We start from the raw sequence: 115,022 nt of genomic DNA, 5'->3' as shown, positions 1-115,022 counted from the left end.
ACAGGAGGACTGCTTCACGTAAATTGTCTTTCATTTTTAGTTTACCCCCTAAACTTATGAAGTTAGTTTAGCCCCTCAACTAGAAGTCTGTCAACTCTAAACTGTCACAACTTACCGATGCAGAACATGACCAATTTCTGTATGATAAAGGAAGAGAGGAGCATGCTTATGTTGACTTTGTTTTGGATTGCGTTAGTCATCTGTCTCGTAGGTCTTGTCTTTACGTTACGGATTGCCAAGCAACCAGCAGAAGAAAAGTATGACCACAAAACTTCGGCCAAAAACATGTCTTGGATGTATTTCATTTTTCTTCCGATCATTTTGATTTTATTAGGCATCTTCTATTATTTTTTAACATGACATAAAACAGCACACATCAACCGATGTGTGCTGTTTTATGTCACTTCAAGGTTTTCGGACGGACGATATAGATATCGCATTTTGCATAACGGGAGATGTTTTCAGAGACACTCCCGATCATGATGCGTTCCATCGCATTCATCCCGACCGCCCCACAGACGATCAACCCAGCACCGACACGTGGTGCGATGACCTTCGGAATCAATGTTTTTGGAGAGCCATTTTCGATGACCAGTTCAACTGTCTCGACGCCTGCTTCTCGTGCCCGCTTCTCGTAACGATCGAGCAGTCCTTGTGCATATTCCGTGACGTTTTGATCAATGAAACGCTTATTGGCACGTACATTAGCAAATGTCTGAATATCGATGACATGGGCGATGACGAGTTTGGCATGATCGAGTTTGGCGAATTTCACTGCCTTTTCAAAGGCAAGATCTGCCGTCTTTGATCCATCGACTGCCACTAAAATCGTATGATACTGGCTCTCCATCAAGCATCATCCTTTCTGCACGACTCTCTTACAGCATCCGGTCATTTTCATTTTCGAGGGCGCGGTTTTCGTGATCGAGTTTTCGTTCTGCCTCGATCCCTTCTGGTTCTGTCTCCAAAATACTTTTTGGTTCCGGTGCAGGACGTGCTGCACCTGCTTCGTCTGCTAACAGGACATACTCACCTTGCTGGACACGTAAGACATGTTGACGAATATCCGACTCCGGTAATCCGAGTTCCGTGAAGGCGGTTTGAATTTCCTCAGCCGAAGCCGGTTTGCCTGTAAATCGCTCAAATAGCGTCCGTTTTCCAGAGACGAGTTGCGCTGCTGATTGCCCGCGTAACATCGCCATATCGGTTTTGTCTTGCAACACGACATACAAATCTTCTTCTAGATAACCAGCAAAGTGTAGATCCTCAATTTTTCGAATCAAATCCGTCTCATTTTGATAGACACCAATCCATTGTTTTTTTCCCATGACACACGTCTCCCCCTTTTATAGCAACTATATGAGATATACCCCAAATTCATCTAAAACATGACTAGGACGAAGAAGACTTCGGCGATTGCTGTCGAAAAAGACGTTGCCGTTTATAGAAGACGTAATAGCACAAGAGTAAAACACATATGATTCCGACCCCTGTTACGATTTGTTGCAGAAGAAAGAGGCGATCGTTAAAGTACAATCCAATCAAATACCAGACGAGCGCGAGACCGAATACCCAATCGGAATGAATGACGACAAACAATAGTCCTCCGATAATCGCTACGATGAGTGCAATCGTACTCCATTGCTGTTCGGAAAGACCGAATAGCGAAGTGAACTGAAAATCCGATAAGATCCGAAATGGTAAAATCAACAGCATCGTACTCATCCAGGCAAGTAATACTGAAAATGGGGAGCGCATCCAAGGCGAGCGCCGAGGATGATACTGAATTTTCATATAGACTAAACAAAGACTGATGAATGAAATCGTAGTCCAGACGAGTTCCCACGGTGGTCCGGTCATACTACTAACGCCAAGTGTCAGGAGCGATAACGCGAGCCATCCCCCGATGTCTTCAATCAGTTCTCGATCCGCTGGAAAAGCCCGGACCGGTCGAATACACCAAATTAACAACGTCGTAAACACGACACCTGTAATCGCATCATAAAAAGGTGCTGGAACAAGAGGTAACTCAGGAATGGTGACCGGATTTGACCAAACGACGCGCGCTAGTAATGCAAAGAGGAATGCTCCTATATTCATGAGGCGTAAAAACGTTAAAAATTGCACACCTCCTTCACCTCCTCGTTCATTCTGTTATTCAATTCCCGTTGCAGAAGGCAGAAAAACAAAAATGTCGCTTTGTTCTCTTACCAAATTCCGGTACGATGAAAAGAAAAGGAGGAACGAGAATGAACGCGTTCTTAATGCCGTTTCAATACAATTTCATTCGGAATCAAGTTGACCTGTTGCAACATCAATTCGCTGCCGTTCATGATCCGGATGTTCGTGATGCTGTCCGGTACAGTGCCGCTGAAAAGATATTTGATCTATTGCCCGTACTTACACCGGAACAGGAAGCGCTGTTGACGAACATTCGTGACGCCGAATCTGAACAGGATCTCCTCGCATATTTAGCACACGTCGAACCATTCGTCCAACCGTTTCCGAGCATTTCTGAATCACGCATCCGTCAGCTCTTCAAAAAAACGAAAAAGTTACATGTTCCGCCACTTCACTCCTTTGAATGGGCTCACACGACGTTTTTAAGCTGGAACGATACCGGGAATCGAAAAAAATACTTCGTCTATCCTTTGGACGGTCAATGGATCGGCGTCGAGGGAACCTATCTGCCATCGATCCAAAAAGGGATCTGTGCGATTTGCCATACGTATAGTGACATCACGCTCGTAACCGCAACGACACGTCGTTCAGCTGAACAGCATCAGACGATTGGTCATCATATGTGCATCGACAGCGATGCATGTAATCAAGCTGTGACGAATCCAGAAGTCATTGAAACATTCTTAGCACGCACGCAAAAGAAATGATAGGTATCAAAAAAACACGTTCGTACGACTGATCCGATGAGGTTCAGCATACGAGCGTGTTTTTGCATGTGACGGCGTTCAGGTGTTCGTTATCGCTGGATCATGTAAGCAAAATTGATTCTTCCCGCGACGTTTTGCCTCATACATCGCTAGGTCTGCTTGCTCGATCAAGTCTGATCGAGAGGCTGCATGCGCAGGATAGATCGCTCCACCAATGCTTGCCGTTACGGGAAGTGGAATGATGCCATGGTGAAACGGCTGTTGGAACAAGGAAACGAGATGTTCTCCACACTGCACCACTTCTGCTTCTTGTTCAACGTCAAACAATAAGACGACGAACTCATCTCCGCCTTGTCTTGAAATGACTGTATTGGGCGGTAATTTCTTTTGTAAGCGTGTCGTGACATCGACGATGAGTTGATCTCCGACGCGATGACCGTACGTATCGTTAATCTCTTTGAAGTGATCGATATCGATAAAGAATAATCCGACTTGTCCTTCACTCGCTTCCGCCCGGTACAAGGCATCTTGGAACAGTCGCGCAAACAGATACCGATTCGGTAACCCTGTTAAGGCATCGTGGTATGCCATGTGCCGCATCTCCTCCATGGCAGTTGCTAATGCTTCCGTTCGCTCTTCCACCTTCGCTTCGAGATTTTCGCGCAACCGTTGATTGTCAACGACAATCCGGATTTGACGGGAAATCAACAACGGTATGGCAATCATCAGACCAATCGTCAAACCGTTCCAACTAATCGTTTGCCGTGCCATCGTCACGAATAGAATCAATAAGAATAAGTAAGGTGTAATTAAACGTAAGACATCGATCCATCTCCGTGTGACGTCAAGAGGAACGAGCGCTTCTTCAGCGTCAAAGCGATATGCGGCAAGCCCGACGATCATGACAGTCGCTAACCATAACGGATCGAGCCAACTCGAAGGAAATGGATAATCAAATCGTTCTAGGACGACGTATAGGAGGTCGGCAAGTAATTGAAAATGAAATGCGAGTAGAATCAATAATAACGATCCGCCATTACCACGTTTCATCAAACCAAAGAATAAGACAATCATTCCGCCGAGCAACAATAAATCACCGATCGGATAACGAAGCCATAAAAGCGTTTCGATCGTCAGCAAGGCATTTGCTTCTAAATAGGGTGTCACTAAGTAGTGCCACGAGAGCGATCCAGCAACGACTAAAATGATGAACTCATCGAACAAAAAGACCCGTAAATTGACTTCTTGTCGTCGATTACGTAGGAAATAACCGAAAGCAATGATATAGATCAAGATTTGAAGACTGAAGATCAAGTCGATCCAATCAAACGGTTCTGTTCGCGTCCATTCTCGGAGAAAGTATAGAAGTTGTCCACATTCGCCTATACCAAGCATCGCATTAGCGAATAATAATAGAAGAAATAAGCGGTAAGTAAAAGGGCGTCTTGTATGGCGTCGTTGTGCCCGCCAAATCAAATAGAGGGAGATGGTTACGCCACCGATCGTGAACAGACTGTTGACGACTTGTCCGATTACCGTATCCGTGCCTACATACGTCACCCAGCCGATATGAAACAGCAACCAGCCCATAACGACTCCCAACCATCTCTGATACATGACGATTCCCCCTTTCCTTTTTTAACCATAGTTCGTTTGTCCTATAGGTATATCGGTTCAGGATTGCTGTTTATTCACTCTTTTTTTATTTTATTAAAATCTTTTTTTCGCATGATTACTCATTTTAAAAACAACCAAAAACCGTGTTCACACCTAAGCGGTCTGAACACGGTTTAACTGGAACGTATCACGTTTTCTTTAACTAGAACGTCGATTCTTTTCTGTCGACTCAATGGATTCACTTAGACTGAGCGGTAACACGATGATGAATCGACTACCTTTGCCAACTTCAGATTCGACATGGATGATGCCTTCGTGTTCTTTGACGATTTCCTTACAAATCGATAAACCGAGTCCCGTTCCACCGATTCGACGTGTATCCGAGTTATCGACACGATAGAATTTATCAAACAAGTGAGCAAAGGCATGATGCGGAATCCCGATTCCTTCATCCTTCACTTCAATGATGGCTTGATCGTCTTTCGTATCAATCCAGACATCTATGCGCCCACCATCTGGAGAATACTTGATCGCATTGTTGATCAAGTTACTCATTAATTGTTTAATCCGGTCTTCATCTCCTAAAATGAATGGACGATCCGGGCTGAGCAACTGCAAATGGAGATCGTGCTGTTCACTTGAAGCGTCATACAAGGACATCACTTGTTCAGTTAGGGTAAACAAATCGAGATGTGCCATTTGGTACAACTGTCCACCCGACTGCATTCGCTGAACGTCTAAGAAGTCCGTGACGAGGTTCGATAACCGTTCCGTCTCATTATGGATCGTCGCTAGATATTTCTGCTGTTTTGAGTCATCGATCTTTCGATTCAGCATCAACTCTGTAAAACCATAAATAGATGAGAGTGGTGTTCGTAACTCATGCGATACGGTCGAGACGAGTTCTGTTTTGAGACGATCGGCTTCTGTTTCCCGGGTAATATCCCGTAAGACGAGGATGATTCCCTTCCATCCTCCGACAACATCAATACGTTCCGCGTAGACTTCGAGATGAGCGGTGTTGTTTCGAATATCAAATCGGACCTTGTCCGGTGAAATCTCACCGGAACGAATCAAATCTAGATACGTATTAAAGGCTTCGACGTCATCCACCAACTGACGCATTACATTGATGACGTACTCACTCGACGGTAACGTTCGATCTACCGTAAATTCCGATTGTAGTTCTGGAATTAACTCAAACAACGGACGGTTGACGTATAATTCTCCATTTCCATCCTCAAGATAAATGATTGCTTCTCGGATTGAGTCCAACACTTGCTCGGTCTTTTCTTTTTCTTGACGCATCCCTTCGTAAGAACGCGTTCGTAGGAGCGATAACGTCATCTGTTGCGCGAACTCGCGAATATCCGTTAACTGCTGTCCTTTATAGGCAGATTTATAACGAACCAGATAGATGGCTGCAATCAATTCATGCGTTTCTGGATCTTCGATAGGAATCGTCACTTCATACGTGCTAAATGAATATGGATAGTCTTTTTGACGCGTCACCCGTTTTTCCGATTGGACGAATTTCATCTCCCGAACCGATCGATTGATGACGGACATCTCATCTTTCAAAAGAACTTTTAAATAATCCATCGTCATCCCATTCGTCGTCGCACCCATGAACTGTCCTTCTTCATAGAGCAATAGGGCACCGTACTCCGAAGAGGTGATATCGATCATCTTTTGAACGATTGCCGGGTACGATTCGACGGTTTCACGAACAGCAAGCGCCTCGGTCAATTCGCTACGCAATCGGAGCTTTTCCTCATTCTTTTTCGTTGTTTGATACGCTTCTTCGAGTTCTTCTTGTTGCGCTTGCAGTTCTTCTTGTTGCGCGAGCAACTCTTCACTTTGCGCCTGCAACTCTTCGTTTTTGCCTTGCATCGCATCCGTATGGGCATTTGTCGTCACGACCATCCGATTAAAGGCTGCGCGCAACAATCCGATTTCGTCTGGTCGCTGCTCGGCAGCTTTATCAATCTTAATCGGTTCTTTCCGAGCGAGCTTCTGATTATCATCGATTAAGCGTAGTAATTGTCGTGTCATCCGGCGAAGGAACGGGTGCACGAATAAAAGAATGAAGGCGATGAGCACAACAATACTGGAGATCCAAATCCATTGTGATTTTGCGACCTCACTCCGAAGTTCACCGACAGCCGTTTCTTGTTGTTTGCTGAGATTCGTCCGGTATTCCTCAAGTGCTGCAGATGCTTTTTCAATATCTGGCGTAATATCAATCGAACCATCGGCAGTTGGCTTTAATCGCCCTTGATCAACAAGACGCTCGGCAATCGGCAAAGAAAACAGACTGTCCCCCTGTAAGAAGTCCTCATTGATCCGATTCGCCTTTTTTTCATTGACGTAAGACTGGGTCAACGGGAACAAGGCATCATAGTATAACTCATATAAATTCGTCATTTGCGCTGCGAATTCTTCTTCTTCATCCGTTTTTGCGTTTCGCATGAACCAATCCGTCTCACTTTTGATATCTGTTCGGAGCGCCTGAATCTCATCAAACCGTTCTTGGTTACCAAAAATGACGAATCCTCGCAATCCAAACTGGACCGTTTGCCAATTGTCCCACAAATCATTGGCCCGGCGATTTTGTTCACTGATCGTCTCGAGATTCTGTTTTGATGTTTCGATTCGTCCTTCCATATAGTCATAGACAAAGAACGAAGTAATCGATACTACGATCAGTACCGCATAAAAAACAGTCAGCAGTTGCCGACCGATTCGTCGCCGAATCCAATTCACCATGAATGTATCCTCCTCATCATTCATCGAATGATGCTTTTTCATTTGTTTCTTTAAATATAATAGAAACGCTTTCGAAGCAACAGCTAGGATATACAAAAAAAGACCTTTTCTCGGAATGTACCCGAAAAAAGGTCTTTTTATCCGCTTATTTTTTTGCTTTCTTCACTGTCACAGAAGTCACAGGGCTCACTTGACCACGCGTATTCTTAACGTAGACGGAAAGCTTCGCTTTTGCTTTTTGCTTCGGAATTTTCACAGAATAGTTGCCTTTTGCAGAAACTGTTCCTTTTCCGATGACTTTTTTCTTCGCATCTTTTACATAAACACTCAATTTCTTTTCAGCTGTCCCGGTTACTTTCGTTTGTCCGGCATAGACTGATTTCACTTTGGGTGCTGTTGGTGCTGGTAGGACTTTTACGATCGTTGGTTTACTTGTGCGTTTGGCAATATCCGTCACTGTAACGATCAAGCTTGAACCACCGACTTGTTTTGGTAATTTCGCACTGAAATGACCTTTTGCATCAACTTTTGCTGTGGCGACTTTCTTTTGTTTCGCATCTTTGACTGTAATCGTACCGCCAGCGAGAGCTGTACCTGTCATTTTTGTCGCACCAGCAAGAACCGGTTTGACCTTCGGTGCTTTTGGTGCTTTTCCAGGAAGGACTTCTGTCCGTTCCGACGTGACGTCTAGTCCATTCGCATAGCGAACCGTCAAGACCGTCTTTTGGTTTTGACGCGGAATCTTGACGCTGTATTTTCCTGCTTGAGCCGTTGTTGTAGCTAGCTTTTTATTCGTCGTCGTTTCTTTACCATTCTTATCTTTCGTTACGAGTGCTGCCCACACTTCAACTTTCGTTCCTGTCTTGACTGTTCCAGAGACAAACAATTGGTTATCATAGACGTCATTGACATTCCCGTTCAAATTCAACTGAGAGATCGCGCGGGGAATACTGACTTTTCCGTATCCAGAGACTGGGCTGACGTAAGCTGGGAATTCAGGTTCCATCTTCTCCCCATCTTCATCTTCTTCAAAGTCGAACCAGTCGTTTGGATTTTCAAACGCAAGTGGCTCTGCACTCTTACGCAAGATCTGTTCGATTTGTGTTGGTGTCAGTTTCGGGTTCAGTGACTTCAAGATACCTGCTACTGCTGCAACGTGTGGCGAAGCCATACTTGTTCCATCCATATACACCGTGTTACCGTCTGGAATTAAACTAGCGACTTTTGATCCTGGTGCCACGACGTCAAGTCCGATACCATAGTTCGAATAATCAGCAACCATTCCGAGCGGATTCGTCGCTCCGACAGAAATCGCATATTCCGAGTTCGCTGGGTAACCGACCATCATGTCATAGTCGTTTCCTGAAGCGGCAACAACTGTTACACCTTTTTTAGCTGCATATTCCATCATATACGCCATCGTCCGGCTCTCACCGCCACCAAGACTCATGTTGATGACTTTTGCGCCATGATCGACTGCATATTTAATCCCGAGTGCAATCGCGTCTGTTTCGCCTTCGCCATTTGCATTCAAGACTTTAACCGGCAAAATTTGTGCCGATTGATGAATTCCTTGGATCCCGTAATCGTTGTTCATCGTTGCTGCGATGACGCCCGCTACGTGTGTTCCGTGACCGTTATCATCAATCGCATCCCCGTCACCGTTGACGGAAACATAGTTCTTTTCATTTGCGATATCAACTTTTCCTTGTAAGTCCTTCAAGCGATAATCGACACCTGTATCGATGACTGCAATCTTAACAGGCGCTAACTTCTTCGAACCGAAACGTTGTTGGAACGCTTCAAACCCGATCCCAACGTTATCGAATTGCTCAAAGACGGTCTTTTTGTTGACAGCCCATTGATAATCGAAGTTGATGTCCTTCGTTGCGCGATACGTCTGAATTTTCTCGACGTACTCAACAGCTGACGAACGGTTGAGCGATTGTTTTAATGCGGTTGCCGATTGACCTTTGACAGTTGGGTCTTCCGTCACGATGACGAAGTCTCCCGCATTACCAAGGGATAAACGTTCCACATCCGTTGCCTGAACACCCGCAATCTTCATCGAACGGTTCATTTTACCTGGCTTTAATTTAACGATATAACGTGTTGCTTCTTTTGATTGAATGTTCATTCCCAGTGACTGGAATGTTTCGTTCAATTTGCTTCCACTTAATTTAGAGACATCCATTTTGTTGGCATATCCATCAATCTCTTCCGCAATCACAGCAGGTGATGCTTCACGTGATAATTTGTAGAGACGATCGACAGCTTGTTGATCGGCTTTCGTCAACGTGTACGATGTTCCACGTACGAGTGATTCCATCGCCGGCTTCAATGTTTTTAAATCTTCATATGCTTGTTGACGCTTTTCTTTATTGAATAAAAGCGTTTTGACGACGTAAGGTGACGCTTTGTAGTAAAGCGATGTCAAAGCACGTCCTGCATCCGATTGGCTCAATACTTGCTTTTGGATCGAGTGCATGAGTGCGAGCATCGGCTTTTCTTCTTTTGTTTGTTTGAGTGCTTCTTCCGCCATACAGCTGATGTCATTGATTGGCTCATACTCGACAGGTAATTTGACATTGTTATACGTCAACTTGACATGAGCGGCTTTCGTCGTCTTACCTTCTTCGATGTTCGGGTAATATTCGACTTTGACATAATACGGTCCATCCCATGCATATGGAACGGCTAATTTTGTAAGGTTTTTTTCATCTGGCTCCGCCTCTGTCCGGTAACGATCAAACGTATCGTCTTCCGCAGCCATCGCTTCACTCGGATACGCCGTTACTTGAACAGGTTGATCCGTATCAATCGATAGTTCGAAGTGTGACGCGGTCTTTTCTACACCCGCTTCATGGTTGACGCGGTACCAATATGTATTTTTTTCTTCCGTTCCTGTTTCAAGCGTCGTTTCTTGTCCTACTTTCAAGAGCGTTGCTTTAGCAAGGGCTGTTTCCGCCTTTGCTGTCGTAGGTCCTACTCCGAGTGTCAAAATCAGACAGCTCAGCATGACCCAAATCACCAGTTTCTTCACGCCTGTTCCTCCTTCAAGATGGATGTACTTTATCTTGATTATAAACAGTAACTGGATAAAATGGATATTTATTTTATGGATGTATCTTACAATTTTGAAAGGAAAGGCATCCCATGCATATGAGCATCGGATGCCTTTTAATGATTATTTAAAATCTGCTACATATTCACCGTATCCCTCTTGTTTCAATTCCTCTTTTGGAATGAAACGTAAGGCAGCCGAGTTCATACAATACCGAAGTCCTGTTGGCTCTGGACCATCCGAGAAGACGTGTCCCAGATGCGCATTTCCGTGACGACTCCGGACTTCCATCCGCTTCATGCCGATTGAAAAATCACTTTTCTCAATGATATTACCTGGCTCGAGTGGTTTCGTGAAACTCGGCCATCCTGTCTTCGAATCATATTTATCGTTTGATGAAAACAATGGTTCGCCAGAAATCAGATCGACATAGATACCGTCTGCTTTCAAATCGTGATACGGATTATCAAACGCCGGTTCCGTTCCGTCTTCTTGAGTCACTTTGTACTGGATGGCGGTTAATTTCTTTTTGATTTCTGCATCTGATAATTTTGGATACGTTGGAAGATCGAGCTTTGGCTGATCGTTCCAGTAGCGATTGATGAAGTCGTCGCGTCCAGAAGCTGCCCGGTAAAACTTATATTTCTTCTCACTCTTCAAATAGTAATCCTGATGGTATGCTTCCGCTTCATAAAAAGGACCTGCCGCAATCAACGGTGTGACGATTTTATCATCGAAGACTTGTTGTTTCTCTAACTCTTGTTTCGATTGCGCTGCGATTTCTTTTTGTTTCTCATTCGTATAGAAAATCGCCGTCGTATAAGACTCACCACGGTCGACGAATTGACCATCTTCATCCGTCGGATCAATTTGACGCCAGTAGACATCTAGTAATTGTTTATATGAGATGACGTTCGGATCAAACGTGATCAATACCGCTTCCCGATGACCTGTCGTCTCAGCTGATACTTGATTATACGTCGGGTTTTCAACATCGCCGCCGGTGTAACCAGAAATGACGGACTTGACCCCTTTTAACTCTTCGAACGGGGGCTCCATACACCAGAAGCACCCGCCGGCTAAAATCGCCGTCTCTTCCGGTTGATAACTCAATTCCTTACTGCCGCTTGATTTTGCCTGCTGTTGCTGGAACACGAAGTATCCCCCGACCATGATGACGATGAGACCGATGACTGATACAATCGTCCACATTCGTTTCTTCATCTCCCTTCGCCTCCTTTATTTAGCTTACGTCGCGTGACGTCTATTGGATGTTCTTTTATTTAACTGTACCGCGCTACTGCCGTCTTGTCGTAGCATGTGCTCAAAAGAAGCACATTCAATACTATGTAGAGTTCTTGTGTGTTTCTCCACAAAAAAAAGAGCCTCATATCGGCTCTTTTCGAAATTAACCTTTTTGAATCCAGAATTTTAGGACGCTTGCTTCTTCTTCATGTTTGACGAGTTCATGACCACCTGATGTCGCCCACGCCTGAAGATCGTTTTTTGCCCCTTTATCCGTTGTATGGACTTCAAGGATTTGACCTGATTCGAGTCCAGCGATGGCTTTTTTTGTTTTTACGATTGGCATCGGACAAGCAAGTCCTTTTGCGTCGAGTACGAGTTCTGATTTCATGTTGTATTCCTCCTGAATGATTTGATGTTCGTTATGATTCGGTTTAACGTACCGCACAGCGGTTCGGTCCGACTTCCATTTCCCGTTGTGTTTCAAGATCGGGTGTCTGTTTCCCCATGTTCGTTTCACGGATATCTTGATACGCGTTCGGTTGTGGCGGCAGGTTCTCTGTGACCATTTTCCGGAATGTTGCTTCATCGTCGATGTTGAGACCATGATTGTTCGCAAGCAAGATGCTTAATTTTTCCGCTACACTACCATCCGTGTTCAATTCTTCAATGATCATGAAATGTGCCGGTAAGACGATGAGTTCTGGTGAAAGATCACGATACGTGTTGTAGAGCGAATCGCGTAAGTCACCGACCCAGTCTTCCGCAAGACCGGCTAAATCCGGACGACCAATCGAGTCGATGAACAAGATATCACCCGTCAATAAATAACGCTGATCGACGATGAATGAAGTCGATCCAATCGTATGTCCCGGGGAATAAAGAGCGTGTACTTCAATCGCTGTATCCCCCACTTGAACCGTACTACCGTCTTCAAGTGGTGCATAATCGAATGTGACATCCGTCGCATCTTTTGGCGGCAACCAGTATGTCGCGCCTGTTTTTTCGGCGATATCGCGTCCTCCAGAAATATGATCCGCGTGAAGATGTGTATCAAACACATGCTTAATTGTGACGTTGCGTGATGCAGCATAATCCAAATACACATCCGTCATTCGTGTCGCGTCGATGAGTACGGCCTCTCCTTCTGAGATGACCATATACGAGAGACACCCTTTACCGATTCGAACGAACTGCACGACTTCGCCTTGATCAGTTCCTGTTTCGTTCAGCGTTCCGAGTGAAATCGGTTCTAGATGTTCACTCCATGCTTTCATACCGCCTGACAGATACGATACGTCTCGTCCTGCTTCTTCTAGCATATCGGCGACGAAAATCGATGAACCTTCTTTTGCGCAAACGACGAGAACATCCTGATCCGTCGGAAGCTGATCGAGAATCTCCTCGACACCATCCAACAATTCAAAATACGGAATGTTGAGGTACTTGAAGTTCTCTCCTTCGATTTTCCAATCTTGAAACGCATCCTCATTCCGGACATCTAAGATGAACAGAGACTCACGTCCAATGATTTTTTTTGTAACTTGTGCGGCTGTCATTGCTTGTGCCATATCTATTCGTTCCTCCTCTACTTTACGCTGTTGTATTATTTCGCTGAAACGAGTGTCGTCGTCTCAGACGCCCATTCCTGCATACCCGGTACGACATTGTGGACCGTATACCCCTTGTCACTGAGCTGTCGGCATGCCATGTCACTTCGGCTACCTGTCCGGCAGATGACATAAATCGTCTGATTTGAATCCAGTTCTGCATGGCGTGTCTCCAGTTCGCCTAACGGAATATTGATGGCTCCCGGTACATGGGCGAAGGCATATTCTGCTTGTTCACGAACATCAAGCACCGTGATCGAGTCGTCTTGGCGTGCTGCTTCGACTGTTGCGTTGTCGACGGTTTGAGCGAATGCTGCTGGTTCCGTGACATCACCTGTTGATTTCCGAACGTAATGACGGAGCACTTCGCCTTCTTCAATCGTGCCTAAATAATGATTGCCGGTGCTGTTTGCCCAGGCACGGAGATCTGCAGTTGATCCTTTATCCGTCGCCTGGACTTCGATGACTTGTCCCGGTTCTAACGTCTTGATCGTTTTTTTCGTCCGAACGATTGGCATTGGACAAGCGAGACCTTTGGCGTCCAATACGATATCTGATTTAATCCTAGTCATACAATTCGCTCCTTTACGGTGTGGGGTATTATTTCGTTTCGCCTTCGTACGACATCATGCCGCCATCCATGTTCGTCACGTCATATCCTTGTCCTTCGAGATATGTCGTTGCGCGACCACTGCGCGCACCAGAACGGCATACCATGACATACTCTTTTTTCTTGTCGAGTTCGTTCATCTTGAATTCAATCAATCCGAGTGGAATATGGATCGCTCCCGGAATCATTCCTTCTTTGACTTCATCGACTTCCCGGACATCAATGACGTTCAGTTGTTCACCACGTTCGATTTTTTCCTGTACTTCTGTTGCTGTCATGCGTTTCATGTTCAATTCCTCCTCTTGATTCGATTTAGCGCCAGGCATTCATTCCGCCACGGACTTCCGTGACATTTGAATAACCGGCTTTTTTTAGTACTTTGATGGCTTGTTTGCTTCGCATCCCGCTTTGACAGATGACGAGCACTTCTTTGTCTTTCGGGATTTGATTCAGTTGACGGTTTAGCGTTTGTAACGGAATGTTCTTAAATCCTTTGATGTGATTGCCTTTGAATTCTGCCGGTGTTCGAACATCGAGATAAAATCGTTTGCGGTCGTTTAGTAACGGCTTCAGTTCCGTGGTCGACACTTGCTTGACGCCTTTTGTTGGGGCGAATATCTTATAAGCGAGATAGCCGACGACGAGCAACAAGATAATCGATCGTACATCCATGCGTCACTCCTCCTTCAGATCATTAGATGAATAGATTGACGTTTCCGTTCTCCGCATCGGCGAGGTAGGCGGCAACACCTGCATACTCAATCCCGTCGTGTAATTCTTCCTGTTTCAAACCGAGTAAATCCATCGTCATCGTACAGGCGACGAGTTTGACATCCTGTTCTTTCGCTAATTCGATTAAGTCTGGAAGTGGCATCGCATTGTGCTTCTTCATGACGTTTTTAATCATTTTTTGACCTGCACCACCGAAGTTCATTTTCGAGAGTGGCATCTTATCAGCACCGCGTGGCATGAACTTACCGAACATCTTCTCAAGGAATGTTTTATCCGGCTGGATCGGTTCATCCTTACGCATCGCATTCAAACCCCAGAAGGTATGAAAAATCGTGACTTCGTGATCGTATGCGGCTGCACCGTTGGCAATGATATAAGCTGCCATGACTTTGTCGTACTCTCCACTAAATAAAACGATGGTTGTTTTTTTTGTATCTGACATGAACGTAATTCCTCCAAGTTTTTACCCTAATGGGTATATTAATTCATAAAAAAATTTATCTGCTTTTCATTAAGAGTTGAACAGCCTCTGCAACGGCTTGTTCATGATTTTCCGTCGCATCATCCTGACGGACACAGTCGATCAAGTTCTCACTGACGACGAGACCGATGACGCGATCGATTGCACTACGTGTCGCACTCAGTTGTGTGACGACATCCTTACAAGACGCCTCTTCTTTCATCATTCGAACGATTCCGTGGATTTGTCCTTCAATCCGATTCATCCGATGAATGATGCGATCTTCATAACCGTTTTCCATATGAAGTCCATCTCCTTTTTTAAATGTGACATGCGTCATACCTCGTTGGTACATTTCACACAATAATACCTATAGGGGTATAAGTCAACGAAAAAGATTTCCGATTTTGTCGCCATTGTAGAACGTCCGGAAATCTTTTTGCATTTAACCTTTCCAATTCGCCTGTAAAAAAGTGATCCAATGTTCTGCAAGGCGAGTGGGCATCTTCTCTGGTAACAGATAACGAAACGTTCGTTTAGAGATCCCTTTCGCATGAAGCGTAAAAGACTCAGACGGGAAAGACGTGACGAGTCGTTCCGACAATGCTGCAATGCCACTCCCATTAAAAACAAGTTGGCGCACTAAATAGTTGGCATCAACTGTAATCGTTCTTGCGGGCACGATTGACGAAGCATCAAGCCAACGGTCGAGCGCATAGCGGGATGCAGATCCTTCTTCGCGAACGATCCACGTTGCATCGTTTAACGAAAGGTGAGCCGCACCAATGATGTGCAGTTGATCTTTCGCAAAGACGATTTGTTTGATCCCATCAAGTGTCAGTTCTCCTTCGATCATCCCGAGATCAATCTCACGATGTCTTAAGGCTGCTGCAACTTGATCATGGTTCATTAACTGGATATCTAGTGATACCTTAGGATGAACGCTTGAAAACAGATGAATCATATTATCGAGCAACATTTCGTGAATCGTATGCGTTGCTCCGATCCGTAAGGTTCCGCGGAAGACACCTTCCGATTCATCCAGCTGGGACTGCATCTGTTCGAGCTGGAAAAGAATTTCTTTCGCGTGGCGATAGACAATCCAGCCCATTTCCGATACCTCGACCCCTATTGTGAATGAATCACGTATTAACAATGAATGTCCGATCTCTTCTTCTAGTCGTTTGACGTGAACACTGACCGTCGGTTGCGATAGAAATAACTGTTCCGCTGTTTTTGTAAAGTGACGTGTTTCAACGAGTGTGACGAACGTTCTGAGTTCAGTTAATTTCAACAATACCCCTCCTTATTACATTTCATAATCATTTATATATAATTAATTCATTTTTATAATCTTGTATTCCTCTTTCATACTCAAGGTATCACGTATTAGAAAGAAGGACTGTTTCATGATGTATATCTCATTTATTTTGTTAGGAGCAACCATCGGCATACTCTCCGGCTTTTTCGGAATCGGTGGCGGCATCATCCTGACCCCACTTTTATTGATTCTCGGCTATGAAGCCAGCACCGCGATCGTCCTCAGTCTGTTACTGACACTCGGATCGACTGTGACCGGCACGCTTTCACATCTTCGATTAAAAACATTCCGTTTTCGTGATGCCGGGATTATTGGTCTGTCCGGCATCATCGGTTCTGCGTTGATCACACCAGTCGTCTTTTGGCTCGAGCGTCATGCTGGTGCTGATGTCGTCTTATCGAGTCTCTACATCGTTTTACTGATTGGTTTTTCGATTCAGTTTCTTCGTCCCCGTTCAAAGGAACGTCCGTCTTTTCCGGTCCATCATGCTTCGATCGTAAAGCTCGCCGTCATCGGACTTGCTGCCGGAATCCTCTCATCATTGATGGGTGTCAGCGGTGGATTCTTGTTGACGCCTCTCTTGCTCGGATGGGTTCGTTTTCCGCTCAAACAAGCAATCGGAACGAGTATCGCCTCTGCGACATTGATCGTTCTTGGAGGAGTGACGAGTTATGTTGCTTCCGGAACCAGCGCTCCGTTATCACTCGGGATTGCTTTAATCATCGGTGCGTTCATCGGCTCACCACTCGGCGCGTCACTCTTGCATCGCTTCAATGAACCGTTCGTTCAAAAGACGTTAGGAATCTTTTATGGTATCGTCGCCTTAAGCGTCATCGTCAAAGTGTTCGGTCTTCCCTATCTGTCACTCGTCTTACTCGCTCTATTCACACTCAGCCTGTTAAGCGTCTTCGGTTACCGGATTCTTAAAACGGCCTAAATGAAAAAGCAGCTGACACATCGTCAGCTGCTTTTGTGCGTGCTCAATGATTAACGCACGCTTTCTTCTTTGATTTTTTGCGGTTTCATGATTTTTGCCTCTTTTTTCTGACGCATGCGTTCCGCATTCATCAATCCCCCTAACATCAGGACGACAGCAGATAAATAGAACCATGTCATCAAGACGATGATTCCGGCAAGCTGACCGTAAAGACGATCGTAACTCCCGAACTCAGCATAGTAAGAGAAGAATTCCGAAACGACTTGCCAAGCGATCGTCGCAAAAATGGCTCCAGGGAGTACTTGACGAACCGTTAGTCGGACACTCGGTAAAATCCGATACAATAAGATGAAAAAGACAAGTAAGAACAACGTCCCGAGTCCCCAGCGGAATAAGAACCAGATCCACGAATAGTTCGTCACGAAATCAGCGACGATTGCAAAGTGGTTGATGAAACGCCGTGTTAACTTTTCTGAAATCGGAACGATCAATGAAATCGGTAAGATGATCATCATCCCGATCGTAAAAGCGAAGTCTTGCAACAGTCCGCGCCAGAATGGCGCTTTTCGTGTCACTTCGAGCGCATCGTTCAGCGAGCGGACAAGTGACTGGACCGACATCGAAGCAAGCCAAAAGGCAGCAAGGAAACTGATCGAGGCAAGTTTGAAGCCACCTTGATCAAAGATTCCAACGACGTTTCGCTGAATCAAGTCGTACGTTTCTGCCGGAGCAAACGGTCGAATTAAATCCAGCACGTTATCGGACGTAAACGGTAAGAACGAGACGATCCCAACTACGAATAATAAGAACGGGAATAAGGACAACATCAGATAATAGGCGAGCTGAGCCGATTTATCAAAAAAGGCTTCACCAAAAAAACGGGCAAATACAGGTTTGATTAAAGACATACAAATTTCCTCACTTTCAACTAATTCTCTAGACTATCCCCCATTTCGTACTTCCTTTAAACTTTTGGAAGTCTTTTGAACTTATAACAACCTTATACATCATTCAAGTTTGGCGCTTCGGTTCTGCGCGGGGTACACTAGGAACAGAGATTGTATCGTGCTTGTTTTTCAGAAAGGATTTCGATTCGTGTACTCACTCATTCAAACCGAAGCAGAACGCTTCTTTACTTCTTATATAGAGCAATACCCCGAAATGGTCGGACGTCAGCAAGAAGTCATCCAGTCGATTGAAAGGACAGGAACATACGAACAGACGGCTTCCGAGCTAGCGTTCGGCGCCAAGCTCGCTTGGCGAAACAGTAACCGATGTGTCGGACGTCTCTTTTGGGAGCAGCTCCATGTCTTTGACGCGCGAGATGCGTTGACCGTCGAAGCGGTCCGCGACGCGTTATTTGAGCATATCCGGTTCGCGACGAACGAGGGACGAATTCGCTCGACGATCACGATTTTCCATCCGACACGTGTCCGGCTTCATAATCACCAACTGATCCGCTACGCTGGTTATGAGACCGCAACAGGAATCATCGGCGACCCGGCTTCCATCCAACTGACGCGCCAATGTGAAGCACTTGGCTGGACCGGAGCGCGTACCCCCTTTGATATCCTGCCTCTGCTGATCGAACTCGATGGACAAGTCAGTCTGCATCCGATCCCAAATGAGCTCGTGCTCGAAGTCAGCATCACACATCCTGACTATGATCTGTTCGGTGGTCGCGAAGTCCGCTGGTATGCCGTGCCGATGATTGCCGACATGCATCTTGAAATCGGTGGCATCGTCTATCCGTGTGCCCCGTTCAACGGATGGTACATGGGAACAGAAATCGGTGCCCGTAACCTCGCCGATACGGATCGTTACGATCTGTTACCGCTCGTCGCGACACAACTCGGTTTGAATACCTCGCGTGAACGTTCGCTTTGGAAAGACCGAGCGCTCGTCGAACTGAACATCGCCGTACTTGAATCGTTCGAACGCGCCGGTGTTACGATCGTTGATCATCATACGGCTGCGAAACAGTTCGCTCGTTTTGAAAAAAATGAAGCAGCGTGCGGTCGTGATGTCACCGGGGAATGGTCCTGGCTCGTGCCACCGATGAGTGGTGCAACGACGCATATGTTCCATAAGGATTACGACCCGGAAATCAAACGACCGAACTTCTTTCCGAAATCAACACAGACAGCGCCCGTGACCGGCTGTCCGTTCCACCAAGGAGCACTGAAATGAATTATGTCAAGCAGTTACGTCAAAAAATCGGTCATGATCCAATCATTCTTGTCGGTTCCGTCGTCCTCGTCGTACAAAATGAGCACATTTTGCTCGAACAACGCAATGAAGCACAAGCCCGCTTTGGTTTACCAGGAGGATTGATGGAATGGGCGGAATCACCGGAAGAGACCGCTCGTCGAGAGCTTAAAGAAGAGACTGGCTTAGAGGTGGAACGATTAACGTTACTCGATGTCTACTCCGGTCCGCAATACGTGACGACGTTAGCGAACGGAGACGTCTTTCAAAGCGTCACCCTTTCCTATATCGGTGAACATCCGATCGGAACGTTAAAACAAAGTGATGAGAGTATCAAGCTCCAGTTCGTACCGCTTGATGACTTACCTGATCATTTGGTCGGTTCTCACGCTCGAATGATTGAAGACTACAAAAACCGCCGCTAAATGAATAGCAGCGGTTTTGTTTATAGCGACTGACGCATGATGTATTGTTTCAAATCCCGCTGAGTCCACCCTTCAGAACGTAACGCCTCCCAAATCTGCACATCTGTTGATTGATAATGGTAGGTCGTGCCCGGTAAACGACGGACGACTTCTGTCGCATGTCGTGCTTTTTGTTCTGCTGGACCTACGACTGACAAGAGAGATGATCCGGCTACTGCCACTACACTTGCTTCTAATTGGTAATAATCCGTTTGTAATTGCTGCATGACATGAGGATCTTGCTGCCAGATGTATTCCCCTTGTCCATGGTATTGTTTTAAAAACTCCACTTCTTCGATCGTCGGCAGAGCGGCTTCTTGACGTTCATCCGTTAAATGAAAATATCCGATTTCTCCAACAATCGTATAGTGAAGCGATTCATACAAGCGAATTGCCGGATCGTTCCCTTGAATGACTTCAAGCATCAGACCATCCATTCCGATTTCTTTAGCATGGCTCAGTTGTGCTTGATACAAGGCTTTCGCGATCCCAAGACGACGATATTGTGGTGAAATCCCCAGTCCCCCACACCGCATGATGCGTTGACCCTCGATCTCCTTCCAACCGTTCAGCCAGAGACCGACCGGTATTTCTCCATGATAGGCAACGAATGAATGCTCCAATTGGTTCCCGTCTCGTTCGATGATGCGCTCTTGGAATTCTGCTTCCGATAAGTGCAGTGGAATCAAATAATCTTGGAATCCATCCTGCATCGCTTTGTACGCCGTTTTTACGCCAGGTGCGCGTTGAATATGAATCATCGAAAAACCTCCTTTTCCACTGAGCTGTTTCGCTTTCGTTCGCCTCATTTCCTGCATACAAAAACACCCTTGTCGCCAAGGGTGTTAGTCGATTCATTGATGGAGTTTCGAACGCTTGCGTCCATATCCGAAGTACAACAGTAATCCAATGGCTGTCCAGACAAAGAAGGCAATCCACGTGAATGGTTGTAAGTTGAACATGAGCATGATACAAGCAAGGACTGACAAAATTGGTAAGACTGGGACGAACGGAACCTTAAAGGCGCGCTTCAAATCGGGACGCGTCCGGCGTAGGACGATGACCGCGATCGAGATGAGCGAGAAGGCTGCCAGTGTTCCGATGTTGATCAATTCAGCAAGTGTACCAAGCGGCACGAATCCAGCGATTAAACCAGCAGTCGTTCCGAGAATCCAAGTCGCTTTAACTGGTGTGTGTGACTTTTCATTGACGTCTGAGAAGACTTTCGGTAATAATCCGTCACGGCTCATCGCGAACAAGAGACGGACGAGACCAAATGTCATGACGAGGATGACCGTCGTCATACCAACGATGGCTCCTAAGTCAACGAATCCAGCGACCCAGTCTTGGCCAGCCACTTTTAAGGCAAGGGATACTGGGCTATCAACACCTTCAAACTGTTTGAATGGAACGATTCCGACCATGATAGCAGAGACCACGACGTACAAAACGGTAACGATCGCAAGCGATCCTAGAATCCCAATCGGTAAGTTACGTCCCGGGTTTTTGACTTCTTCTGCTGCCGATGTGACGGCATCAAATCCAAGATAAGCGAAGAAGGCAATCGCTGATGCTTGCAGGACACCGCTCATACCGAACGGCGCAAACGGCTTGTAGTTGCCTGGTTCGATATACCAGATCCCGACGACGATGAACAAGACGACGACGGCAACTTTGACGAGTACCATGATGTTGTTGACGCGTTTTGTCTCTTTAATCCCAAGCGAAAGCAAGAGCGTGATGACCATCAGAATCAAGAACGCTGGTAAGTTAAAGAACGTTTCGCTTCCTGGTACAGCACCTGGAGCAGCTGTTAAAGCTGTCGGTAAATGGAGACCAAAGCCTGCTAACAGTGACTGGAAGTACCCTGACCAGCCGGTCGCAACGGCACTCGAAGCGAGTCCGTATTCTAAAATGAGACACCAGCCGATGATCCAAGCCACGACTTCCCCAATCGTTGCGTATGTATACGTATATACACTACCTGAGACGGGAATCATCGACGAGAATTCAGCATAACAAAGGGCTGCGAGCGCACAGACGATAGCGGAAATAATAAATGAGATCGGTAAAGCAGGTCCTGCATAAAGAGCGCCCGTTCCTGTCAGAACGAAAATCCCGGTACCGATGATGGCACCGATTCCAAGTAAAATAAGGTCAAACCCTGATAAGTGACGTGCCAGTTTGGAATGTTGTTTCATGTCCATCATCACACTGACATCTTTCTTGCGAAGCAAACTCATGTTTCATCCTCCGAACTTTTCTCTTTTTTCTGAATATTCAAATCATTGAGGTAATTGACTTTCTTATCATAACAAACGATGTCAGGTTCGATAAGTCTTTTTTTCTGTATTTTTTCACAAAGTGGTCAAACCACTTTTGTGAAAATGCGACAATGCTTTGATGCGTCAACGCAAAAACACCCTTTCCTCAAAATGAGAGGAAAGGATGTACTCGTATTACGGACGATCGTTTGGATGATCGAGGTTAGGACCTTTATGATCATCTGGATCGATCGGGTAATCATCTTGCTGTGCTAAATCGTTTTCTGGCAATGCACCTTTTGGTGTACCATGTGTCGTCTCATCTGTTGAAGAAGAGCGCGCTGAACGTGGTGCACGATCTGGTGTGACATCATCTGCTGCTTGTGAAGCTGCACCTTTTGCTGCATCTTTCAAGCTCGGTGATGAAGAAGTCGATGCTGACTTACTTGGAAGGTTCGATGTGTCGACTTCCGTGTTCTCTGCTTTCTTTTGCAAACGATCGAGGTAACGCGATGCATTATCACGTCCACCAAGACCAAAGGCAAGACCGAAAGCAAGCGCAAGTGCTCCAAGGATCAAGATGAAGGCTGAGTTGACAATCGTATCAGCAACACCCAATTGATCAAGTGCCATGAAGACAGCAAGTGCAAGAATCGCATACTTCGCAACGCTTGAGAGGACTTTTAGTTCAGAGTTGCCGAACAAGCTGTCCATCGTACGTTTGACGAGGTTGCTGACGATGATCCCGATTGCGAGAATGATGATCGCTGTCAAGACGCTCGGTAAGAACGCAAGGACGGCACGACCGAGGTCGACCATGAAGTCAAGACCAATCAAGTTGAATGCTTCGACGACGAAGAGAACGACGATGACGATCTCAACGAGTGCACCTACGATTGAAGCTGGTGATGTAGAAGCTTGGTTCGCATCCCATGAACCGATCTTCAAGTGACGTGTCAGGTTGTTGAATCCAAGACGTGATAAGAGATCCGTAACGAATTTCTTGATGAAACGTCCGACGTAAAGACCGACAAGAATTAGAACGACACCAACGATGATGTTCGGAATCATACCAAGGACATCGTTCAACATGTTGATCGCTGGTCCTGTGATTCCTTTAATGTTCAATTGATCAAGTGCTGAAATCGTGATTGGAATCAGAATCAAGATGAAGACGACTGTTCCGAGAATCGACGAAAGTGATTTCGCATCTTTTTGATCCGTTGATCCAAGGTTGAAGCGAGCTGCAAATTTATCCGTTCCAACAGCATGAAGGAAATTCGTCACGATATCGCGGACGATTTTCGCTACGAGGAAACCAACGAAGAAGATGGCTGCCGCAGCAATCAAGCGTGGAATGAATCCAAGGAATGACGATAACAATTGGCTGAACGGTTGTGAGACACTCTCAATGTTCAAGGCACCGAGTACACCCGGTAGGAACAGAAGTAAGACGAGGTAGAAGACGATCTCCCCTGCTACTTTTGGATAAGCTGAAAGATCCGTCTGACCTTGAAGCATCTTGTTCGAACGTACTTTGTCGTTCGCCATCAGCTTCGTTCCTGCTTTGACGATAATCATGCGGAGAACGACCGCGATGACGTATGCCAAGAGAAGGATGAGGGCTGCTTTCAAGATGTTCGGGATTGCCGCGAGTAATGTACTCATCGTATCCGCAAGTGGTCCAGCAATGATGTTCAGATCAAGGATGTTGAAGACCAAGATGAGAACGAAGACCATGAGCACCCAAAAGACGACGGTCCCGATGATTTTTTCAGGTGTCCACTTTTTCTTCTTTGGTGGCGTACCTTCTTTTTGAGGTGACAACTTGTTGACGACCCCAGACTTCTCTAACGCTTTTTGAACCCCGTTCGCGATCAGCTTGGCAATGAGCCATCCAATCAAGAAAATGATGATCGCTCCAAGCAAGTTGCCGAGTGATCCGAGAATGCCGTTCAAGTTCAACGACGTTCCGTTCCAAATGTTATTCATCCTGCCACACTCCTTCACCTAAATAAAATTATATATTTCTGACACTTCTTTAATTTCCCCAGCTAAAGGATTTATTAAACCCGTGTCCGTACCAGAATGTGGCGTTTTTTGTTTTCAATACAAAAAATGGGATGTTTGCTATATGTGAGGATACACTGCTACAACAATCATTTCGGAAAAAAGCAGTATCGTCTAAATGACGACACTGCCTTATATCAAACGACTTCTTTTTCAGAGAACTGACTGTTGTACAGATCTGCATAAAACCCGTCTGCCTCGAGTAATTCTTCATGTGTGCCCTGTTCGATGACACTTCCTTGATTCATGACGAGAATCAGATCGGCATCCTTGATCGTCGAGAGACGATGGGCAATGACAAAGCTCGTCCGCCCTTCCATCAAGCGACGCATCGCTTGCTGGATGAAGACCTCTGTCCGTGTATCCACACTAGAGGTCGCTTCATCGAGAATCATGATCGGAGGATCGGCAAGAACGGCCCGAGCGATCGTCAACAACTGTTTCTGACCTTGCGAGATGTTCGAGGCTTCCTCGTTCAAGACCGTATCATACCCGTCCGGCAACGTCCGGATGAAGTGATCAGCGTGCGCTGTTTTGGCTGCGGCGATGATTTCTTCCTCTGTCGCTCCACTTTTACCGTAAGCAAGATTATCCCGGATCGTACCGTTGAAGAGCCACGTATCTTGTAAGACCATACCGAATGTCGTCCGTAAGTCTTCGCGTGACATCTCACGGGTATCGATGCCGTCAATCCGAATCGTCCCCCCGTTCAACTCATAAAAGCGCATCAATAGATTGATCATCGTCGTCTTACCGGCACCCGTCGGTCCAACGATTGCGACCGTTTGTCCCGGTGCGACATCGATGTTCATGTCCTCGATCAAGAGATCGGTTCCGTAACCAAAATCAACGTGTTCGAACGCGACCGCCCCTTCAGCCTGCGTAAGACGATGTGTCGTTACTTCCTTGATTTCTTCTTCTTCGTCCAGTAATTCGAAGACACGTTCCGCTGCTGCGACCGTCGATTGGACGATGTTCGCGATGTTCGCCGTCTGTGTGATCGGTTGCGTGAACTGCCGTGTATAGGTGATGAACGCTTGAATATCTCCGATCGAGATCGCCCGTTGCGTGACGAGAATCCCGCCGACGATACTGATCAGGACGTAACTGATATTTCCGATGAACATCATCATCGGCATGATGATCCCGGAGATGAACTGTGCTTTACGTCCTGCTTCATACAACTCTTCGTTGACGGCATCAAACTGCTCGACCGCTTTGCGTTCATGTCCGAACGCCTTGACGACCGAGTGTCCGGTATACATCTCTTCGACGTGACCGTTCAATTGTCCAAGTGTCCGTTGTTGATCGGCAAAGTATTTTTGGGACCGTTTCAAAATCGGACGGATCGCAAAAATCGAAACCGGTAATGAGACGAGCGAAATCAGCGTTAACAGCGGACTAATCGTCAACATCATGATCAGAATTCCGACGATTGTCACAATTGAGGTGATGAACGATGTCACACTTTGTTGTAACGTACTCCCGATCGTATCAATATCATTCGTCACGCGGCTGAGTGTCTCCCCGTTCGGACGACCATCGTAATATTTCAATGGCAGGCGTTCGAGTTTATGATTGACGTCTTCGCGTAAATCGTAGACTGTTTTTTGAGCGATACCTGACATCAAATACTGTTGCAAGTAATTGAACAGACTACTGATGATATACAATCCAGCCAGCCAGAGCAGGATCTGTCCGATTTTTGTGAAGTCGATCGCCGCTCCCGGCACACCCTGAAACTTCGCATATGCGCCTTCAAACAATTCCGTGATTGCCGTCCCCATGATTTTCGGACCGGCAATCATGAAGACCGTACTGAGGATGGCTGCGAGGAAAACACCAACGAGTGCCGTCCGACGCGGACGCAGATACCGAAGCAGACGACGGAACGTTGCTTTGAAATCCTTTGGTTTTTCTCCGAGCATCATCATATTTCCGCCACCGGGACCACCAGGCGGAGGACCGCCGGCAGGTCGTTTTTTCTCACTCATGCGATTTCCTCCTCTGATAGTTGTGACTTAACGATTTCCTGATAAACGGCATTGTCAGCAAACAATTCATCATGCGTTCCGATTCCGGCGACTTTTCCTTCATCAAGGACGATGATTTGATCGGCGTCAATAACGGTGCTGACACGCTGAGCGACGATCAAGACCGTTGCTTCACGTGTTTCTTCCCGTAAGGCTTTTCGAAGTGCCGCATCAGTTTTAAAGTCGAGCGCTGAAAAACTGTCATCAAAGACATACAAGTCCGGTCGACGAACAAGTGCCCGAGCAATCGACAACCGTTGTTTTTGCCCACCAGAGACGTTTGATCCACCTTGTTCGATCCGTGCGTCGTAGCCGTCCGGCATCCGTTCGATGAAATCGGTCGCTTGTGCAATTTGCGCAGCATGCGCGACCTCTTCGTCTGTCGCGTCCTCTTTCCCGAAACGAATGTTTTCCGCGATCGTACCCGTGAACAATAACGCCTTTTGGGGAACGAAGCCGATTTTCGACCGCAGTTCTTCTTGCAGGACATCATGGCTATCGACACCGTTGACGCGGATACTCCCTTCCGTCACGTCATAAAAACGAGGAATCAAATTGACGAGTGTTGATTTACCGGAACCCGTTCCGCCGATCACAGCCGTAACTTCACCTGGTCGTGCCGCAAAACTGATATCGGATAAGACAGGTGTCTCAGCACCTGGGTAACGGAATGTGACGCGATCAAAGACGAGCGTTCCTTTTTCACGGTCAGCGGTTTGTGTCCCCTCATCTGTCATCGTCGGTGTCATCTCGAGAACTTCATTGATCCGTTTCGCCGAGACGGCTGCCCGCGGAATCATGACGAACATGACCGATGCCATGACGAGAGCGAACATAATTTGCATGACGTACTGAATGAACGCCATCAAGTCCCCGATTTGCATGCCACCATTATCGATCCGGATGCCCCCGAACCAAATGACACCGACAACGGTCAAGTTCATGACGAGCATCATCACTGGCATCAAGAACGCCATGATCTTATTGACCTTGATCGAGACTTCTGTCAAATCCGCGTTCGCTTTCGTCAATCGTACTTGTTCATCGCGTTCTCGGTTAAAGGCACGGATGACACGAATTCCGGTCAAGTTCTCCCGCAAGACGAGATTCAGACGGTCGAGTCGCTTTTGGACTTTCCCGAACAATGGAACGCCTTTCCACAGAATCAACAGGATCGAAATAACAAGGACCGGCATCGCCGCGACGATGACGAGCGATAGTTTGGCATCTTTTGAGACGGCCATGATCAATCCACCGATGAACATGATTGGTGCACTGACGACCATCCGTAACATCATGATGACGACTTGTTGGACTTGTGTGATGTCGTTCGTCGTCCGCGTAATCAGTGACGCCGTTCCGACTTGGTCGAACTCTTGCAGTGAAAATCGTTCAACATGGTTAAAGACTTGGCGACGGATATCCCGTCCGAGCCCCATCGACGCCTTCGATGAATAATAACTGGCGGCAACTGCAGCTAACGCCCCGACACCGGTAATCCCCAGCATGACGGCACCAATTTTCCAAATATACGCGGTATCGCCGGTAACGACGCCTTTATCGATGATGTCCGCCATCAGTGTCGGTAAATACAAATCGGACATCGACTGCGCGAAAACCAAGACGAGCACAGCAAGGACCGCCCATTTATAGACCGTCAACCGTTTGAGTAACTTAATCATCCGAACATCCTCCTTTCAGATCTGGACGTAAAATCTGACCGATTCCTTCAGCAATCATTGCGTGTGTTTCAAGCATCTGTTCGAATACGTCCGGCTCAATCGTCGCAAGCACTTGCTCCAGTTGACGTTGCATCCCCTTCTCTTGTTCCTTGATGTCGGTGACGAATTGCTGACCTTGATCACTAAGCATCAAAACGACTTCTCGTCGATTGTTAGGGTTCGTCTCGCGAATGACCCAGCCCGATTGGACGAGTCCTTCAATCGACTGACTGAGCGTACTTTTCGGTAAGTGCGTATGTGCGGCGAGCTCTTTTTGTGAAATCGGTCCACGCGGTGCAATCGTCATCAGACTATGAAATTGCGGTAAACTGAGTCCGTTTTCCTGTGCCGTCTGGTGCGCTGCCCGGACGAGATGACGCTGGACGTTCCAAAACGACTGCATCATCGTAGTCGAACGGGTCGTTTCCGTTTGATCCATCTTGTTTCGCCTCCTTGTTCCATTTCAAATCGTTCCAAAAGGAACAATTACTTATATGAACTAAATTACGCCGATTATTTCCGATTGTCAACGAAAAGACAATGTGAAAACTCACATAGCTTTTGCTATGATTCAATAGATAAGGAGTGAGCATAGATGAGACATGAAATGGGGTTGTATGAAGTACCGTTTCGTTCGATCGAGCAGGAACGCAAGATCGTCGAGATTCGATTGAATGACCCAAAACGACAACAGATACACGTCGGTGATCAGATTCAGTTCACCCATACGGAAACGAGCGAGACACTACTTGTTCGTGTAACAAAAAGACAAGTCTTTCCTGATTTCCGAGCGCTCTACGAACAGATCCCAAATGAAGATATCGATTGTGTCGGTTGGTCGCTCGACGAACTCGTGACGTCGACTTATACGATCTATTCAAAAGAAGCCGAGCAACAGTATGGGGCACTGGCTCTGACGATCGTATTAGAACCATAAAAAAACGTCTTTTCTACGCTTACAGTAGAAAAGACGTTTTTCAATTCATTCCGGTTCGACGTGAACATGGATATCGTAGACACCATATTCTTCTGTCAGCGTATCCTCGACACGTGTTGCAATATCGTGCGCCTGATGGATATTCAAGGTGGAGTTGACGAGGATGACGACATCGACGACTTCATTGTTTCCATAGTTACGTCCTTTGATTGATTTGATGCCTTTGACACCTTCGAGATCAAAAATGACATCTTCATACATCTTCAGCTTCTTCTCATCGAAGCCATCCGTCAGTTCGTGTGACGCTTCCGTAAAGATGTCCCACGCTGTCTTACAGATCAAGAAGCCGACGATGATCGCGGTCACGACATCGAGCCATGGCATGCCGAACTGTGATCCGACGATCCCGATCGTCGTCCCGACACTGACCCAAGCATCCGATAGATTATCTTTCGCCGCTGCCATGACGGCTTTGCTTTCAATCTCCTCGGATAACTTCTTATTGTAGCGGTAGACGAAGTACATCACGAGGGCTGAACCGATTCCGACGTATGCCGCGAGGATATCAGGTGACTCCTGTTTGCCTTCGAACAACGTCGAGATTGTATCAATCAAGACTTGAAGACCGACTGCCATCATGATGAAGGAAGCTACGAGCGAGGCAATCGTCTCACTTTTCCAGTGTCCGTATTTGTGATCGTCATCTGCCGGACGTTGTGAAATCCGTAAGCCGATCAAGACCGCGATCGACGCGATGATGTCAGTCGCGTTGTTCAAACCGTCCGCCCGGAGTGCGGCAGAATCTGCTGTATAACCAATGATTAATTTTAAAGATGATAACAAGATATAGGCTGCGATACTGATCATCGCACCGCGTTCGCCGCGTTTTAGATTATCGTATTTTTGTTGTTCCATTCTCGTCGCCCCCACTTTCTCTGCGATTAGCAAACCTCATCGTACCAGTCGGAAATCGAGTGGGTCTAGAGAAATCATTTTGTTTCGAACTAGGTAATTAACAAACACGCAATAATGTTTCCCTATACCAAACCGAATTTAATTAAGTCATGTGGCTCTTTTAAAGAAAATCGGTAGCATTATCTTAAAGAGCAACCAACTTTTTTGACTTGTCAGACTCTTTGACGAACATAATTCGTGCAAGTTCTGAAGGGAATCGGTAGACTAAAGGTACAACACCAAGAGGAGGAGTTCTCACAATGGCAGAATTCATTAAGAGTGAAGAAACATTCAAGGAATTGATTTCAAGTGATGCACCGGTCATCATCAAGTTCGAAGCAGACTGGTGCCCGGACTGCAAACGGATGGATTACTTTATGCCGGATGTCGAGTCACAATTCGACCACTTACCAATCCATACGATCGACAAGGATGAGTTCCCTGAAATCGCATCGAACCACGATGTCATGGGAATCCCAAGCTTGCTCGTCTTCAAAAACAATGAAAAACTAGCGCATTTGCACAGTGCAAATGCTAAAACACCAGAAGAAGTCACAGCATTCCTAAAGCAAAACTTCAACTAAGCAAAATTAACCTGACGCCGCAGCGTCAGGTTATTTTTTATGTATCGATCTGATTTGGAGTGCTACTTCAATCCGTCTCAACTTTTCTTAAAAAAGATACGGGTGAACAGATTCGTAATCGTTCCAGCTATAGCTGCTTCGATCAGGGCTACGACTACAATCGCTAAAATATCCTGCATACCTAGTGATCCTAAGAAATTAATAAGGTTCAAAATAAAAAATAGAATGAAGAAAATTAGATAATCTCGTTTTCGCATCGTAGTCCTCCTACTCAACACGTATTTGTCGTCTTTCGTCGCTACAACACTACCATACATAATGCTTTCTAAGGATTACATAATTGAAAGGAACAACCAACATCTACAAAAAACAACATCTACAAAAAAGTAGTCTTTCTCCCGCTCGAGAAAGACTACTTTTGCTTATTTAACGTTCACACGCGATGCCGTCTTTATCCCGGTCGCTCTTCGTGTTTAAGTTATACGTCGCCAGGCTCACGTATGCTTTGTACTTTGTTGCTTTGTAGATCGGTTTTCCGTTCTTGTCATACCCGGTCCGATTCTTTAGACCCGCTTTTTTCGCGACGCCGCCTTTGTACGTCTTCTGCATTTCCGTACAGTTCTTAAAGGCTTTTGCTTTCGTTGCCGCTTCACTGGCTGCTGGAACATGGATCAAGGCGAGACTAACGACACCTGCGAGTACGAGCCGACTCCATTTTTTCATAGGGATTCCTCCTTTTTTCAAAAAACAACGTTTCGTCTTTTGATTATAAGAGGTCATTTTTAGAAATTGTTTCCTTTTTTCATTTTTACATCAATGTTTTTTAAAATCTGACGATCAACGAATATAGGTCGAACTGACGAGGTCATCTTTTAAGATCGATGTCGGGATCTTAAACTCGACGATGCCCATATATCCTGGAGCGATGCTGTACTCATCAAACGACAGGACTAATTTGTGGTCTGTCGTAATGTAGAAGTTTTGCTTCGCTGAAATGTGCTTGAACTGCTCGTCCTGTGGCACATCTGATGTTCCTTCGACAAAGTAGACCTTTCCTTCATCTACTTTCATTTGACGACGCATCTCTTCTTTTAGATAATCACTGATCGTCGTGATATATCCGTCATCCTTGAACAAGGATGGTAACGTCAGGACAAGCTGTTGCTTCTTATCGATCGTATCGTACTGGACGCTTTCCGCTGCACTTGCCCGTGTTTCAGTGACAGTCCGCCCGATCGACAACAAGTCGTCCGTATCCGTCTTGACGTCATAGCGGCTATCGACGGCAAATGCCCCTTCCTGTCCGTTCGTCTCCTGTTTGAACTTTTCGTAGAGCGCTTGTCCTTCCGCGATATACTTTTCGTTCAATTGTTGCTCGAGTGCCTTGTCCGGTAACGTCACTTGAGGAGCTTTAATATCAGCCGACTGCTGTGTCTTCGTCTCTTTCCAGTCAATCGTCACGATCTCAGTCAGTTGACCGAAGACCGGCACCTTCGCCATAGCGTCCGCAAACGACGCATTACTATTTAATCCGCCAACGAATAACGTGATCGCGGCGGCTGTAATCAATACGGATCGCTTCGTCCGCGAAGGACGCGTCCGGTGCTCGACTTGGGCAATCATTTCATCGAGTTCTTTTGGAACCGGTGGTTGTTGGTATGCCTGTTTCAGATCATCAAGTTTGTTCGACATCTAAATCATCTCCATTCAATTTCATTTTCAGTAAGGTCAATCCTTTATACAGCCGGGACTTGGTCGTACTTAAATTCAGCTCTAAAATCGTCGCGACGTCTTTTAAGATCAAGTCCTCGAAATAGTGTAAGATGACGACTTCCCGGTACATGACCGGTAGCTCCTCAAGCGCCTGTCGTAAATCGGAATCCGGGTATGTATCTTCTTTCGTCGCGACGAGTTCGATCAGTCGATCCGTGTCGTAACTGATACTATGCTGTCGTTTCCGGATCGCATCAATCGCCGTTCGTGTCAAAATCTGATAGAACCAGGCTTTCATCCGTTCCTCATCCTCGAGTCGATCAAGCGACTGTAACGCTTTTTGGATGCTGTCCTGAATGACATCCAGACTATCCTGTTCATTTTTCATATAACTGTAGGCTAACCAGTAGAGATTCGGTTTGTATTGCTTTAAAAAACGGACGAATGCTTTTTCCCGTTTTCTCATTTGGCGAGAGGTCATAGGCCGCGGCTCCTTTTTTCGATATCGTTCTGTGTATACATCATTAAGACGGGCGAGTCGAGAAAAAAGTTGACGACACAACAAAAAAAGGTGACGCAAGGTCACCTTTTCATGGAGCAGACTTCATTAAGATAAGGATGATCAATAGAAACGGAACGATGAACAGCAATGGGATGACGACGATCGTGACGCATCCCACATCGATTTTTCGTTGTTTTCGGCGTTCACGTTTCCCCGTCCGTTCTTCACGCTCATTCACGGGACTCAACATACAACTCACCTTTTCTACTTAATAATGCAAATGCCGGGATGTATCATTCCAGACCTTTACGTGGAGCGTGATCAAGGCAATACCGTACAGGACACTCATGTATAACGAAAACTCACCAAACAGGACATCCGTCCAGGCATTTAGTCCAAACAATGGGATGACAAAGACGAAATAGAACACGAACTGAACACTTGCCAGTCCATCAAACCAAATCGTCTCAGAAAACGCGCCTTCAAGTAACGAAACGCCGTAAATGAATAACGCCGCAACGAGGCCAATCCGGATATACCAGACTATAAGTCGAAGCGCTTTATCTTCCTTGATATAGAATAGCGACCCGACTAGAGCAACAAACCAGACGACGGAAGCGATGCTTTGCCATCCGTTAATCGCGCCGTCCGGATGGAGCATGGCGGACCATCCGTTGATGCCGATCATGCCAAGTAAGCCTACGATGAAGATAAGCCGATACGGTATGTACCTCTGACGCATGACGTTTCCTCCCCTGAAAACGAATAGATGTCACTTCTATGTTGTATATTCCATATGATGGGTTTTATTCCTTTTCCCTCATGAAAAATAGTTCGGCTTTTTTGTTTAAGCTGATGACACAATAACAAGGGACTGACTCATCAATCAGTCTATACAAAGATAAGGGTGGCAGAATGATGATCTGCCACCCTTATCTCGTAAAAAAGAATGACGCTTTACACGCCACTCCTACAGGAAGAAGCGCATTTTTGCTCTGTCAGAGACAAACAAGACCCGCTTTCCTGCTTGGATGAAGCAGGAAAACTGGCTTGTTTCTCGCCTGAGGAAAGAGCGTGCAAAGATGAATCATTCTTTTTTGAGTCAATACACGGTCATTCCTTCACTTTAAGATTCACATCATCAATCGTCACATCATGGGCGGCGAACGGCGAACCTTCCGCGCGTCCCATCAAGAACTTCAACGCACCTGTATCGGCTTGTCCCATCGTGAAGGTATAGCTATACGTTTTCGGTGTTGCCGTGATTGGCTCGACTTGACTGAAGTAACGCGTGTACGAAGCATTTTCGACTGTTACTTCGATCGGACGCGGTACAGTCGACGATGCCGTAAAGCTCAATTCATATGTTTTGCCTTTCGCGAGTGACAAGTTTCCTTGCTCGAGCAAGACACTCCATGGTTCTTGTCCTTCCGCTCCGATTTGGATGCGTGCTGCTTCATTGACAGCTTCGATAGCGGCTTGCGCATCATAGTGGACGTATGACGACCACGACGTCAATCCGTTTGCGAACGAACCGTTCTTCAGTGGTGACGGATCGACCGGCACTGGTGTCACATCGATCAATTCCACATCATCGAGCGAGATTTTCCCGGCTTGTCCACTGAAGTCAAACACAAGCTGATTGTCGTCTGTCGTTTGTGTAGCCGTAAACGGAATGTCGACAGTCGTTGCTTGTTTCGTCAACGGTACAGTCGTCTGTTTCAATTGCTCTTGTGCTCCAGTGATTTTCACCTGAAGTGATTTCGCTTTTTTCGCACCTGCTGTGAATCGAAGCTGGTACGCATGCCCGGCTTCTAGTTGAAGTCCCTTTTGCGTTAAGCGAGCCGTCGTTTTTTGTCCATGTCCTTCATAACGGAAATCACGTGACTCGGGATCAACAGACCCTGTCGTCCGTTTGCTACCGTCGAAGTGCCAATACGTCAAACGATCCATCGCCCCTTGATCGAACGTCCCGTTATAGACGAGGTTCCCGTCCGCGAGTGCCGGTTTTGTTGCATCTTCATCGATGACACCGCGTGGAATCTGTTCGACACGGACGTTCCCAATCTGGACACCCGCTTTTTCGAGTCCGAGGTTGAACTCAAGACGCGCCGCGAGATCCGTCTCTGCCGCCATATCAAATGTGAACGTATGCCGTTTGACGCTTGGTGTCAGAGCAATCGACTGTTCATTTGAATATTTCGTATAGCCACGCTCTGCTCCACCGCCGACTTTGACCATCATCTTCCGGTCTGCTGTGCTGCTCGCGTCAAAGCTGACTTGGTAACGTCCACCTTGCGCAAGGGATACGTTTTGAATCAGTTGATGAGAATACGTTTGTGAACCAGGCTGATCAATCGTGACGTCTGCCATCCGTTGCCCTTCTTTTTCAATGATCGCAAGGCTTCCTTTGCCACCGAAGTCTGGGAGCGTGACGTAGTTCCAGTACAGCGGATCAAACGACTGATTACCAGTGATCATCGTGACCGGTTGTTCAAATGCCGTGTCGTAGACGAGATTGCCGTCGATCGGTTGCTTGGCTCCATCCGGTAATGTCACGTTTTCGTAGGTCGGTTCGACCGGTTCGCGGTACGATCGATTTTTCAAATCATAGACGCGAACATAATCAACTTCCATCTCGGCTGGGAACTTCGTTGTCGCATCGACTTCACCATCGAACCAACCGCCGACCGCGAGGTTCATGACGAGATAGAAGTTTTGGTCGAACGGTGCCGGATAACTATAGTTCGTTGCCGCGTTCAAGCCTTTACTGTACCAATCGTTTTGTGTTTGATAGAGGTTGCCGTCAACATACCAACGGAGTTCGCCCGGCTCCCACTCGACCGCGTACGTATGCCATTGGTCGATGCGTTGTCCGTCTGGGAAGTGATAGTCTTTCCCCGTATATTTATTGTTTGGCCAGTTTTCTCCGTAGTGAATCGTTCCGGCGACCTTGTCCGGCTGACTGCCCCAAGCTTCCATGACGTCAATCTCACCGGACGCTGCCCAGGCCCCGTATTTATCTTGCTCCGGTAACATCCAGAACGCAGGCCAAAGCCCTTTTCCAGTCGGCAGCTTCGCTTTGATCTCATAACGACCGTACGTCTTACTAAACAACCCTTTCGTCTTCAGCTTCGCCGACGTGTAATCGTATGTACCGAGATCATCCGTCGTCTTTTCCTGTTTCGCCTTGATGACGAGTTTCCCGTTGCGAATAAACGAGTTATCTTGCTTCGTCGTATAGTATTGTTTTTCATTGTTGCCCCAACCGGGTGAGACCGGTTGTCCGTTCGCATCCTTGATCCAGTTCCCCGTATCATAGGTCCATTTCGTCCGGTCGAGTTGTTTCGCCTGAAACTCATCCGACCAGACAAGCTTCCACTTCGTCTCTTTTTTGTCTGCCTTTGCGTCGACCGCTTGACCGCTCAGCAATAAACCGGTCCCGACCGCCAGTGCTACCCATGTCTTCATGTCTGTTTCCTCCTCTTAGTCAAAAAGAGGCAAGGACGAATGTTCGACCTTGCCTCCTTTGTCACGCTTCTTGCGGAATCGTTGCCTTATGTTGCTCGATGACGCCCGCATACCAGTGGGCGCTGTCTTTCCAAATCCGTTCCTGTGTCTCGAAATCGACGTAGAGAATCCCGAAACGCTTATCATAGCCGAAGCTCCACTCGAAGTTGTCGAGCAGTGACCAAAGATAATAGCCTTGGATATTCATCCCTTCTTCGTTTAAGTCAGACACAGCTTGAAGATGCTGTGCGACGTAATCAATCCGGTTCTGGTCAGCGACGCGACCATCGACTAATTCATCGTCGAATGCCGCACCGTTTTCCGTGATGTAGATTGGTAAGTCCGTATACTCGGCACGCAAACGACGAATCAAGTCCTTGAATTCGCTCGGTGCGATATCCCAGCCCATGCCTGTTTTGTCATAATCCGAGTACGCATCCTTCTGCAGGAAATCGTTCGCAGCACTGAACTCGACGAGGTTGCGGCTGTAGAAGTTAATCCCAAAGAAGTCACACGGGACAGAGATCGTCTCCATGTCGCCTTCCTCGATGAACGCGTACGAATGGACGTATTTCGAGAACAGGTTCATCATGTCGACTGGATAATGACCTTTGAAGACTGGATCGAGGAACCACCGATTCGCATATCCGTCTGCATTGTTCATGGCCAACTGATCGTTGACGGAATCCGTCTTCGCATACTTCGGTGCCAAGTTCAACGTGATACCAATCGGTGTGACCGATTTGAATTCACCCTTCAACAGTTCGACTGCTTTTCCGTGCGATAACAACAAGTGGTGCACGGCACGAACGGCTTCGTTCATGTCCGTATGACCTGGTGCATGCTGTCCGAGATGGTAGCTGAGGAACCCGGCACACCATGGTTCATTGTGTGTGATCCACGAGTCGACGATCCCGTCGAGTTCCGTGAAACAAGCACGGGCGAAGTCGAGGAACCAGTCGACCGATGCTCGGTTGACCCAGCCGCCTTCTTCATGTGCCCAAAGTGGTAAGTCCCAGTGGTACAGCGTCACGGCTGGCTTGATGCCTTCTGCCCGCAGACGTGTCGCGAGTTTCTTATAGAACGCCATGCCTTCCGGATTGTAGACCCCTTTTTGTGGGAAGATCCGTGGCCAAGCAATCGAGAAGCGGTACGTGTCGACGCCGAGACGTTTGATGTGCTGGATATCCTCTTCATAACGGTGGTAATGGTCACAAGCGATATCACCGTTATGTTTTTCGAAGACTTTTCCATCCTCATCACAGAAGGCATCCCAGATCGAAGGCGTACGTCCGCCTTCGTTGTGGGCGCCTTCGATCTGATACGACGACGTCGCCGTTCCGAATACGAAGTTCGGTGCAAATTTCATATGTGTAATCTCCTTTAAGCTACTTATTCTTTAACGGCACCTGCCGAGATACTGCTGACGATATATTTCGAGAGGAACAAGAAGGCGATCATGATCGGTACGACAGAAATCGCGATCCCGAGATAGAGCGAGCCTAAGTTCTCTGCGACTTGTGACCCTTTCAAGAAGCCCATCAAGACCGGTAACGTATACTTCTCTGGAGAGAAGAGTAAGACGAGCGGCATGATGTAGTTGTTCCATGAACCGATGAACGTAAAGATCGACATCGTCGCGATCGCCGGCATCATCATCGGCAAAGCGATCGTATGGAAGATCCGGAACTCACTCGCCCCGTCCATCCGTGCTGCCTCGATCAAACTCGGATGCAGGACGGTCTGGACATATTGTCGGACAAAGAAGACCGTGAACGGACTCGCAATCGCCGGAACAATCAATGGGATGTAGCTATCAAGTAAATTAAGGTTCTTACTCAGTTCGTAGAACCCGATCAAACCGAGTTGGCCCGGAACCATCATCATGACGAGCATGAAGACGAACATCGCGTTCTTCCCTTTGAACTGATAAAAAGCGAATCCGAATGCTGTCAACGCCGAGAAATACCCCGATAAGACGGTGACGAGAACAGCGATGATCAAACTGTTCTTGAAACCGGACCAGATGTTGACGTACGAACTGAGGGCGGCGTAGTTCTCAGCAAGCGAGTTCCCCGGAATCAACGAGAATCCGGACAAGACTTCTTCGTTCGAGCGCGTCGCGTTGATGATCATCATCAAAAACGGGATGATACAGGCGATCGTCAAGACGACGAGACCAATATAGATGACACTTTTGCCGAACCAGGCTTTCTTTTGTTTCGGCGGTGGCGTCAACTTAAGCGGGCGTTCGGAACGCTCCGGTTGTTCCTCCGTTTGTGGCACGATCCGACGTGCTTCTGCATTTCGTTCCATCGGTCAGGCTCCTTTCGGTGAACGTTCTTTTCGGAACATCCCTTTGAAGACGATGATTGAAAAGACGAGCGTGATGGCAAACAGTCCGTATGCGACAGCAGCGGCGTAGCCATAGTTGTTGTATTTGAAAGCTTGGTTATAGAGATAGAGCACCATCGTGTTCAAGGCACCATCTGGCGCACCGACACCATCCGTGATCAACATCGGCAGGTCGAACAATTGCAGACCACCGATCAAGGACGTGATCATGATGTAGAGCAAAATCGGTTTTAAGAGTGGCAACGTGATGCGTGAGAAGATTTGCCAACGGGTCGCCCCATCAATCAAGGCTGCTTCGAAGTAGTCCTTCGAGATCCCAGATACGCCCGCCATGACAACGATGAACGAGTGACCGAGCCACATCCATGTCAGGATGAGCGAGACGGAAATTTGTGCCGTCACCGGTTGCGTCAACCAGTTGATCGGCTCCGAGATGATTCCGATTTTCATCAACATCATGTTCAGTGAACCATGCTGCCAGTCGAGCAAGATACCGAACAATAAGGCGACCGAGCTGATCGTGATCAAGTTCGGTAAGTAGAACGTCGCCCGGAAGAAGGCAAGCCCTTTTAATTTCAATTGGAGATCCGAGAACAATAAGGCGAGTAATAACGCGCCGCCAATCTGAAGGATGAAGTTAAGACCCCAAATCTTCAGAGTGTTAAAGAACGCTTCGATGAAGTACGTATCCCCGAGTAACCGCGTATAGTTCGCGAGTCCGACGAGTTGTTCGCCTTCAGCGCCCGTGTAGTTCGTGAAGCTGTAATAGAAAGTCAAGGCAACCGGATAGATGCTGAAGATCAAGAAGACGATCCAAAACGGTGCGATGAACAGATACCCATGGCGATCGAGTTTTTTCACAGGTCAAACCCCTTTCTTAAACAAGAAGAGGTGAGGCGAGGATCGCCCCACCTACTCTCCTTATTCCGGTACTTTGACGTCCGGATACGCGTTTTTGACTTTTTTGTAGAACTCAGCAAGTGCTTCGTCTTTTGATTTTTTACCTTGGACGTATTCCATGACCGATGCACCATACAATGTATCGAGCTGTTGGTCATACTTCGTGACGATCCCTGGTGTGATCTTGTCTGCTTGATCAAGGAAGAACTCATAGTTGTTCTGTCCGCCGAGGAACTCATCTTTGAAGTCGGTCTTGATTTTTTCAGTAACTGGTTTGTACGCTAACACGTCACCTGTTTCTTTTGCCCAATCTGTTAAGAACGCTTCGTCTTGCGTCATCATCTTGACGAAATCATAGGCAAGCTTTTGTTTCTTCGAATCTTTGTAGACACCTAACCATGTACCGCCCCAGAAGTATGGGCTCGGTCCGCTTGTGACCGCCCAGTCACCCGCTGATTTTTTCGCGTTTTCTTTGAGGACACTGTGAAGACCCCATGTCGGGAGAACGTAAGAAAAGACTTCTGTTTCCGTCTCTTTACCGTTTTCTTTGACTTTGACCGGCTTATCCATGCCTGCGAACCATGATGGTGACCATTCTGGTGCAAGTGCTGTGTATTGTTTCGTCCGAAGCTCTTTTGCGTAATCCATATAATCCTTCTTGTCTTGCGTCAAGACGAGCTCTTGCTTATCGTTGACCCAAGGCTGTGGATCATTCCCTTGTGCGAACCAACGGATCGATCCTTCATCCGGGAACATCTTGTAGCCTTTGCTCTTCATTTTTTCAGCGACTTCGAAGACGCCGTCCATCGAGTCCATCATGCCGCCGATTTCTTTTGGATCATCTGTGCCGAGGACTTTTTTCGCAATGCTACGTTTGTAGTAGACGCCACCTGGTGTCGTTTGCCATGACAGCGCACGCACGTTGCCGTCCTTATCTTTCCCCATGTCATAGACGTACGGGATATAGTCATCTTTGACTTCGTCTGCGTTAAACGGTTTTTCAGAGAGGTTCGCCCAGTATCCGGCATCAACCCATTGTTTGAGGAACGCGATCTCCCCTGTGAAGATATCCGGTGCTCCGACGCCACTTTCAAGAGCTGGTTTTAATTTCGTCGGGTAATCGGCGATCGGCACGATCGTCAATTCGACTTTGACTCCGTTTTTCTCTTCGAACTTTTTGATAGGCTCTTTTAACTCATCCGTGAACGACCAGATTTTTAAGACGTCTTTCCCGCCGCTCGTCTTTTCTTCGCTGCTACCTGAACATCCAGCAAGGACACCTGCTGTTAACGCACCGACTGTTAACACGCTAACTAATTGCTTCTTCATCTCATCTCATCCTTTTGTTAAGTATTCCGCTTATAGGTAAGCGGTTTCAATTTGTTATCCAAAAATATCGAAAGCGCTTTCGAAAAGGCTTTAAAGAAAATTCCCGAAAGCCCTTTCGGAAAAAGTGATAAAAAATGATTTCGAAATCGCTCTCGCTTTTCCTCACTGACAACGAGCGAGAGCGATTCCGAAACAACCATTGTGTTATTCAGGTACTGGACCTGTCGATTGACGAACCATTAAATTGACCGGGATGACATCGCGTGTCGTGACCCGTTTTTTATTGACAATTTGTTCAATCAAGACTGATGCTGCTTGCTGACCGATCGTTTCCGTATCTTGCCGGACTGTCGTCAGTTTCGGTGTGATGTACTGCGACATGTAGATATCATCGTACCCAACGACTGAGATGTCTTCCGGAATCCGTAAACCGGCTTCATGAATCGCCTCAATCGCACCGATTGCCATTTCATCCCCGGCAACGAAGACTGCTGTCGGTCGTTCAGGTAGTGCCAGCAATTCGTTCATTGCCCGTTTTCCTTCTTCCCCGGAAAAGAATCCGCCGTTGACGAGATAACCGCCCGGAATCGGTAAAGCGAGTCGTTCCATCGCTTGCTGATAGCCTTCAATCCGCGCTCTTCCGGCATCTGTCGACGTATCCCCCGCAATGTGGGCAATCAACCGATGACCGAGTTCGTGCAGATGATTGATGGCGAGTGTGCCACCGGTGATGTTATCCGAATAGACGACACTACAATCGGCACTGTCCATGTCGACGACGACGATTGGAATCGTACTTTGAATCAACTCCTGGACGTGCTGGTCCATCTGATCGGAACAGATGACGACGATGCCGTCGACTGCCCGGTGTCGAAAATGCTCGAGGTAACTCATATCGCGATTGCGTAAGTTCCGCGATGCGAAGATGAGGTCATACCCTTGTTGTTCTGTTGCTTTTCGGAAACTCTCAATGATCGCGTTGAAGAACGGATGCATCATTCCGACGCCATGTGCTTCCGAGAACATGACACCGATCGTCCACGAACGTTTCGTCGAGAGCGACTGGGCGTGCGCGTTCGGTAAGTATCCCATCTCGGCTGCTGCTTGGACGATTTTTGCTTTCGTCTTTTCGCTGACATCCGAATAATTATTTAAGGCTTTTGAGACCGTTGTAATCGAAAAACCGGTCATCTTCGCTAAATCATAAATAGTTCCCATGCTACTCACTCCATTTCACCGAAAGCGCTTTCGATAAATTTAGTATACGAAGTCTCTCTGGAAGTTGCAACCTATTTTTTAATGAAAAATTTGATAAAATGAAAACGTTATCATTTATACTGGATTCAATACAAAAAGAACTCGTTTTTTCTTTTAATACGAACAAATGTTTGGTATACTTAAAGAAACATACTTCGCCTTTTAAAGAGAGGAGCTTTCCCATGCCAATTAATCCGTATCTCATCTTCAACGGCAACACGCGCGAGGCAATCACGTTCTATGCACACGTTTTCGGTCAAGAACTACCGGACATCATGGAGTTCGGACCAGGTCCCGGTCCTGACGGTCAGCCCTACCCAGAAGAGATGCAGTCGCTTGTTCTACATGCTGAACTGATCGTTCATGGTACCCGCTTAATGTTCTCAGACGCAATGCCACATGATCCGGTCACGATCGGTCAGAATGTTACCTTGGCGCTCCACTTATCTGACGTGGATGTGTTACAGAAGACATTTGATCAACTCGCAAAAGACGGTAACGTCATCATGCCGATCCAAAAGACATTCTGGAGTGAAGCATACGGAATCGTCGAAGATACGTTTGGTGTCCAGTGGCAGGTCAATCATGTAGAGAGTGAAGTAGCGGTGTAACCTCACATTTTATATTTACTAAAAGGCGATTCCGTGACTTGGAATCGCCTTTTAGTTAGCTCTCGCTTAAAGAAGTTGAACGCACAGTTGACTGAATCAACTGCTTTAACCAGACTTGTCTTGTCTCTACTGAAAAATCTTCATTTCCGAATACTTCTACTCTGAACGGAAGTATTTCTAACAACTGATGCTCTAATGCTTTTCGCGCCTGTAAAATCGCAATCGCCCCATCTACTCCTGATAAAGAGCGATCTACACCATATGCTTGCTCGGTGTAATAAGCTACGAATCCATCCGCCCATTCTGTCGGACGATCGTTTAGTGCTTTAAGAAAGCTTCGTTCTACATTCGGTTGATCAACATAAACGAGAACTGGTTGTAGCGGCGTAATGATCGTTGCTATGCGTTCAATATACGCTCGCAACGTCGCTTCCGGTAGATCGTATTTGATGAGCCCCATCGTCAACGGATTTTGCAAGAAACAGCACTCAAAAACATATGTTGTATCCGTCGTTAACGCTTGAGCGACGAACGCTTCCCACTTTTTAAAGATCATTGACTGATATAACTCAAATGGTAGTTCATAGATATCTCTTGCTTGCAGAAACGCAAGTACTGCTTCAGGAACATCCTGTTTTGACTGCCACTGACGATACGATATTAGCACGTAGTCATTGAACACCTCAGCAAATCGTAAGACATCGAGTGAAGCATACTTGCTTTGAAAATCCGTCCATTCATCCATCTTTAAGTAAGCGACACTCTCATAATCCGCAGGATGGTTGAGATCACCTTCGATATGAAGGCGTGTATTGATTTGTTCCTTTTGCAATAGACGAGTTAATGCTTCAGCTGTTGTTGTTTTACCTGAGCCCGGGAGCCCTTCCATTAGATAAAGTTTAGCTTTCATACTGTACACTCCTCAAATCATTTTCGCTTCACTTTTTGATATTTCATCTTTATATTACATAAAATAATAAAAAAGAGGTATATATGTAAAAAATAGGTATAATTAAAAAGAAAAAAATAAAGGAGACTCTTAATGGCCTTACTAACAAACGAGCTAGAAATACTTCCATTACGTGATTTGTTCAATATTCCTCTCCGTATTCCTTCGTATCAACGACCTTATAAATGGAGTGCACGCTCAACGAATCTTTTGTTCATCGATACTTATGAAGCATTTCAGAATGATTTAGATGAATATCGTCTGGGGTCTGTCATTCTTCAAAAAGATCAAAGCAATACATACAATATCGTTGACGGTCAACAACGACTCACTACCCTTTCGATATTACTTTATTGTCTAGGTGATACAGATCAATCATTATTGCAAGAAGAGTATTCTGAGCTATCTACAAATGCAATACTGACGAATCACAGCATTCTCTCTAGAAAAACGAATGAGTTGAACCCTGATGAACAAACTCGCTTTAAAAATTATCTTTTAGAAAATTGCACAACCGTTCAAATCGTCACAGATAAGGAACAAGAAGCTTTTCAATTTTTTGATTCTCAAAATTCACGAGGAAAAGCGTTAGCCCCTCATGATCTCCTCAAATCTTATCATCTTCGTGAAATGACAGCCGAAGATGAGTCACAAAAGGTGAATGTCATTAGTCGTTGGGAAGCTGTCAATCAAGAGGATTTAAGTAACCTATTTAAAAACTACTTATATCCGTTAACTCAATGGTATAAAGGAAAACATGGTCTTGGTTATTCCACGAGTAAAATTGACGCTTTCAAGGGAATCGACGTCACACATGTCTACAATTATGCGTTATACCATAAAGCTAGTAATTTGTTCATAGAACAATTTAATAAAAATGGTCATCATGAACTGCTCGCTTCGAATTCTTTGAATCAGTTCCAACTGACACAACCGTTAGTTGCCGGAAAGCGTTTTTTTGACTACATCCTTCATTATGGACAGCTACTAGAACAAATCCAGAAGCTCATTAAACAGTCCTATACAGAACACAAAAATCAAATACCACGTAAAGGAACCGGTGATACTTACATCATGCAATTGTTTGAATGCTCATTGCTATTTTTTGCTGATCGTTTTGGGATTGAAAGCTTGAATAAATCGGTACTCGATTACTTTTATACTTGGAGTTACTCTCTCCGATTAGTCATGAATGCTGTCTATCAGGAAACGACTAATAAATACGCAACAGGTAAGCATGATCGTCTCAACAATGGACTCGATATTTTTACGATTATCAGTGAAATGAATACACCGACAGAATTAGATTTATATGTACTAGAGCAACCAGTCGTTGATTCAAACAACAAAAAGAAATATCAAGCAGTGCATGACAGACTCTCTCACTTGAATGGATGGTGCTAATATGACCGATAATCTAAAAGTCATACCAGTAGCAAATGTATTCGCAAATACTAATTATTCAGTTCCGATTTATCAGCGTAATTATGCTTGGAACGAACTTCAAATCCTCCAGTTGATTGAGGATATTGATAGTGCAATTTTTGATAATGATGACCAGACATATTTCCTCGGAAACCTAATCGTCAATCAGACCGACAATAACGTCTATGAAGTCATTGACGGTCAACAACGTTTAACGACTTTGTATTTACTCGAACGCTATCTGAAGTTTTCTTTTTCAAAAGACGCCCTTCGCTTCGAAGCGCGTAATACATCAAATCGTACACTTGCTTATCTTAGTGATGATAAAGCTTACACATTACCAGAAGAACTAGCTTCCGCTGAAATTTTAAATGGTTATCATATCATTCAAAATTACTTCGAAACGAATCCAATCAATAAAGAAAAATTTGCTAAAAAACTAGAATCCGTCTTTTTGATTCGAGTCCAAGTTCCAAAAAATATTGATTTAAATCATTACTTCGAGATTATGAATACGCGTGGTGAGCAATTAGAACTTCACGAAATCGCAAAAGCAAAGTTACTCGAAGTGCTTAAAACCGATCAAGATAAATACGTTGGGGCAATGATTTGGGACAAGTGTTCAAATATGAATTCTTACGTACAAATGAATTTTAATCCAAATCACAGAAGGATCCTCTTCACCCATAATTGGAGTAGTCTTCAATCTAAAATTGAGAGTTTTGATACAATCGTTGATCAAATCGATAATGAAAAGAGTACCTCACAATCTAAAAAATCGTTACTTGCTATTCTAGATAGCAGCAAAACACCGGACACGAAGAGCAAAGAACTTGAAGACGAAAATGAACGGTTCGAATCAACAATCTCTTTTCCTAATTTCTTACTACAGGTGAATGCTGTCTTAAAAGATTCTCACTCAAGCGCTAGTCTGGACGACAAACACTTTCTCCAAACTTTAGAATGGTCTTGGACAAGTCCTGACAATGCCAAGCACTTTTTGTTCACTTTGTTGAAATGTCGTGTCTTGTATGACAAATACATTGTAAAACGTGAATTTGCCAAAGATTATAGAGAAACAGGCAAGTGGTCTTTGCAACGTTTAGAAAAGTACCGGGATACAAAAAGAAAAAGTGATAAACCAGCGTATGTCGGAACACTGAAACGTGAAAAGCAGAATCAAAAATTAAGAACGCTTCAATCGTGTTTGCGTATCACCTACACTTCTCCGAAAACGATGCACTGGATATCGTTAGTCCTTTCTGAATTACTAGATGATGAATCAACAGATCTCATTAATCTACTCGAACAGTACTGTTGTGAGAAAGTCGGCGAATCTAATTATGAAACGAAATCAGGGTTTGAAATAGAACGAATCGTATTTTCTTATCTAGACTATTTAATTTTCCGTGACGGCTACTCATATAAGAATGGGCAACTCGTATTTCCATTAAATGATGAATGGCAGTTCCAGTTCAGAAACTCGATTGAACATTTCTATCCTCAACACCCGATTGATGGTGCAGTGTGGAAAAATCACGATTTGCACGGATTCGGTAATCTCGCTTTAATTACCATTTCCGGAAACTCGAAATTCTCGAATTTATCGCCATTCAGTAAAATTGACTCTTATCCAAATCTAATCAAACAGAGTCTAAAGTTAACGATCATGCAAGCCATGACGACATCTAGTGAAGAGAAGTGGACTACACAAAAAGCAAATGAGCATCAAATGGAGATGACGACTATTTTGAATAAAGATTTAGCGAAATATGCTAGTGTATCATCTTCAATATTGCAGGCAACACCTTAAAAGAAATAAAAAAACTTTCCGAAAAAAATACGGAAAGTCTTTTTTGTATTAGTGTCATTTTACGACCCGCCCTGTATAAAACACTTCATCTTCATCCATATCATAATCACCTAGAGAAATGATTGTTCCTCCTGCATCCAGTACACGAGTAATAGACTCCATCAAAAATTTACTATCTAAGCCAATCTCAACGTCTTTATTTCTCGCATCCACATACTTCAATAAATAAGAGTCAGGTGTCGCTAATTTTGAATCAGATCGCGGTTCTACATCCACTTCAATCAATTCGATATGAGCTTCTTTCGAATCCTTAAGATTTAACTGCTGTAATGTAGATGGCTTATTGAACGATTCCCCATGCGTCAACATACTCTCTAACATTAATTCTAAAGCATCTTTCGCCATGAACAGTGCATGTTCATACGTCTCTCCATCAGTGAATACATTATCTAAATCTGGAAAAGAAACGTAGTATCCATCATTACGTTTATCACCAAACCCTTCACCTTCTTCTATTTTTGTCAGTACTGCATAATACTTATACATCGCCATTCACGTTCACTCCCTTGCTTCTTGTTATATTCAGCTCACAAAGTATCTAATTAATTAATTCGAAAAATACATGTGCAGTCGAAAATGAATTATGTCTTTTATGACGTTAAATAGTTCCCGTCCTGATGTTTGATTTTCGATTGATAACACGTCACCATCAAATGTAAATGGCTTCCCCATCTTCGAAAACGGCATCTTCTTCAGTAACCGTTCTACCTTTACTGCATCAAAGGGTCCTTTTAACTCTGCCGTTTGCGCATCCTTCAATTCTCGATACTTCTCCGCATGCAAATACTCATAAAAGAATGTCGCTACTTCTTCAGCCGTGATCGGCTCCATCCAGCGCTCTTCTCCCCGCTCGAGCATCGCTAGCAAGACGACCATCTTATAACTCCGATTCATGATTGTCTTTTCGACCTGCTCGATCAATTCACGATTTGCGTCGTACGCTTTGACCCCTTCGTCTGATAGCTCCTGATGCTCCTTCAAGAACCCAACATAAGAACCCCATTCCTGTTTATAGCCTTGTGGAACTGCCGCATATTCTCCAATCTCAACATACGATGGTCGACGACCAAGTTCGTATTTGATTTGCTCGTATTGCTCGATTAATCGTAACTTCCGCTGACTCGGTTGCCTGAGTCGATGAATCAATTCCAGTGCCCTCGTATCGAATTCAATCACACAGCCTGGCGGTGGCGTAATCGGTTCTGTCTCCCCCCGCTTGAACGATTCTTTCATCGTCCCAAGCAATTTCAGTTTCGTCTCGACGTTACGGTAGTTCCCAATTAAATCAATGATGACACAGTGTGATTTATCTTGCGCCAAACGTAAGCCGCGTCCGATTTGCTGCGTGTAGATAGCGACGGATTCAGTCGGACGACAGAACAGCAGTGTATCCACTTTCGGAATATCGACACCTTCGTTGAACAAATCAACGGTAAAGAGAACGTCAATCTCGCCTTGCTCGAATGCTTGCATATATTGTGCGCGATTCGTCGTCTGCCCGGTCAGTGCAAATGCCGTCGTTCCTTTATCCCGGAATACTTGTACCAGATACTCCGCCTGCTTGATCGACGAACAAAAGCCGATTGTCTTCGTTTGCCGATGCTTCTCCCACGAATGATAGATATTATCTGCGACTTCACGATCAAGTTGTCGATGCTCGAGTTGCGATGCATCATAGGTCCGACCGATTCGTCGAATCTGGGAATAGTCAATCGTGTCATGAATACCGTAATAGTGAAACGGCGTCAAAAACCCTTCAGCAATCGCTGCTGTGAAGTGCATCTGGAAGGCAACGTTATGATGACAGATCGCATAGACATCGGCGCCATCCATCCGGTCTGGTGTCGCCGTCAGACCGAGCAAGAAACGCGGTGTGAAATGATCGATGATCTTCCGGTAACTCGTCGCTGCCGCGTGATGGAACTCGTCAACAATGATGAGATCAAACTGATCCGTTGCAAAACGCTCCAAATGACGCTTTTGTGCCAACGTCTGGACGGAAGCGAAGACGATTTCTGTCGTATCCGTGACGGTCCGATCACTGCCGATATAGAAGCCGGTCTGCCACGCCGGATTGACTTTTCGAAACGAACGCTCGGCCTGCAGTAACAGTTCCTTTTGATGTGCCAGGAACAGGACTCGTGTAAAGTCTCCCGCAAAGAACGCACTCAGATAGGTCTTCCCTAATCCAGTCGCAAGCACCGCCAATGCCCGTGTCCGTCCTTCTTCCATCGTTTCTCGTAACGCTTGGAGCGCTTCTTCTTGCACCCGGTGCGGCAGGATTTCTGGTGCAACGACGACCGTTCCTTCGTCATACTCGACTTCTGGTTCCGCGACATATTGACGTGCCGCGTACTCTTGACGGTAGGCGTCTAAAACAACCGGATTCAGTTCTTCTGCCGATTCACTGAGATAAAGATCCATGAAGGCATCAATCGCATCATCAAGAATCTGTGGAGCGACAGCTTGTGGTAGATGAACGTTCCATTCAATACCGGACCGAAGCGCACTGTTCGAAATATTCGACGAACCGACGATTGATAAACCAGTCTCTGCGTTTCGAAACAGATACGCTTTCGGATGGAACGAGCGTCCGCCTGACCGATAAAAGCGAACTGACAACCCATCCAGCGCAAGCAACTGCGCCAATGCTTCTGGATCGGTGATGTGTAGATAGTCGCCAATCAACAACCGAATCTCGGCTCCTCGTTGCAAGGCACGACGAAATGCTGGAACGAGCAATGCAACGCCTGACTTCTGAGCAAACGCTGCGACGATATAGACTTCCTCTGCCAAATCAATGGCCTCGACGAGTGAGTCATATAAGTGATGCGTCGTCAGCTTCGCTTCCGGGATCAATCCTCGACCTCAATCAGGTAAAGGCGTTCTTCGAATCCGCCGCGTTGTTGCTGTTTCTTCGCCCGGACAGCTTCCAGTTCCTTGACTGTCACGCCATGTGTCTTCGCTAACGCTTGAATCAGTTCCAGTAAATCAGCTAATTCCTCGACAGCATCTATGTCTGTCGTCGCTTCCTCATATTCAGCTAGTTCTTCATGTAATTTCTTTTTCGCTTCCACTAGGAATTCATTCTCATCCAGCGTTCGGAACGTCGCTTTTTTCCCGTTTTGGTCGATGATGTTTGGAATCGCGTCTCGAACTAATTTATGATAAAGTGGCATATCAATTCACTCCTTTGAAGGGTTGAGGGATATCCGAGTCGAATCACTCGGTGTCGTACATATGTATTTTATAAGAGGAGGTTCTTTTCATGTCTACATTCAAACAAATCGATACACCAAACGCCCCTGCTGCGATCGGTCCATATTCGCAAGGCTTTATCGCGAACGGTACACTCTATGCTTCCGGTCAAATCCCGATCGACCCGGCAACCGGTGAACTCGTACCAGGTAGTATCACGGAGCAGACGGAACAAGTCATGCGAAACGTCGATGCCATCCTGAAAGAGGCAGGACTGACACCTGACCGCGTCGTCAAGACGACATGCTACTTAACGAGCATGGAACACTTCGCTTCTTTTAATACGATCTACTCCGATTACTTCGCACCGCATAATCACTTCCCGGCACGGTCTTGTATCGCGGTGAAGGAACTACCAAAAGGTGCATTAGTTGAAGTCGAAATCTTAGGACTCGTTTGATTTGATCGCTACGCACTCGTTGCGTAGCTTTTTTCATCGCAATCCCCAGCGTCCTGTTCCTTTTCCGGTCTCACTGTAAAAAAGGTCCTGCTCCCCTTGGTACAATTCACACTCACTCGCATGCAGGTAGATCAATTTCCGAACGCGTGCCTCAAGTCCTGCTTCTGATGTAAAGCGTGATAAATCCAAATGTTCTGTTTGTCTGACGCGTTGGTAGATATCAATTAAGTCGAGTGGCGATTGTCGTTCTAGGATTCGCTGAATTACATCAAGTAACTGCTGGCTCTCATCCGTCATGTCCTTCTAACTCCTTTTTCATCACTTTGTTTTGAATCGCATTCATCACAATTGGTATTTGTACGACCAGATTCAAGACGCTGACTCCAAGAACTAGTTGACTGGCTGTCAATGGCTTGAAGTATCCTTCGCCGTATCCTTCTCCTACACTAAGTGCGATCCCGTACGAAATCGTAAACGACACCATGTTGCCGATGACGATGTATTTCGGTTTTCCACTACGCGCAAGTGAATATGATAGAACACCGAGTCCAAACAAAAATAAGGCATACCCTAATATCGAACCCTCTTTCCAATCGAGGTAAGGTCCAAGCCACGCAAACGGAATCAGATACAATAGGGCTCGTTTCATTGTTCACCCTCCCCTTCTGCGTCTTTTCGGTTACTCCCGGCATCGTAGTAACCGTATAAGAGTTCCCGAATCATCTCCCACCCTGGCGGATAGATATTTGATCCTGAAAGTTTCTCTGTACCATTTTCTGTCGTCACATGAATTTCCCAATCCGTGCCGTCCATTATCGTAAGACTTTCAGGATCTTCGTACTCCCACCATTTCTCGGCATTAAACCGATCCGACCACATGTCAATTAGATAAATGTCCTCTTCCGTCAGCTTTCTGAATAATGGATGGTCTTCTTCCTCTAGATATCGGAGACCCTTCGGATACCATGGACCTAATAATTCTTCCTCATCTTCCGCACGAACCCTTCGACCTGCACGGTCCCACCAAAACGTCTGTCCTCTTCCCCTACCGGACTCCCGAAAATAAATTCGCTCGACTGTTTGCATCGTGATCATCCTCCAAAATTGATATTTCCATTATAGCCCATTTGTTATTTTTAACCTGTTACATTTTTTACTATGGTTCTGCTGATCTCTGTTGCTGTGAAACATTTTTCTCCTTCTATCAGTAAATGTAGTGAAAGGAGATGTTTCACATGCATGTATCCATTCAACAAGCCGGTTATGACGTCGGTCAGCTCGTCTTACAAGAGATTGCGTTTGCTTTACAGCCTGGATCCATCACCGGTTTGATCGGTACAAACGGTGCAGGAAAAAGTACGACGATTCAAGCGATGTTCGGTACGTTGCCTTGGGTCGAAGGAGAGATCGATTTACCGGTCTCACTCGCCTATATTCCGGAACAGCCAACCTATTACGAATATTTGACACTCGCCGAGCACCTTGAGCTGGTCGCCTCGCTCCACGAGACAGATCATGCCTATACGGAACGACTCTTAAGGACGTTCGAACTGCATGCTGTCACAGGTGATTATGTCTCTTCTTTCTCTAAAGGAATGAAACAGAAGGTGATGCTCGTCTGTGCCTTAATGCAACGCGCGGAATGCTTGATCATCGATGAACCGTTCGTTGGTCTTGACGCGGTCGCAACGATTCGGTTGTTACATTTACTCGAAGCAGAACGAACGCGTGGCGTGGCGATTCTGCTCGTCACTCATGTCCTTGATTCCGCGGAACGTCTGTGTGACGACTTCGTCTGGATTGATCAGGGACGCATCAAACATCAAGGAACACTCGCTCAAATCGGTGAAGCCTCTGGTCAGCCAGGTGCCCGCTTATTTGACATCATGGAAGCGATGGTGCTCGAACATGATTGAAACCTTTTTGAAGCAACGGATCCGTCGGCGACACGCTGAACAACGTCGCTTCTATCGAGAAATCTTCGACTGGACGATCTTGCTGTATCTCGTCGTTCCGGTCGGTCTGTTCATCATCTATGAAACGATTCAAATCTTAAATGGTCAAGCGGACTGGGTTCAAACAGTTTCGGTCGCTTGGATTTTACTCGGATGGATTCTGTATGGATTCCTGCCCGCCTTTTACGCCTGGTTCGAACCGGCAGATCGCCTCTTCTTCAAACCGGTTCCTGGAGCGATCGTTCGAATGAAGTGGTATTCCGTTCGGTATCACTTCGTGAGGATTTTTCTAATGACTGCCGGATTACATCTACTCTGTTTTCCGTTACATAGCATCCGGTTTGACCAATCTAGTATCACAGTACTGCTGATTAGTCTCGTGCTCTCTTTGCTACAACCGTTCTTTAGCTTTTGGACATATCGGTTATCTGGACAACGGTTCTTGCGGAAATGGAGCGGTCATCTCGTCCTGGCAACAGGACGCATCACTCTGTTGCTCCTGCTTTGGCTTCAACCGCATCCTGTCCTCTTCGTAGTCGCACTGTGTGTGGTGCTGCTCGGATCCCTTCATGTCCGGCATTGGTCACGGCGTGAGGACGGATTAACGGAGGATATCCTGTTGTCGACGAAACGACAGTCGAGTTTATCGGCGACCGTCCTTGAATTGAACGGTGCCTTACCGAAGCCGTCTCACCGAAAGCGTCCGTTCCTTCATCTGCGATTATTCAAGCAGACGCACCATCAACTTCCACTGATCACGTATCTGCGGGATCCGAGTAAGCGTCGCTTCTTGCTCCAGCTATTTGCTGCGATGAACTACGGTCTTCTCGTTTTACCATGGATCGGACGCGGACTCGTTTTCGCTTTCGTCCTGTTTGTTCTCTTTCAAGAACGGAAACAACATCATACATGGTTCCGCAGACAATCATTCTACCAGCACATTTCCAATTGATTGATTTCTGCTATACTTTTTCTATTACATTGGTTGGAGGGATGACTTCATGCGTACTCATTTATTCTTATTCGGAGGCGGTCCTCCTTTTACACCGAACTTACGAACACGATTTGCTACATTAACGAATGGTGGACCGGTCGCGATTCTATACGTTCCGCGGACCGGTAAGGACTGGACGAGCTACTCCTCAATCTATACGAAGCCGTTAGAGGAAGATGGCATCTCGTCGTTCGTCCATCTGCCACTGTCTGACGCACCAACAGACGAACAACTTGCGCAACTGAAGCAATGTCAAGGCATCATCATTTCTGGTGGCGAAACCGAGCTGTATCAACGCTATCTTGTCGATACGGAAATCGGTGACATCATCCAGTCGCGTTTCGCAGATGGTGTTCCGGTCGCCGGCTTTTCAGCCGGTGCCCTCGTTTCGCCTGAACGGTGTGTGATTCCGGAGATCGACCAACGCGACAATCAACGTCTTCGTTTGCCTGGTCTTGCCTTACTGAAAGACGCGGTCATCTGTGTCCATTACGAGACGTGGGGCGAAGCTGCTCATCTCACGCAATCCTTTACGGAAGAAAGCACAGACCGTGCCTTTGGTCTTGCTGACGAGAGCGGAATCTATCTACGCGATCAGTACCTCGTCGAAACAGAAGGAACCGATCCGGTCGTATTGTCGCGGAGTCCCGTCAGATGACAGCAATCGTTCCTGCCGTCAAAGGCATCATCATTCACGAGCAACGTCTCCTGATCGTCCGCCGGGCTGCTGCCGACTTCGGTGGCGGGACATGGGAATGTCCGGGTGGCAAGATCGACTTCGGTGAACTCCCGGTCGACAGTCTTGTTCGCGAGATTAAAGAAGAAACACAGTTGACTGTGGCGCCGGAGCGTCTATTCTATGCCTCGAGCTTCCTGACGCACCCCAATCGGCAAATCGTTCTCTTGATGTACATCTGCTCGACGAATCAAACAGACGTTCAATTATCGGCAGAACACGACGCTTATCTTTGGGCGGACGAAACAACGATCCGTCAGTTGATCGCGCCGAATATTCTCGCTGATTTTGAACGCCATGATGTATTTTCGTTACTGCATCACTAAACACAACTGCCCCGCCTGACCAATCGGTCGAGCGGGGCAGGCTTTTATTTACAGCAAAGGGTCTCGGTAACAGACGACGCGATTTCGTCCGGTTTGTTTGGCTTCATACAATGCTAAGTCCGCTTTCTGGACGGTCTCAAATACGGTTGATGCCTGATCAGATGAAGCAGCACCTAGCGATAACGTGACATGAAAGACGGGATGCTCCTTATAAACGAAGTGTTGATCGGCGCAGGCAGAACGAATCCGCTCCCCCAGTCGTTCCGCTTGTCGGAGTGGTACGTCCGGCAACAGTAAGACAAACTCCTCACCACCGTACCGACCGACGACGCCCTGTTCTGGACAATACGATTGCAACAGGTGACTGAGTTGCCGTAAGACGACGTCGCCCCCTTCATGACCGTATGTATCGTTGATTGATTTAAAATGATCGAGATCAAGAATGAGGACGGAAAAGACCGTTCCGTTCTGAGCGTACTCGGCTAACGTCTCATCCAGTTTTCGGCGGTTTCCCAGTTGTGTCAGTCCATCCGTTAAAGCCAGTTCTTGTTGCGTATGCACGAACAAAAAATGCTTCCTTAGTTCTTGTAGGAAACGATAGGTGACGTAACCACCAATCATGATGACGATGATATAGACGAGCGCAATCTCTAAAAACCGCTCGAACGTGTTCGTTAATAAATAGAGCGCCGGTAAGCTGTATGCGATCCCTGTTCCAAGCAACACGAGATAATCTTTCATCCGTTGAGCAGCGAACCGGCGATAAACCGTCGCTGTCACGAGTAACGCAACACAAATCAAGGTCGTCAGAATCAGTCCTTGGTATTCGCCAGCTGGTGTCACCGCGAATCGGGCACCGATAATGAACAGCATCGTGATGCTCCCGCTAACTAATCCCCCATAAAAGTACGCTGTGACGAGTGCAACAAGACGCAAATCAATCTTTGCAACGTCATAGGAGATACTGTTGAAAATCAACAGTGCACCAATCACACCGGCGATACAACCGATCGCGAGTCGGACTTGTAAGGAAGAGTTAGGCGAGATGCGCTCGATCCGTCTTAGCGGTAAAAACGCAAACAGCAATGTCGCAATCAACAGTGAGAAGTTCAACAACAATGAATTGAGCAACGTAAGCACGACGACATCCTCCTCATTCCATTTCAGATAGTTACTCTATTCCCGTCAGATTACACATTCCCCTCTTTTTCCAAGGTTTTCAAACAAGAGGAGAGGGAATCAAACAAATATGTCTATCGTCTACATCATTAAGGGGGAATCTTTCATGGACCGTCAAGCCGAAAAACGAAAAAGTAAGATGCCATTCTTCATCATTCTTGTCATCGCTATCTTCGTCATCGTTGCTGCTGCGTTGATCATTTACGTCACATCTGAACCAAAAGAAGAGACACAAGCACTTATGACCCATCTTGCAACTGTCCTTCCGATTTACGTGAATTAGATTCACAAGACCTTTACACAAGCCGTACAACACCTTCATACATGTTGTTTCTTCTCCTTCCGATAGGTACACGGGAGGAGATGTTTTTTTATGCTTACGAAAAAACGATTATTAGCACAGCAACTAAATGGATGGTTGATTCCGATCGTCGCTATCGGATTGATCATGATCAGTGGTCTAAGCGTTTACGCATCGTATCAACAATCCGTCACAGCAACTGAGGAACGGCTGATGCGTGAGTTAACGATGTTCGACGCGAACGTCCGGGCAACGTTTCTCGCGTATCCGGAGGACGCAACTGACCGCTCGCGTGCCATCAAACGATTGCAACAGCAACAGCGAACCGACTTATCACGTGACGACTACACGGTTCGCTTCCAAAGCCTGAACACGAGTGAGGCGTTCCGACCGTTGACACTCGAACCGGCAAAACGAAAACAATTACTACAGCACTTAAAAACAGACCGTACATATGCTTTTTCGAATCAAGACCAGTTTCTAGTCGCAATGACGATTCCAGAACTCGATGACGTCATCTTACTGACGACCGATCGCGATAAATTAATCGCTCCTGCTCGAGATTTAGCTTGGACACTCGTCTGGGTGAGCGTAGTCACACTTGTCAGCATCAGCCTGTTGATCCGCTGGCGGATTCAACGCCAACTGGCACCGTTATCGAAACTCGCCTTACAAATTGAAGAAGCGCATGCGAAGCGCTCGTATCGTCCGTTAACGCTCAAGACGACGACCTTTGAGTTACAACAGCTGACGTTTCAATACAATCAGTTGATGCAACAGATTAATGACTTAACGACGGAGATGCAACAAGCCAGTCAGGAACTTGAGTCCGTCCAGCCTCACTTTTCCTCGCGCTTATCGGCGATGGATCAATCGGTCCAAGCCGTCGATGAAGTCGCTGGTTCCTTACTTGCACAATCGTCGCAGATGGATCAGACGATTGTCGCCTCGACACGTTTGACTGCCCAAGGACACGATGCGTTAAGCGAAATGCAAACGACACTTCTGAACAGTCAACATGCCGTAACCCGTTTTCAACAGACTGTTCAGACGAATCACACGACACTTGAGACCTTACAAGAGGAAAGCCAGTTACTGAAGGAACAATCCGCGACGACAGAGCAGATTTTGCAACAGACCTCACACCTACAGCAGCAGATGGATACCTCAATCTCGCACATTCAGCGTGTTGCTGAAGAGACACGCCGTTTGTCGCTGAACGCGCTGATTGAGGCAACCCGTGCCGGAGAAGCTGGTCGGGGCTTCACGGTCGTCGCTAAGGAGGTCGAAAAACTAGCGATCGATATTAGGACGAGTACGGACCATATTCGGCAGGTCAATCAGATGTGGACGGCGGGGCTCGATCAAGTCGAACAAGCACTCTCGCAAATGACGGAACGTTTTCTTTCGACGTCGCAACAACTCGAGACGGCAACGGAGCATTTAAAACAGATGCTGACCGAAGCGACGACGATCGAGACGACACTGGGTACCGTGGAACACCAACGCCAGATCGTCGCAGATGTTCAGTCGAACATGCAGGAACATCTACAGTCGGTTCAGCAGTTGATGTCAGAACTCTCGTCTTACAGCCAGGTGCTCGGAGAACAGATGCAACACCACGTCAACCAGCAGACGGAACTGAAGACACATAGTGCTGTACTCGAGTCGCGGATCAGTTCGTTGCAACAGACCGTTCGTTCGAGTGAATCGCCATCCTAACCAAAAGAGCGCCTGCCATTCTTGGCAAGCGCTCTTTTCCTCTGTTCTCAGCCGATATAACGTGCTTCCTTTTTATCGATGATGTTGCGAATCCGGTTCTCCGTCACCTGATACTGCTCTGCCAATTGACGGGTTGTTTTCCCTTTTTCGTACTGCGCGCGAATCGTTCGAATCTGAAACGGTGACAGCGTCACATGTTGACCTAACAAGAGATCAAACTCACCAAGTAGTTCAGTATACTGCTGATCGATCGAAGGCAGAACCTCTAAGTTCGACAACTGATCGTCAGCCCGTTTGCCGTTGCGCCGGACGAGTCGCGCTTCTGTGACATCTGCCGTCAGAAAGGCTTGTGCGACGAGTAGAGCGACCTGCACCCGCTCTCCTCGACCACGTTGATAGAGCGTGACTTTCCGGTATCCTTCCCGATTGAGCCGTGGACGGAGCAAGACACCTTTTCGTCGTTGCTGGACACCGCGACACGTCACGATCGTCCGGTCGAGCGACCTTACGCGACCAAGTGATGAGACTTCATATATACCTACATAGCCGATGACGGCTTTCCATTGTTCTTGCATGGTTGTCCTCCTTCAGACAAGGACACGACGGGACTTCATACTTGAATTATATCAAATAACGAACAAACGTTCTAGTTATGTCACTCGTCGGACTATGCTATTATTAGCAGAAAAAGGAAATGAGGTTCGTCCATGAAATTTGTCTTGTTACTTGGTCCGCAAGCGGTCGGAAAGATGACGATCGGTCAGGAAATCGAACGGTTGACGGAGATGAAAGTTTTCCATAACCACCAGACAATCGATCTGTTATTGCCTTATTTTGATTTCTCTGAACCTGCACACCATCGCCTAAAAGATACGATCCGCCGCGAGATGTTCAAGGAAATGGCGAACAGCTCGCTCGAAGGTGTCCTGTTTACATTTCTCTGTCTATTCGGCGTCGAAGGTGGCGGTCTCGAGTTCATCGAAGAGACCGTCGAATTATTCGAACAAGCGGGTGCTGACGTCTATATCGTTGAACTGGATGCACCGGTCGCAACCCGTCTGCACCGGAACACGACTGAAAACCGATTGACGCACAAAGTGACGAAGCGTGACCTTGCCGCTTCTGAACAAGACTTACGTGAGACGGCAGACGGATACCGGACACGTTCGCTGCCAGGCGAACTACCGGACGTCAACTATCTCTTCCTCGATACGGAACAGTTAAGCGCACGTGAAAGTGCTGAAGCGATTTGCGACCATTTCAACTGGTCCAAAACAACGGTCTAATCACAAACAAGCACAAACAAGCCCCGTCCTGCTCAGCAGACGGGGCTTTAATGGTGGAGTTCACGTTCATATCGATTCGCCTGCAACTGGAATCCGTTCCGATGCCAGACCGCCGCACTGCCCGCTTCGCCGTAAATACGCGTCAGTAATAACGTCCGCGCGAGATAAGACAAAATCGACGTCAATGCTTCTGTGATGTATCCGTGCTGATCATCCTCATCAGTCGTCGTATAACGCAAGTTTCCGGTCGATGCATTCCATGTGAAGGTAATCGTCCCGACAATCGTTTTCTCACGTAACGCATGCAGCGTCCATTTACAACCCGATTCTTCATCCGTTGCTTCGACAAACAGTCGTGACGTCGTAAAATCCGGATGTCGTCCTTGCATTCAGCTCTCCTCCTCGACCTCAAACGTTGCTGTCGCGTAAGCCTCTCCGTTAATCAAAATCGTCAAGTTATGTGTTCCGGGATAATGGACACGCGTCGTCATGTTCCGAAACGATTGGCGTCGTTCGACTTGTAAGACACCTTTAACTTCCCGCTCTCGCAGTTGAAACACCTTCCGACTCGTTCCACGTTGTTTGACGTAATCGATCGCGTATTCAAGACGCAGACGTTGCTCGACGGAACTGTTTACTTGAAACGAAAACTGTAACTCTTGACCAATCGTCACCGGTGAGACGACCAAGTCCGTCACCGCGACCTCACCTTGCGTGACGTGTCCGAATAACTGCAACACGTCTGGGTTTCCGCGCTTCAGTAACGTCCGGGAGGCGTGACGCAAAATCCAGTCCGTGTTCGGATCTGTTCCTAAGTGACGTCCAATTCGTTCGATCAAGTATTCCGGATGCGTTTTTGAAATATCATTCAAGTGATTGGCGACACTTTTTCGGACGTAAAGTGACGGATCCTGTAATAAGGCGTCAAGGATCGGTAACGCTGGACGCGGATCAGCAATCAGACGCGGGATCGCTTGCCCCCATGGTAAACGCGGTCGTGTCCCTTCAGACGCTAAGCGCCGGACATGTTCATCGTCTGATGTGGTCCATTTGAATGCCTGCTCAAGATAGAGTTCCTGATCAGCAAGTAGAAAACGGCGAACGGCGAACTCTGACGTCGAATGCGGCGTCAACTTGGCGAGTGTCGCTAACGCAAGCGTCCAGTCGGCGAGTGTTGCTGTCCGTTCGACATACTCTGGAAAAACAATTCCCGGTAGACCGGTAAACTGCGGTGCAAGCCGCTCTAGCTCCGGCACCGAGTCCGGAAACGGTGACAAAATCGTCTCCAGTGTCTCCGCCACACGGCGGACGCGCTGTTTGAACGCGAGTTCATTCCAGTCTCCCTGTTCGACTCGTATTCGAAAATCCGGTACGTCGACCGCTGCTCCTAAGCGGTCGAGCCAACTCGGTGAAAATACATCTTTAATCAAACTCATCCTTCATCCAGTCCTCTCTGTGTGCGCTCCAGTTTGAGCAATGTTTCCTTGCGTGCGAGTCCACCCGCGTATCCACCTAAATCTCCATTCGTCCGAATGACCCGATGGCACGGAATGACGATTGCCAGTTGGTTCGCTCCATTCGCTCGTGCGACGGCACGAACAGCAGTCGGTTGACCGATCCGGATCGCCAGCTCTTGGTACGAGATCGTCTCCCCACTCGGAATCCGCTCGAGTTCTTCCCAGACGCGGCGTTGAAAGGGTGTCCCGTACCGCATCAAGGGTGTCTGAAACGATACCGGCTCTCCTTTGAAGTAACGACGGAGCTCCGCATCAATCTGTTTAAAGACCGGTGACTCCCCGGGAACGATGACAGCACGCGCTTTTAAACGCAATTGTTCGATTTCCCGCTCCAGTCCGCGTCGGTCGACGAACTCGAGCAGATGTAAGAGTTGATCGTCAGCAATCGCCAACATCGAACCGAGTGGTGTATCAAGCCATTTCGCGCGTAAGACCTGTCCGTCGAAGCGTGATGGGGCCTGCCCGAGAATCCGTGCCGACGCCTCCCGAAAACCACTACTGGATTCATAACCTCCTGCTAACTGTCCTTCGATGATCGGCTTACCGGTCCGGATCTCCTTCATCGCTAGCCCCATCCGCCGTGCCCGAGCATATGCGACGAACGTCATCCCGAAGCGTTTCTTGAACTGGCGGCGTGCCGTTGATTCATCGAGACCAAGTGCTCGAAAATCGGCTTCCTTGAATCGTTTGTCTGGTTCTGCCTCGACCGCTTCGATCAAGCGTTGAATCGTACCATGATCTCCGGGATAAGCAAGCGGATGACAACGACGGCACGGTCGATACGAGGCAAGTAATGCCTCTTGCGCCGTCTCAAAAAACTCACAGTTCTCCGCTTTCGGTTTTCGTGCCGGACACGTCGGACGGCAAAAGATGCCAGTCGTCTTGACGCCGACGAAAAACGCCCCTTCGTACGTCGCGTCCCGGCGAACGAGCGCTTCATAATACGTGTGATGTTCCATCGCCTTCCCCTCCTTTATCTTTAGTATACCGGCTTGTCCGGTCACGATGTCGCCGAAAATCAGGCATTGATATGTTTAAGATTCACTTAAGAAACATCGTCCTGTTTTCGAAAGGGACGACGTGCATACTACATGATATACTCAACGGAAAGTAGGGTTTTCATGTTTGATTTCTTAAAAGAAGCACTTCACGCGCCACTCCGTGTTGGAGCCGTCGCACCGAGCAGTCCACGCCTGGCTGAAATGATGGCACGACGCGCCGTCGCCGATCGTCCGCGTCAGATTCTTGAAGTCGGAGCGGGTGACGGAGCGATCACCAAAGCTTTACTGGCCGCTCGTTCACCGGAAACACATCTCTTGATTTGTGAACGGAGCGAAACGTTCCGCCCGGCACTCGAACAATTACTGGCTCAGGAAACGAATGTCACTCTCTTCATTGGTGACGTTCAAGGATTATCCGATTCATGGAGCGGACAGATCGACGTCATCGTCAGTGGTCTCCCGTTCGCCTCGTTCCCGGCAGCGTTGCGGCATGACTTATTAGCACAATTCCAAACGTTACTACGATCAGGCGGTCACTTCATCGCCTTTCAATACACCCGGTTCCAGTTCAAGATGTTCCGGGACTATTTTCAAGAACACAGTTATTCGCACACGCTCTACAATCTTCCCCCCGCTTATGTTTTCGAGGGGGTGCAACAGGAGGAATCTACACATGCCCACGCTCTTGATCGTTGATGATGAAGCAGACATCCGTCAATTGCTTCGACTCTATTTAACCAATGAAGGGTACGAGATCATTGAAGCCGAAAACGGCGAGGAAGCGTTAGCGACTCTTGCAACGCGTCCAGTCGATGCGATGTTGCTCGACGTGATGATGCCCGTTCGCGATGGCTTCTCGACCGTTCAAGCAGCACGTGCTGCCGGTCACACGTTACCCGTCCTGATGCTGACGGCGAAACGCGAAGACATGGATAAAATTCAAGGTTTGACCTTCGGAGCGGACGATTACATTGGTAAACCGTTCAATCCACTCGAAGTCGTTGCTCGCGTCAAGGCGCTACTGCGCCGCGTCAGCCAGTATCATGTCCCGACTACCGCTTCAGCGGTCCAGGTCGGTCCGTTCACACTCAAAGAAGACGAACGCGTCATCTTTAAATACGATGTACCGCTCGCCCTGACCCGCCGTGAATTTGATTGCCTGGCGCTATTCTTGAATCATCCGCGCCGTGTCTTCTCGGCTGACGACCTCTATGAGCGGGTCTGGCAGGAGGAAGCGCTTGGTTCCGCGTCGAACGCTGTCATGGTCCTGATCCATAAACTCCGCGACAAGATTGAGGATGTCCCGAAAGAACCGCGCCACCTCCAGACGGTCTGGGGCGTTGGTTATAAGGTTGAGCCATGAGACGGATCAAACTAACGGTCTGGATGCTTGTTTTACTACTGCTTGCTGCATTTTTGAGTACGGCACTCGCCTGGTTGCTTGCTAGTCAGTTGCCGCTCGGTACGAAGACGGTTCCTCGGTACTATTACACGACAGAACAAGAAGTCGTCCAAGACGTGAAGCGTGATATCGCCCGTTACGAAAACGGGCAATCACCGAACGGTCCTTACGAGTGGGCCGTTTACAGTGCCGATAGTCGTCGCCTTGATGCATCTGACAAGTTTCCAGAAGACTTGACGCCCAGCCGGTTACTCGCTGCTCAAACACCGACGGAGCGAGAGCCGTCCGACACAGGAACGATTCGGACATTGCACCACATCGAAGCGATTTCCCTACCAAATGGGGCGTCCGGTTTTTTCCTGACGGTACAGACAGATAAACCGAGACTCAATGAATATCAAGTCGGTAATCCGAATGCTTTCTTCATCTTGCAGGTTGTCTTGTTCATCGTCTTTTTACTACTCTTGACGCGTTGGATTGCCGGATTGTTCCGGGAACTCGAGCGACGACTCGAACGGTTGACGGTCGAACCGCCACCAACTGAATCACTCCCACCGGTCAAAGGACCGAAGGAGTTTAAGCTGTTTGCCCAATCGATCGAACGAATCGAACAGGAACTCCGGACTTTACGAATGCGTGATCAGGAGCGGTTCGTAGAACAGTTGCGCTTGATCACCAGTCTATCGCATGACTTACGGACACCCTTGACCTCAATCCAAGGTTTCATCCAGTGGCTGACGGAAAAACATGAGACGTTATCCGCGACAGAACGCGCGGAACTTCTAGCGATCGTCACCCGCCAGTCGGAAACGCTCGCTGCCCGGATTGATGAACTGTTCACGCTCGCTAAATTATCGAACACCGATTATCCAGTCGAACGGATCTCACTCGATCTCGTGACCTTAACGGAACAAGTCCTGGAACTGTTTCCTGGCACTTCTTCTACTGTCAATGGTCCTGCACACGCGACTCTCTTCGCCGATCCGATGCTCTTACGGCGCTTGCTTGAGAATTTGATTCGCAATGCAACACTTCACGGGACGGGAGATCTTCAAATTACAATCAAAGAAGAAACAGAAGGCGTCCAGCTGATCTGTTCGAATGCGATTGAATCGACTTATACGCTAGAGGAACTAAACGAATGGCTGACGCCGTTCGGGACGTCCGATGCTTCCCGCTCGTCTGGTGGCTCTGGCATCGGTCTGTCGATTGTTCAACAAATCATGGCACGTCATGCGGGGAGCGTCGCATTGACTTCACAAGACAACCGCTTCATCGTGACCTGTCGTTTTCCACATGTTTCATAAGCCTGCATCCGATGTGCGCATCGGGTGCTTTTTTGGTCAGGTTGTTACTTCTTAGACACTTCTTTGAAAATGGAATTCGATACACTAAAGACTGTTAGAAATTAGTTGTCGTTTTAAAGGAGTTGTTCGTGTCTTATGAAATCCTCGTCTCGTTCGATTACATATATGCCAGGGCTTGATGGCTTACGTGCCTTCGCCGTCCTATCTGTCATTCTCTACCATCTGTCTATTTCATTCTTCTCCGGTGGTTTCCTCGGTGTTGATCTCTTTTTCGTCCTATCCGGTTATCTGATTACCGGTCTCTTGTTACGCGAGTGGCAGACGACCGGACGCCTCGATTTGAAACGGTTTTGGATTCATCGCTTCCGTCGCCTGTTCCCAGCCTTATTCGTCATGCTGTTACTCGTTCTCGGGTACGTAACGATCTTTGAACGCGAACTGTTGCATACGGTTCGCCAAGATAGTGCCTTTGCGCTCATTTACGGGACGAACTGGTGGTATATCTTCCATGACGTCTCCTATTTCGAGTCGTTCGGTAAGCCATCACCGATTCAAAACCTTTGGTCGCTCGCAATCGAGGAGCAGTTCTACCTGCTATTCCCGATTTTACTTTGGTTCGGAATGAAAAATCGCCGCTTATTTTTGCAATTGATCGGCGTTGCGATCGGTGCATCCGTGCTCGCGATGGCGATTCAGTTCACACCTGGTGAAGATCCAAGTCGTGTCTACTATGGCACGGATACTCGGTTATTCGCCCTATTGATTGGGAGTCTGCTCGCTTTCGCGTGGCAACCGACCCGCTTTAAGCTCGATATCCCAAAACGTGGTGTCCGGTTACTGAATCAAACAGGTGCCGTTACTTTGCCACTCTTGCTTATATTAATGATCGTCACAAGTGAGTTCGGAAGCTTCTTATACCGAGGTGGTTTTTTCCTTGTCGCCGTCCTTGCTGCACTATTGATTGCTACAATTGCTCATCCGGCGTCGATTTGGAGTCGCTGGTTTGCGCATCCAGCACTTGTTGCCATCGGTAAACGATCATACGGTTTATATCTCTGGCATTTTCCCGTCATCACGCTGATGACACCAGTCGAGCAAATCGGCACGTTCTCGTTGCTCCGGACCGTGCTGATCGTCGTCGTGCTTGTTGCCTTGACCGAAGGATCGTATCGCTTCATCGAACGTCCGATTCGTCAACACGGACTGTCCGGTTACTTAAAACGTCTATCGTTACATCCGCGGCAGTTACGTCAGTTTTCAACGATGCAGTGGACGAGTGTTGCCGTGTTGACGATTCTTATCGTCAGCTTCATCGGTAACTTATCGATTCTTGCTGTCTCCGATACGCCGAAGCCAGAACCTGCTTTCGAGAAGATAGCGGCGCCAAAAGAAAAACCGAAACCGGTCCTCAAACCGACGACACCGAAAGCAACACACGATCAGCGAAAAATCTGCCGACCGACGCTTGCAATCGGAGATTCGGTCCTGCTCGGTGTTGAAGATTACCTCGGCAGTACACTCAAGCAACTAACAATTGATGCAAAACTCGGTCGTCAGCTGCGAGAAGCGATTCCGCTGAGTGAGCAGTATGCGGCGTACAATCAGCACGGACGCCAAGTCATTCTCCACCTCGGAACGAACGGGAGCTTCCGTAAGGATCAATTGAATAGTTTGCTCGATCAATTCGCAAATGCCGATCACGTCTATCTGGTCACTGCACGCGTCCCGCGTCCGTGGGAAACAGAAGTCAATCAGATGTTACGGGAGGCATCGAAGCGGAAGCGTGTCGAACTGATCGACTGGCATGCCGTTGCCGTCAAACATCCATCTTACTTCGAAGCAGATGGTGTCCATTTGAATATCAAGGGCGCACGTGCCTATTCGAAGATTCTTGCGAAAGCGACGAATTGTGCTGTTTCAACGAAATAAGACCACGTCAAACAAGGTAGCGGAACGATCCGCTACCTTGTTTTTTTGTACTCACCCTGTCGCTAGCAGCCCAAGATAGATCAAACTGACGCTGAATAAACTCAGCAAGACACCCACTGCATGCCGACGATATCCGAGTAAAAGCAATGGTAGCGTGGCGATGCCAATCATCAAGACCCACCCGTTCCCTGCTGGACCACTGACCGGCAGTTGCCCTAGCGTCGGTTGTTCCAGACGACTGAGTGAAGCGCTCGCCATGAACAGCAATACTAAAATGATACTCTCCATCCGGAGTAGTGGACGCGGATCGTACGTTGAGTCAAAACGCAACCGACGCCTTACGAGCGTTCCATTACAGAATGCGTAGAACAAAAGTGGTAGCAGCAGGAGGTGCTTCAGCAACAACGCTTGACCGTATGGTACACCCCAGAGATTCGTATAGCGTTCAAGTGGAATCGCCAGTTGCATCAGTAACAGACCCGACAGGATGACACCCGTAAAGGCGATCCGGGCAAACGGACTGAACCAACTTAAAAAGGCAGACCAATGAGCGGTCGAGCGGGCACCGATGGCTATCCAAAACACGACACCGATCCAAGCTGTCACACATAAAAAGTGACTAAATTGAAGCGTCCACCCGAGCGCACCGTATTTGGCCGCCGCATGACTCGTTCCTGCGATACCAATCCATAACGGGATCGTCAAGAGTGCGAGCAGGATGGACCGTCGCTTTTGCCATGCGAATATAATCAACAGGAGTAAAGCAGAGAAGTAAACGACAAGAAACATCCGACCGATATGCAACTCCAGTAACCCCGTTCGAAGAGCTTCTGTCATCGTTTGCGTCGAAAGTAGAAAACGAACGGCACCAAAGACCGGGATGCTCGTTCCAAGAACGAGCATCCCGAGTCCCGCTACCGCCCACGACGTACCGTCCATTAATGGCGGTTTCCGTTTCCTTGGGATGAAGCATAATACCAAATAGCCCATCCAAAGCGCTCCACCCATGTAGACGAGTAGTTCTCCTAGAAACGCACTCATGTCGTGCGACGACGTAACAAGAGAAGGATGACGATACTGATTAACAGTCCCCCGACGATCCATGGGAGCAGTGTCGGAACGAGTCCTTTTGAAACTGGCTCCGCTTCAGGAACGACTGCTGCTTTTGTTTCCATCGGCTCAGCCTTTTCTACGGTGCTTGTTTCAGCTTTTTCCTCACCTAGTACCGTAAAACGAATCGTTCCTTTAACGGGATGACCATCATCTGAAATCGATGCCCACTTGATCGTATATTTTCCTTCCGTTAAAGGCTCTGAGACGACAGCACTCAGTTCATTTCCGATGATGAGCGGTTTTGCGAGAGACTGTTCGACGCCATTCGCGTCTACTACACGTAAGGTGCTTGTTTTTTCAACAGCCTCACTGAACGTCAAGCGGATTCGATCGACGGGTTCAGATAATGCCGATCCCTCTGCCGGATTCGAGCTTTTTAAACTCGTATGTGCTTCGACCGATATGGGCAACAGACAAACGAGGAATAGGAGTACAAATCGGATGATGCGCATGTCGTTTACCTCCTTTCTGCTTGATGTGTAAAAGAAAACCCGCTGTTGCCAGCGGGTCGTCCTTTATTGTTGCGGGCGACGACGGAGTGCGAAGAATCCAAGGATCGATGCTGCTGCGATACCAAGCAATGACCAGACGATACCTGTCGTCGATGCTTCTTCTTGCATACCACCGAGACCTGTGTTTGGCATTCCAGGCGCACCTTTGAATTTATCTGGGAACTGATCGACGATTGCTGTCGCAGTTCCTTCCCCTACGCCGTACATATGCGCGTACGCTTCGCGAATTGCTGGGTACGTTTTGTCGTAATCTTTTTCATTGTAGCTATTGAAGGCAAGTAAGAGTTGGTCAATGTGAACCTTCAATCCTTCTTCCAAATCTTTCGCTTTCAAGCGTCCTTCTGTTGCTGCATCAAGGAATGCTGCCTGTTCGACACGGTACTCATCGAGTTCCTTCACGGCCATGTCGCGTGCTTGATCATCTTTCGCACCTGTTGCTTTGACATAGTCGACGAAGTAGCCGATGTGGCTCGACCAAATCTTCTTGAATTGTTGCGCTGCTTCGCTACCATAAACAGAGCCAATCGAAGCTGTCAGGTCATCCGTATTTTGATTCAAGGCACCAGCCGCAGCGTCAAAGTCTTTTGCTCCGTCAATTCCTTTTTGCATCGCGAGCACTGCAAGCGCCGCGTGTTCAGAGAAGTTTCGGTTCAGTCCGGCACGAAGATCAGCTGCTGGTGTATCAACTTTCGTATTTTTGAATTTATCTGGGTACTGATCGACGATCGCACCAGATAACCCTTCTCCCACCATATACATATGCTCGATTGCTTTACGTAGATTACTGTAGGCAGCATCATAATCACCAGCAACGTAGCTATCAAACGATGTTAACAGTTGCGTGATATGGACTTTTAGTCCTGCTTCGAGATCCGCTGCCTTCAGACGTCCTTCCGTTGCTTTATCGAGGAACGCAGCCTGTTCGACACGATACTCATCAAGCTCTTTCAATGCTTTTTGTTTCGCGTCTTCGTCCTTGGCACCAGTTGCTTTGACGTAATCGACGAAGTAACCGATATGGCTCGCCCAGATTTCTTTGAAGGCAGCGCCTGCTTCTTCCCCGTAGACGGAACCAACAGCTGCCGATAAATCATCCGTGTTTTGATTCAAGGCACCGGCTGCCTGCTCAAAATCTTCTTTACCATCAATTCCTTTTTGCATCGCAACGACTGCGAGATACGCGTGTTCAGATAGAATTTGATCGAGTGTCGCTCGTAAATCCGATGCTGGAGATGAGACATCGAGGGAGACTTTTCCTGAACTGTGAGACATCTTACTATGGTCCTCATGACCATGTGCACTAACACCTGCTGCTGGAATCAACAATGCGGCACTAAGCGGAACAGCGAGATACGACTTTTTCATCTTCATCTTATGAACACCCCTTTGATTTTTTGGACTTCACATAGATAACGTAAGGAGTTCACGAATGGTTTTATCTTTTTACATTTTTTATTTAAAATATTTTTTTCTAACGAAATAAACTTATGCAGCACTTTCATTATTTTTTAGTTTTTATTTACTCATTTCGCGAAACAGCCAACTTATTTTCTAATCATTTCATTAGAATCTTCTTATAACCTCATCTTTTATCTTTTATAGAACAGGAGTGGACTTATGAAACGGATTGTCATTGGCGCAGTACTTGCTTCGCTCGTCGTCTCGCAAGCAGTTGGACCTGTCGAAGCAAAAAGTAAAGCGAAGAAGAAACCTGTCGTGCAAGTCGATCGAGACAAAAATGGGATTCCAGATGCTTGGCAAAAACAATATCATTTGGGATATGGAAAACAAGTCGCAACAAAAGATCACGATCGCGACGGTTTGATGAATGTACAAGAGTATCAACTTCGTCTCAACCCCACTAAATCGGATTCGGACCGCGACGGAATCAAGGATGGGAAAGAGGATTCGGACCGCGACTTACTTACGAATCAACAAGAATACACAGCGCATCTAAATCCATTGAAGAAGGATTCCGATCAAGATGGTATTTCTGATGATAAAGAAGACCAAGATCAGGATCGATTGACGACACGAGAAGAATTCATCGTGGGTACGCAGCCACTGAAAAATGATTCAGATCGTGACGGCATCAAAGATAACGAAGAGGACCGCGATCAAGATACGCTTCTGAATGAAGACGAATTCGAACTTGGTTCTGATCCAACCAAAGCAGACAGCGATCATGACGGGACTCGAGATGATCAGGAAGATACGGATCACGACGGGGTTCAGAATAATCAAGAACTCAAACGGATCATGATCAAAGTGACGGATACGAATAAGAAAAAGTTCGAGTGGCGTTACAGTAATGAACATCAACGGAAAGAATTGCGCTTTAAAGACGAGATCGGTATTACTGACGTTGCGACGTTAAAAGATCGTCTTCTCGTCACACCATCGATGACGGAAGAAGAATTATTAACGTTAGTCGCACAGGCACTTCAATTGCCAAACATCAAAACGTTACACGTCCAGATCAAGTTCTATAATGGACAGGAACTCGAATCAGAAGATGAGCACTCGGATGACGATGATTCTTCGGATGACTCAGAAAATGATGATCAAGATGATGATTCAGACGATCATGGAGACGATGACGGGGATGATCACGGAGATCATGGTGATGACGATTAATCGTCTATACGAAAAATGAGAGGACGGAATAGTATTCCACCCTCTCATTTTGTATTTCCTTATTCTTCAATGATGGTGACCGCTACTTCCGCCAGCTGGTTTTGCTCCACCTTGTAAGATTTTTAAATCTTCTTTCGATAACTCACCGACGATGAACTGCCGTGTTGGCATGATCATCGCACCTTCACTGCTTGCATGCGCTTTGACATAATACAAGCCGGATTTTGGTAGTGCCTTCGCAATCGTATAGACACCTGGCTTTGTCTCCTCTGCCGGTTCCATACTATAGCGTACTGTTCCATCCGCTTTCCAGATTTCAAAGTGGACATAATCGACTTTTTGAACCGGTTTGTCTTCACGCCAGACTGTTGCTTCAAACGTCTGCTTTTTCTTGGCATCCGGTTGTAAGTCCTTTGGGATATTCATTTTGATCGATAACGGCTTAGCTACGGCATACTGTTCTGCTGCATCGGAATCGACCGCACAGCCAGCAAGACTCGTCGTCGTGACGAGCAGTCCGCCGAGCATGAGTGTTTGTATCGATTTACGCATTGAAGAACCTCCTTACACTCGGAATACGACGGATGACGAGGAAATCGACCAGCCAGACGACGAGCAACGAGAGTCCAACAAGCGGGAAGACGATTCCCAGCACGACAAGCACAGCGAGGAATCCTTTCAACATGAATGCTTTCGGTCCTTTCGGCGCCCCCATCCCTTTACTTGGTTTTCGCTTCAGCCAGAGATAGAAACCACTGACTGCCACGAGAATGATTCCGAGACAAATCAACAGACTAATCAACTGATTGAACCAGCCGAATTCCGTTCCCTTGTGGAGTGTGATCCCGGTCGCGACGATCTTTCCGACGATACCATAGTTGTCATAACGATAGTCGGCGAGCACGGCACCGGAATATTGATCGAGATGGATCGTCGCTTCATTCTGTGCTTTCGCTGGATACGCAGACAGCGTATAGACACCGCTCGGATCACTTGGAATACTGATCTTAAAGCTTGGATCCATCCCTTGTTGTTTGCCGATTGCAACGATGTCATCGATCGAAGCCGGAACAGCACCTTCGACTTTCGATTGCGGGACATCAAGTGTTTCGGCAGCCCACGGGACTTCCGCGATATCCTTCGTTTGAAGTGTTGACGTCGGTGCCTCCCCACCCCAGATGGACGGTGGATAACCAAGCCCTTGGTTCGTGACAAGGGACTGGAAGTTCGTTCCCCAGAAACCGGACCACGGTAAGCCAGTCAAGATCAGGAACAGCATCCCTGCTGTGATCCAGAATGCTGGAACAGCGTGGAGATCACGACGGAATAACTTCTTGCCTTGACGAAGACGTGGAAACAAGACACCTGACAGTCCCTTTTGCTTACGCGGGAACCATAGGAACAGTCCCGTCACGATCAAGACGATTGCCCAACAGGCGACGAGTTCAACGATCCGATCGCCAGTCGTTCCCGCCATCAGTTCCCCGTGGATCTCTTCGATTTTATTCATGATCCGGTCATCGTCAGATAATGTTCCGATGATCTTACCAGAATACGGATTGACGAAGACCGTCGCCGACATGTCTGGTGACGAGACCTTCACTTCACTGGATCGATCGTCGGATTCACCCGGTCGGTACGACGTGACAAGTGCATCGGGATACTTCGCTTTGACGCGATCAATCTGTTCCGTCGCAGTGATGCGATCTGCTTGTGGTGTAACTTCATAATACGATTGATACAGGACGTTTTCGATTTGTGGCTTAAAAAGATAAATGGATCCTGTCACAGCAAGCATGACTAGGAACGGTGCAAAAATGATACCAGCATAAAAGTGCCACCGCCAAATCGTCCGGTAAGCAGAAGAAGTCGGTGCTTTTTTGACCGTCTCTTCCGTCTGCATGAGATTCATATGTATCCTCCTCTGGCAATAAATATGTCCACTCTGTGAACACCTCCTAGTATAAGCGTTTACAATCCAATTTCAGCCACTTGCTTGTGACGATAAATTGCCAATACGGTGTGTAAATCACGTAGCTTTTAAGAAGTGAAAAACGTCTTTTTTTGACAATGATTTCACTTTTCTTGTAGATTACTTCTTATTTCAAAAAACTATCCTTATTCATAAAACCAAACTTCATCTAAAAAAGCGAATCCTGATCTGGATTCGCTTGCTCGTGTGATGTTTTTATATTGAAGAACTTTCCTCGACTGATTCCTTTTGACGCCGATGATATACGATACCTGTTACTACTAGACCGATTAAGATGACTACGATCGCACTGATGATTCCGGGATTCACCTGAAGCCAGTTCCACAGCTCCGACCACGTCACAGCTTCTCCGATCCGGACGATCAAAAAAGTCCAGAGTCCTGTATAAACGCCTGCTGCTAAGAATGTCATCACTAAATAACGCGGTAACGGATAACCGAGGAGTCCAGCGACATAATGAATCGGATGTCTGACGCCGGGTAAGAAGAACGATAGTCCGATTGCCCATAACCCGCGTCGTTCGATGATTGTTTCTGCTCGTTCTAAGAAACGTGACTTCATCCACCGTTTGACGAGCGGAATCTCACGGAAGAACCGAGCAAGTAGATAAAACCACGTAAAGGCGATGAAGAAGACCGGCCATGCGGTCAACCAGATGACGACCGGGTACATCCCCTCTCGTAATCGAAGTGCTGCAAAACTCATCATCAAGACATCGTCCGACAATGGGGTGAACATGATTCCGCCAGCCAGGCGGACGAGTGCCATGATATCCATCACGTATCCCTTCTTTCTGTTTCTCTCTACTTTCAGTATCCCCGATTTTTCTGAAGTTGAGCCCTATCCATTTCTTAAGTTCTTCTTTAGTTATACTTTTCCGATCAAAAGAGATCATTATCGATGATTTAAAGTCACGTAGACCGTAAGACATGTATACGCAACCGTTCAATAAAAAATCCTTTTCCCACATCGAGAAAAAGGGTTTCATCCGTCCGTTCGAGAAGGGGTACAACGTACATCTGAACGCTCATCTGATAGGAGGAATTTCCATGTTACATCGCCGGAAGACCTATACGATTCGTCCCGAACGCCTAGAAGAATTCACTGAGTTTTTCCATACCTATTTGTACCCGCTCCAAGTCAGCCATGGTGCCCGTCTTGTTGGTCGCTGGGTGACCGAGGCAGAAGATGAAGTCATCGCCATTTGGGAATATCGCGACCGTGAACATTACGAACAAGTCGATCGTGATGTCCGCAACAGTGCTTTACGTCGCGAAGCGATGAAGAAGCGCGCGCGTCTCGGCAAAAACCTCTATATCAAATCCTATGAAGATTTCATGACAGCGACCGGTACGTATGCTCCCCCTCGCGCGATCGTCAGCGTGACCGCGTACATCACGAACGATGCCGGTGAAGTCCTGCTCGTCCGCAACCTCCACCGGGGTGATACGTATGAGATGCCGGGTGGACAAGTCGAAAATCACGAGTCGATTCTTGACGCCATCAAACGGGAAGTCAAAGAAGAAACTGGTGTTGATGTCACAATCGATGGCATCACCGGTATCTATCAAAATGTCTCAAGTCATGTCCTGTGCGTCTGCTTCCGTGGGAAAGCGGTCGGTGGTGAACTCGCAACACAAGAAGGCGAGACGACGGACGTCGGCTTCTTCCCGATGACACGTGACTCGCTGAGTGAGTATATCAAACGGGAACACTTCCAGTTGCGGACGCTTGATGCGATGGATCCCCATTACTTCCCGCATGCCTTATATAAAGTCAGACCGTATGAACTGATCAGCCGGTACGACGGTAACGCGACGTCGTCTTCACGGTAAACCAAAAATCCCCTTACAGTGTTTTCACTGTAAGGGGATTTTTTTCGGTTACGTTGTCAATCGAGCGGTAATCCCGGCATCATCGGTGACATAGAAATCGCCTGCTTGATCGGTAACGGTATAAGCGGAAGACTTCAACGCCTCGATCGCTACTTGAAGCGTCTCTTGATTCGGATAACGCAGCGTCCAGTAGACAAGTCCGACCGCATCTTCTGGATTCGTTGGTGCATTGACACCCGACCAGACGTTCAGACCGATGTGATGGTGGTAACCGCCCGCAGCAACGAACAACGCACGCATTCGCGAAGCGTCAGCGGCAACGTCAAAGCCGAGCGTCTCGACATAAAATGACCGCGCTGCTTCGAGTGTCTTGACGTGGAAATGGACATGTCCCATGACCGTATCGTTCGGCATGCCATACCAATCTTCTTCTCCCGCTTCGACGAGCATGCTTTGCCAATCGACGGGATCCGTCGTCATCTTGACGTCTCCGTTTGCTTCGTACGTCCAGGTCTCACGTGGACGATCGGCATAAATTTCGATCCCGTTCCCGTCTGGATCCGACAGATAAAACGCTTCACTGACGAGATGGTCACCTTGACCAATCTCGATCCCTTGTTCGATCAAATTCCGGATGACGAAACCGAGTTCTTTTCGGTTTGGTAGCAAAATCGCAAAATGATATAACCCGGCGACCGAGTTCGGTGGGAAACGACGGGCATTCGGATGGACTTCAAGCTCAACGAGTGGTGTATCTTGCGCGCCAAGAACTGTGAGCTGATCCGTTTGCGTCAGCACACGTAATCCGAGTGACGTTGTATAAAATGAAATCGAACGATCGAGATCCGTGACGCGTAAACGAACAGGACCGAGTGTAATCTGTGGGTGAATCGACATGTTGTTTCCTCCTTCAATGAAATAGCTCGTACCCCTATTATTACGCGGAAGCGATCGAAGCGGAAGTAGGCACGAATAAGTGGTATAGTATCCTAAACGATACCATGAAGGAGGAAGACCGATGGAAGAGACACCAAGCTGTCGCGTCGAGACAGCACTCGAAATCTTGACCGGAAAATGGAAGCCGTCGATTTTACTCGTCTTGATCACACATGGAACGCTCCGCTTCAGTGAATTGAAACGCCAATTGCCGAACATTACGCAAAAAATGCTGACGGCTCAACTGCGTGAGCTCGAACTGAACGATATCGTTCATCGCGAGATTTATCAAGAAGTCCCACCCCGTGTCGAGTACTCTCTGACGGATTATGGTCGGACGCTCATTCCAGTCCTTGACGCGATCAATGCATGGGGGGAACAACATGTCCTCCATCTTGAACATAAAGAAAAACTCGCTTCTGCTTCTCAATGAGGAATCCATTCCGATGTGATTTCTCATTTTTTATGGAAAAACCTGTCTATTATCCCGTATACTGACGTAATAGACTTCTGTTTTTGGAAAGGAATGAGTCCTCATGCATCAACTTCATGCGATCGAGCAACTGGTTGCTCGACTCAAACAAGATCCTGCAGTCGAAGCCATCTTTTTGAAAGGATCTTTTGGACGGGGAGAAGAAGATGTTCATTCAGACATCGATCTGTACTGTCTCGTCTCAGAAGAACGTCAAACAAAATTCTTATCACGTCGTTTGTCCCATCTTTCTGCTTATCGTTCGATCATCTGGAAAGATGAGATTAATATCATCGCCCCACAAATGATCGTCGTCTATGATGATCTGCTACATATCGATTTGTTTACGGTGACGCTTGACTCGCTGAACCATAAGGATCAATTGCGTGTCTTGTATGATCCACAAGAACAGTTGACGGACTTTACCGATACTTGCGACTTAACGCTTTCTGCTCAAGAAGCGACCGATGAAGCGATCGATGCAGTCTGGTTCTTGTTCCAATATAAAAAAGCAGCAGCACGGGGAAATGACTTATGGGCAGTCGAGATGCTCCGTAGCGCCTTGATCAAGTTCGCAAAAGTATTACTCCATCATCATGCTCCTGAACGAGCACAACTCGGATTAAAGACGATTCCGACGACATTGCCAGACCATCCACGCCTTGCTCTTGAAGCAATCTACGACGTCCTGACACCCGCAACGCACGCTGAAGCGGTTCAACGTTATTTGGCTTGTTTAGAGACCGAACGAAACGCGCTCGACCAGACGCTTGCCTCTCATCCGGAGACGCTCGCTTTACTCGATCGATTAACGCCTGAACTCTCGATCCAACAATCAGGACGGTAACAAGAAGGGGCTGACTCAAAAGTCAGTTTCCACAAAGATAAGGGTGGCAGAATGATGATCTGCCACCCTTATCTCGTAACAAAAAGAGTGACGCGTTTCACGCCACTCCTACAGGAAAAAGCGCATTTATGCGCTGTCAGAGACAAACAAGACCCGCTTTCCTGCTTGAATGAAGCAGGAAAACTGGCTTGTGTCTCGCCTGAGGAAAGGGCGTGAAAAGACGCGTCATTCTTTTATTGAGTCTCTTCTATGGTCGCTCATTACCGTGTCAATTGAATCTCTTTTGATTGTCCACCTGCCCAGCCAAAGCCAGATGAGACTTCAAGCTTCGGATTTTTCACCTGTTTCGGTAATTCGAAGACGATGTTGCCGGTTTTCTCGATATTCGGGTTGATCGTCTCTAAGAAGAAGCCCATTCCATCTTCATTCGCATAGAGATCGAGCTCCGTATCGGCTGAGTATTCCGTATCGCCGACATTGACTTTAAACATGTTGCTGTCGACGAATCGCTCTTCCTTATCTCCGTTTAAAATCGTCAGACCGATGACTAAGAATTGTCCTGATGTTTTCTTTTCGCCGAGAACGTTCGACAACGTATCGACCATCTTGACGTCGTTGACGACGTACGTCAGTTTCCCGACCTTTACCTGATCATTCACCCCGTACGTTTTCTTGACCGGCTTCGCAACTGCTTTTGCTTTTACTAGTTTTGCTTCTGATTTGACTGCTTCTTGTTCGACTTCTACTTTTTTCTCCGGTGCTGCTTGTTCTTCGTCATCTCCTAGATTTCCGAGAATGACTGCTCCGATCACGATGATTCCTGCCCACTTCAATCCTTTTTTCATGTTACTTCCTCCTTTTAATTTGGCTGACTCACGTCTGATAGCCCTAGTATAGAAAGAAGCAACCCCTTATCCTTTACACTTTTTTAACCAGGTTATTTTTTGTTTAAGGTCCGATAAAAAGATTGACAAAAATAAAAGAGAACGCTAATTTCAGCGTCCTCCTCTCCTTATTCTCCTTTGACCCGGATGACGATTTTTCCTTTTGCGTGCCCTTCTTCGCCATAATCATGTGCTTCCTTGATTTGATCCAGATCAAAAATCCGATCAACGACAGGTTGTAGCTCACCACGTTCGACGGCTTTAGCGATATGTCGCAAACGTTCACCGGTTGGTTGCATGAAGACATACGCAGATCGTGCATTATGTTGCTTCGCTTGCTCTTCATCCGGTGGTGTGGAAATCGAGACGAGCATTCCGTTCGGCTTCAGCATCTGATACAGCTCCCCTTGCTTGTCGCCACCCATCGTATCGAATACAAAATCGATATCCCGAACACGATCGGCTGGGTTTTCTTGTTTGTAGTCGATGACTTCGTCGGCTCCAAGCGCTTTTACCCAGTCGACGTTTTTCGTACTTGTTGACGTGATAACGTACAAACCGTTTGCTTTTGCGAGTTGAATCGCAACCGTTCCGACGCCCCCTGATCCGGCACCAATAAAGATCCGGTCACCCGGCTTCGCATCCATCACTTCGAACATGACTTGCCATGCTGTATGCGAAACGAGTGGAAGAGACGCTGCTTCAGCAAAACTAAGCGATTCTGGTTTTTTGACGACGAGGTGCGCATCGACTGCGACATACTCTGCATATGTTCCTTGACGAGCAATTTCCGGGCGACTGAAAACGGCGTCCCCGACTTGAAGATCCGAGACGTTTTCTCCGACTTCCTGAATCACACCGGCAACGTCCCAACCGATGACGAGCGGCATCTCATAGCTCAACATCTGACGCAAATAGCCTTCGCGTAGTTTCCAATCGACCGGGTTCACACTCGCGGCATAGACTTCGATTAAAACATCATCTGGTCCAATGACTGGCTTGTCCAGTTCTCCGACCTTAAATTGTTCCGATCCACCATACTGTTCGATGTAAGCTGCCTTCATCCGTTGACTCCTCCTTCGATAATCGTTCCCTATCTTCTTCCCCGTCCGTAACAACGACAAACAGTCTGAAGATACACGACAGCTCTCCATCAATCGATGAAGAGCTGTTTCGTTAAGCATTCGTTTGTTGAAGGGTTGATGCCGTCTCATTCAAGGCATGAATCGCCTGCTGCAGTTCCATGACCTGGCCAACTTGATGACGCGTCAGACCGGACAATGACTCACTTTGTGCAAGCAAGGCGTTCATGAACGTGTCGAGTTGACCAGTTGCTGTCGTGATAGCAGTAAGACTACTCGTCATCGTCGCGAACTGGGTCTGCGCCGACTGGATCGAACCGACGACTTCCGTTGCATCCATCTCAATCGTCTGTAGCGCTAACTGACTCTCGGCCATTCGTTCTTCCTGCTCACGTAGCAATGTCGTACTGGCATGAATGGAGTTCCCCGTTTGCGTAACGTCCTGATCAACACGTTCGATGATCGCATTGATTTCCTTCGACGCTTCTGCCGTCTGTGCTGATAGATTACGAATTTCTTGCGCAACGACCGTAAAGCCTTTTCCGAACTCACCCGCACGAGCTGCTTCGATCGACGCGTTAAGACTAAGCAGGTTCGTTTGTGCCGCAATCGCATTGATGCTCGACGTGATGGCGACGATTTCCTGAAAACGTCCGGCGAGTTGTCCGAACGACGTGACCGACTCATCCATGCTCGTCGTCAATTGTTGTAAGGATTGTCCGGCAAGACCAATTGTCTGCCTGCTCTTTTCGGCTGTCGTTCGCGATGACGAACTTCGCTCGAGTGCGTGGTCGACAGAAACGGTCACATCCTCCATCCGGTTGACTTGCTGGTCGTTCAATTGGCGAATTTCACGAATCGCTTGAACGCTTCCTGCTGCATCATGTGCCAGCTGTTGCATCGCCAGATCAACCTGACTGAAGGAATCCTTCGCCGCGTCGACCGTTTCACTCATCTCTTCCGTGAACGTCGTTACTTCCGTTGCGGTTGCTGCCGTTTGTTCGAGAGCAATTTGCGACGTTGCCGCGTAGGCTTCCGACCGTTCTTGTTCTTGGCGGACGGCTAACATGACGTTTCGTCCGAAGACGGCAACAAAAACAGCCGCCGAGAAAATCATCAAATAGATGACATACGCGACGATTAAATCGAATGTATTCGTAAAGACAATCGTTCCAAGCATTGTGAATACAGCCATCTCAACGAGTCCAAGGATTCCGGCGAGAATGACCAACCTCGGAATCAAATAGACGATTGAAATCGTCAAGTAGAGATAGACGATCGTCCAAATGCTCGGCGATGGTAATGTTATTAAAACGAGAGCGAGGACGAAATACGTTAACGTCACTTGGACGTACTTCCCGCTCGGACGATGTCCAAGTAGACGGTTGCCCACAAGCAACGCGACCGTCAAGATCAAACCACCGACTAAAAACTGATAAAACACACTGATCGGGACGTAATTCATTTGCGCAAATAAGAAAATCAATGGATGCGCGATCGTAATTAACGTTGCAATCAGGCGGGACAAAATCTTTGTACTTTGTTGCTCGAGGGCAGATACCATCTTGTTCAAACTCCTTCACCTTATTAAAGTCATACAGTTGTTCATCGGCAGAAAGAATTCAATCGTTAAGTCCCTCGAGTGACTTTTTTTCTTGACGCTTTCTTGAGAGCGGGAGTACGGTTAACGTAGACTTTTTTCAGAAAAGAGGATTCATATGCTGTATGTACTCGTTGGTTTCGCGGGGGTACTGGGTGCCTCTGCGCGTTATGGGCTCGGACTGCTGATTAGTGACTTGACGACTGGTCCTTTCCCGTGGCCAACGCTTGTCATCAACTTGATCGGGAGTTTTCTTCTCGGCTATGCGACACACTTTTTATTTCGAACGAAACTCTTACATCAATATGCGATCACAGCCATCGGCACGGGTTTCATCGGCTCATTTACGACGTTTTCGACATTCAGCGTCGAGACCGTGACCTTACTCAACGAACGTCATTTAACGGACGCGTTCCTCTATGTACTCGTCAGCCTATTCGGCGGTCTATTCCTGTCTTATGTCGGTTACGCGCTCGGAACACGACGACTGCGTCACGTGACGAAAGGACGTGAGTGAATGACGCTACTCGCTCTTGCCATCGGTGCTTTTTGTGGTGCCATCAGTCGTTTTGCCGTCAGTCAATGGATGAAGACGTTTTGGAAACGCGAATTTCCACTGGCGACGTTCCTGATTAACGTACTCGGTTCATTTTTACTTGGACTCGTCATCGGGGCGCATCTCGATACGACATGGACGTTACTCTTAGGTACCGGCTTCCTCGGATCATTTACGACATTCTCAACGTTTAAAATCGAGACATTGCAGCTATTTCAGGACGGAAATCGTAAAGTGCTCACCCTCTATCTCATCTTGAGCTACGGTTTCGGAATTCTTGCAGCTTTCCTTGGAATCACACTTACAGCTTGAACGAAACAAGAGGCGACGGAAAAATCCGTCGCCTCTTGTCGTATCCGTTTTAGTTTAATCATTCATCCAGAATAGACCAACCGTCTCTGCTCCGGCATGCGTCCCGATCGCTGGTCCGAACGTGCCTTCGAGAATCGTCAAATCCGGGAACTTCGCTGCGACTTGTTGCCGCAGTTCCGCTGCCATTTCCGGTGCCATCGTCGTCGCAACATAAATCCGGTTCTTGTAGAACGTGTGCTGACGCATCGACTCATCGATTTGTTTAACCATTTCGATGTAAGCTTTCTTTAAAGAACGTGCTTTTTTGAACGGCACGATTTTTCCTGCTTCATCCGTCGTAATGATCGGTTTAATGCTGAGTAGGTTCGCCAGGAACAGATCTCCTGATGAGACACGTCCACCCCGACGCATCGTCTCCATATTACCGACGATCATATAGAAGTGGGTCTTTTTCGTCAACGCTTGTAAGGCAGCGACGATTTCCTCGACGGATTTCCCCTGTGCCTCGAGCTCCATCCCGTAACGAATGAATTCTTGTTGGTTCTCAAACGCCGTATGAGAGTCGATGATGTGAACCGGGAAGCTGGCTGCTTCTGCTGCTGATGCTGAACTTTGGACGGTACTCGATAATCCATTCGTACAGTGCACTGCAATCGCACAGTCATAGCCTTCTTCTTTCAAGCGTTCGTATGTTCCGACGAACTCTCCAAAAATTGGTTGTGATGTTTTGGCAATCAGCTTTTTGTCCGCATCTAGGGCACGGAACAGTCGTTCGACCGTGATCGCATTCTCTTGATACGCCGTATCACCGAGTAAGATTTGAATCGGTACGACATTGACGCCGATCGCTTCTGCCTCTTCCTTCGTGAAATAGGCCATACTATCGGTCACCCATGCTATTTTAGTCATTTTCCTTAGCCTCCGTTAGATTCTTCTCGCTTTATCCTACCATATACAGAAGTGGAAATCGCAAGAAACGTCATGACATCATCTGAAAATGAAACGATGTGCGCTTATGATAGTGTTTGCCGGCATGTAAGACGACGGAAGGAAAATTCGGTTGGTTGATCGCATCCGGCAACCCTTGTGTCTCAAAACAGATGCCAAGGTATGGCGTTGCTCGTCTTCCACAAATCGTAAACTCGCCTGACAAGTGATTAGCGGTGTAAACGACAACTCCCGGTTGATCCGTCACGACGCGCAAACGTCTACCACTGATTGGTTCGTCGAGAACGATTTCCCCACCCTCTCTGAGTAAAAAGGGGTGATCGACACCACTACCTGCTTGACGTAGTTGTTCGTCTGATGCGTGTGTCACTTCATGTAGCGGACGAGCTTCCGAAAAATCAAAGACGGTGTCTGTTACCGGGAGAATGTCACCGGTCGGTACCGCATCTTTGGTCAACGGAACATAAAAAGGTGCATCCATTCGTAACAGATGCTGTTCGATCGTCGTTTTTGCTTCACCCGTCAAGTTAAAGTACGTATGATTCGTCGGACTGAATGGTGTCGAAGCTGTCGTCTCCGCTTCATAATGAATATGCAGGACGTTCTCATCCGTCCATTCGAAAGTCAGCGTGAACGACAAGTGACCCGGATAGCCGTTCTCACCACTCGGACTATCTAAACGTAGAACAAGTTTGTCGCCGTTGATTTCGTGTGTGAACATCCGGTTCGCCCAATTTTCGCTTCCTCCATGGAGGTGATGTTCACCCTCATTTTGCTCAAGAACGTACGTCATCCCTTCCAACGCGAACGCGCCATTCGCAATTCTTCCGCCGACGCGTCCGATCGTGGCGCCTAAGTGATGCGGATCATCCTGATATTCTGATAGGTCATCAAACGCGAGTACGACATTTTCGATCATTCCATGCTGATCCGGAACCCGGATGGCAAGAATTTTTGCGCCTCGGTTCAAGATATCGATACTATGCCCATGCACATTTTGTAACGTGAATCGTAACAAGGACTGATCACCTAGTTGTCCCACTTCTGTTGTCGTAATCATCATCTGCTTCCTCCTGTACGATACATTTTCCTGTTTTCGTATTTACCCTCGGAACGAGACAAAAAAACAACAATGGCAAAATGCCACTGTTGTTAAAGAGACGGGAGAGGTAATCGCACTTCGATCCGAGTTCCTTGATGGATGATCGAGTGGACGTGTAATGTTGCAGTCAGACCGTATGTCACGTCTAATGCGCGTCGAATCAGGAACAGGTTCGAATCTCCCGCTTCCTGTTGATTCAGTTGTTGCATCACGGCAAGCGGCATCCCTTGTCCATTATCCGTGACTTCGATGACCCAGTCCGTCGTCGCCCTAAAGGCACGGACATCAATCCGGTGATGTCGTCCTGCCTTTACGAACGCATGACGCAGTGCATTATCGACAAGCTGCGTCACAAGGAATGGAAAGACGAAGTATTCTTCAACAGCGGTCTCGATATCAAGATCGACCGTGATATCGGCGGAGGTCAGTTGATTCGGGCGACGCCGTGTTCCTTCTAGTGATAAATAGGCCTTCAGGGTCGCCAGTTCCTCGCGTAGTGGATGTTCATCATGACGCGTCGCTGCCGTCAAAAGTTGAAGCAGGGCATTCAATTGATGTTTCACAGGAGTTCCCGGATCAGCTGTCCGCTGGATTTCTTCGATGATACCTTTTAGATAGCTGACCTGTAACATCGGTTTCATCTTTCTCCCACTTAATCGGAGCAACTGATCTTCTCGGTGCATGTGTAGCTCTCGTGCTAATAAACGGACGAGTTGTTCCGTCATCCGCTCGACAGTGTCGTCAAATAAGTCTTTCGAAAAGTAACAGATGACACCTGCCTTTTGACCGTTAATGCGCATCGGATGAAAACTGAGAATTTGTCCCGTCTGCTCGTCTTCCTGTCGGACGGGTTCTTCTGCTTCGATCCATCGTTGCTCCTCACGTCTCGGTTGCTCGCCACAGACTGCTGGTTGCTGGTCCGTCATATCGATGACGACCTCTGTCGCCCCGAGCACGACGATCCGTTGCATCTTCGTTTCCTTCAATAACGTCGCTCCAATCTGCCGCGCGACTTCCGAAGTCAATCCCTGCTTTCGTAAAGGTTGTAATGCTTGTAGTAGACGATCGGAACGCTCGGTCTGCCGGACGAAGAGATCGCCTTCGAGTCGTAGTTGTGTCCGTAAGATCATGATGAACAGTACGACCCCACATATGTTTGCGAACAGTAACGGAAAAGCAGCACGGCTCATCAAATCAAGTGCTTCTGCCGTATCGGGGGCAAGTAAAAACGTAATCCCACTTTCGAACAATAATGCCGTCAATACGATACCGATTGGTGGAACGAGCGCATAACCATCATGCAAACGCCAGCGTTTTCGATACCATCCGCTCGCAAGTCCAGCGAGCATTGCGATGATCCAACCGGCTTCTGCCCCTAACGAGCCGAGTACGTAGCGGTGTAGACCAACCAAACATCCCGTGATGCCGCCGATCACTGGTCCCCCAATCAATCCGCTCGTCACGATGACAGCGAGTCGGGTATCGAGCAACAGGGCATCCTTCTCGACAGCTAATCCGAGTAACGGATCAATCGTCGTATCTTGCGAAAGTTCAATTCCTGCGTAGTTCATCAAAATACCGGATGACACGAATGCAAACAGCAGTGGAAGATTCATTCCGCGGTCCATCTTGAATATGTATCGGGAAATGCGCCACTGGGACAATAAAAAGGCTAACAGTGCTAACATACCTAAACGACTCAGTAAAAATGGAATCTGCTCGAGCACGGAATACCTCCTCGTTTCATAGGACGCGATTTAACAATAAAGTAGCTGTAGATTACATTCCCGCTCCTCTCTGCATTCTCCTATCATGTCTGCCGAAAGTTCGCACAATCCGTCCATTCTTGATTTTTTGACTGATGCGATGAAAAAAAAGCCGGTTCCTCCATGAGGAACCGACCATCTTATGCTTCTGCTTCTGCTTGTTCAGCTGGATGCAACCAAATCTTGACGCGGTTGATTTGATAGTTTTCCATTTCCATCACTTCGACGGAGAAGTCTGGTGTGTCGATATGCTCACCTGGCTGAAGATCGATGTTATGCATCTGAATCCAGCCACCGATCGTATCGACATCTTCGACATTCGTAAAGCGAATGTTGAAACGTTCTTCCAAGTCAGCGAGCAAGACTGTACCGTCGAGCAAGAACTCGTCCGATTTGACCTGTTCGATTTCTTCGACTTCATCTGCGTCGAATTCATCACGGATTTCACCGACGATTTCTTCGAGTAAGTCTTCCATCGAGACGAGACCTGCCGTTCCACCGTATTCGTCGACGACGAGAACGAGATGGGTCCGGGTCCGTTTCATCTTGCGAAGTGTCTCTTGAAGCGACGTCACTTCCGAAACAACCGGTAAATCCTTCAGATAATGTGTCACCGGATGCTCATTTCCGTTCGCATAATCCGTCAAGACTTCCTTGACGTTGACGTATCCGAGAATCCGGTCTTTATCATTTTCTTCTGTAACCGGGTAACGTGTGTACGGATTATCCATGAAGATTTCCATCAGTTCATCCTTCGTCAAACGTTCCGAGATCGTCTCCATCCGCATTCGCGGTACCATCAAGTCTTTGACGATGTGCTCATCAAACGCAAAGACATTTTGCATGAGGGCAAGTTCCGTTTGGTTGATTTCACCACTTTGGAAACTTTGCGCCATGATGATTTTCAATTCATCTTCCGAGTGGGCTTGTTCGTGCCCTGCTGGTTTGACACCGAACAGACCGAGGAATAAGCGCGCTGAACCGTTGAGTAACCAAATGAATGGGTACATGATTTTACCGAACACATAAAGTGGACGGGCGAACAACAATGTCATGCGTTCTGCATACTGAATCGCAAGCGTCTTCGGAGCGAGTTCACCGATGACGACGTGTAAGAACGTTACTGATACGAATGCGATACCAAACGACAAGAGTGTCGAAACAGCAGCAGAGATCCCGAAGTCGTCGAAGACAGGGTGCAAGATCTTTTCGACGGTTGGTTCACCAAGTGCCCCAAGACCAAGTGCCGTGACCGTGATACCAAGCTGACAGGCAGACAAGTAGTAATCAAGATCGCCCGCGATTTTTTTCGCAAGGATGGCACTTTTGTTCCCTTCTTGAATCATTTGATCCAAACGCGACATCCGAACCTTAACGACAGCAAATTCCGATCCGACGAAAAACGCCGTCAACGCAATCAACAAGACCACTAAAAATAAATTGATGAATAATATAGTATCCAAAATCCCCTAAACAGGGGTCACCTCCATTGTTTTGTATTAAAGCTGTGCAATCAAGGAAGCAATCAATGTTAGACGCCGGGACAGTTCTAAGCGGATCGCTTGTTTTTCGAAGTCCGTCGAATACAACAAACGCTGCTCGAGTCCTTCAACCGTCGCCTGAAGTTGTTTCACTTCCTGATAAATCGTCTCCCCTGTTTTTTGTTCCCGTTCCGTAAAAGAAGCAAGAATCTCTTGCAGGGAAAGCCGTTGAGACTTCAAATATTCAATCTTTTCGATTTGATGAATGACCGATTCGTCATACAGACGGTAGCCAGACGCGGTACGCTCTGGTGTTAACAGACCAAGTGATGTGTAGTAATCGATCGTTCGTTTTGATAAGCCGGTGGTCTCCGCGACCTGACCGATTCGAAGTAACGCCTTCCCAAAAGATTCTCACCTCCTTTCCATAGCTAGTTCTTTTATCTTATCACGTCAAAACCATACAGTAAAACGTCGCGCTTTTTCAGAGAAAAAAACGACTACTCCCGTTCGCACGAGAATAATCGTTTCATCTCACTTTTTCATACGGTTACGACAGGTTCTTCGACTGGTATACCGACGATTGAGCGTTCTAGTAATTCAACGACATCGTACGTAGCAACCGCCTCGTCGACTTCCTTCGCCTTCGTGCCGTCACTGAGCATCGTCAGACAGTACGGACATGCTGACCCAATGACAGACGGTTGGACCGTCAACAATTGTTCCGTCCGTGCGACGTTGACGCGTGCGCCGACTTTTTCTTCTTGCCACATCATGCCGCCACCAGCACCGCAACACATCCCTTTTTCCCGGTTGCGTTCCGTCTCGACGAGCGTGATGCCTGGAATCTTCTCGAGAATATAACGTGGTGCGTCGTAAATATCATTGTAACGACCAAGATAACACGAATCGTGATAGACGACACGCTCCTTGACTTCATGGAGCGGTGTGATCCGTTTTTCGTCAATCAGTCGTGCGAGCAATTCCGTATGGTGATAGACTTCAACGTCCGGACTCAGTCCGAAGTCGGGATACTCGTTTTTAAATGTATTGTAGGCGTGCGGATCAATCGTGACGATCTTTTTGACACCATATTTCTCAAATGATTTGATGTTGGCTTCCGCGAGTTCCTGGAACAAGACTTCGTTCCCGATCCGGCGCGGTGTATCACCTGAGTTTTTCTCATCGTTTCCGAGAATCGCAAACGAGATGTCTGCCTCATTTAGAATACGTGCAAACGCCATCGCGATTTTTTGACTTCGGTTATCGTACGATCCCATCGCACCAACCCAGAACAGATACTCGAAGTCTTCGCCCGCTTTTTTCTTCTCCTTTGCTGTCGGAACGACGAGTTCATCACGGTTTTTCCGCCAGTTTTCGCGTTCTTTCCGGTTCATCCCCCATGGATTACCTTGACGTTCGATGTTCGCCATCGTCCGTTGCATCTCCGGATCCATCTTGCCTTCCATCATGACGAGATGACGACGGAGGTCGATGATCTTATCGACATGTTCGTTCATGACCGGACACTGATCTTCACAGTTCCGGCATGTCGTACACGCCCAGATCTCTTCTTCCGTAATGACGTTCCCAATCAATGAATCCGGAACGATATCCATCTGTCCGGCTGCTGCCAGTGAAGCGATTTGGTTGCCCTGCGATCCTTCGAACGCAAAGGCAGGTGCCCATGGCGAACGTTGAGTGATTGCTGCCGTTTTCATGTTGAGATGATCCCGTAATTTAACGATCAAATCCATCGGCGACAGCATCTTCCCCGTTCCGCTCGCTGGGCACATATTCGTACAGCGTCCACACTCGACGCAAGCATACAGATCAACGAGCTGTTTCTGATTGAAATCTTCGATTCGGTTGACCCCGAAGCTAAATTCCGCTTCGTCGTCTTCTGCCTCTTCCATGACCGATAGATCAATCGGCGCCAAACGCCCGACTTTCGATGTTCGACCGAGCCAAACATTGGCTGTGCCGGCAATCAAGTGCGCATGTTTACCTTGCGGGATGTAAACCATGAAGCTAAGTAAGAACAGTAAGTGCGCCCACCAGAAGAAAACGAATAATCCAAACGCAATTGACTCAGGCACCCAACTGAATAAGAACGCGATGCTTGAAGCAACCGGTTCACCGAGCGTCGAATGATTCTCATAGACAAGGAAGAAGCCGTTTCCGAACAGGACGGCGACCATCAAACCACCGATGAAGATCAACGCAAGACCTGCCATGAAATTCCGCTTCAAGCGGACGAGTTTCTCGACGTACCGGCGATAAAATCCCCAAACGACGGCAATCAAGATGACAAGCATGACGATTTCTTGGAAGAATGTAAAAATCGGATAAAGCGGACCGAGTGGGACGTGCGGGAAACGCTGACCGACAGCGAGTCCTTTCCAGATAAAATCGATCGCTCCGAATTGAACGAGTAAGAAGCCGTAGAACATCATGACGTGGATGGCGCCACTTTTCTTATCCTTTAATAATTTCTTTTGACCGAAGACGTTGACTAAGACCGCGTCCAATCGTTCTTTGTTCGTCAGTGTCCATTCCGCCTTTTTCCCCCGTTTAATGGCGGCATAACGACTTTTGACGAGTGACGTGAACAGATAGCCCGCATAGCCGATGACGAGTAGGAAGGCAATCCAGTTGATGAGTAAAAACGTATTCATGTTCGAACAAACCCCTTTCCCCCTAAAGCAGTTGTGTTGAAATGAGTATAGCATATAATGAATGGCTATTCATTCATTTTTTTCATTTAGTTTTTACTGTGTCACAGAAGCAGATAAGTACTTAAAAAAAATCAAGCAGTGGATCATCCACCGCTTGATTTAATCACGTCCAATACATCATTTTTTTAATTTCATCGCATTGGCCATCAGACCAGGGATGTCCGTATTTTCATGCAATCCACTGAACTGTTCGCTTTGTGGACCGTACGCGTAGAGCGGAACGTCAACACCTGTATGCACGGCAGTCGTCCAGCCGACATACGCTCGTTTACTGATCATCTCATTCAATGTCATGACGCGTTTCTTCGCATCCACTTTTTGCAACGTCTGAATTTCTTCAGCCGTCAAATCAAACGTCGTTTCTCGTTTGACGACAGTTGCGATGTTCGATAAGTCGTCGTTGAACTGACGAACCATCTCATCTCCCGTCGCCTTGACGTTTTTCAAGACTTCCGGTTTCGCTACGTACTCATCGTATCCACCGACGGACATACCACCTGTATCATGGTCACCGGCAACGACGACTAAAGTATGTTTATCTTTTGCAGCAAAACGAAGCACTTTTTCGACAGCCTGGTGGAACGCTTCTGCATCCTTCATCGCCCAAGCAGCATCATGCGCGTGACCCGCCCAGTCAATCTGACTTCCTTCTACCATCAAGAAGAAGCCATCGCGATCTTTCTTCAATGTTTGCAGGGCTTTCGATGTCATCGTCGCAAGACTCGGTTGATTCGTGTTTTCCCGGTCCAGTTCTGGTGCCATTCCTTCTTCTGCGAACAATCCAAGAACTTTACGACCGTCCGTCTCATTTAGACTTTCGAGTGAATCCGCATACTGGTATCCTGCTCGTTCTGCTTTCTTCACTAGATTACCAGCCTCTTGAACGCCACCATTCTTTTGATCAAAAAAGAACTTCTGACCGCCACCAAGTAAGACGTCGACTTTCATTTCATCCATGTATTGCTTCGCGATGTCCGCTTCGTTCGCGCGCGTTGCGACGTGTGATGCAAAAACAGCTGGTGTCGCATGGGTGATAGCTGATGTCGAGACAAGTCCTGTTGCTTTGCCTGCTTGATCCGCCCGATCAAGAATAGACGCCACTTCTTTTCCACTTGGATCCATACCGATTGTTCCGTTGTTTGTTTTTGTTCCTGTTGCCATCGCCGTTCCGGCAGCAGCTGAATCGGTCACTTTCGTGTTTGCCGAATACGTCCGCATCATTCCTTTTAAGTGACCGTCGAGTTCCGTCTCCTCGCCTCCTTGATACCAGCGATAATTCGTTGCATAGGCAGCCGAATAACCATCTGGAATCATGAAGATGACATTTTTAACCTTCGCTTGTTTCGTGTTTTGTTTTGCCTCGACCGGCTGAGCCGATTCATATGTATAGCCCGCAACTCCTGTCATAAGCACTGTACCGAGAATACCTGTCGCCATCCATTTCTTGTTCATTTGTGTTTCCTCCCTGTTCACGATGATGGTTTCATCATACCGAGCGAATGTAAATGAACGATGGAGACGGCTTTAAGGAATGTAAAGAAACGATGACAGCCGAGTTACCACTTCATCTCTTCAAACATGTAATAGCCTTTGTGCTGTTCTTCTAAATATGCCGATAACGGAAGACGGACGTCTTCACTCATGATGTACTCCGCTAACTCCGTTTGATCGATCCACTTCGTCTCAATGATTTCTTCATCGGGATCATTTGGATCAAGTACACCACTCACTTCGCAATCAAAATAAGTCACGAGGCTGTGCGCTTGATAGGTCGGCATGAAGTTCTCCGTTAAGAAAGCAAACGACGACGATGTGACCGTCAAGCCGGTTTCTTCTTCCACCTCGCGACACAATGCTTGCTCGAGGGTCTCTCCAGATTCAATCTGTCCACCAGGTAAGCTCCAGCGCTTCTCCTGACCTGATTGATTATTGACGACGAGCAGTTGATCGCCCTTGCGGATGATCGCGACAATGATTCGATAGAGTGGATACATGGCGCTTCCTCCTAAAAAGACCACCTTGTCTAAAACAAGATGGTCCACTGATTGTTTATTCTAAACCGAGCGACTGTGGCAAACGGACTGCACGTGCGAAGGCATTTTTATAGTCCTTTTTCGCGACTAACTTTTCGACTTCACGGATTGCTGGATGCTGTTCGTCCGCGAACGCACCAAGAATCGTCAAGTAACGATCGTATACTTGATCGTCTTCCTGACGTGCTTTCAAGAGTGCTGTATACAGCATGACGGTATCTTCACCGTATAAGACAGGTAGTTCTTCGTTAATTAAAAGCAGTGTATCAATCGCTTCTGGATCGACCTTCGGATTGTATTCCGTGATGACCTGCTCTGCGAGTCCTTCGAGTTGATCGCGCCATTCGTTGTAACGCGGCTCATCGTTCTCGAGCCATTCAAACCATTCCTCTTCCAACATCTGCTCCATTTGACGTACTGTTTGTTCAAATGCCATTCGTCTCACTCCGTTCCCAAGTTAAATCAATCGTATAAGTACCGACTGCTTGTCCATTCATCTTTAATGTATAGCGAAACTGCATCTGCTGCCGTTTCATCTCAATCGTCTCCGTGTCCGTTTCCATCAACATCTGACCGAATTGACTGCCATATTGGCTTTTGGTCGTCTCTCCTAAAATGAAGACGTGATGCATCGCAACAGGACCTTTGCGATTCAAAGTGATCTGGTCTTTTGACCATTTGATCGTCGTATCGATCGGTTGTTCATCCGGCTGAACAAACTTCACGGCAAAACCGTCTTTTGTTTCGAACAACGTGCCGTCCGCCTCAAGTTCGACCGATTCACGCATCGGACCATCTTCGATCGTCGTCACCTGTCGTAATGACACCGGGTACTTTACTGGTTTCACTTCTATCACCTCATCGTTTAGCGTACACGATTTTTTCGTCTGATGCACCTTCTGCTTACATGCAGGAAAAAAACGGATCCGATGTACTCCGAATCCGTTCCAGATTGTAGACAAATGGACTGACTCAAAAAATGACGCACCTTTTCACGCCCTTTCCTCAGGCGAGACACAAGCCAGTTTTCCCGCTCCATTCGAGCAGGAAAACGGGTCTTGTTTGTCTCTGACAGCGCAAAATTGCGCTTTTTCCTGTAGGAGTGGCGTGTAACGTGTCATTTTCTTTATACCCGGAAGGAGAATCAGAAAAGCGTTTTGTTCACTCGACATCGCTTCCTAGGGAAAAACAAGCAAGAGCGACCCTGCAGCGAAGCGAAGCGGCGCGATGCTTGTCCCAGGAAAACGATGCGAGACGAACAAAAAAAGCGCAATCCTTCTCGTTAGAGAACAATTGCACTTATCTTCAGTCTCAAACGGATTCGATGTACTTCGAATCCGTTCAAAACATATTAGCGCACACGGTACAGACGAGCTTCGAATGGACGAAGGACGAGTTCTGTTCCTTCGTGGTGCATCGTCGGATAGTTGCCAAGCAACATATTGTCCGAGTGCAAGATGATGTCCGTATCGATTTCTGCTGTTTCGCCTTTTAAGTTCGTAACGATCAAGAATTGTTCGTCACCAAGCGTCCGTGTATACGCGTAGACTTTCGTGTCTTCCGGTAAGATGAGATCGTACGCGCCGTAAATCAACGTCTCTTCCATCTTACGGATTTGGATCATTCGTTTATAGAAGTTCAAGATTGAATCTTCATCTTGTTCTTGCGACGCGACGTTGATGTCCGCGTAGTTTGGGTTGACACCAAACCATGGAGATTGATTCGAGAAACCACCGTTTTGCTCATTTGTCCACTGCATTGGTGTGCGTGAGTTATCACGGGACGAGTTCCAGATGACTTCCATGATTTCCTCATGTGTTTTCCCAGAAGCAAGTTGCATGTCGTACATGTTTTTCGTCGCGACATCATCATAATCCGAGATGTCCGGGAATTGAACGTTCGTCATCCCGATCTCTTGTCCTTGATAGATGAACGGTGTGCCTTGCATGAAGAAATACATCATCGCAAGCGACTTCGCGCTCTCTTTCCAGTACTGTTCCTCGTCACCCCAAAGAGAGACCGAACGAACCTTATCATGGTTTTCGAGGTACAAGGCATTCCAACCTGTTGCTTCAAGTCCTTTTTGCCATTTCGTCAGCACTTGTTTCAGTTTGACGACGTCGACGCCTTTTTCCGCATCGGCACGCCAGAGATCCATGTGCTCGAACTGGAAGACCATGTTCATCTTACCGTTCTCTTCTCCGACCCAGAGATCCGCTTCTTCCGGTGTGACGCCGTTTGCTTCTCCGACTGTCATGATATCGTATTTCGAGAATGTCTCATCCTTCAACTCTTCGAGATACGCATGGATGCCTTCGACGTTCATATGCATATCGAATGAAGGAACATACGGCATACCGAGCGGGTTCGGGAGATCGGCGAATGATTGATCCTTATTGATGTGACTGATTGCATCGATTCGGAAACCGTCGATGCCTTTATCGAGCCACCAGTTGATCATCGTATAGACGGCTTGACGCATATCGCGGTTTTGCCAGTTCAAGTCTGGTTGACGACGAGAGAAGACGTGCAGGAAGTACTGCTCCGTCTTTTCATCATATTCCCATGCTGATCCACCGAAAATACTTTCCCAGTTATTCGGTTCTCCACCATTGACGGCATCTTTCCAAATGTACCAATCGCGTTTCTCATTGTCTTTTGACGAACGTGATTCAAGGAACCACGGGTGTTCATCCGATGTGTGGTTGACGACAAGATCAAGCAAGACCTTGATGTCACGCTTATGCGCTTCTTCCATTAAGAGATCGAAGTCCGCCATCGTACCGAACTCATCCATGATGTCTTCATAATCACTAATGTCATATCCGTTATCGTCGTTCGGTGACTTGAACATCGGGCAAATCCAAAGAACGTCGACGCCAAGATCCTTCAAATAATCCAGTTTTGCGATGATACCTGGAATATCGCCGATTCCATCGTTGTTTGCATCGTAAAAGCTGCGTGGATAGATTTGGTAAGCAACTGCTTCTTTCCACCAAGCTCGTGTAATTGTTTGTTGGGCCGTTTCAGGGCGCGGTATCATTTGTGTCATGTGTCATGAATCCTCTCGTAGGTCAGTCTTTGGGGTGTTGTTTTCATTAGTCAGTTAACTTCTATACACATAGCGCAACCGATTGCGCAATTCCTCTACCTTCATCTTATCAAATCCACTTTTAAAGTCAATGTTTCGGGGGTGATTCCACCATTTCACATCAACGGTTGTCACTCTTCGTTCACACTGAATATTTCAGGTCATTTTACATTACATTTACTGAATTATCCTACACTGTTTATCGGTCGATTTCTACCCTTTTGCATAACCTTTCCTTCCGAAAGTGAATCTTTTTTTCTTCGTTCGGGTATACCCTTATCAATGCATGTAAAAAAGGGGGATTTTCAGGATGAAGGGACAATTCTTTATTGGCGGACAATGGCTAGATCATGGACGAGAACGGACGAATGTTACGAATCCAGCTACTGGGGAAGTCGTCGGTAGTGTACCAAACGGAACAAAATCAGACGTCAACGACGCAGTAGAAGCAGCACGGAAGGCATTTCCTGATTGGTCGAAGCGGACAGTCTACGAACGTGCCGAACTGCTCGAGAAGTTATATGCGAAGATGATTGAGAAAAAAGATGAACTGGCTCGCCTGATGACGCTTGAAATGGGGAAACCGCTCGCTGAATCAGAAGGTGAAGTGCAGTATGCCGCAAACTTCGTCAAATGGTTTGCAGAGGAAGGAAAACGCGCTTATGGACGTGTCATTCCAACGCATGATGCTTCTAAACGACTTCAAGTCATCAAACAGCCGGTTGGTGTCGTTGCTGCGATCACACCATGGAATTTCCCGGCTGCCATGATTACCCGAAAGCTTGCTCCAGCACTCGTCGCCGGATGTACGTTCGTCATCAAACCACCAACAGCGACTCCGCTTACCGCGCTTCGTCTTCTTGAACTCTGTCAGGAAGTTGGGATTCCAGAAGGCGTCGTCAATGCCGTTACAGGGAGCGGGAAAGCGCTCGGTGAATCACTCGCGACACATCCACATGTCGATAAGATCACCTTCACTGGTTCAACCGAAGTCGGACGGACGCTGATGGCTCAGGGAGCAGAGACGATCAAGGCGATGTCGCTCGAACTCGGCGGACATGCCCCGATTCTCGTCTTTGATGACTGTGACCTTGATTTAGCTGTTGCTGAGACGATTAAGTCGAAATTCCGTAATGGCGGACAGACCTGTGTCTGCGGAAACCGGATTTACGTATCCGACTCGATCTATGACGCGTTCGTTGAAAAACTCGGGCAAGAGACAGCGAAGCTGAAGACCGGAAATGGTCTTGATGCTGAGACGAAGATTGGACCGATGATCAATAAGGCGGGTTACGATAAAGTCAAAAAACATGTCGATGATGCGACATCCGCTGGTGCACGAGTCGTCACGGGCGGAACAGGAACGACGGATGAGGAGAACGATGTCTATTATTATGAAGCAACCGTTCTCGCGGACGTAAAACCCGGCATGCTGATCATGAACGAGGAGACGTTCGGACCTGTCGCTCCCGTCCAGCGTGTCAGTTCTGATGAGGAAGCGGTTCGTTACGCCAACCAGACACCATTCGGTCTCGCTTCGTATGTCTTTACTAAGGATTACGCCCGTGCGATTCGCGCGATCGAAGGGCTTGATTACGGAATCGTCGGCTGGAATGATGGTGTTCCTTCTGCTGCGCAAGCACCATTTGGTGGAATGAAACAATCCGGTCTCGGACGCGAAGGTGGTAGTGAAGGACTCGAAGCCTATCTCGAGACGAAGTACATTTCAATCGGTGGACTAGCGTGAACGCGGCGGATTGGTTCGTCCAATGTTTAGAGGCAGAGGGCGTCACGCATATCTTTGGTGTTCCCGGTGAGGAAAACATCACATTACTCGAATCACTCAGTCGTTCGTCGATCACGTTCATCACGACGCGTCACGAAACGAATGCTGCGTTCATGGCAGCGATGTTCGGTCGCCTGAGTGGGCGACCGGGTGTCTGCCTATCAACACTTGGTCCCGGTGCGACCAATATGATGACCGGTATTGCAAGTGCGACGATGGATCATTCCCCTGTCGTCGCGATCACTGGTCAAGGAGCGACAGCACGGCAACACAAAGCATCGCATCAAATGTTTGATCTCGTAGACCTCTATCGTCCTGTCACGAAGTCCAGTACGTCCGTTCTGTCGGCGGAGGTCATTCCGGAAATCGTTCGACGTGCCTTTGCGACAGCAAAAAGCGAAAAACCAGGGGCAACCCATATCTCTTTTCCAGAAGACATCGCAAAACAAGAACGTGATCAATCAGCGACACCCTTGCAACAAGATAGCACGCCAACACATCTCCATTCCCTGACGATTGATGATCCCGATGCCTTACGTCTGATCGAACGAGCAAAACGTCCGGTCATCATTGCTGGATTTGGCATCCATCGGCAGCAAGCACTCGATGCGTTTCGAGCATTCGTCGAAAAGCTCCAAGCTCCCGTCGTCGAGACGATGATGGGAAAAGGAGCGATTTCTTCACACCATCCGCTCGCTGCACACACGATCGGTTTACCAGACGTCGATTACAACCAGCGGATTCTCGATGCGAGTGACCTCATCATTACGGTGGGCTACGATATTACGGAGTTACCTCCGCAAAAATGGAACCCGAAAAAGACACCGATCGTCCATTTGGATACAAATCCTCACGAAATCGATGCCTATTATCCGGTCGTCGCGAACGTAGTCGGACCACTCGTCGATATGCTGACTGTATTGACTCCTTTACTGCCCGAGCGTGCGTGGAACGACTGGCAACAAGATCGCGATAAATTACGCAACGAGATTCAAGAAACGTACTCGCTTGCCTTGCCTTTACATCCTCAAAGTATCGTTCGTGAACTCGAACGAACCGTCGGGGAGGATGGCATGGTCTTCTCGGACGTCGGTGCACACAAAGTCTGGCTCGCACGCCATTATCAAACGACACGTCCGGATCAGTTATTCATTTCCAACGGATTTGCTTCGATGGGCTATGGTTTATCGAGTGCGCTCGCAGCCAAACTATTGTATCCGGACCGGCGAATCGTCTGTGCCGCTGGAGATGGTGCCTTTTTGATGAATGGTCAGGATCTCGAGACCGCCGTTCGTTTGAAGCTTCCACTTGTCGTGTTGATTTGGCGTGACGGTACCTATGGACTGATTGAATGGAAACAACAACAAGCGTATGGGCGGTCGTCCTACATCACGTTTGACAATCCAGACCTCGTTCAACTGGCTCATGCTTTCGGCGCACTCGGTCTCCGTGTCGGTGAACACGGTTCCCTCGCACATTGTCTTGACCAAGCATTTGCAAGTGATGGACCCGTTTTAATTGACTGTCCGGTCGATTACCGGGAAAATCTAAAGTTAAGTGAACGTCTCCGGACGTATGGAGGGTGATATACATGACACAACCACGTAAACTGCAATCTATTTCTGATTTTGATCAATTTGCGTCCGAACATACCGCGTTCGTGATTTGCAAACACAGCACGACATGCCCGATCAGTGCCGCAGGATTCTCGGAGTATACGAAGTTCGCGGATGAAACGTCTGTTCCAACGGCGTATCTTTTCGTCCAAGAAGCTCGGACGTTATCGAATCACATCGCCGAACATTACAGCGTTCGACACGAGTCACCACAAGTGTTGTTCATTCAAGACGGTAAATCGGTCTGGACAGCCTCTCATTACGACATCACGAAAGATGCACTCGAAACGAACGTCCAGTAATGCTAGCTATGAAACAAGCCTCCGGCTGTTTCAAACTGAAGACAAAGCGCAATTTTTCTTTAACGAGAAGGATTGTGCTTTTTTTGTTTACCACGAATCGTTATCCTAGGAAGCGATTTCGAGTGTACAAAATGCTTCTCTCCTCGTTTAGCCTACTAGAAAAACGCTTTCAATCTTACATAAAAAATAAAATTATCTTTCTTAGCTATTATTATTTGTAATTCGAACTAAATCGGATTAAGATAAACTACAGATAGAACGACCGTATAGAAATATGTACCGTTAGTTTAGTTAGGAGGATATTCATGCAACAAAGTGTAACTCACACAGCTCGAGCTCCTTACGGCATTCTCGCCGTTTTGATGATTGGGGCATTCATTGCTTTCTTAAATAATACTTTGCTCAACATCGCCCTGCCTTCCATCATGAAGGATCTAGCGATCGAACCATCAACTGCTCAATGGCTTTCGACTGGTTTCATGCTCGTCAACGGTGTCTTGATTCCGACATCTGCGTTCTTGATTCAAAAATATTCGGTTCGTCGCCTCTTCTTACTCGCGATGACCCTCTTCTCGGCCGGAACGATTCTTGCCGGCTTCGCAGAAGTCTTCCCTGTGTTACTCGCAGGACGGATGATTCAAGCATCCGGTTCTGCAATCATGATGCCGTTACTGATGAACGTCATGCTCGTTAGTTTCCCGATTGAAAAACGCGGAACCGCAATGGGATTCTTCGGATTAATCATGATGGGTGCCCCAGCGATCGGACCGACGTTGTCTGGTTGGATCATCGAGCACTACGATTGGCGGATGTTATTCCACTTCATCACACCAATCGCCTTGATCGTTCTCGTCGCTGGTTTCTTCTTACTTCGTGACGTCAAGGAACGGTCTGCCGCTCGGATTGATCTCGCTTCCGTGGCACTTTCGTCACTTGGTTTCGGTGGCTTATTGTACGGTTTCAGTTCTGCCGGCTCTAAAGGTTGGGACAGCTTCCACGTCTATGGAGCGCTGATTGTCGGGGTCATCGCACTCGTGACATTCATTTATCGTCAGCTCCATATGGAACGTCCGATGCTCAACTTCAAGATTTACCGTTACCCGATGTTCGCCTTATCTTCTGCCATCTCGATGGTCGTCACGATGGCGATGTTCTCGGGCATGTTATTGCTTCCGATCTATGTCCAGACGATTCGCGGTATTTCACCACTCGATGCGGGTCTCATGCTATTACCGGGTGCCATCTTGATGGCCGTCATGTCACCAATCAACGGGAAACTGTTTGATAAGATCGGTGGACGTCCTCTTGCGTTGACTGGTTTGTTCATCACAGTCGTTACCAGTTACTACTTCAGTCAGCTTGAGATGGATACGACGTATACACATCTGATCGTCCTGTATTCGTTACGGATGTTCGGGATGTCAATGGTCATGATGCCAGTATCGACGAATGGTTTAAACCAGTTACCAACGCGCTACTATCCACACGGAACAGCGATGAACAATACGTTGCAACAAGTATCCGGTGCGATCGGAACCGCCTTGCTCGTAACGATCATGTCGACGCATGCCAAGACGCGTGGGACAGAACTCGCGGCTGAAGCGGCGAAGAACATGACGAGTCAACCGACAGCTGAAGCGGCTGCTGCTCTGAAACAGCAGATCACGATGCAAGCGACGCTTGACGGAATCAACTATGCGTTCTTCATCTCGACGTTCATCGCTGGTCTAGCATTCGTCCTTGCCTTCTTCATTAAACGGGCGACACAAGCCGAAGATATCATCAGCGATCAACGCTCATTGAACGAAACGATCGTCAAACCACAAGTTTCCAATCAGTAAGTGCAAAAGCAGTCGCCTCTCGCGACTGCTTTTTTTATTTCTTAAGCTATATACTGGTACCCCCCATACCTATATGTTAGAGTAAAGATAACAACAAGATCATCAAAGGAGGCACGACTATGACACACGATCACCCTGTCGTTCCACGAACGAATGAAGAACAAGATGCGTTGATGAAGCGATTGAAGCGCATCGAAGGACAAGTCCGCGGGATTGCTAATATGGTCGCTGAAGATCGGTATTGTATCGACATTTTGACGCAAACGGCATCAATCCAAGCAGCACTAAGACAAGTCGAACTACAAATCATCGAACGCCATGTCAAGATGTGCATGCATGAAGTCGCCACCCGTCAAGATAGTACGGACGCTTACGTCGATGAATTGATGTCGGTCATCGCTCGATTGAAAAAGTAAGGAGGGTTTTCTGATGTCAAAAACGATTGAATTTGATATTGAAGGCATGACGTGTGCCGCCTGCTCCGCCCGGATTGAAAAAGTCCTCAACCGGATGGACGGGGTTGAAGCAACGGTCAACTTGCCGCTTGAAACCGCTCGTGTTTCGATTTCTGATGCCTATGACGATCAAGCGATCATCGAAAAAATCCGAAAAATCGGCTACGGGGCAACGGTCAAACAAGCACCACACGCAACAAAATCGAATCGCCGGATGCTGTATCGCTTTATGATCGCGGCCATTCTATCGTTACCGTTGCTCGCGAGCATGCTGACGCATATTCCAAACAGTCCGTTCCACCTTCCATTCTTGATGAATCCGTGGCTACAGTTTGCTTTAGCGACACCGGTTCAATTCATCATCGGAGCGCCCTTCTATAGTGGGGCCTATAAAAGTTTACGGAGCGGTAGCGCAAATATGGACGTTCTCGTTGCACTCGGAACATCGGCAGCCTACTTCTATTCCGTTGCTGAAATGCTACTCGTCTCTGATATGCCGCATCTCTACTTTGAGACGAGTGCGATTCTGATTACACTCGTCTTGCTCGGCAAGGTCCTTGAAGACCGTGCGAAACAACAGACGACGGGAGCAATTAAAAGCCTGCTCTCCCTACAAGCAAAGGAAGCCGTCATCTTAGAGGACGGACAGGAACGAACTGTCTCCATCGATGCAATTCAAACCGGGATGATCTTACTCGTAAAACCTGGGAACAAAATTCCGACAGATGGTGTCATTCGTTCAGGCGACGCGTATCTCGATGAATCGATGTTAACCGGTGAATCTGCGCCTGTTCATAAAACGGTTGGGGCATCCGTCATTGGTGGTACGCTGAATACGAACGGATCTTTACAAGTCGAAGCGACAAAGATCGGACAAGCGACGGTTCTTTCACAAATCATTCGCGTCGTCGAACAAGCTCAGACTGAAAAAGCACCGATTCAAAGACAAGCCGATCGGATTTCTGGTGTGTTCGTGCCGATTGTCGTCGCCATCGCGCTTCTGACATTAGCCGCTTGGTGGATGATCAGTGGATCCTTTGCGGAAGCGATTCGTCCTGCCATCGCGGTGCTCGTCATCGCTTGTCCATGTGCACTCGGACTTGCGACACCGACTTCGATCATGGTCGGAACCGGAAAAGGGGCAGAACGAGGGATTCTCTTTAAAGGAGGCGCTCAACTCGAAAATCTCCAACATGTCGATGCTGTCGTCTTTGATAAGACCGGAACACTGACAGTCGGTCGCCCTGTCGTCGTCGAAACGTTCGGTACGGAGACAGCGCTCGATTTCGCTGCTGCGCTTGAACGACAATCGGAACACCCTCTTGCTCGCGCCATCACAGCAGAACGGGATGTCGTCTTTGATATCGAACGGTTCCACGTCGAATCAGGACGTGGGATCACGGGACAAATCATGGGACATGATTTCATCGTCGGATCGGCGCGAATGATGCAGGAACGAAACATCGTTCTTCCTGATTGGACATCACCTGGAGCGACTCTCGTATACGTCGCTGTCGATGGAGAAGTCGCGGCCGGATACGCCATCCGTGACGCGCTAAAAGATTCAGCGAAAGAAACGATCCAGCGTTTGCGCCAGACAAAAGAAGTATATCTCTTGACCGGTGACCGCCGGGAAGTCGCCGATCATTTAGCAACAGAACTGGGACTGGATCCAGCGTTCGTCTTTGCTGACGTTTTGCCGATTGAAAAGGCAGATGTCATTCAGTCACTTCAACAAACGAAACGTGTCGCGATGGTCGGAGACGGTATCAATGATGCCCCTGCTCTCGTAACAGCAGATGTCGGCATCGCGCTCGGTAGCGGAACGGATGTCGCTCTTGAAGCAGCCGACGTGACGTTGCTTGGACACGATTTGAAACAAGTTTTACTTGCGATCGAGCTGAGTGAGCAGACGATGAAAAACATTCGTCAAAATCTCGTCTTCGCACTTGGCTACAATACGATTGGCATTCCGGTCGCTTTTCTCGGTCTGCTTGCCCCATGGCTTGCGGGTGCCGCGATGGCATTCAGCTCTGTCTCTGTCGTGACGAATGCGTTACGATTAAAACGTACCCCACTATCTGAAGGAGGAACTTCATCATGAAAGAAACAACGTTATCTGTCATCGGTATGACATGCAATCACTGTAAAGCGAGTGTCGAATCCGCTCTATCTGAAGTCGAAGGTGTGCAACAGGTAACTGTCTCACTCGAACAAAACCAGGTTACAGTCCAGCACGAGGATGTACCTCGTGAACGTCTCGTCGATGCGATCGAAGAGATTGGCTACGATGTACCGACTGCTTAAATTTTCATGCCAAACTGCTTCTAACACGCAGTTTGGCTTTTTTATTTTTTGAAAAGCGGGAATGTACGGAGTAAGGAGGGGTTCGTATGGTACCGAAAATCGAATTCGTAGAACACTTCGACGACAACAAAGGAAAACGATTTAAAATCGAACTTTGGAATCTCGGAACCTTCACATTCAGTGCCGAGTCAGCTCGTGGACCTGTCACCCGTTTCACCTCCATTGACATTCAATTCGTTCAAGCTTGCGTTCAACGAATGCGCTCGATCGTGGACGCCAAAAAAGCATTTCAGGAAGACCAACCAGTCTAATCCTGTTCTTTTTCTATTCTCCTCATGGCGCTTGCCATGAGTTTTTTTGTTTCCGGTCAATGTTTTTCAATATTCTCGTCTTTTTTTCGAAAATCAGTATCGCTTCGTCAAGATGAACCGATAAAAGACAGACATCATTTTATTCACATCTTGAGTATTGGAGGCAACTACGTGCGTAACCCTTTTAAAAGTAAGACTACTGCGGCTTATCAAGCTACCATCGGCTTTCCTGATTCCCGTCTCATCACAAAGACGGCAGATCCTGATCTCACATCCCGTCTCGTATACATGGGATATACAGAAGAACAGCTACAGACGCTCAAATCGATGGCACCTGTCGTTCAAGGGATTTTAGATGAGGTCCTTGAACAAGTTCTCGATCACCTTCTCTTAAATCCAGAGATGGCAACGATTGCGAAACAATCATCGACACGCGAACGACTGAAGAAAGTCTTCGCCGACTATTTCACGAGTCTACTGACAGGAAACATGGACGAGTCGTTCCTCGCGATGCGGACACGGATGGGACAGACGCATAAACATAACTTCGTTCCTGTCACTTGGTTCATCGCCTCGTATGCTGCGTTTCAGACGTTGTTGATTCCAAAAATCGTCGAACATTATCAGCATGACCCAGCGCAACTGACGACAGCCGTACTCGCTTTGACACATGCGATGAACTTAGATGCTCAAATCGTGACGAGCCAGTATGTCGATTCTCGTCTTCATGAAGTGACAGCAGCGAACGAGTCGCGTCGACAACTTTTGACAGACGTCGTTCGTGTCAGTCAAGAAGTTGCCAGTTCGGTCGAGCACACGGATCATGCCATCATTGAGACGAGCCGTCGCGCCTCACAAGTATTAGCAGAAACAGCTCAGACAGAGCAGACGAGTCAGCAGCTCGTCCAAATGACGATTGCCAACGAACGACAGATGCAACAGATGGAGCAACAATTCGCTCAATCGACACAACAAGTCGGTACTTCGCTTGAAAGCATCCATGAATTGAAGACGACGTCGGATGACATCGTCCAGATGACGCAAAGCATCGAAGCAATCGCCAATCAGACGAACTTACTCGCGTTGAATGCTTCGATTGAAGCAGCACGTGCCGGTGAACACGGTAAAGGTTTTGCTGTCGTCGCGACCGAAGTTCGGAACCTTGCTGAAAATGCCAAGTCATTAAGTAGCAGTATCAATGGTCTTATTCAAAAGAACAATGGTAATATCACACAACTCGTTTCTCAGATGGAAGACATCACACGCGCCAACACCGCATCTCAGCAAGAACTGCAACAAGTCAAACAAGGAATCCAAACCGTCAAGAGTGAGATGGAAAACTCTCTCACCTTATTTGGACGAAACAAGGAAAACCTCGGACAAATCGTCGAGACGATCCAAGGTCTCAGTAAGACGACACAAGGATTGACGACACTGACGACGGATCTTGTCGCTGCTTCCGAAACACATTAAAAAATAGGCAATTCTTATTCTCGGTTTTAACCGAAATAAGAATTGCCTATTTTACTTTACTCGTCTTGTTCTGCTGTGACGACAAGACGCTGATCGTATCCTTTTGACTCTGAAAACGTACCTATACATGAAATGAGTGTCAGTTTATTCATGACGGTCGCACCGAAGATTGATCCGACAGGTGCTTCATCGACAGGATAGGACATGACGTTCGTCACCACGTACGATACCTGTTGTCCTGCTTTTCCCGTCACTTCAATCCGTTGCCCTTTTTTCATCTTGGCTAAATCATAAAACACAGCGGGACCTTCTTGATCATCCAAGTGCCCGGCTAGTACGACATTTCCGGTTTGCCCGGCTTTTGCTCCGTACTTGTACCAAGCAACCTGATCAGTCTGTTTCGGAACATCCATCCGTCCTTGTTTATCCTTCCCGACGACTTCGATGTTCGCTTTCACATCGAGCGTCGGAATTGTAATACGCGTTGGTATGAACGCCTCTTCATCCACCTTTTCAGATGGAGTGGACGAAGAAGACGTCGTTGTTTCGGTTTGTTTTGGTTTTTCCGGCTTTGTAGCATCTGGAGGTAATCCCGATTGACATCCGGCTAATACGAGTAAGAGAAGAAGACTACTCTTAAGCGTTTTGTTTACGACGGACGACATACGCTGTTCCTACTAACAAGGCAGCTGCTGCTGCGACTGCCCATGGTGTAGCAGAAGCCGTATCAGATGAACCACCAAGTCCTGTTTCTGGCATTGATGCCATTTCACCACCGTCTGGGATCAAGAGGACTTCAAATGCCGGTTCGCCTTCAAGTAAGCCGATTGCGAGTGCTGTATAGTTTTTGCCACTGTCGAGTTTGACGCCATCCAGTGCTTTGACGACATCCGTTGCGCCTGCAGGACGGACTTCAAGGTCATACGTACCTGCATCGAGTGTACCGTAGTCAGAGACTTTCGAGAATTCAAGGTTACTGAAGAGTGGGTCTCCACCTTTTGGTGCGACATCAACAGCTGGTGCATCTGGTGCAAAGTGTGCGACACGAACCATTGATTTTCCATCTTCGCCTTTACCGTTGTCTTCCATGACCGCAAGTTTGATATCAGCTAGTTTGCCGATTGCTGCGACCGAATAGAATTTACCAGCTTCTACGTTGAGTGTTTGAGAGAGCACAGGATCTTTCGTAGTTCCTGCAGCGAATACTTCTACTTTATGTTCGCCAGCTGGTAGTGTGAGATAATCTGTGACATCTTTGAATTTTGCTCCTGATACCGCTTTTTTGCCATCGACCGCGATATCGACTGCCGGAGCATCTGGTGAAGCATGAATGACACGAACCATTGCGTCATCTGCTGCGCCTACTGGTAGCACGAATAGTGCAAACAGTAACGTAGCGGTCACAAACGATAAGAGTTTCTTCATCTTTTTTCCACCTTTCTGATTGTCAAATGTACATCGCTCTCAAACCAATGTTCTTACACTTCTGAACATTTCCTTCGTGGTGACATCTTAAACTTAAGATACTTCCGTATATGTGTAAAGATTTCAGTGTGCTATGAACTTGTTTTGAAAACACATTGACTTTATCTTTATTTTCAAAATAAAATATGTAGTAAATCCGTTGAAAAGAAGGTTGATTATGATAGATTCTTACGATTTAAATATTATCTATTTATTAAGACAAGATGCCCGGATGAAATGGTCAACACTTGCACAGCACATCGGCTTATCGGCACCGGCTGTTGCAGAACGTGTCGCCCGCTTACAAGAGCAAGGTATCATCTGTCAGTTGACGACGGTGCTAGACCCTTCCTCCTTTGACTATCGCCTTGCTGCATTCGTCGCTGTTTCACTCGAGCGACCGGAACATCGGGCACCGTTTCTAAAACGAGTTCAAGAACTTGAGTATGTACTGGAATGCCATCACGTCGCCGGGGACGATGACTATTTACTCAAAATACGCTGTCGGGACACGGAACAGCTTGATGAAATCATCACCTACCACATCAAAGAATTAGCAGGTATCCTACGGACGAAAACGACAATCATCATGCGGACGGAAAAGGAATCGCTCCATTTTCCGTTACCCGAGGTCGACTGATGTTTACGACTGGTTTTGGTATCGGTTTTGCCTTAGCCGCCCCCGTCGGTCCGATCGGTCTCTTATGCATGCAACGAACTCTTCGACATGGAAGAGTTTCTGGCATCGTTTCCGGACTCGGAGCCGCTACGGCAGACTTCACTTACGGGATACTCGCGTTATCTGGTTTTTCACTCGTGCAATCTTTACTCACCCAAGCATCTTGGATGCAATTGATTGGCAGTCTATTTTTGTGTTACATCGGCTGGTCGATGTTTCAAGCTTCTTCGAACGCCTCGATTTCTGATACGGCCACGTCACGGTTAAGTGCCTATCTTTCCGTCTTACTCCTGACGTTTTTAAATCCGATGACGATCACACTGTTCCTGGCGTTGTTTGCACGTTTTGAGTTAACGATGACGAACGGACAGGATGCGTTTTTGTTTCTAATCGGTATTTTTCTCGGTTCTGCCGCCTGGTGGGTCATTCTAGCGAACATCACGCACCTGCTCAAGCACCAGCTTGCGATACCCACTTTACGTATCATTCAGTGGACGTCTGCCAGTCTAATCATCGGATTCGGTGCATTCGGGGTCATTCAGTTCTTCTTCTGAGCAAAACAAAAGAGACCGACATCACGTCTGGTCTCTTTTGCTTTTTCATTTAATGAATCCAATCATCATTTCGCGTAATACTTTTGCTGCCGCGATCGCTGTCATATCGGATTGATCGTACGCTGGGCATACTTCTACCAAATCCGCGCCGATGACGTCAACGTCTGCTCGTGCGATCATGTGAACGACTTCAAGTAATTCCTTCGTCGTCACTCCACCGATTTCTTGCGTCCCTGTTCCTGGTGCTGCTGACGGATCGAGAACATCGATATCGATCGTGACGTAGACTTTTTTACCGGCAAGTGTTGGAAGAACTTGACGAAGCGGCTCGACGATCTCGTACTTGAAGAGGTTGTAGCCTGACGTCTTCGCCCATTCGAACTCTTCTTTCATACCTGAACGAATTCCGAATGAATAGCAGTTCTCTGGTCCGATCAAGTTTGCGATTTTCTTAAGTGGCGTCGAGTGCGACAATGGCTCTCCTTCATACTCATCGCGTAAGTCTGTATGCGCATCAAAGTGAAGCACGACGAAATCATCGTAGTGTTTATCGAACGCTTTGACGACCGGCCATGTGACTAAATGTTCGCCACCCATACCGAGCGGGAACTTGCCTGCTGTCAGTAACGAATCGACGTATTCTTCAATCATATCAAGTGATTTTTGAGCATTCCCGAATGGTAACGGGATATCTCCCGCGTCAAACAATTTCGCGTCAGCGATGTCACCATCTAAGTACGGGCTATATTCTTCTAAACCAAGTGAGACTTCACGGATACGTGCCGGACCGAATCGTGAACCCGGACGGAAACTGACCGTCCAGTCCATCGGCATGCCGTATAAAATTCCTTTTGCATCTTCGTGAGTCGGTTGACTCGCGATAAAGACTTTTCCTGAATATGCTTCATCAAAACGCATGATCCATTCCTCCTGTTCATTTGCCGTTTGCTGATGCAAACGCCTCTTTACCTGACAACAGAGCGATTTCGAAGATCGAAACCGCTCTGTTCATGTGTGCTATAGTGACTGAACTCAGCCGTTCGTCAAATCTTTAACGAACTTCGGAAGCGCGAAAGCTGCCGTGTGAAGCTCAGGCGTGTAATACTTCGTGTCGATCTCGTGGAAACGCTCTGGTGCAACAGCAAGCGGATCGTGTTTCTTTGATCCGATCGTGAACGTCCAAAGACCACTTGGGTATGTCGGAACGTTTGCGATATAGAGCTTCGTGATCGGGAAGATTTCTTTGACGTCGCGTTGAACATCACGGATCAAGTCTGGTGTGAACCATGGGTTATCCGATTGTGCGACGAAAATGCCGTCTTCTTTCAATGCTTTTGAAATACCAGAGTAGAAGCCTTTCGTGAACAAGTTGACCGCTGGACCAACTGGTTCTGTCGAGTCGACCATGATGACATCATACTCGTTTTCTGCTTCTGCGATATGCATGAATCCATCCCCAACGATGACTTCGACGCGTGCATCGTCCAATCCACCTGCAATGTTCGGGAGGTATTTTTTCGAATACTCGATGACTTTTCCGTCGATTTCAACCAAAACAGCTTTTTCGACGGACGGGTGTTTCAAGACTTCACGGATGACTCCGCCGTCTCCTCCACCAACGACCAGAACCGATTTTGGATTCGGGTGTGTGAACAATGGGACGTGCGCGACCATCTCGTGGTAAACGAACTCGTCCTTATCTGTCGTCATGACCATTCCGTCAAGTAACAACATCGTACCGAACTCGTCCGTTTCAACCATCTCTAGGCGTTGAAACTCCGTTTGTTCGCTCTCATAAACGTGGTTGACACGGAATGTGATACCGTAATCTTCCGTTTGGTGTTCCGTGAACCATAACTTTAATTTTTGTTCCATTTGCGATAGAACCCCTTTCTTTCATCAAGACAAAAGTTGTTCGTATGCGAGTGGCGTTTACGGCGCTTCTTAATCATACAAATGCGAGTATACCGAATTTCGAAAGAAACTTCTATATAATTCGAAAATTTTTGTCTTCCGTCTTTACTCGACGAACGTCACGATTTCCTCAAGCGGACGACGTTGCTTCTCACGTTTTGGTTCTTCTGCCCGGTAACCGAATGCGACCATGACCGGCACCGTGAAAACAGAACGATCGAGCAGTCCACGATCGACGAGTAATTGCTCGACAGCTTGCTGGTCGAATCCTTCGATTGGGCATGAATCGACACCGATTTGTGCTGCCGTCGACATCATGTTCCCAAGTGCGATATAGGCTTGTTTAGCTGCCCAGTCTTCCATCGCTTTTGGGTTATCACCAATCGCAAAATCCTCCTCTAAAAACAGACCGTAACGCTTCGTCCGTCCGGCTTTCGCTTCTTCGGATAGACCAAGGAAATCCATCATCTGCGTGACATGCGGACCATCTGCCTGCATTTGTTCTCCGGTACGGGCAAGGAACAAGACGAAGTGACTCGCTGTCGGTAATTGTCCTTGTGCGCCCCAAGAAATTTCTTTTAAGGCTTCTCGGATTTCTGGATTTTGAATAACGAGCATGTTCCATGGCTCATATCCGAACGAGCTCGGTGACAGACGCGCCGTTTCTAAAATGAACCGGAAATCGTCTTCTGGGATCATTTGACCATTAAATGCCTTTGTCGCATGACGAGATTGAAATGCTTCAAGAATTGTTTGTTTTTGTTGTTGTTTTTCCATGAGAAATGCCTCCTTCAAAATGATGACTGCTTTTGTTATATCAAATCTGATTTTAGACCGCCTCTGATTTGCTCATATCAAGCTTTACGTTAGTTTTAAGACGAAACGGGAAATAATAGTATTAACGTTTTCTTTTTCTTTATTTCCACATTATTTTAAAAACGCTTGATTGCAATCTTTTTTGCTTAACCTTCCTTGAAAAACATTGATTTCTTTATTCTCATTTCCCGGTCGATTTGCTTTTCCACACAAATGTTTGTTACGGTAATACCCTGCGTGATTAGGTTTTGTTATCGGAACGATGGGGTAATGATAATGTCGTTGCCATCATTTGATACAGAACAACTATGTAAAATTCGAAAGAAGGTGTTGAACACGATGGAAAATAATCGAAAAAGTAAGATCACAAAAGTCTTTATGGTATCCGTCATTTTCTGTGTGCTCTTTACCATATGGGGAATCTTACCGGAATCCCTAATCGGTGCAGCTAGTCTCGGAAATGTCACAGCTCAAGCACAATCCTTTGTCTCTAACGGATTTGGCTGGCTTTATCTTCTCGGCATGAGTGCTTTTTTAATCATTGCTATCTTTTTAATCTTTTCCCGCTTTGGTTCCATCCGACTCGGTAAGGATTCGGACCGTCCTGAATATGGTCTCATTTCTTGGTTTGCTATGCTCTTCAGTGCTGGTATGGGAATCGGTCTTGTCTTCTGGGGTGTCTCAGAGCCATTGACGCACTTCCATACACCGCCAGTCGCAACAGATGATCCAACGGAAGCAGCACGCCTCGCGATGCGCTATTCATTCTTCCACTGGGGATTACATCCTTGGGCACTATACGCGATCGTCGCGCTTGCGATCGCTTACTCGACATTCAGAAAAGGACGTCCTGCTACGATTGGTGACACTGTCGCTTCATTGATGAAGCCTAGGTATGCTTCTGCCGGTAAAGGTACCGTCGAAGTACTCGCTATCGTCGCAACGGCATTTGGTGTCGCGACGTCGCTCGGTCTCGGTGCACAACAAATCTCAGGTGGACTGAACTTCCTAACGAGTAGTATTCCTAACTCCTTCCTGACACAAATGATCATCATTGTCGTTGTGTCAGTCCTTTACATGATAAGTGCAGCATCAGGACTCGATAAAGGAATCGTTCGTCTCAGTAATGCCAACATCGTTCTCGCTGTTCTATTGATGATCGGCGTCCTGTTCCTCGGACCGTTCAGTTTCATCATGGATCTTTTTGTCCAAACAACAGGTGCTTATTTGCAAAACTTACCGGTCATGAGTTTCCGGGCATCTGCCTTTAATCCAGACGAACGCGGCTGGATCAACGATTGGACGATTTTCTACTGGGCATGGTGGATTTCCTGGTCACCATTCGTCGGTACGTTCATCGCCCGTGTCTCGAAAGGACGGACGATTCGTGAGTTCGTCATCGGGATTATGCTCGTCCCAACGATCTTTGGTCTCCTTTGGTTCTCTGTCTTCGGTGGATCAGCGATTTGGAACGAATTGTTCCAAAATGTCGATCTGATCTCGACGGTCAACGATAAAGGAGTCGAAACCGGTATGTTTGCTCTGTTTGAAACATTCGGTGGCTTAGGCACGTTCCTTAGCATCGTCGCTGTCTTCTTGATTACGACGTTCTTCATTACTTCGGCTGACTCCGCGACATATGTTCTCGGTATGCTATCGTCTGGTGGTAGTCTCATGCCAAGCTTACGCATCAAGCTTGCTTGGGGTATCATCCAGTCTTCAATCGCCGCCGTCTTACTTTATGCCGGAGGATTGAGTGCCCTACAGGCAGCAGCTGTTTTAGCCGCCTTCCCGTTCATCTTCGTCGTCGGAATGATGGTCATCGCTCTGTTCAAAGATTTATCGGAAGAACCCGATGCGCAAAAAGAAGTCACAGACTTAAAACAAGATGCCTAACTCGTTTTGAATTCCTCCTTCCGTCGCATACGGAAGGAGGTCTTTTTTGTTATCCTGAATTATGCGAAGTAGAAAGAAATGAGGTGGCTCATGCGAAAACGTACACGCTGGTTAGTATCCCTCAGCGTCCTCGCATTAGGAAGCTGGTTTTTATATCGTGAAAATAACATCATTGATGTCTCACAGGTGACGGTTACGTCAAATCGCTTACCGGAAGCATTTGATGGTTATCGTGTCGTCCAAGTAGCAGATTTACATGGCAAGGCGTTCGGGAATGAACAAGAACGACTACTGAAGAAAATTGATCGCGAAAAGCCGGATCTCGTCGTCATGACTGGCGATTTGATTGACTCGAGGCGAAACGGTGAAGAAGCTGCCCTTACACTCATGAAAGCGCTCGTTGATCGATACCCGGTCTACTTCGTCACCGGGAATCATGAGGTTCGGCTCAATCTAACGATTTTGCCAAAGCTTGAGCAACTGGGTGTCACCGTTCTCCGAAATCAATCACGTGTCATCGAATACCAAGGTCAATCAATTTCGCTGATTGGTATCGATGACCCGACGACGACACGGTGGCGCGAAGGGCTATCAGAACCGGATGGCATTCGTCAAAGTCTCGATCAAGCATTGCAAGACGTATCACCTGATGCGTTTCGACTTTTGCTTGCACATCGTCCGGAATATAAATCCTTGTATGCCGAGCGTTCCGTTGATCTTGTCTTATCCGGTCACGCCCACGGCGGACAGATCCGCCTGCCGTTTACGGAAGGTCTGTATGCGCCTGGTCAAGGATTCTTTCCAACCGTGACGGCAGGTCGCTATCAGGAACAGCAGACCGAACTGATCGTCAGTCGTGGTCTCGGAAACAGCCTGTTTCCGTTTCGTCTGTTCAATCATCCAGAACTCGTCGTCTTGACGCTGAAACGACCATGAAAAAAGAACGTGTGCCGCGGCACACGTTCTTTTGTTTAGACCAACGCTTCATGTAAAGCAGCGTCAGCATTTTCCCACATCTCCGGTTTGTGTGTCTGCAAGAAATCACGTAACAATTCTTTTGAACGCTCATCCATATGATCGACGACAATCCGTCCTTTAAGAGATTTATCCATCTTATTGACGTGATCAGCAAGAATCTTGAATCCGCGACGCGCTTCCGCATCGACTAGCAGATCGCACGCAGCCACACCGCCGTAATAGAATCCTTCTGGCTTACGACCGACCGTCACCCAGACGATCCAGTACAGTTTACCGTTTGGCGTATCTGCTTTGTCCGTCGTGAACTTGACGCGTTTCTCGATTGCTGCTTTCGCGTGCATCGCGCCCATATCGATGTAAGCTTCGCCGTCTTCCGGAGAAATGATGACGGGTGACATACTATTTAAGCTAAGTGTCCCGACACCAAATCCACCATGACCGTCTGTTGAGTTATCTGAAATGATATTGAAGTTAATCTTTTTTTCCATCGTGTTTTGTCCCCTTTTAATCCTGTTGCTTCTATCATACCGTATTCCGAGGTGTCTGCAACCAGTCACTCATAACGAAGTAACTGTAATTGTTCCTCTGATGCTCGGCGAATCGTCGGGAGACGATAACACGTCATGGACGCAATTTCCTCATGTGCCGGAGGATTGACCTCTTCAAGATGAAGCAAAGCGCGGTCAAACAGGGTTTGCGCCGCACGACCGAACAAGAAGAGACGTTCCAGCGAAGAACACCGCGACCGAATCGCACGTAACTGATGCGCGAGTTCTCGTACCTTCGCCTCGACCTCTTCTTCCATGTCAGCTGTCGGTTTTCGATTTTGAAACAACGGTTTGAAACGTACATCGTCTTCAAGCAACGTCAACATCCCGTATCGCTTTGCTTCTTTTTGATTCAGCAGTTGAGCGAGTTCTTTATCCGTTACGAGTCGTCCGAATGGAATGTTCTGTTCAAAAACGATATCTGAGACTTCGAGTCCTTTTGCACCAGACAACGGATAATTCGTATCTTCCGGTAACGCCCGATCAAAAATCAGTAACGTATGAATCTTCTTCCGTATGATTGCGTCCATATGTCTCTCCTTTTCTGCCGTATGTGTATGACTACCTTCGCTTCCGACAATAATAGCTCCTACCTTATACCCTTCTTTTTCGAAAACGATGTTCGAATTGACGAATCCCCTATCGAATGCGCTATACTGATGGCGTATCGTCATCATGTTAGAGGGGGAAATGAAGTCATGCCATATGTTACGGTTAAAATGTTATCGGGTCGTACAGTCGAACAAAAACGCGCTTTGATTGAAAAAGTCACGGAAGCGGTGTCGGAAACGACGAATGCTCCTAAAGAAAACATCACGGTCTTCATCGAAGAGATGGAAAAAACAGATTACGGTCAAGCTGGCGTCATGTTCGCGGATAAATAAACAACAAGAGACGTCCGGTCGTTACCGTACGTCTCTTTTTCCCATCTACTTGATCTCTAAGGAGGAAAACTTATGACTACTGTTACTGTACTTGGTGCGACCGGTCGAACGGGTCGACCTTTGATTGATCGGTTATTAGAATACGGCTACGACGTTCGTGCACTCGTCCGTTCCACGTCACCGGGCTTACCCGTCCATGATCGCCTTCATATCCTGACGGGAGATGCGACAAATCCAGATGATCTCGAACAAGCACTCGCAGGAAGTACTGCTGTCTTCAGTTGTCTCGGTACCGATCAACAGCAGGTACTCTCGACAGCGATTCCACATCTCGTCACGAAGATGAAGGAAGTAGGTATCGAACGGATCGTCTTCATCGGTACAGCAGGCATTCTCGATGCATCAGAAGAACCAGGAAAGTATCGTTTCCAATCGAGTGAGTCCCGTCGACGCTCGACGATTGCAGCAGAGGATCACTTGAAAGCTTATTTGACCTTAAAGGATGCAGACGTCGACTTCACCGTCATCTGCCCAACACAATTGACGGAAGACAAAGCACTTGCTGCTGACGACCTGTTAATCGAGACGACTCGCTTCACGGCACCGACAGGTCCGATTCCCCGGGAAAACGTCGCCCAGTTCGCCTTTGAAGTTTATCGTGACGGAACCCATCATCGCGTCCGTGTCGGGATTGCTTCGCATGGATCAACTGAATGAAAAACAAAAAGAGCAATGGATCTGCTGATCCATTGCTCTTTCATATGTGTAACGATTATAGCAAGACGCTGACGACGATTGCCGTCAAGACACTAACGAGTGTTGCGCCGTAGAGTAACTTCAGACCAAAACTAGCCGCAACGCTTCCTTGGCGGTCGTTCAATCCTTTAACCGCACCAGCGATGATTCCGATCGACGAGAAGTTCGCAAACGAGATCAAGAAGACAGACACGATTCCGAGTGTGCGTTCCGAGAATTCTTTTGAGTACTCTGGAAGGCTCAACATCGCAACGAATTCGTTCGTGATCAATTTCGTTG

Annotated in this window: 120 protein-coding genes (2 of these 120 cut by a window edge); 43 read left to right on the top strand and 77 right to left on the bottom strand. The window is 47.3% G+C overall.

Annotated elements, in window-relative coordinates; genetic code table 11:
• Nucleotides 1-34: the 5' portion of a MarR family transcriptional regulator gene (locus tag KNQ03_RS12500; protein WP_029343331.1), read on the bottom strand. It extends 410 nt beyond the left edge of the window; 34 of the gene's 444 nt are visible here — the first part of the coding sequence; the start codon lies at nt 32-34; the stop codon falls past the left edge of the window.
• A 128-nt stretch (nt 35-162) separates the two neighbouring features.
• On the opposite strand from KNQ03_RS12500, the gene KNQ03_RS12495 reads away from it, so the two are divergent.
• The gene (locus KNQ03_RS12495) at nt 163-360 is read left to right on the top strand and encodes a hypothetical protein (protein WP_023466956.1); all 198 of its coding nucleotides are present in this window, start codon (nt 163-165) and stop codon (nt 358-360) included.
• Between the two features lie 40 nt (nt 361-400).
• On the opposite strand, the gene KNQ03_RS12490 is transcribed toward KNQ03_RS12495, so the two are convergent.
• The 3 genes from KNQ03_RS12490 to KNQ03_RS12480 form a co-directional block, all read right to left on the bottom strand.
• Nucleotides 401-850, bottom strand: coding sequence for a universal stress protein (locus KNQ03_RS12490; RefSeq protein ID WP_023466954.1), 450 nt, complete (start codon nt 848-850; stop codon nt 401-403).
• A 28-nt stretch (nt 851-878) separates the two neighbouring features.
• Nucleotides 879-1,328, bottom strand: coding sequence for a general stress protein (locus KNQ03_RS12485; RefSeq protein ID WP_050678937.1), 450 nt, complete (start codon nt 1,326-1,328; stop codon nt 879-881).
• A gap of 64 nt (nt 1,329-1,392) precedes the next feature.
• Complete coding sequence (locus tag KNQ03_RS12480; protein WP_214724999.1) at nt 1,393-2,100, bottom strand: hypothetical protein; 708 nt, start codon at nt 2,098-2,100, stop codon at nt 1,393-1,395.
• 149 nt (nt 2,101-2,249) lie between these two features.
• On the opposite strand from KNQ03_RS12480, the gene KNQ03_RS12475 reads away from it, so the two are divergent.
• A complete protein-coding gene (locus KNQ03_RS12475) occupies nt 2,250-2,888 on the top strand; it encodes a FusB/FusC family EF-G-binding protein (RefSeq protein ID WP_050678935.1) in 639 nt (212 codons plus the stop codon).
• A 78-nt stretch (nt 2,889-2,966) separates the two neighbouring features.
• Here KNQ03_RS12475 and KNQ03_RS12470 read toward each other — a convergent pair whose 3' ends face one another.
• From KNQ03_RS12470 to KNQ03_RS12415, 12 genes are all read right to left on the bottom strand, one after another.
• The gene (locus tag KNQ03_RS12470) at nt 2,967-4,505 is read right to left on the bottom strand and encodes a GGDEF domain-containing protein (RefSeq protein WP_214724997.1); all 1,539 of its coding nucleotides are present in this window, start codon (nt 4,503-4,505) and stop codon (nt 2,967-2,969) included.
• 198 nt (nt 4,506-4,703) lie between these two features.
• Nucleotides 4,704-7,274, bottom strand: a complete 2,571-nt coding sequence (locus tag KNQ03_RS12465; RefSeq protein WP_214724996.1) for a HAMP domain-containing sensor histidine kinase — start codon at nt 7,272-7,274, stop codon at nt 4,704-4,706.
• Nucleotides 7,275-7,419: 145 nt separating this feature from the next.
• Nucleotides 7,420-10,317: a S8 family peptidase gene (locus tag KNQ03_RS12460; RefSeq protein WP_214724994.1), complete on the bottom strand. Its 2,898-nt coding sequence runs from the start codon at nt 10,315-10,317 to the stop codon at nt 7,420-7,422.
• A 144-nt stretch (nt 10,318-10,461) separates the two neighbouring features.
• The gene (msrB, locus tag KNQ03_RS12455) at nt 10,462-11,562 is read right to left on the bottom strand and encodes a peptide-methionine (R)-S-oxide reductase MsrB (RefSeq protein ID WP_050678931.1); all 1,101 of its coding nucleotides are present in this window, start codon (nt 11,560-11,562) and stop codon (nt 10,462-10,464) included.
• A gap of 184 nt (nt 11,563-11,746) precedes the next feature.
• Nucleotides 11,747-11,974, bottom strand: a complete 228-nt coding sequence (locus KNQ03_RS12450) for a sulfurtransferase TusA family protein (RefSeq protein WP_214724992.1) — start codon at nt 11,972-11,974, stop codon at nt 11,747-11,749.
• Nucleotides 11,975-12,017: 43 nt separating this feature from the next.
• Nucleotides 12,018-13,154 (bottom strand): MBL fold metallo-hydrolase, encoded by a 1,137-nt coding sequence (locus KNQ03_RS12445; protein WP_214724990.1) that lies wholly within the window; start codon nt 13,152-13,154, stop codon nt 12,018-12,020.
• A 35-nt stretch (nt 13,155-13,189) separates the two neighbouring features.
• Nucleotides 13,190-13,765, bottom strand: a complete 576-nt coding sequence (locus KNQ03_RS12440) for a sulfurtransferase TusA family protein (RefSeq protein WP_064300579.1) — start codon at nt 13,763-13,765, stop codon at nt 13,190-13,192.
• 28 nt (nt 13,766-13,793) lie between these two features.
• Nucleotides 13,794-14,090, bottom strand: coding sequence for a rhodanese-like domain-containing protein (locus tag KNQ03_RS12435; RefSeq protein WP_023466941.1), 297 nt, complete (start codon nt 14,088-14,090; stop codon nt 13,794-13,796).
• 25 nt (nt 14,091-14,115) lie between these two features.
• Nucleotides 14,116-14,475, bottom strand: coding sequence for a rhodanese-like domain-containing protein (locus tag KNQ03_RS12430; protein ID WP_035399072.1), 360 nt, complete (start codon nt 14,473-14,475; stop codon nt 14,116-14,118).
• Between the two features lie 22 nt (nt 14,476-14,497).
• Nucleotides 14,498-14,977 (bottom strand): DsrE/DsrF/DrsH-like family protein, encoded by a 480-nt coding sequence (locus tag KNQ03_RS12425; RefSeq protein ID WP_023466937.1) that lies wholly within the window; start codon nt 14,975-14,977, stop codon nt 14,498-14,500.
• Nucleotides 14,978-15,032: 55 nt separating this feature from the next.
• Nucleotides 15,033-15,296 (bottom strand): metal-sensitive transcriptional regulator, encoded by a 264-nt coding sequence (locus KNQ03_RS12420; RefSeq protein WP_023466936.1) that lies wholly within the window; start codon nt 15,294-15,296, stop codon nt 15,033-15,035.
• 144 nt (nt 15,297-15,440) lie between these two features.
• Complete coding sequence (locus KNQ03_RS12415) at nt 15,441-16,289, bottom strand: LysR family transcriptional regulator (protein WP_214724988.1); 849 nt, start codon at nt 16,287-16,289, stop codon at nt 15,441-15,443.
• A 115-nt stretch (nt 16,290-16,404) separates the two neighbouring features.
• Here KNQ03_RS12415 and KNQ03_RS12410 point away from each other — a divergent pair, with 115 nt between their 5' ends.
• A complete protein-coding gene (locus KNQ03_RS12410; protein ID WP_214724986.1) occupies nt 16,405-17,253 on the top strand; it encodes a sulfite exporter TauE/SafE family protein in 849 nt (282 codons plus the stop codon).
• 50 nt (nt 17,254-17,303) lie between these two features.
• On the opposite strand, the gene KNQ03_RS12405 is transcribed toward KNQ03_RS12410, so the two are convergent.
• On the bottom strand, nt 17,304-18,161 hold the full coding sequence (locus tag KNQ03_RS12405; RefSeq protein WP_023466934.1) for a YihY/virulence factor BrkB family protein: 858 nt from the start codon (nt 18,159-18,161) through the stop codon (nt 17,304-17,306).
• Nucleotides 18,162-18,348: 187 nt separating this feature from the next.
• On the opposite strand from KNQ03_RS12405, the gene KNQ03_RS12400 reads away from it, so the two are divergent.
• Together KNQ03_RS12400 and KNQ03_RS12395 are read left to right on the top strand one after the other, a co-directional pair.
• Entirely contained in the window at nt 18,349-19,443 is a 1,095-nt protein-coding gene (locus KNQ03_RS12400) for a nitric oxide synthase oxygenase (RefSeq protein ID WP_214724984.1), read from the top strand.
• Complete coding sequence (locus tag KNQ03_RS12395; protein ID WP_214724982.1) at nt 19,440-19,886, top strand: NUDIX hydrolase; 447 nt, start codon at nt 19,440-19,442, stop codon at nt 19,884-19,886. The genes KNQ03_RS12400 and KNQ03_RS12395 overlap by 4 nt, the downstream gene beginning before the upstream one ends.
• Before the next feature lie 20 nt (nt 19,887-19,906).
• On the opposite strand, the gene KNQ03_RS12390 is transcribed toward KNQ03_RS12395, so the two are convergent.
• The 6 genes from KNQ03_RS12390 to KNQ03_RS12365 all read right to left on the bottom strand — a co-directional run bounded on the left by KNQ03_RS12390 (nt 19,907) and on the right by KNQ03_RS12365 (nt 28,452).
• Nucleotides 19,907-20,686, bottom strand: coding sequence for a GNAT family N-acetyltransferase (locus tag KNQ03_RS12390; RefSeq protein ID WP_214724980.1), 780 nt, complete (start codon nt 20,684-20,686; stop codon nt 19,907-19,909).
• A gap of 93 nt (nt 20,687-20,779) precedes the next feature.
• Nucleotides 20,780-22,168, bottom strand: coding sequence for a branched-chain amino acid transporter BcaP (gene bcaP / locus KNQ03_RS12385; RefSeq protein ID WP_023466930.1), 1,389 nt, complete (start codon nt 22,166-22,168; stop codon nt 20,780-20,782).
• A 216-nt stretch (nt 22,169-22,384) separates the two neighbouring features.
• Nucleotides 22,385-24,181: a mechanosensitive ion channel gene (locus KNQ03_RS12380; protein WP_050678922.1), complete on the bottom strand. Its 1,797-nt coding sequence runs from the start codon at nt 24,179-24,181 to the stop codon at nt 22,385-22,387.
• A 215-nt stretch (nt 24,182-24,396) separates the two neighbouring features.
• Nucleotides 24,397-26,253 (bottom strand): ABC transporter ATP-binding protein, encoded by a 1,857-nt coding sequence (locus tag KNQ03_RS12375; protein ID WP_053452507.1) that lies wholly within the window; start codon nt 26,251-26,253, stop codon nt 24,397-24,399.
• Nucleotides 26,250-27,974, bottom strand: coding sequence for an ABC transporter ATP-binding protein (locus KNQ03_RS12370; protein ID WP_214724978.1), 1,725 nt, complete (start codon nt 27,972-27,974; stop codon nt 26,250-26,252). The genes KNQ03_RS12375 and KNQ03_RS12370 overlap by 4 nt, the downstream gene beginning before the upstream one ends.
• Nucleotides 27,967-28,452 (bottom strand): MarR family winged helix-turn-helix transcriptional regulator, encoded by a 486-nt coding sequence (locus KNQ03_RS12365; RefSeq protein WP_214724976.1) that lies wholly within the window; start codon nt 28,450-28,452, stop codon nt 27,967-27,969. Before KNQ03_RS12365 ends, KNQ03_RS12370 begins: the two co-directional genes overlap by 8 nt.
• Nucleotides 28,453-28,608: 156 nt before the next feature.
• Here KNQ03_RS12365 and KNQ03_RS12360 point away from each other — a divergent pair, with 156 nt between their 5' ends.
• Nucleotides 28,609-28,950: an ASCH domain-containing protein gene (locus KNQ03_RS12360; protein ID WP_149426733.1), complete on the top strand. Its 342-nt coding sequence runs from the start codon at nt 28,609-28,611 to the stop codon at nt 28,948-28,950.
• Between the two features lie 45 nt (nt 28,951-28,995).
• Here KNQ03_RS12360 and KNQ03_RS12355 read toward each other — a convergent pair whose 3' ends face one another.
• Nucleotides 28,996-29,865: a cation diffusion facilitator family transporter gene (locus KNQ03_RS12355; RefSeq protein ID WP_023466924.1), complete on the bottom strand. Its 870-nt coding sequence runs from the start codon at nt 29,863-29,865 to the stop codon at nt 28,996-28,998.
• Between the two features lie 299 nt (nt 29,866-30,164).
• Between KNQ03_RS12355 and KNQ03_RS12350 the strand changes: the two genes are divergently transcribed.
• Nucleotides 30,165-30,488, top strand: a complete 324-nt coding sequence (locus KNQ03_RS12350) for a thioredoxin family protein (RefSeq protein ID WP_023466923.1) — start codon at nt 30,165-30,167, stop codon at nt 30,486-30,488.
• Nucleotides 30,489-30,565: 77 nt separating this feature from the next.
• On the opposite strand, the gene KNQ03_RS12345 is transcribed toward KNQ03_RS12350, so the two are convergent.
• From KNQ03_RS12345 to KNQ03_RS12290, 12 genes are all read right to left on the bottom strand, one after another.
• The gene (locus KNQ03_RS12345; RefSeq protein ID WP_023466922.1) at nt 30,566-30,745 is read right to left on the bottom strand and encodes a hypothetical protein; all 180 of its coding nucleotides are present in this window, start codon (nt 30,743-30,745) and stop codon (nt 30,566-30,568) included.
• A gap of 169 nt (nt 30,746-30,914) precedes the next feature.
• The gene (locus tag KNQ03_RS12340; protein ID WP_029343294.1) at nt 30,915-31,211 is read right to left on the bottom strand and encodes an excalibur calcium-binding domain-containing protein; all 297 of its coding nucleotides are present in this window, start codon (nt 31,209-31,211) and stop codon (nt 30,915-30,917) included.
• Between the two features lie 114 nt (nt 31,212-31,325).
• On the bottom strand, nt 31,326-32,180 hold the full coding sequence (gene rsiV, locus KNQ03_RS12335) for an anti-sigma-V factor RsiV (protein ID WP_214724974.1): 855 nt from the start codon (nt 32,178-32,180) through the stop codon (nt 31,326-31,328).
• Complete coding sequence (locus KNQ03_RS12330; RefSeq protein WP_050678915.1) at nt 32,164-32,682, bottom strand: RNA polymerase sigma factor SigV; 519 nt, start codon at nt 32,680-32,682, stop codon at nt 32,164-32,166. Before KNQ03_RS12330 ends, rsiV begins: the two co-directional genes overlap by 17 nt.
• Before the next feature lie 109 nt (nt 32,683-32,791).
• On the bottom strand, nt 32,792-32,941 hold the full coding sequence (locus KNQ03_RS12325; protein WP_158513330.1) for a DUF4519 domain-containing protein: 150 nt from the start codon (nt 32,939-32,941) through the stop codon (nt 32,792-32,794).
• 30 nt (nt 32,942-32,971) lie between these two features.
• Complete coding sequence (locus KNQ03_RS12320) at nt 32,972-33,445, bottom strand: hypothetical protein (RefSeq protein WP_214724972.1); 474 nt, start codon at nt 33,443-33,445, stop codon at nt 32,972-32,974.
• A gap of 371 nt (nt 33,446-33,816) precedes the next feature.
• Complete coding sequence (locus KNQ03_RS12315; RefSeq protein WP_214724970.1) at nt 33,817-36,174, bottom strand: carbohydrate binding domain-containing protein; 2,358 nt, start codon at nt 36,172-36,174, stop codon at nt 33,817-33,819.
• A gap of 61 nt (nt 36,175-36,235) precedes the next feature.
• On the bottom strand, nt 36,236-37,582 hold the full coding sequence (locus KNQ03_RS12310) for a GH1 family beta-glucosidase (protein WP_214724968.1): 1,347 nt from the start codon (nt 37,580-37,582) through the stop codon (nt 36,236-36,238).
• 23 nt (nt 37,583-37,605) lie between these two features.
• A complete protein-coding gene (locus KNQ03_RS12305) occupies nt 37,606-38,529 on the bottom strand; it encodes a carbohydrate ABC transporter permease (protein WP_214724966.1) in 924 nt (307 codons plus the stop codon).
• Between the two features lie 3 nt (nt 38,530-38,532).
• A complete protein-coding gene (locus KNQ03_RS12300) occupies nt 38,533-39,429 on the bottom strand; it encodes a carbohydrate ABC transporter permease (protein WP_023466912.1) in 897 nt (298 codons plus the stop codon).
• A 60-nt stretch (nt 39,430-39,489) separates the two neighbouring features.
• Nucleotides 39,490-40,797, bottom strand: a complete 1,308-nt coding sequence (locus tag KNQ03_RS12295; RefSeq protein ID WP_214724964.1) for an ABC transporter substrate-binding protein — start codon at nt 40,795-40,797, stop codon at nt 39,490-39,492.
• Between the two features lie 204 nt (nt 40,798-41,001).
• Nucleotides 41,002-42,015 (bottom strand): LacI family DNA-binding transcriptional regulator, encoded by a 1,014-nt coding sequence (locus KNQ03_RS12290; protein ID WP_214724961.1) that lies wholly within the window; start codon nt 42,013-42,015, stop codon nt 41,002-41,004.
• A 221-nt stretch (nt 42,016-42,236) separates the two neighbouring features.
• Here KNQ03_RS12290 and KNQ03_RS12285 point away from each other — a divergent pair, with 221 nt between their 5' ends.
• Nucleotides 42,237-42,665, top strand: coding sequence for a VOC family protein (locus KNQ03_RS12285; protein ID WP_214724959.1), 429 nt, complete (start codon nt 42,237-42,239; stop codon nt 42,663-42,665).
• Nucleotides 42,666-42,720: 55 nt separating this feature from the next.
• On the opposite strand, the gene KNQ03_RS12280 is transcribed toward KNQ03_RS12285, so the two are convergent.
• Nucleotides 42,721-43,575, bottom strand: coding sequence for a P-loop NTPase family protein (locus tag KNQ03_RS12280; protein WP_214724957.1), 855 nt, complete (start codon nt 43,573-43,575; stop codon nt 42,721-42,723).
• A gap of 132 nt (nt 43,576-43,707) precedes the next feature.
• On the opposite strand from KNQ03_RS12280, the gene KNQ03_RS12275 reads away from it, so the two are divergent.
• Both KNQ03_RS12275 and KNQ03_RS12270 read left to right on the top strand, forming a co-directional pair.
• Entirely contained in the window at nt 43,708-45,018 is a 1,311-nt protein-coding gene (locus KNQ03_RS12275) for a DUF262 domain-containing protein (RefSeq protein ID WP_214724955.1), read from the top strand.
• Nucleotides 45,005-46,852 (top strand): GmrSD restriction endonuclease domain-containing protein, encoded by a 1,848-nt coding sequence (locus KNQ03_RS12270; protein ID WP_251140306.1) that lies wholly within the window; start codon nt 45,005-45,007, stop codon nt 46,850-46,852. Before KNQ03_RS12275 ends, KNQ03_RS12270 begins: the two co-directional genes overlap by 14 nt.
• Before the next feature lie 54 nt (nt 46,853-46,906).
• On the opposite strand, the gene KNQ03_RS12265 is transcribed toward KNQ03_RS12270, so the two are convergent.
• From KNQ03_RS12265 to KNQ03_RS12255, 3 genes are read right to left on the bottom strand one after another with little or no spacing between them, the layout of a single operon-like run.
• On the bottom strand, nt 46,907-47,404 hold the full coding sequence (locus tag KNQ03_RS12265; protein WP_214724953.1) for a type II toxin-antitoxin system HicB family antitoxin: 498 nt from the start codon (nt 47,402-47,404) through the stop codon (nt 46,907-46,909).
• Nucleotides 47,405-47,458: 54 nt separating this feature from the next.
• Entirely contained in the window at nt 47,459-49,771 is a 2,313-nt protein-coding gene (locus tag KNQ03_RS12260) for a DEAD/DEAH box helicase family protein (protein WP_214724950.1), read from the bottom strand.
• A complete protein-coding gene (locus tag KNQ03_RS12255; protein WP_214724948.1) occupies nt 49,768-50,091 on the bottom strand; it encodes a nucleoside triphosphate pyrophosphohydrolase in 324 nt (107 codons plus the stop codon). The genes KNQ03_RS12260 and KNQ03_RS12255 overlap by 4 nt, the downstream gene beginning before the upstream one ends.
• A gap of 89 nt (nt 50,092-50,180) precedes the next feature.
• Here KNQ03_RS12255 and KNQ03_RS12250 point away from each other — a divergent pair, with 89 nt between their 5' ends.
• Nucleotides 50,181-50,570, top strand: coding sequence for a RidA family protein (locus KNQ03_RS12250; RefSeq protein ID WP_214724946.1), 390 nt, complete (start codon nt 50,181-50,183; stop codon nt 50,568-50,570).
• 33 nt (nt 50,571-50,603) lie between these two features.
• Here KNQ03_RS12250 and KNQ03_RS12245 read toward each other — a convergent pair whose 3' ends face one another.
• Genes KNQ03_RS12245 through KNQ03_RS12235 form a run of 3 tightly spaced genes read right to left on the bottom strand, consistent with a single transcriptional unit; the run spans nt 50,604 to nt 51,656 of the window.
• Nucleotides 50,604-50,867 (bottom strand): hypothetical protein, encoded by a 264-nt coding sequence (locus KNQ03_RS12245; RefSeq protein ID WP_214724944.1) that lies wholly within the window; start codon nt 50,865-50,867, stop codon nt 50,604-50,606.
• On the bottom strand, nt 50,857-51,219 hold the full coding sequence (locus KNQ03_RS12240) for a hypothetical protein (protein ID WP_214724942.1): 363 nt from the start codon (nt 51,217-51,219) through the stop codon (nt 50,857-50,859). The genes KNQ03_RS12245 and KNQ03_RS12240 overlap by 11 nt, the downstream gene beginning before the upstream one ends.
• The gene (locus KNQ03_RS12235; protein WP_214724940.1) at nt 51,216-51,656 is read right to left on the bottom strand and encodes a hypothetical protein; all 441 of its coding nucleotides are present in this window, start codon (nt 51,654-51,656) and stop codon (nt 51,216-51,218) included. The genes KNQ03_RS12240 and KNQ03_RS12235 overlap by 4 nt, the downstream gene beginning before the upstream one ends.
• A 149-nt stretch (nt 51,657-51,805) precedes the next feature.
• Here KNQ03_RS12235 and KNQ03_RS12230 point away from each other — a divergent pair, with 149 nt between their 5' ends.
• From KNQ03_RS12230 to KNQ03_RS12215, 4 genes are read left to right on the top strand one after another with little or no spacing between them, the layout of a single operon-like run.
• On the top strand, nt 51,806-52,486 hold the full coding sequence (locus KNQ03_RS12230; protein WP_214724938.1) for an ABC transporter ATP-binding protein: 681 nt from the start codon (nt 51,806-51,808) through the stop codon (nt 52,484-52,486).
• Nucleotides 52,479-53,477, top strand: coding sequence for an ABC transporter permease (locus KNQ03_RS12225; RefSeq protein WP_214724936.1), 999 nt, complete (start codon nt 52,479-52,481; stop codon nt 53,475-53,477). Before KNQ03_RS12230 ends, KNQ03_RS12225 begins: the two co-directional genes overlap by 8 nt.
• A gap of 49 nt (nt 53,478-53,526) precedes the next feature.
• The gene (locus KNQ03_RS12220; RefSeq protein WP_214724934.1) at nt 53,527-54,177 is read left to right on the top strand and encodes a Type 1 glutamine amidotransferase-like domain-containing protein; all 651 of its coding nucleotides are present in this window, start codon (nt 53,527-53,529) and stop codon (nt 54,175-54,177) included.
• Nucleotides 54,174-54,581: an NUDIX hydrolase gene (locus KNQ03_RS12215; RefSeq protein WP_214724933.1), complete on the top strand. Its 408-nt coding sequence runs from the start codon at nt 54,174-54,176 to the stop codon at nt 54,579-54,581. The genes KNQ03_RS12220 and KNQ03_RS12215 overlap by 4 nt, the downstream gene beginning before the upstream one ends.
• Before the next feature lie 48 nt (nt 54,582-54,629).
• Here the strand turns inward: KNQ03_RS12215 and KNQ03_RS12210 are convergent, their stop codons facing one another.
• Complete coding sequence (locus KNQ03_RS12210) at nt 54,630-55,721, bottom strand: GGDEF domain-containing protein (RefSeq protein WP_214724931.1); 1,092 nt, start codon at nt 55,719-55,721, stop codon at nt 54,630-54,632.
• A gap of 145 nt (nt 55,722-55,866) precedes the next feature.
• Between KNQ03_RS12210 and KNQ03_RS12205 the strand changes: the two genes are divergently transcribed.
• Together KNQ03_RS12205 and KNQ03_RS12200 are read left to right on the top strand one after the other, a co-directional pair.
• Nucleotides 55,867-56,043 carry a hypothetical protein gene (locus KNQ03_RS12205; protein WP_023466867.1) on the top strand — a complete coding sequence of 59 codons (177 nt, stop codon included), beginning with the start codon at nt 55,867-55,869 and terminating at the stop codon, nt 56,041-56,043.
• A 90-nt stretch (nt 56,044-56,133) separates the two neighbouring features.
• The gene (locus KNQ03_RS12200; protein WP_214724929.1) at nt 56,134-57,783 is read left to right on the top strand and encodes a methyl-accepting chemotaxis protein; all 1,650 of its coding nucleotides are present in this window, start codon (nt 56,134-56,136) and stop codon (nt 57,781-57,783) included.
• Nucleotides 57,784-57,830: 47 nt separating this feature from the next.
• Here the strand turns inward: KNQ03_RS12200 and KNQ03_RS12195 are convergent, their stop codons facing one another.
• The gene (locus KNQ03_RS12195) at nt 57,831-58,358 is read right to left on the bottom strand and encodes an NUMOD4 domain-containing protein (protein WP_214724927.1); all 528 of its coding nucleotides are present in this window, start codon (nt 58,356-58,358) and stop codon (nt 57,831-57,833) included.
• 132 nt (nt 58,359-58,490) lie between these two features.
• Here KNQ03_RS12195 and KNQ03_RS12190 point away from each other — a divergent pair, with 132 nt between their 5' ends.
• Nucleotides 58,491-59,069 (top strand): AAA family ATPase, encoded by a 579-nt coding sequence (locus tag KNQ03_RS12190; RefSeq protein WP_174315936.1) that lies wholly within the window; start codon nt 58,491-58,493, stop codon nt 59,067-59,069.
• 47 nt (nt 59,070-59,116) lie between these two features.
• On the opposite strand, the gene KNQ03_RS12185 is transcribed toward KNQ03_RS12190, so the two are convergent.
• From KNQ03_RS12185 to KNQ03_RS12175, 3 genes are read right to left on the bottom strand one after another with little or no spacing between them, the layout of a single operon-like run.
• The gene (locus KNQ03_RS12185) at nt 59,117-59,458 is read right to left on the bottom strand and encodes a GNAT family N-acetyltransferase (protein WP_214724925.1); all 342 of its coding nucleotides are present in this window, start codon (nt 59,456-59,458) and stop codon (nt 59,117-59,119) included.
• The gene (locus tag KNQ03_RS12180; protein WP_214724923.1) at nt 59,459-60,505 is read right to left on the bottom strand and encodes a DNA alkylation repair protein; all 1,047 of its coding nucleotides are present in this window, start codon (nt 60,503-60,505) and stop codon (nt 59,459-59,461) included. It abuts the gene before it with no gap.
• Entirely contained in the window at nt 60,502-61,545 is a 1,044-nt protein-coding gene (locus KNQ03_RS12175) for a bifunctional transcriptional activator/DNA repair enzyme AdaA (protein ID WP_214724921.1), read from the bottom strand. Before KNQ03_RS12175 ends, KNQ03_RS12180 begins: the two co-directional genes overlap by 4 nt.
• A 162-nt stretch (nt 61,546-61,707) precedes the next feature.
• Here KNQ03_RS12175 and KNQ03_RS12170 point away from each other — a divergent pair, with 162 nt between their 5' ends.
• The 4 genes from KNQ03_RS12170 (at nt 61,708) to KNQ03_RS12155 (ending at nt 66,225) form a co-directional block, all read left to right on the top strand.
• Entirely contained in the window at nt 61,708-62,283 is a 576-nt protein-coding gene (locus KNQ03_RS12170) for a class I SAM-dependent methyltransferase (RefSeq protein WP_069940202.1), read from the top strand.
• Nucleotides 62,261-62,950, top strand: a complete 690-nt coding sequence (locus KNQ03_RS12165) for a response regulator transcription factor (RefSeq protein ID WP_214724919.1) — start codon at nt 62,261-62,263, stop codon at nt 62,948-62,950. The genes KNQ03_RS12170 and KNQ03_RS12165 overlap by 23 nt, the downstream gene beginning before the upstream one ends.
• A complete protein-coding gene (locus KNQ03_RS12160) occupies nt 62,947-64,296 on the top strand; it encodes a sensor histidine kinase (RefSeq protein WP_214724917.1) in 1,350 nt (449 codons plus the stop codon). Before KNQ03_RS12165 ends, KNQ03_RS12160 begins: the two co-directional genes overlap by 4 nt.
• Before the next feature lie 135 nt (nt 64,297-64,431).
• Entirely contained in the window at nt 64,432-66,225 is a 1,794-nt protein-coding gene (locus KNQ03_RS12155) for an acyltransferase family protein (RefSeq protein WP_214724915.1), read from the top strand.
• Between the two features lie 51 nt (nt 66,226-66,276).
• Here the strand turns inward: KNQ03_RS12155 and KNQ03_RS12150 are convergent, their stop codons facing one another.
• From KNQ03_RS12150 to KNQ03_RS12140, 3 genes are all read right to left on the bottom strand, one after another.
• On the bottom strand, nt 66,277-67,329 hold the full coding sequence (locus tag KNQ03_RS12150; RefSeq protein WP_214724913.1) for a copper resistance D family protein: 1,053 nt from the start codon (nt 67,327-67,329) through the stop codon (nt 66,277-66,279).
• Nucleotides 67,263-67,790 (bottom strand): copper resistance CopC family protein, encoded by a 528-nt coding sequence (locus KNQ03_RS12145; protein ID WP_214724911.1) that lies wholly within the window; start codon nt 67,788-67,790, stop codon nt 67,263-67,265. Before KNQ03_RS12145 ends, KNQ03_RS12150 begins: the two co-directional genes overlap by 67 nt.
• Nucleotides 67,791-67,853: 63 nt before the next feature.
• Complete coding sequence (locus tag KNQ03_RS12140) at nt 67,854-69,221, bottom strand: hypothetical protein (RefSeq protein ID WP_050676874.1); 1,368 nt, start codon at nt 69,219-69,221, stop codon at nt 67,854-67,856.
• A gap of 246 nt (nt 69,222-69,467) precedes the next feature.
• Here KNQ03_RS12140 and KNQ03_RS12135 point away from each other — a divergent pair, with 246 nt between their 5' ends.
• Nucleotides 69,468-70,487 (top strand): MSCRAMM family adhesin SdrC, encoded by a 1,020-nt coding sequence (locus KNQ03_RS12135; protein WP_214724909.1) that lies wholly within the window; start codon nt 69,468-69,470, stop codon nt 70,485-70,487.
• 66 nt (nt 70,488-70,553) lie between these two features.
• Here the strand turns inward: KNQ03_RS12135 and KNQ03_RS12130 are convergent, their stop codons facing one another.
• From KNQ03_RS12130 to KNQ03_RS12120, 3 genes are all read right to left on the bottom strand, one after another.
• Entirely contained in the window at nt 70,554-71,039 is a 486-nt protein-coding gene (locus KNQ03_RS12130) for a FixH family protein (RefSeq protein ID WP_214724907.1), read from the bottom strand.
• Nucleotides 71,032-72,399 (bottom strand): PepSY-associated TM helix domain-containing protein, encoded by a 1,368-nt coding sequence (locus KNQ03_RS12125; RefSeq protein ID WP_214724905.1) that lies wholly within the window; start codon nt 72,397-72,399, stop codon nt 71,032-71,034. Before KNQ03_RS12125 ends, KNQ03_RS12130 begins: the two co-directional genes overlap by 8 nt.
• Nucleotides 72,400-72,675: 276 nt before the next feature.
• Entirely contained in the window at nt 72,676-73,257 is a 582-nt protein-coding gene (locus tag KNQ03_RS12120; protein WP_053452466.1) for a DedA family protein, read from the bottom strand.
• 272 nt (nt 73,258-73,529) lie between these two features.
• Here KNQ03_RS12120 and KNQ03_RS12115 point away from each other — a divergent pair, with 272 nt between their 5' ends.
• The gene (locus KNQ03_RS12115) at nt 73,530-74,315 is read left to right on the top strand and encodes an NUDIX domain-containing protein (protein WP_214724904.1); all 786 of its coding nucleotides are present in this window, start codon (nt 73,530-73,532) and stop codon (nt 74,313-74,315) included.
• Between the two features lie 48 nt (nt 74,316-74,363).
• Here KNQ03_RS12115 and KNQ03_RS12110 read toward each other — a convergent pair whose 3' ends face one another.
• Nucleotides 74,364-75,212: a VOC family protein gene (locus KNQ03_RS12110; protein ID WP_214724902.1), complete on the bottom strand. Its 849-nt coding sequence runs from the start codon at nt 75,210-75,212 to the stop codon at nt 74,364-74,366.
• A 121-nt stretch (nt 75,213-75,333) separates the two neighbouring features.
• Here KNQ03_RS12110 and KNQ03_RS12105 point away from each other — a divergent pair, with 121 nt between their 5' ends.
• Nucleotides 75,334-75,684, top strand: coding sequence for a winged helix-turn-helix transcriptional regulator (locus KNQ03_RS12105; RefSeq protein ID WP_023466835.1), 351 nt, complete (start codon nt 75,334-75,336; stop codon nt 75,682-75,684).
• 103 nt (nt 75,685-75,787) lie between these two features.
• On the top strand, nt 75,788-76,570 hold the full coding sequence (locus tag KNQ03_RS12100) for a nucleotidyltransferase domain-containing protein (protein WP_214724900.1): 783 nt from the start codon (nt 75,788-75,790) through the stop codon (nt 76,568-76,570).
• A 260-nt stretch (nt 76,571-76,830) separates the two neighbouring features.
• Here KNQ03_RS12100 and KNQ03_RS12095 read toward each other — a convergent pair whose 3' ends face one another.
• The 3 genes from KNQ03_RS12095 to KNQ03_RS12085 all read right to left on the bottom strand — a co-directional run bounded on the left by KNQ03_RS12095 (nt 76,831) and on the right by KNQ03_RS12085 (nt 80,100).
• Nucleotides 76,831-77,415, bottom strand: a complete 585-nt coding sequence (locus KNQ03_RS12095; protein WP_214724898.1) for a DUF4352 domain-containing protein — start codon at nt 77,413-77,415, stop codon at nt 76,831-76,833.
• Between the two features lie 167 nt (nt 77,416-77,582).
• On the bottom strand, nt 77,583-78,518 hold the full coding sequence (locus tag KNQ03_RS12090) for an NADP-dependent oxidoreductase (RefSeq protein ID WP_214724896.1): 936 nt from the start codon (nt 78,516-78,518) through the stop codon (nt 77,583-77,585).
• Nucleotides 78,519-78,630: 112 nt separating this feature from the next.
• Nucleotides 78,631-80,100: a methyl-accepting chemotaxis protein gene (locus KNQ03_RS12085; protein WP_214724894.1), complete on the bottom strand. Its 1,470-nt coding sequence runs from the start codon at nt 80,098-80,100 to the stop codon at nt 78,631-78,633.
• A 154-nt stretch (nt 80,101-80,254) separates the two neighbouring features.
• Here KNQ03_RS12085 and crcB (KNQ03_RS12080) point away from each other — a divergent pair, with 154 nt between their 5' ends.
• Together crcB (KNQ03_RS12080) and crcB (KNQ03_RS12075) are read left to right on the top strand one after the other, a co-directional pair.
• On the top strand, nt 80,255-80,653 hold the full coding sequence (gene crcB / locus KNQ03_RS12080) for a fluoride efflux transporter CrcB (RefSeq protein WP_214724892.1): 399 nt from the start codon (nt 80,255-80,257) through the stop codon (nt 80,651-80,653).
• Entirely contained in the window at nt 80,654-81,004 is a 351-nt protein-coding gene (gene crcB, locus KNQ03_RS12075; protein ID WP_214724891.1) for a fluoride efflux transporter CrcB, read from the top strand.
• A gap of 54 nt (nt 81,005-81,058) precedes the next feature.
• Here crcB (KNQ03_RS12075) and KNQ03_RS12070 read toward each other — a convergent pair whose 3' ends face one another.
• From KNQ03_RS12070 to KNQ03_RS12020, 11 genes are all read right to left on the bottom strand, one after another.
• Nucleotides 81,059-81,913 (bottom strand): DegV family protein, encoded by an 855-nt coding sequence (locus KNQ03_RS12070; protein WP_050678897.1) that lies wholly within the window; start codon nt 81,911-81,913, stop codon nt 81,059-81,061.
• Nucleotides 81,914-81,983: 70 nt separating this feature from the next.
• Nucleotides 81,984-83,012, bottom strand: coding sequence for an aldose epimerase family protein (locus KNQ03_RS12065; protein ID WP_133208378.1), 1,029 nt, complete (start codon nt 83,010-83,012; stop codon nt 81,984-81,986).
• Between the two features lie 92 nt (nt 83,013-83,104).
• On the bottom strand, nt 83,105-84,781 hold the full coding sequence (locus tag KNQ03_RS12060; RefSeq protein ID WP_214724889.1) for a LytS/YhcK type 5TM receptor domain-containing protein: 1,677 nt from the start codon (nt 84,779-84,781) through the stop codon (nt 83,105-83,107).
• Between the two features lie 179 nt (nt 84,782-84,960).
• Nucleotides 84,961-86,283, bottom strand: coding sequence for a hemolysin family protein (locus tag KNQ03_RS12055; RefSeq protein WP_214724887.1), 1,323 nt, complete (start codon nt 86,281-86,283; stop codon nt 84,961-84,963).
• Nucleotides 86,284-86,319: 36 nt separating this feature from the next.
• Nucleotides 86,320-86,688 carry a MerR family transcriptional regulator gene (locus tag KNQ03_RS17180; protein ID WP_214725055.1) on the bottom strand — a complete coding sequence of 123 codons (369 nt, stop codon included), beginning with the start codon at nt 86,686-86,688 and terminating at the stop codon, nt 86,320-86,322.
• A gap of 155 nt (nt 86,689-86,843) precedes the next feature.
• The gene (locus KNQ03_RS12045; protein ID WP_214724885.1) at nt 86,844-88,979 is read right to left on the bottom strand and encodes a (Fe-S)-binding protein; all 2,136 of its coding nucleotides are present in this window, start codon (nt 88,977-88,979) and stop codon (nt 86,844-86,846) included.
• Between the two features lie 177 nt (nt 88,980-89,156).
• Entirely contained in the window at nt 89,157-90,491 is a 1,335-nt protein-coding gene (locus KNQ03_RS12040; protein ID WP_050677287.1) for an alkaline phosphatase, read from the bottom strand.
• Nucleotides 90,492-90,595: 104 nt separating this feature from the next.
• Nucleotides 90,596-91,033: an NUDIX domain-containing protein gene (locus tag KNQ03_RS12035; RefSeq protein WP_214724883.1), complete on the bottom strand. Its 438-nt coding sequence runs from the start codon at nt 91,031-91,033 to the stop codon at nt 90,596-90,598.
• A 55-nt stretch (nt 91,034-91,088) separates the two neighbouring features.
• Nucleotides 91,089-91,508: a hypothetical protein gene (locus KNQ03_RS12030; protein ID WP_214724881.1), complete on the bottom strand. Its 420-nt coding sequence runs from the start codon at nt 91,506-91,508 to the stop codon at nt 91,089-91,091.
• Entirely contained in the window at nt 91,498-91,920 is a 423-nt protein-coding gene (locus KNQ03_RS12025; RefSeq protein WP_371743260.1) for a YwiB family protein, read from the bottom strand. The genes KNQ03_RS12030 and KNQ03_RS12025 overlap by 11 nt, the downstream gene beginning before the upstream one ends.
• A 503-nt stretch (nt 91,921-92,423) precedes the next feature.
• Entirely contained in the window at nt 92,424-94,124 is a 1,701-nt protein-coding gene (locus KNQ03_RS12020) for a glycoside hydrolase family 13 protein (RefSeq protein ID WP_251137680.1), read from the bottom strand.
• Between the two features lie 349 nt (nt 94,125-94,473).
• On the opposite strand from KNQ03_RS12020, the gene KNQ03_RS12015 reads away from it, so the two are divergent.
• The 9 genes from KNQ03_RS12015 to KNQ03_RS11975 all read left to right on the top strand — a co-directional run bounded on the left by KNQ03_RS12015 (nt 94,474) and on the right by KNQ03_RS11975 (nt 104,254).
• Complete coding sequence (locus KNQ03_RS12015; protein WP_214724879.1) at nt 94,474-95,910, top strand: NAD-dependent succinate-semialdehyde dehydrogenase; 1,437 nt, start codon at nt 94,474-94,476, stop codon at nt 95,908-95,910.
• A complete protein-coding gene (locus tag KNQ03_RS12010; protein ID WP_214724877.1) occupies nt 95,907-97,535 on the top strand; it encodes an acetolactate synthase large subunit in 1,629 nt (542 codons plus the stop codon). Before KNQ03_RS12015 ends, KNQ03_RS12010 begins: the two co-directional genes overlap by 4 nt.
• Nucleotides 97,536-97,540: 5 nt before the next feature.
• On the top strand, nt 97,541-97,867 hold the full coding sequence (ytxJ, locus tag KNQ03_RS12005) for a bacillithiol system redox-active protein YtxJ (RefSeq protein WP_029343222.1): 327 nt from the start codon (nt 97,541-97,543) through the stop codon (nt 97,865-97,867).
• 305 nt (nt 97,868-98,172) lie between these two features.
• Nucleotides 98,173-99,708 carry a DHA2 family efflux MFS transporter permease subunit gene (locus KNQ03_RS12000; protein ID WP_050677292.1) on the top strand — a complete coding sequence of 512 codons (1,536 nt, stop codon included), beginning with the start codon at nt 98,173-98,175 and terminating at the stop codon, nt 99,706-99,708.
• A 119-nt stretch (nt 99,709-99,827) separates the two neighbouring features.
• Nucleotides 99,828-100,124, top strand: coding sequence for a metal-sensitive transcriptional regulator (locus KNQ03_RS11995; protein WP_023466810.1), 297 nt, complete (start codon nt 99,828-99,830; stop codon nt 100,122-100,124).
• A gap of 13 nt (nt 100,125-100,137) precedes the next feature.
• Nucleotides 100,138-102,267 carry a heavy metal translocating P-type ATPase gene (locus tag KNQ03_RS11990; protein ID WP_214724875.1) on the top strand — a complete coding sequence of 710 codons (2,130 nt, stop codon included), beginning with the start codon at nt 100,138-100,140 and terminating at the stop codon, nt 102,265-102,267.
• Nucleotides 102,264-102,470: a copper ion binding protein gene (locus KNQ03_RS11985; protein WP_214724873.1), complete on the top strand. Its 207-nt coding sequence runs from the start codon at nt 102,264-102,266 to the stop codon at nt 102,468-102,470. Before KNQ03_RS11990 ends, KNQ03_RS11985 begins: the two co-directional genes overlap by 4 nt.
• Before the next feature lie 86 nt (nt 102,471-102,556).
• Entirely contained in the window at nt 102,557-102,781 is a 225-nt protein-coding gene (locus KNQ03_RS11980) for a hypothetical protein (RefSeq protein ID WP_023466807.1), read from the top strand.
• 171 nt (nt 102,782-102,952) lie between these two features.
• Nucleotides 102,953-104,254 carry a protoglobin domain-containing protein gene (locus KNQ03_RS11975; RefSeq protein ID WP_149426677.1) on the top strand — a complete coding sequence of 434 codons (1,302 nt, stop codon included), beginning with the start codon at nt 102,953-102,955 and terminating at the stop codon, nt 104,252-104,254.
• A 56-nt stretch (nt 104,255-104,310) separates the two neighbouring features.
• Here the strand turns inward: KNQ03_RS11975 and KNQ03_RS11970 are convergent, their stop codons facing one another.
• The gene (locus KNQ03_RS11970) at nt 104,311-104,919 is read right to left on the bottom strand and encodes a class F sortase (RefSeq protein WP_214724871.1); all 609 of its coding nucleotides are present in this window, start codon (nt 104,917-104,919) and stop codon (nt 104,311-104,313) included.
• Nucleotides 104,891-105,679, bottom strand: a complete 789-nt coding sequence (locus tag KNQ03_RS11965; RefSeq protein ID WP_023466804.1) for a DUF4397 domain-containing protein — start codon at nt 105,677-105,679, stop codon at nt 104,891-104,893. Before KNQ03_RS11965 ends, KNQ03_RS11970 begins: the two co-directional genes overlap by 29 nt.
• A gap of 217 nt (nt 105,680-105,896) precedes the next feature.
• On the opposite strand from KNQ03_RS11965, the gene KNQ03_RS11960 reads away from it, so the two are divergent.
• Both KNQ03_RS11960 and KNQ03_RS11955 read left to right on the top strand, forming a co-directional pair.
• Nucleotides 105,897-106,358 carry an Lrp/AsnC family transcriptional regulator gene (locus KNQ03_RS11960; protein WP_244290082.1) on the top strand — a complete coding sequence of 154 codons (462 nt, stop codon included), beginning with the start codon at nt 105,897-105,899 and terminating at the stop codon, nt 106,356-106,358.
• Entirely contained in the window at nt 106,358-106,951 is a 594-nt protein-coding gene (locus KNQ03_RS11955; protein ID WP_149426676.1) for a LysE family translocator, read from the top strand. Before KNQ03_RS11960 ends, KNQ03_RS11955 begins: the two co-directional genes overlap by 1 nt.
• Nucleotides 106,952-106,996: 45 nt before the next feature.
• Here the strand turns inward: KNQ03_RS11955 and speB are convergent, their stop codons facing one another.
• The 3 genes from speB to KNQ03_RS11940 form a co-directional block, all read right to left on the bottom strand.
• Nucleotides 106,997-107,869 carry an agmatinase gene (speB, locus tag KNQ03_RS11950; RefSeq protein ID WP_023466800.1) on the bottom strand — a complete coding sequence of 291 codons (873 nt, stop codon included), beginning with the start codon at nt 107,867-107,869 and terminating at the stop codon, nt 106,997-106,999.
• A gap of 114 nt (nt 107,870-107,983) precedes the next feature.
• Nucleotides 107,984-108,826 (bottom strand): polyamine aminopropyltransferase, encoded by an 843-nt coding sequence (speE, locus tag KNQ03_RS11945; RefSeq protein WP_023466799.1) that lies wholly within the window; start codon nt 108,824-108,826, stop codon nt 107,984-107,986.
• Nucleotides 108,827-108,970: 144 nt separating this feature from the next.
• Nucleotides 108,971-109,642 carry an NAD(P)H-dependent oxidoreductase gene (locus KNQ03_RS11940; RefSeq protein WP_214724869.1) on the bottom strand — a complete coding sequence of 224 codons (672 nt, stop codon included), beginning with the start codon at nt 109,640-109,642 and terminating at the stop codon, nt 108,971-108,973.
• Between the two features lie 378 nt (nt 109,643-110,020).
• On the opposite strand from KNQ03_RS11940, the gene KNQ03_RS11935 reads away from it, so the two are divergent.
• Together KNQ03_RS11935 and KNQ03_RS11930 are read left to right on the top strand one after the other, a co-directional pair.
• Nucleotides 110,021-111,577: a BCCT family transporter gene (locus tag KNQ03_RS11935; RefSeq protein WP_214724867.1), complete on the top strand. Its 1,557-nt coding sequence runs from the start codon at nt 110,021-110,023 to the stop codon at nt 111,575-111,577.
• Between the two features lie 90 nt (nt 111,578-111,667).
• Nucleotides 111,668-112,513, top strand: a complete 846-nt coding sequence (locus KNQ03_RS11930) for a metallophosphoesterase (RefSeq protein WP_023466795.1) — start codon at nt 111,668-111,670, stop codon at nt 112,511-112,513.
• 35 nt (nt 112,514-112,548) lie between these two features.
• On the opposite strand, the gene KNQ03_RS11925 is transcribed toward KNQ03_RS11930, so the two are convergent.
• The gene (locus tag KNQ03_RS11925; RefSeq protein ID WP_023466794.1) at nt 112,549-113,043 is read right to left on the bottom strand and encodes a YwhD family protein; all 495 of its coding nucleotides are present in this window, start codon (nt 113,041-113,043) and stop codon (nt 112,549-112,551) included.
• Between the two features lie 65 nt (nt 113,044-113,108).
• Complete coding sequence (locus tag KNQ03_RS11920) at nt 113,109-113,633, bottom strand: hypothetical protein (protein WP_058265479.1); 525 nt, start codon at nt 113,631-113,633, stop codon at nt 113,109-113,111.
• Between the two features lie 168 nt (nt 113,634-113,801).
• On the opposite strand from KNQ03_RS11920, the gene KNQ03_RS11915 reads away from it, so the two are divergent.
• Together KNQ03_RS11915 and KNQ03_RS11910 are read left to right on the top strand one after the other, a co-directional pair.
• Nucleotides 113,802-113,987 carry a 2-hydroxymuconate tautomerase gene (locus KNQ03_RS11915; RefSeq protein ID WP_023466792.1) on the top strand — a complete coding sequence of 62 codons (186 nt, stop codon included), beginning with the start codon at nt 113,802-113,804 and terminating at the stop codon, nt 113,985-113,987.
• A gap of 72 nt (nt 113,988-114,059) precedes the next feature.
• Nucleotides 114,060-114,704 (top strand): NAD(P)-dependent oxidoreductase, encoded by a 645-nt coding sequence (locus KNQ03_RS11910; protein WP_214724865.1) that lies wholly within the window; start codon nt 114,060-114,062, stop codon nt 114,702-114,704.
• A 55-nt stretch (nt 114,705-114,759) separates the two neighbouring features.
• Here KNQ03_RS11910 and KNQ03_RS11905 read toward each other — a convergent pair whose 3' ends face one another.
• Nucleotides 114,760-115,022, bottom strand: partial view of a NupC/NupG family nucleoside CNT transporter gene (locus KNQ03_RS11905; RefSeq protein ID WP_023466789.1) — the final stretch only. The gene runs 916 nt beyond the window's last position; only the last 263 of its 1,179 coding nucleotides appear in the window; the start codon falls outside the window, past its right edge; the stop codon is at nt 114,760-114,762.

This window comes from Exiguobacterium sp. s143 (assembly GCF_018618895.1).
GTDB lineage: Bacteria > Bacillota > Bacilli > Exiguobacteriales > Exiguobacteriaceae > Exiguobacterium_A > Exiguobacterium_A abrahamii.
The sequence above is the reverse complement of the archived record's forward strand: the minus strand, read 5'-3'. Positions and strand labels throughout refer to the sequence as shown.

Coding starts and splice junctions, on each gene's coding strand:
- KNQ03_RS12495 (WP_023466956.1), top strand. CDS start 163: ATGCTTATGTTGACTTTGTTTTGGATTGCGTTAGTCATCTGTCTCGTA.
- KNQ03_RS12490 (WP_023466954.1), bottom strand. CDS start 850: ATGGAGAGCCAGTATCATACGATTTTAGTGGCAGTCGATGGATCAAAG.
- KNQ03_RS12485 (WP_050678937.1), bottom strand. CDS start 1,328: ATGGGAAAAAAACAATGGATTGGTGTCTATCAAAATGAGACGGATTTG.
- KNQ03_RS12480 (WP_214724999.1), bottom strand. CDS start 2,100: ATGAATATAGGAGCATTCCTCTTTGCATTACTAGCGCGCGTCGTTTGG.
- KNQ03_RS12475 (WP_050678935.1), top strand. CDS start 2,250: ATGAACGCGTTCTTAATGCCGTTTCAATACAATTTCATTCGGAATCAA.
- KNQ03_RS12470 (WP_214724997.1), bottom strand. CDS start 4,505: ATGTATCAGAGATGGTTGGGAGTCGTTATGGGCTGGTTGCTGTTTCAT.
- KNQ03_RS12465 (WP_214724996.1), bottom strand. CDS start 7,274: ATGGTGAATTGGATTCGGCGACGAATCGGTCGGCAACTGCTGACTGTT.
- msrB (WP_050678931.1), bottom strand. CDS start 11,562: ATGAAGAAACGAATGTGGACGATTGTATCAGTCATCGGTCTCATCGTC.
- KNQ03_RS12450 (WP_214724992.1), bottom strand. CDS start 11,974: ATGAAATCAGAACTCGTACTCGACGCAAAAGGACTTGCTTGTCCGATG.
- KNQ03_RS12445 (WP_214724990.1), bottom strand. CDS start 13,154: ATGGCACAAGCAATGACAGCCGCACAAGTTACAAAAAAAATCATTGGA.
- KNQ03_RS12440 (WP_064300579.1), bottom strand. CDS start 13,765: ATGACTAGGATTAAATCAGATATCGTATTGGACGCCAAAGGTCTCGCT.
- KNQ03_RS12435 (WP_023466941.1), bottom strand. CDS start 14,090: ATGAAACGCATGACAGCAACAGAAGTACAGGAAAAAATCGAACGTGGT.
- KNQ03_RS12430 (WP_035399072.1), bottom strand. CDS start 14,475: ATGGATGTACGATCGATTATCTTGTTGCTCGTCGTCGGCTATCTCGCT.
- KNQ03_RS12425 (WP_023466937.1), bottom strand. CDS start 14,977: ATGTCAGATACAAAAAAAACAACCATCGTTTTATTTAGTGGAGAGTAC.
- KNQ03_RS12420 (WP_023466936.1), bottom strand. CDS start 15,296: ATGGAAAACGGTTATGAAGATCGCATCATTCATCGGATGAATCGGATT.
- KNQ03_RS12410 (WP_214724986.1), top strand. CDS start 16,405: ATGATGTATATCTCATTTATTTTGTTAGGAGCAACCATCGGCATACTC.
- KNQ03_RS12405 (WP_023466934.1), bottom strand. CDS start 18,161: ATGTCTTTAATCAAACCTGTATTTGCCCGTTTTTTTGGTGAAGCCTTT.
- KNQ03_RS12395 (WP_214724982.1), top strand. CDS start 19,440: ATGAATTATGTCAAGCAGTTACGTCAAAAAATCGGTCATGATCCAATC.
- KNQ03_RS12390 (WP_214724980.1), bottom strand. CDS start 20,686: ATGATTCATATTCAACGCGCACCTGGCGTAAAAACGGCGTACAAAGCG.
- bcaP (WP_023466930.1), bottom strand. CDS start 22,168: ATGAGTTTGCTTCGCAAGAAAGATGTCAGTGTGATGATGGACATGAAA.
- KNQ03_RS12380 (WP_050678922.1), bottom strand. CDS start 24,181: ATGAATAACATTTGGAACGGAACGTCGTTGAACTTGAACGGCATTCTC.
- KNQ03_RS12375 (WP_053452507.1), bottom strand. CDS start 26,253: ATGAGTGAGAAAAAACGACCTGCCGGCGGTCCTCCGCCTGGTGGTCCC.
- KNQ03_RS12370 (WP_214724978.1), bottom strand. CDS start 27,974: ATGATTAAGTTACTCAAACGGTTGACGGTCTATAAATGGGCGGTCCTT.
- KNQ03_RS12365 (WP_214724976.1), bottom strand. CDS start 28,452: ATGGATCAAACGGAAACGACCCGTTCGACTACGATGATGCAGTCGTTT.
- KNQ03_RS12360 (WP_149426733.1), top strand. CDS start 28,609: ATGAGACATGAAATGGGGTTGTATGAAGTACCGTTTCGTTCGATCGAG.
- KNQ03_RS12355 (WP_023466924.1), bottom strand. CDS start 29,865: ATGGAACAACAAAAATACGATAATCTAAAACGCGGCGAACGCGGTGCG.
- KNQ03_RS12350 (WP_023466923.1), top strand. CDS start 30,165: ATGGCAGAATTCATTAAGAGTGAAGAAACATTCAAGGAATTGATTTCA.
- KNQ03_RS12345 (WP_023466922.1), bottom strand. CDS start 30,745: ATGCGAAAACGAGATTATCTAATTTTCTTCATTCTATTTTTTATTTTG.
- KNQ03_RS12340 (WP_029343294.1), bottom strand. CDS start 31,211: ATGAAAAAATGGAGTCGGCTCGTACTCGCAGGTGTCGTTAGTCTCGCC.
- rsiV (WP_214724974.1), bottom strand. CDS start 32,180: ATGTCGAACAAACTTGATGATCTGAAACAGGCATACCAACAACCACCG.
- KNQ03_RS12330 (WP_050678915.1), bottom strand. CDS start 32,682: ATGACCTCTCGCCAAATGAGAAAACGGGAAAAAGCATTCGTCCGTTTT.
- KNQ03_RS12320 (WP_214724972.1), bottom strand. CDS start 33,445: ATGCGTCAGAGGTACATACCGTATCGGCTTATCTTCATCGTAGGCTTA.
- KNQ03_RS12315 (WP_214724970.1), bottom strand. CDS start 36,174: ATGAAGACATGGGTAGCACTGGCGGTCGGGACCGGTTTATTGCTGAGC.
- KNQ03_RS12310 (WP_214724968.1), bottom strand. CDS start 37,582: ATGAAATTTGCACCGAACTTCGTATTCGGAACGGCGACGTCGTCGTAT.
- KNQ03_RS12305 (WP_214724966.1), bottom strand. CDS start 38,529: ATGGAACGAAATGCAGAAGCACGTCGGATCGTGCCACAAACGGAGGAA.
- KNQ03_RS12295 (WP_214724964.1), bottom strand. CDS start 40,797: ATGAAGAAGCAATTAGTTAGCGTGTTAACAGTCGGTGCGTTAACAGCA.
- KNQ03_RS12290 (WP_214724961.1), bottom strand. CDS start 42,015: ATGGGAACTATTTATGATTTAGCGAAGATGACCGGTTTTTCGATTACA.
- KNQ03_RS12285 (WP_214724959.1), top strand. CDS start 42,237: ATGCCAATTAATCCGTATCTCATCTTCAACGGCAACACGCGCGAGGCA.
- KNQ03_RS12280 (WP_214724957.1), bottom strand. CDS start 43,575: ATGAAAGCTAAACTTTATCTAATGGAAGGGCTCCCGGGCTCAGGTAAA.
- KNQ03_RS12275 (WP_214724955.1), top strand. CDS start 43,708: ATGGCCTTACTAACAAACGAGCTAGAAATACTTCCATTACGTGATTTG.
- KNQ03_RS12270 (WP_251140306.1), top strand. CDS start 45,005: ATGGATGGTGCTAATATGACCGATAATCTAAAAGTCATACCAGTAGCA.
- KNQ03_RS12265 (WP_214724953.1), bottom strand. CDS start 47,404: ATGGCGATGTATAAGTATTATGCAGTACTGACAAAAATAGAAGAAGGT.
- KNQ03_RS12255 (WP_214724948.1), bottom strand. CDS start 50,091: ATGCCACTTTATCATAAATTAGTTCGAGACGCGATTCCAAACATCATC.
- KNQ03_RS12250 (WP_214724946.1), top strand. CDS start 50,181: ATGTCTACATTCAAACAAATCGATACACCAAACGCCCCTGCTGCGATC.
- KNQ03_RS12245 (WP_214724944.1), bottom strand. CDS start 50,867: ATGACGGATGAGAGCCAGCAGTTACTTGATGTAATTCAGCGAATCCTA.
- KNQ03_RS12240 (WP_214724942.1), bottom strand. CDS start 51,219: ATGAAACGAGCCCTATTGTATCTGATTCCGTTTGCGTGGCTTGGACCT.
- KNQ03_RS12235 (WP_214724940.1), bottom strand. CDS start 51,656: ATGCAAACAGTCGAGCGAATTTATTTTCGGGAGTCCGGTAGGGGAAGA.
- KNQ03_RS12230 (WP_214724938.1), top strand. CDS start 51,806: ATGCATGTATCCATTCAACAAGCCGGTTATGACGTCGGTCAGCTCGTC.
- KNQ03_RS12225 (WP_214724936.1), top strand. CDS start 52,479: ATGATTGAAACCTTTTTGAAGCAACGGATCCGTCGGCGACACGCTGAA.
- KNQ03_RS12220 (WP_214724934.1), top strand. CDS start 53,527: ATGCGTACTCATTTATTCTTATTCGGAGGCGGTCCTCCTTTTACACCG.
- KNQ03_RS12215 (WP_214724933.1), top strand. CDS start 54,174: ATGACAGCAATCGTTCCTGCCGTCAAAGGCATCATCATTCACGAGCAA.
- KNQ03_RS12205 (WP_023466867.1), top strand. CDS start 55,867: ATGGACCGTCAAGCCGAAAAACGAAAAAGTAAGATGCCATTCTTCATC.
- KNQ03_RS12200 (WP_214724929.1), top strand. CDS start 56,134: ATGCTTACGAAAAAACGATTATTAGCACAGCAACTAAATGGATGGTTG.
- KNQ03_RS12195 (WP_214724927.1), bottom strand. CDS start 58,358: ATGCAAGAACAATGGAAAGCCGTCATCGGCTATGTAGGTATATATGAA.
- KNQ03_RS12190 (WP_174315936.1), top strand. CDS start 58,491: ATGAAATTTGTCTTGTTACTTGGTCCGCAAGCGGTCGGAAAGATGACG.
- KNQ03_RS12185 (WP_214724925.1), bottom strand. CDS start 59,458: ATGCAAGGACGACATCCGGATTTTACGACGTCACGACTGTTTGTCGAA.
- KNQ03_RS12180 (WP_214724923.1), bottom strand. CDS start 60,505: ATGAGTTTGATTAAAGATGTATTTTCACCGAGTTGGCTCGACCGCTTA.
- KNQ03_RS12175 (WP_214724921.1), bottom strand. CDS start 61,545: ATGGAACATCACACGTATTATGAAGCGCTCGTTCGCCGGGACGCGACG.
- KNQ03_RS12170 (WP_069940202.1), top strand. CDS start 61,708: ATGTTTGATTTCTTAAAAGAAGCACTTCACGCGCCACTCCGTGTTGGA.
- KNQ03_RS12165 (WP_214724919.1), top strand. CDS start 62,261: ATGCCCACGCTCTTGATCGTTGATGATGAAGCAGACATCCGTCAATTG.
- KNQ03_RS12160 (WP_214724917.1), top strand. CDS start 62,947: ATGAGACGGATCAAACTAACGGTCTGGATGCTTGTTTTACTACTGCTT.
- KNQ03_RS12155 (WP_214724915.1), top strand. CDS start 64,432: ATGAAATCCTCGTCTCGTTCGATTACATATATGCCAGGGCTTGATGGC.
- KNQ03_RS12150 (WP_214724913.1), bottom strand. CDS start 67,329: ATGGATCGTCGGGGGACTGTTAATCAGTATCGTCATCCTTCTCTTGTT.
- KNQ03_RS12145 (WP_214724911.1), bottom strand. CDS start 67,790: ATGCGCATCATCCGATTTGTACTCCTATTCCTCGTTTGTCTGTTGCCC.
- KNQ03_RS12140 (WP_050676874.1), bottom strand. CDS start 69,221: ATGAAGATGAAAAAGTCGTATCTCGCTGTTCCGCTTAGTGCCGCATTG.
- KNQ03_RS12135 (WP_214724909.1), top strand. CDS start 69,468: ATGAAACGGATTGTCATTGGCGCAGTACTTGCTTCGCTCGTCGTCTCG.
- KNQ03_RS12130 (WP_214724907.1), bottom strand. CDS start 71,039: ATGCGTAAATCGATACAAACACTCATGCTCGGCGGACTGCTCGTCACG.
- KNQ03_RS12125 (WP_214724905.1), bottom strand. CDS start 72,399: ATGAATCTCATGCAGACGGAAGAGACGGTCAAAAAAGCACCGACTTCT.
- KNQ03_RS12120 (WP_053452466.1), bottom strand. CDS start 73,257: ATGGATATCATGGCACTCGTCCGCCTGGCTGGCGGAATCATGTTCACC.
- KNQ03_RS12115 (WP_214724904.1), top strand. CDS start 73,530: ATGTTACATCGCCGGAAGACCTATACGATTCGTCCCGAACGCCTAGAA.
- KNQ03_RS12110 (WP_214724902.1), bottom strand. CDS start 75,212: ATGTCGATTCACCCACAGATTACACTCGGTCCTGTTCGTTTACGCGTC.
- KNQ03_RS12105 (WP_023466835.1), top strand. CDS start 75,334: ATGGAAGAGACACCAAGCTGTCGCGTCGAGACAGCACTCGAAATCTTG.
- KNQ03_RS12100 (WP_214724900.1), top strand. CDS start 75,788: ATGCATCAACTTCATGCGATCGAGCAACTGGTTGCTCGACTCAAACAA.
- KNQ03_RS12095 (WP_214724898.1), bottom strand. CDS start 77,415: ATGAAAAAAGGATTGAAGTGGGCAGGAATCATCGTGATCGGAGCAGTC.
- KNQ03_RS12090 (WP_214724896.1), bottom strand. CDS start 78,518: ATGAAGGCAGCTTACATCGAACAGTATGGTGGATCGGAACAATTTAAG.
- KNQ03_RS12085 (WP_214724894.1), bottom strand. CDS start 80,100: ATGGTATCTGCCCTCGAGCAACAAAGTACAAAGATTTTGTCCCGCCTG.
- crcB (WP_214724892.1), top strand. CDS start 80,255: ATGCTGTATGTACTCGTTGGTTTCGCGGGGGTACTGGGTGCCTCTGCG.
- crcB (WP_214724891.1), top strand. CDS start 80,654: ATGACGCTACTCGCTCTTGCCATCGGTGCTTTTTGTGGTGCCATCAGT.
- KNQ03_RS12070 (WP_050678897.1), bottom strand. CDS start 81,913: ATGACTAAAATAGCATGGGTGACCGATAGTATGGCCTATTTCACGAAG.
- KNQ03_RS12065 (WP_133208378.1), bottom strand. CDS start 83,012: ATGATTACGACAACAGAAGTGGGACAACTAGGTGATCAGTCCTTGTTA.
- KNQ03_RS12045 (WP_214724885.1), bottom strand. CDS start 88,979: ATGAATACGTTTTTACTCATCAACTGGATTGCCTTCCTACTCGTCATC.
- KNQ03_RS12040 (WP_050677287.1), bottom strand. CDS start 90,491: ATGAACAAGAAATGGATGGCGACAGGTATTCTCGGTACAGTGCTTATG.
- KNQ03_RS12035 (WP_214724883.1), bottom strand. CDS start 91,033: ATGTATCCACTCTATCGAATCATTGTCGCGATCATCCGCAAGGGCGAT.
- KNQ03_RS12030 (WP_214724881.1), bottom strand. CDS start 91,508: ATGGCATTTGAACAAACAGTACGTCAAATGGAGCAGATGTTGGAAGAG.
- KNQ03_RS12020 (WP_251137680.1), bottom strand. CDS start 94,124: ATGACACAAATGATACCGCGCCCTGAAACGGCCCAACAAACAATTACA.
- KNQ03_RS12015 (WP_214724879.1), top strand. CDS start 94,474: ATGAAGGGACAATTCTTTATTGGCGGACAATGGCTAGATCATGGACGA.
- ytxJ (WP_029343222.1), top strand. CDS start 97,541: ATGACACAACCACGTAAACTGCAATCTATTTCTGATTTTGATCAATTT.
- KNQ03_RS12000 (WP_050677292.1), top strand. CDS start 98,173: ATGCAACAAAGTGTAACTCACACAGCTCGAGCTCCTTACGGCATTCTC.
- KNQ03_RS11995 (WP_023466810.1), top strand. CDS start 99,828: ATGACACACGATCACCCTGTCGTTCCACGAACGAATGAAGAACAAGAT.
- KNQ03_RS11990 (WP_214724875.1), top strand. CDS start 100,138: ATGTCAAAAACGATTGAATTTGATATTGAAGGCATGACGTGTGCCGCC.
- KNQ03_RS11985 (WP_214724873.1), top strand. CDS start 102,264: ATGAAAGAAACAACGTTATCTGTCATCGGTATGACATGCAATCACTGT.
- KNQ03_RS11980 (WP_023466807.1), top strand. CDS start 102,557: ATGGTACCGAAAATCGAATTCGTAGAACACTTCGACGACAACAAAGGA.
- KNQ03_RS11970 (WP_214724871.1), bottom strand. CDS start 104,919: ATGTCGTCCGTCGTAAACAAAACGCTTAAGAGTAGTCTTCTTCTCTTA.
- KNQ03_RS11965 (WP_023466804.1), bottom strand. CDS start 105,679: ATGAAGAAACTCTTATCGTTTGTGACCGCTACGTTACTGTTTGCACTA.
- KNQ03_RS11960 (WP_244290082.1), top strand. CDS start 105,897: ATGATAGATTCTTACGATTTAAATATTATCTATTTATTAAGACAAGAT.
- KNQ03_RS11955 (WP_149426676.1), top strand. CDS start 106,358: ATGTTTACGACTGGTTTTGGTATCGGTTTTGCCTTAGCCGCCCCCGTC.
- speB (WP_023466800.1), bottom strand. CDS start 107,869: ATGCGTTTTGATGAAGCATATTCAGGAAAAGTCTTTATCGCGAGTCAA.
- speE (WP_023466799.1), bottom strand. CDS start 108,826: ATGGAACAAAAATTAAAGTTATGGTTCACGGAACACCAAACGGAAGAT.
- KNQ03_RS11940 (WP_214724869.1), bottom strand. CDS start 109,642: ATGGAAAAACAACAACAAAAACAAACAATTCTTGAAGCATTTCAATCT.
- KNQ03_RS11935 (WP_214724867.1), top strand. CDS start 110,021: ATGGAAAATAATCGAAAAAGTAAGATCACAAAAGTCTTTATGGTATCC.
- KNQ03_RS11930 (WP_023466795.1), top strand. CDS start 111,668: ATGCGAAAACGTACACGCTGGTTAGTATCCCTCAGCGTCCTCGCATTA.
- KNQ03_RS11925 (WP_023466794.1), bottom strand. CDS start 113,043: ATGGAAAAAAAGATTAACTTCAATATCATTTCAGATAACTCAACAGAC.
- KNQ03_RS11920 (WP_058265479.1), bottom strand. CDS start 113,633: ATGGACGCAATCATACGGAAGAAGATTCATACGTTACTGATTTTTGAT.
- KNQ03_RS11915 (WP_023466792.1), top strand. CDS start 113,802: ATGCCATATGTTACGGTTAAAATGTTATCGGGTCGTACAGTCGAACAA.
- KNQ03_RS11910 (WP_214724865.1), top strand. CDS start 114,060: ATGACTACTGTTACTGTACTTGGTGCGACCGGTCGAACGGGTCGACCT.